Origin of the sequence: Actinacidiphila oryziradicis (assembly GCF_005047355.1) — a bacterium.
In the GTDB taxonomy this organism is placed as follows: domain Bacteria; phylum Actinomycetota; class Actinomycetes; order Streptomycetales; family Streptomycetaceae; genus Actinacidiphila; species Actinacidiphila oryziradicis.
Genome location: NZ_SUMC01000020.1, coordinates 1 through 114,003, shown reverse-complemented (window position 1 = coordinate 114,003; position 114,003 = coordinate 1). Strand labels below are relative to the sequence as shown.

At 69.7% G+C, this 114,003-nt stretch carries 100 protein-coding genes and 7 pseudogenes (1 of these 107 only partly in view); 59 read left to right on the top strand and 48 right to left on the bottom strand.

Annotated elements, in window-relative coordinates:
* The 14 genes from FCI23_RS21485 to FCI23_RS21420 all read left to right on the top strand — a co-directional run.
* Nucleotides 1-39, top strand: partial view of an L-threonylcarbamoyladenylate synthase gene (locus tag FCI23_RS21485; protein WP_136725560.1) — the end only. It extends 609 nt beyond the left edge of the window; only the last 39 of its 648 coding nucleotides appear in the window; the start codon falls outside the window, past its left edge; its stop codon occupies nt 37-39.
* Nucleotides 36-683 carry an arsenate reductase/protein-tyrosine-phosphatase family protein gene (locus FCI23_RS21480; protein ID WP_246143886.1) on the top strand — a complete coding sequence of 216 codons (648 nt, stop codon included), beginning with the start codon at nt 36-38 and terminating at the stop codon, nt 681-683. Before FCI23_RS21485 ends, FCI23_RS21480 begins: the two co-directional genes overlap by 4 nt.
* Nucleotides 684-959: 276 nt before the next feature.
* A complete protein-coding gene (locus FCI23_RS21475; protein ID WP_136725559.1) occupies nt 960-2,267 on the top strand; it encodes a serine hydroxymethyltransferase in 1,308 nt (435 codons plus the stop codon).
* Between the two features lie 192 nt (nt 2,268-2,459).
* Nucleotides 2,460-3,767 (top strand): MraY family glycosyltransferase, encoded by a 1,308-nt coding sequence (locus FCI23_RS21470; RefSeq protein WP_136725558.1) that lies wholly within the window; start codon nt 2,460-2,462, stop codon nt 3,765-3,767.
* A 252-nt stretch (nt 3,768-4,019) separates the two neighbouring features.
* The gene (locus FCI23_RS21465; RefSeq protein ID WP_136725557.1) at nt 4,020-4,433 is read left to right on the top strand and encodes a hypothetical protein; all 414 of its coding nucleotides are present in this window, start codon (nt 4,020-4,022) and stop codon (nt 4,431-4,433) included.
* 222 nt (nt 4,434-4,655) lie between these two features.
* The gene (gene atpB, locus FCI23_RS21460; protein ID WP_136725556.1) at nt 4,656-5,465 is read left to right on the top strand and encodes a F0F1 ATP synthase subunit A; all 810 of its coding nucleotides are present in this window, start codon (nt 4,656-4,658) and stop codon (nt 5,463-5,465) included.
* A gap of 76 nt (nt 5,466-5,541) precedes the next feature.
* A complete protein-coding gene (atpE, locus tag FCI23_RS21455) occupies nt 5,542-5,790 on the top strand; it encodes an ATP synthase F0 subunit C (protein ID WP_136725555.1) in 249 nt (82 codons plus the stop codon).
* A gap of 45 nt (nt 5,791-5,835) precedes the next feature.
* Complete coding sequence (locus tag FCI23_RS21450) at nt 5,836-6,390, top strand: F0F1 ATP synthase subunit B (protein ID WP_136725554.1); 555 nt, start codon at nt 5,836-5,838, stop codon at nt 6,388-6,390.
* Between the two features lie 2 nt (nt 6,391-6,392).
* Nucleotides 6,393-7,208, top strand: coding sequence for a F0F1 ATP synthase subunit delta (locus FCI23_RS21445; RefSeq protein WP_136725600.1), 816 nt, complete (start codon nt 6,393-6,395; stop codon nt 7,206-7,208).
* 124 nt (nt 7,209-7,332) lie between these two features.
* A complete protein-coding gene (atpA, locus tag FCI23_RS21440; protein ID WP_136725553.1) occupies nt 7,333-8,904 on the top strand; it encodes a F0F1 ATP synthase subunit alpha in 1,572 nt (523 codons plus the stop codon).
* 2 nt (nt 8,905-8,906) lie between these two features.
* Entirely contained in the window at nt 8,907-9,845 is a 939-nt protein-coding gene (locus FCI23_RS21435; protein ID WP_136725552.1) for a F0F1 ATP synthase subunit gamma, read from the top strand.
* A gap of 5 nt (nt 9,846-9,850) precedes the next feature.
* A complete protein-coding gene (atpD, locus tag FCI23_RS21430; protein ID WP_136725551.1) occupies nt 9,851-11,293 on the top strand; it encodes a F0F1 ATP synthase subunit beta in 1,443 nt (480 codons plus the stop codon).
* Nucleotides 11,294-11,393: 100 nt separating this feature from the next.
* A complete protein-coding gene (locus tag FCI23_RS21425; RefSeq protein ID WP_211265423.1) occupies nt 11,394-11,768 on the top strand; it encodes a F0F1 ATP synthase subunit epsilon in 375 nt (124 codons plus the stop codon).
* Nucleotides 11,769-11,880: 112 nt separating this feature from the next.
* Nucleotides 11,881-12,336 carry a DUF2550 domain-containing protein gene (locus tag FCI23_RS21420; RefSeq protein WP_136725549.1) on the top strand — a complete coding sequence of 152 codons (456 nt, stop codon included), beginning with the start codon at nt 11,881-11,883 and terminating at the stop codon, nt 12,334-12,336.
* Nucleotides 12,337-12,473: 137 nt separating this feature from the next.
* Here FCI23_RS21420 and FCI23_RS21415 read toward each other — a convergent pair.
* Nucleotides 12,474-12,632: pseudogene (locus FCI23_RS21415) on the bottom strand (response regulator transcription factor); the annotation flags it as partial.
* Between the two features lie 118 nt (nt 12,633-12,750).
* Here FCI23_RS21415 and FCI23_RS21410 point away from each other — a divergent pair.
* On the top strand, nt 12,751-13,407 hold the full coding sequence (locus tag FCI23_RS21410) for a Uma2 family endonuclease (RefSeq protein WP_136725548.1): 657 nt from the start codon (nt 12,751-12,753) through the stop codon (nt 13,405-13,407).
* Nucleotides 13,408-13,519: 112 nt separating this feature from the next.
* Here the strand turns inward: FCI23_RS21410 and FCI23_RS21405 are convergent, their stop codons facing one another.
* A complete protein-coding gene (locus tag FCI23_RS21405; protein ID WP_246143885.1) occupies nt 13,520-13,735 on the bottom strand; it encodes a DUF397 domain-containing protein in 216 nt (71 codons plus the stop codon).
* On the bottom strand, nt 13,719-14,561 hold the full coding sequence (locus FCI23_RS21400; RefSeq protein WP_136725547.1) for a helix-turn-helix domain-containing protein: 843 nt from the start codon (nt 14,559-14,561) through the stop codon (nt 13,719-13,721). Before FCI23_RS21400 ends, FCI23_RS21405 begins: the two co-directional genes overlap by 17 nt.
* A gap of 193 nt (nt 14,562-14,754) precedes the next feature.
* Here FCI23_RS21400 and FCI23_RS21395 point away from each other — a divergent pair, with 193 nt between their 5' ends.
* From FCI23_RS21395 to FCI23_RS21385, 3 genes are all read left to right on the top strand, one after another.
* Nucleotides 14,755-14,979: a hypothetical protein gene (locus FCI23_RS21395; RefSeq protein ID WP_136725546.1), complete on the top strand. Its 225-nt coding sequence runs from the start codon at nt 14,755-14,757 to the stop codon at nt 14,977-14,979.
* 53 nt (nt 14,980-15,032) lie between these two features.
* Nucleotides 15,033-15,614 carry a Uma2 family endonuclease gene (locus tag FCI23_RS21390; protein WP_136725545.1) on the top strand — a complete coding sequence of 194 codons (582 nt, stop codon included), beginning with the start codon at nt 15,033-15,035 and terminating at the stop codon, nt 15,612-15,614.
* A 178-nt stretch (nt 15,615-15,792) separates the two neighbouring features.
* Nucleotides 15,793-16,902, top strand: a complete 1,110-nt coding sequence (locus FCI23_RS21385) for an NAD(P)/FAD-dependent oxidoreductase (protein WP_136725544.1) — start codon at nt 15,793-15,795, stop codon at nt 16,900-16,902.
* Nucleotides 16,903-16,923: 21 nt separating this feature from the next.
* On the opposite strand, the gene FCI23_RS21380 is transcribed toward FCI23_RS21385, so the two are convergent.
* Nucleotides 16,924-17,496, bottom strand: coding sequence for a cob(I)yrinic acid a,c-diamide adenosyltransferase (locus FCI23_RS21380; RefSeq protein ID WP_136725543.1), 573 nt, complete (start codon nt 17,494-17,496; stop codon nt 16,924-16,926).
* A gap of 126 nt (nt 17,497-17,622) precedes the next feature.
* On the opposite strand from FCI23_RS21380, the gene FCI23_RS21375 reads away from it, so the two are divergent.
* From FCI23_RS21375 to FCI23_RS56520, 3 genes are all read left to right on the top strand, one after another.
* Entirely contained in the window at nt 17,623-18,471 is an 849-nt protein-coding gene (locus FCI23_RS21375; RefSeq protein ID WP_136725542.1) for a 3-hydroxyacyl-CoA dehydrogenase family protein, read from the top strand.
* A 151-nt stretch (nt 18,472-18,622) separates the two neighbouring features.
* Nucleotides 18,623-18,946: an STAS domain-containing protein gene (locus tag FCI23_RS21370; RefSeq protein WP_136725541.1), complete on the top strand. Its 324-nt coding sequence runs from the start codon at nt 18,623-18,625 to the stop codon at nt 18,944-18,946.
* Nucleotides 18,947-19,137: 191 nt separating this feature from the next.
* Nucleotides 19,138-21,618 carry an ATP-binding protein gene (locus FCI23_RS56520; RefSeq protein WP_169316872.1) on the top strand — a complete coding sequence of 827 codons (2,481 nt, stop codon included), beginning with the start codon at nt 19,138-19,140 and terminating at the stop codon, nt 21,616-21,618.
* A gap of 51 nt (nt 21,619-21,669) precedes the next feature.
* Here FCI23_RS56520 and nucS read toward each other — a convergent pair whose 3' ends face one another.
* A complete protein-coding gene (gene nucS, locus FCI23_RS21360; RefSeq protein WP_136725540.1) occupies nt 21,670-22,335 on the bottom strand; it encodes an endonuclease NucS in 666 nt (221 codons plus the stop codon).
* 323 nt (nt 22,336-22,658) lie between these two features.
* Here nucS and FCI23_RS21355 point away from each other — a divergent pair, with 323 nt between their 5' ends.
* On the top strand, nt 22,659-23,051 hold the full coding sequence (locus FCI23_RS21355) for an SCO5389 family protein (RefSeq protein WP_136725539.1): 393 nt from the start codon (nt 22,659-22,661) through the stop codon (nt 23,049-23,051).
* Between the two features lie 79 nt (nt 23,052-23,130).
* Here FCI23_RS21355 and FCI23_RS21350 read toward each other — a convergent pair whose 3' ends face one another.
* Nucleotides 23,131-24,156: an LLM class flavin-dependent oxidoreductase gene (locus FCI23_RS21350; protein ID WP_136725538.1), complete on the bottom strand. Its 1,026-nt coding sequence runs from the start codon at nt 24,154-24,156 to the stop codon at nt 23,131-23,133.
* 219 nt (nt 24,157-24,375) lie between these two features.
* Between FCI23_RS21350 and FCI23_RS21345 the strand changes: the two genes are divergently transcribed.
* Entirely contained in the window at nt 24,376-24,696 is a 321-nt protein-coding gene (locus FCI23_RS21345; RefSeq protein WP_136725537.1) for an ATP/GTP-binding protein, read from the top strand.
* A 41-nt stretch (nt 24,697-24,737) separates the two neighbouring features.
* Here the strand turns inward: FCI23_RS21345 and FCI23_RS21340 are convergent, their stop codons facing one another.
* From FCI23_RS21340 to mce, 7 genes are all read right to left on the bottom strand, one after another.
* Nucleotides 24,738-25,661 (bottom strand): ABC transporter permease subunit, encoded by a 924-nt coding sequence (locus FCI23_RS21340; protein ID WP_136725536.1) that lies wholly within the window; start codon nt 25,659-25,661, stop codon nt 24,738-24,740.
* A complete protein-coding gene (locus FCI23_RS21335; protein ID WP_136725535.1) occupies nt 25,658-26,812 on the bottom strand; it encodes an ABC transporter ATP-binding protein in 1,155 nt (384 codons plus the stop codon). Before FCI23_RS21335 ends, FCI23_RS21340 begins: the two co-directional genes overlap by 4 nt.
* Nucleotides 26,813-26,924: 112 nt before the next feature.
* A complete protein-coding gene (locus FCI23_RS21330) occupies nt 26,925-27,695 on the bottom strand; it encodes an ABC transporter permease (protein ID WP_136725534.1) in 771 nt (256 codons plus the stop codon).
* 1 nt (nt 27,696) lies between these two features.
* Entirely contained in the window at nt 27,697-28,686 is a 990-nt protein-coding gene (locus FCI23_RS21325) for an ABC transporter ATP-binding protein (RefSeq protein WP_136725533.1), read from the bottom strand.
* 93 nt (nt 28,687-28,779) lie between these two features.
* Nucleotides 28,780-29,709, bottom strand: a complete 930-nt coding sequence (locus FCI23_RS21320) for a coiled-coil domain-containing protein (RefSeq protein WP_136725532.1) — start codon at nt 29,707-29,709, stop codon at nt 28,780-28,782.
* Between the two features lie 105 nt (nt 29,710-29,814).
* Nucleotides 29,815-33,684 (bottom strand): polarized growth protein Scy, encoded by a 3,870-nt coding sequence (gene scy / locus FCI23_RS21315; protein WP_136725531.1) that lies wholly within the window; start codon nt 33,682-33,684, stop codon nt 29,815-29,817.
* A gap of 177 nt (nt 33,685-33,861) precedes the next feature.
* A complete protein-coding gene (gene mce / locus FCI23_RS21310; RefSeq protein WP_136725530.1) occupies nt 33,862-34,299 on the bottom strand; it encodes a methylmalonyl-CoA epimerase in 438 nt (145 codons plus the stop codon).
* A gap of 224 nt (nt 34,300-34,523) precedes the next feature.
* Here mce and FCI23_RS21305 point away from each other — a divergent pair, with 224 nt between their 5' ends.
* The 4 genes from FCI23_RS21305 to FCI23_RS21290 are packed head-to-tail and all read left to right on the top strand — an operon-like array spanning nt 34,524 to nt 37,414.
* A complete protein-coding gene (locus tag FCI23_RS21305) occupies nt 34,524-35,705 on the top strand; it encodes an acetyl-CoA C-acetyltransferase (RefSeq protein WP_136725598.1) in 1,182 nt (393 codons plus the stop codon).
* Entirely contained in the window at nt 35,706-36,665 is a 960-nt protein-coding gene (gene meaB / locus FCI23_RS21300) for a methylmalonyl Co-A mutase-associated GTPase MeaB (RefSeq protein ID WP_136725529.1), read from the top strand. It begins immediately after the preceding gene.
* Between the two features lie 30 nt (nt 36,666-36,695).
* Nucleotides 36,696-36,980, top strand: coding sequence for a type II toxin-antitoxin system Phd/YefM family antitoxin (locus FCI23_RS21295; protein ID WP_136725528.1), 285 nt, complete (start codon nt 36,696-36,698; stop codon nt 36,978-36,980).
* A complete protein-coding gene (locus FCI23_RS21290; protein ID WP_136725527.1) occupies nt 36,977-37,414 on the top strand; it encodes a PIN domain-containing protein in 438 nt (145 codons plus the stop codon). The genes FCI23_RS21295 and FCI23_RS21290 overlap by 4 nt, the downstream gene beginning before the upstream one ends.
* 26 nt (nt 37,415-37,440) lie before the next feature.
* On the opposite strand, the gene FCI23_RS21285 is transcribed toward FCI23_RS21290, so the two are convergent.
* Entirely contained in the window at nt 37,441-37,749 is a 309-nt protein-coding gene (locus FCI23_RS21285) for an MTH1187 family thiamine-binding protein (protein WP_136725526.1), read from the bottom strand.
* Nucleotides 37,746-38,093, bottom strand: coding sequence for a DUF3817 domain-containing protein (locus tag FCI23_RS21280; RefSeq protein WP_136725525.1), 348 nt, complete (start codon nt 38,091-38,093; stop codon nt 37,746-37,748). Before FCI23_RS21280 ends, FCI23_RS21285 begins: the two co-directional genes overlap by 4 nt.
* A gap of 205 nt (nt 38,094-38,298) precedes the next feature.
* On the opposite strand from FCI23_RS21280, the gene FCI23_RS21275 reads away from it, so the two are divergent.
* From FCI23_RS21275 to FCI23_RS21255, 5 genes are all read left to right on the top strand, one after another.
* Complete coding sequence (locus FCI23_RS21275) at nt 38,299-39,105, top strand: DUF2127 domain-containing protein (protein WP_136725597.1); 807 nt, start codon at nt 38,299-38,301, stop codon at nt 39,103-39,105.
* Nucleotides 39,106-39,108: 3 nt separating this feature from the next.
* On the top strand, nt 39,109-39,747 hold the full coding sequence (locus tag FCI23_RS21270) for an AIM24 family protein (protein WP_136725524.1): 639 nt from the start codon (nt 39,109-39,111) through the stop codon (nt 39,745-39,747).
* Between the two features lie 112 nt (nt 39,748-39,859).
* The gene (locus FCI23_RS21265) at nt 39,860-40,510 is read left to right on the top strand and encodes an AIM24 family protein (RefSeq protein WP_136725523.1); all 651 of its coding nucleotides are present in this window, start codon (nt 39,860-39,862) and stop codon (nt 40,508-40,510) included.
* On the top strand, nt 40,507-41,271 hold the full coding sequence (locus tag FCI23_RS21260) for an AIM24 family protein (protein WP_136725522.1): 765 nt from the start codon (nt 40,507-40,509) through the stop codon (nt 41,269-41,271). Before FCI23_RS21265 ends, FCI23_RS21260 begins: the two co-directional genes overlap by 4 nt.
* A 66-nt stretch (nt 41,272-41,337) precedes the next feature.
* Nucleotides 41,338-41,829, top strand: a complete 492-nt coding sequence (locus FCI23_RS21255) for a MarR family winged helix-turn-helix transcriptional regulator (RefSeq protein WP_136725521.1) — start codon at nt 41,338-41,340, stop codon at nt 41,827-41,829.
* 38 nt (nt 41,830-41,867) lie between these two features.
* On the opposite strand, the gene FCI23_RS21250 is transcribed toward FCI23_RS21255, so the two are convergent.
* On the bottom strand, nt 41,868-42,278 hold the full coding sequence (locus FCI23_RS21250) for an ArsR/SmtB family transcription factor (RefSeq protein WP_407646006.1): 411 nt from the start codon (nt 42,276-42,278) through the stop codon (nt 41,868-41,870).
* Nucleotides 42,279-42,352: 74 nt separating this feature from the next.
* On the opposite strand from FCI23_RS21250, the pseudogene FCI23_RS21245 reads away from it, so the two are divergent.
* Nucleotides 42,353-42,559 (top strand): annotated as a pseudogene (locus tag FCI23_RS21245) (MFS transporter); the annotation flags it as partial.
* Here FCI23_RS21245 and FCI23_RS21240 read toward each other — a convergent pair.
* Nucleotides 42,552-44,177, bottom strand: coding sequence for a M4 family metallopeptidase (locus tag FCI23_RS21240; RefSeq protein WP_136725520.1), 1,626 nt, complete (start codon nt 44,175-44,177; stop codon nt 42,552-42,554). The pseudogene FCI23_RS21245 and the gene FCI23_RS21240 overlap by 8 nt on opposite strands.
* A 379-nt stretch (nt 44,178-44,556) precedes the next feature.
* Here FCI23_RS21240 and FCI23_RS21235 point away from each other — a divergent pair, with 379 nt between their 5' ends.
* The 3 genes from FCI23_RS21235 to FCI23_RS21225 all read left to right on the top strand — a co-directional run bounded on the left by FCI23_RS21235 (nt 44,557) and on the right by FCI23_RS21225 (nt 47,215).
* Nucleotides 44,557-45,069: a MarR family winged helix-turn-helix transcriptional regulator gene (locus tag FCI23_RS21235; protein ID WP_136725519.1), complete on the top strand. Its 513-nt coding sequence runs from the start codon at nt 44,557-44,559 to the stop codon at nt 45,067-45,069.
* A 35-nt stretch (nt 45,070-45,104) separates the two neighbouring features.
* Complete coding sequence (locus FCI23_RS21230; RefSeq protein WP_136725518.1) at nt 45,105-45,440, top strand: DUF3817 domain-containing protein; 336 nt, start codon at nt 45,105-45,107, stop codon at nt 45,438-45,440.
* A gap of 74 nt (nt 45,441-45,514) precedes the next feature.
* Nucleotides 45,515-47,215 carry an acyl-CoA mutase large subunit family protein gene (locus FCI23_RS21225; protein ID WP_136725517.1) on the top strand — a complete coding sequence of 567 codons (1,701 nt, stop codon included), beginning with the start codon at nt 45,515-45,517 and terminating at the stop codon, nt 47,213-47,215.
* A gap of 663 nt (nt 47,216-47,878) precedes the next feature.
* On the opposite strand, the gene FCI23_RS21220 is transcribed toward FCI23_RS21225, so the two are convergent.
* Nucleotides 47,879-48,571, bottom strand: coding sequence for a TetR/AcrR family transcriptional regulator (locus FCI23_RS21220; protein ID WP_136725516.1), 693 nt, complete (start codon nt 48,569-48,571; stop codon nt 47,879-47,881).
* A 119-nt stretch (nt 48,572-48,690) separates the two neighbouring features.
* Here FCI23_RS21220 and FCI23_RS21215 point away from each other — a divergent pair, with 119 nt between their 5' ends.
* The 3 genes from FCI23_RS21215 (at nt 48,691) to FCI23_RS21200 (ending at nt 51,535) form a co-directional block, all read left to right on the top strand.
* A complete protein-coding gene (locus FCI23_RS21215; RefSeq protein WP_136725515.1) occupies nt 48,691-49,659 on the top strand; it encodes a co-chaperone YbbN in 969 nt (322 codons plus the stop codon).
* Between the two features lie 595 nt (nt 49,660-50,254).
* A complete protein-coding gene (locus tag FCI23_RS21205) occupies nt 50,255-50,887 on the top strand; it encodes a DUF6230 family protein (RefSeq protein WP_136725514.1) in 633 nt (210 codons plus the stop codon).
* A 108-nt stretch (nt 50,888-50,995) separates the two neighbouring features.
* A complete protein-coding gene (locus FCI23_RS21200) occupies nt 50,996-51,535 on the top strand; it encodes a DUF6114 domain-containing protein (RefSeq protein WP_246143884.1) in 540 nt (179 codons plus the stop codon).
* A 6-nt stretch (nt 51,536-51,541) separates the two neighbouring features.
* Here the strand turns inward: FCI23_RS21200 and FCI23_RS59895 are convergent, their stop codons facing one another.
* Nucleotides 51,542-52,168: a hypothetical protein gene (locus tag FCI23_RS59895; protein ID WP_246143883.1), complete on the bottom strand. Its 627-nt coding sequence runs from the start codon at nt 52,166-52,168 to the stop codon at nt 51,542-51,544.
* Between FCI23_RS59895 and FCI23_RS59890 the strand changes: the two genes are divergently transcribed.
* Entirely contained in the window at nt 52,158-52,796 is a 639-nt protein-coding gene (locus tag FCI23_RS59890; RefSeq protein WP_246143882.1) for a hypothetical protein, read from the top strand. The genes FCI23_RS59895 and FCI23_RS59890 overlap by 11 nt on opposite strands.
* A gap of 79 nt (nt 52,797-52,875) precedes the next feature.
* Here the strand turns inward: FCI23_RS59890 and pyk are convergent, their stop codons facing one another.
* The 3 genes from pyk to pta form a co-directional block, all read right to left on the bottom strand.
* A complete protein-coding gene (gene pyk / locus FCI23_RS21190) occupies nt 52,876-54,297 on the bottom strand; it encodes a pyruvate kinase (protein WP_136725512.1) in 1,422 nt (473 codons plus the stop codon).
* 109 nt (nt 54,298-54,406) lie between these two features.
* Nucleotides 54,407-55,555, bottom strand: a complete 1,149-nt coding sequence (locus FCI23_RS21185) for an acetate kinase (RefSeq protein ID WP_136725511.1) — start codon at nt 55,553-55,555, stop codon at nt 54,407-54,409.
* 256 nt (nt 55,556-55,811) lie between these two features.
* Entirely contained in the window at nt 55,812-57,899 is a 2,088-nt protein-coding gene (pta, locus tag FCI23_RS21180) for a phosphate acetyltransferase (protein WP_136725510.1), read from the bottom strand.
* Nucleotides 57,900-58,132: 233 nt separating this feature from the next.
* Here pta and FCI23_RS21175 point away from each other — a divergent pair, with 233 nt between their 5' ends.
* Entirely contained in the window at nt 58,133-59,113 is a 981-nt protein-coding gene (locus FCI23_RS21175) for an NAD(P)-dependent oxidoreductase (RefSeq protein WP_136725509.1), read from the top strand.
* Nucleotides 59,114-59,148: 35 nt separating this feature from the next.
* Nucleotides 59,149-60,174: a 6-phosphofructokinase gene (locus tag FCI23_RS21170; RefSeq protein WP_136725508.1), complete on the top strand. Its 1,026-nt coding sequence runs from the start codon at nt 59,149-59,151 to the stop codon at nt 60,172-60,174.
* A gap of 125 nt (nt 60,175-60,299) precedes the next feature.
* On the opposite strand, the gene FCI23_RS21165 is transcribed toward FCI23_RS21170, so the two are convergent.
* Nucleotides 60,300-61,034, bottom strand: a complete 735-nt coding sequence (locus FCI23_RS21165; RefSeq protein WP_136725507.1) for a response regulator — start codon at nt 61,032-61,034, stop codon at nt 60,300-60,302.
* Nucleotides 61,031-62,695 (bottom strand): sensor histidine kinase, encoded by a 1,665-nt coding sequence (locus FCI23_RS21160; RefSeq protein ID WP_246143881.1) that lies wholly within the window; start codon nt 62,693-62,695, stop codon nt 61,031-61,033. Before FCI23_RS21160 ends, FCI23_RS21165 begins: the two co-directional genes overlap by 4 nt.
* Nucleotides 62,696-62,834: 139 nt before the next feature.
* Between FCI23_RS21160 and FCI23_RS21155 the strand changes: the two genes are divergently transcribed.
* The 3 genes from FCI23_RS21155 to FCI23_RS21145 all read left to right on the top strand — a co-directional run bounded on the left by FCI23_RS21155 (nt 62,835) and on the right by FCI23_RS21145 (nt 65,375).
* Nucleotides 62,835-64,208, top strand: coding sequence for a cation:dicarboxylate symporter family transporter (locus tag FCI23_RS21155; protein WP_136725506.1), 1,374 nt, complete (start codon nt 62,835-62,837; stop codon nt 64,206-64,208).
* A gap of 121 nt (nt 64,209-64,329) precedes the next feature.
* A complete protein-coding gene (locus tag FCI23_RS21150) occupies nt 64,330-65,085 on the top strand; it encodes a metallophosphoesterase family protein (RefSeq protein ID WP_407646005.1) in 756 nt (251 codons plus the stop codon).
* Nucleotides 65,082-65,375: a hypothetical protein gene (locus FCI23_RS21145; protein ID WP_136725504.1), complete on the top strand. Its 294-nt coding sequence runs from the start codon at nt 65,082-65,084 to the stop codon at nt 65,373-65,375. Before FCI23_RS21150 ends, FCI23_RS21145 begins: the two co-directional genes overlap by 4 nt.
* A gap of 53 nt (nt 65,376-65,428) precedes the next feature.
* Here the strand turns inward: FCI23_RS21145 and FCI23_RS21140 are convergent, their stop codons facing one another.
* The 7 genes from FCI23_RS21140 to FCI23_RS21110 form a co-directional block, all read right to left on the bottom strand.
* Entirely contained in the window at nt 65,429-66,079 is a 651-nt protein-coding gene (locus FCI23_RS21140) for a DUF305 domain-containing protein (protein WP_136725503.1), read from the bottom strand.
* Nucleotides 66,080-66,178: 99 nt separating this feature from the next.
* Entirely contained in the window at nt 66,179-66,592 is a 414-nt protein-coding gene (locus FCI23_RS21135; RefSeq protein ID WP_136725502.1) for a DUF6153 family protein, read from the bottom strand.
* A 60-nt stretch (nt 66,593-66,652) separates the two neighbouring features.
* The gene (gene glgB / locus FCI23_RS21130) at nt 66,653-69,007 is read right to left on the bottom strand and encodes a 1,4-alpha-glucan branching enzyme (RefSeq protein ID WP_136725501.1); all 2,355 of its coding nucleotides are present in this window, start codon (nt 69,005-69,007) and stop codon (nt 66,653-66,655) included.
* Entirely contained in the window at nt 69,004-70,443 is a 1,440-nt protein-coding gene (locus FCI23_RS21125) for a maltokinase N-terminal cap-like domain-containing protein (RefSeq protein ID WP_136725500.1), read from the bottom strand. The genes glgB and FCI23_RS21125 overlap by 4 nt, the downstream gene beginning before the upstream one ends.
* Before the next feature lie 1,035 nt (nt 70,444-71,478).
* Entirely contained in the window at nt 71,479-73,173 is a 1,695-nt protein-coding gene (treS, locus tag FCI23_RS21120; RefSeq protein ID WP_136725499.1) for a maltose alpha-D-glucosyltransferase, read from the bottom strand.
* A complete protein-coding gene (locus FCI23_RS21115; protein ID WP_169316870.1) occupies nt 73,170-75,161 on the bottom strand; it encodes an alpha-1,4-glucan--maltose-1-phosphate maltosyltransferase in 1,992 nt (663 codons plus the stop codon). Before FCI23_RS21115 ends, treS begins: the two co-directional genes overlap by 4 nt.
* Before the next feature lie 389 nt (nt 75,162-75,550).
* The gene (locus FCI23_RS21110; protein ID WP_136725497.1) at nt 75,551-76,780 is read right to left on the bottom strand and encodes a S8 family peptidase; all 1,230 of its coding nucleotides are present in this window, start codon (nt 76,778-76,780) and stop codon (nt 75,551-75,553) included.
* A gap of 229 nt (nt 76,781-77,009) precedes the next feature.
* Between FCI23_RS21110 and glgP the strand changes: the two genes are divergently transcribed.
* Nucleotides 77,010-79,658, top strand: coding sequence for an alpha-glucan family phosphorylase (gene glgP / locus FCI23_RS21105; RefSeq protein WP_136725496.1), 2,649 nt, complete (start codon nt 77,010-77,012; stop codon nt 79,656-79,658).
* Nucleotides 79,659-79,695: 37 nt separating this feature from the next.
* Here glgP and FCI23_RS21100 read toward each other — a convergent pair whose 3' ends face one another.
* The 7 genes and pseudogenes from FCI23_RS21100 to FCI23_RS21070 form a co-directional block, all read right to left on the bottom strand.
* Nucleotides 79,696-81,072 (bottom strand): DEAD/DEAH box helicase, encoded by a 1,377-nt coding sequence (locus tag FCI23_RS21100; protein ID WP_246143880.1) that lies wholly within the window; start codon nt 81,070-81,072, stop codon nt 79,696-79,698.
* 69 nt (nt 81,073-81,141) lie between these two features.
* Entirely contained in the window at nt 81,142-81,345 is a 204-nt protein-coding gene (locus FCI23_RS21095) for a cold-shock protein (protein WP_136725495.1), read from the bottom strand.
* A gap of 223 nt (nt 81,346-81,568) precedes the next feature.
* A complete protein-coding gene (locus FCI23_RS21090; RefSeq protein ID WP_136725494.1) occupies nt 81,569-83,974 on the bottom strand; it encodes a M4 family metallopeptidase in 2,406 nt (801 codons plus the stop codon).
* A 404-nt stretch (nt 83,975-84,378) separates the two neighbouring features.
* Nucleotides 84,379-84,513, bottom strand: a pseudogene (locus FCI23_RS21085) (transposase); the annotation flags it as partial.
* 96 nt (nt 84,514-84,609) lie between these two features.
* Nucleotides 84,610-84,906 (bottom strand): annotated as a pseudogene (locus FCI23_RS59885) (TnsA-like heteromeric transposase endonuclease subunit); the annotation flags it as partial.
* Nucleotides 84,907-85,278: 372 nt separating this feature from the next.
* Nucleotides 85,279-87,195, bottom strand: coding sequence for an ABC transporter ATP-binding protein (locus FCI23_RS21075; RefSeq protein WP_136725493.1), 1,917 nt, complete (start codon nt 87,193-87,195; stop codon nt 85,279-85,281).
* Entirely contained in the window at nt 87,195-89,036 is a 1,842-nt protein-coding gene (locus FCI23_RS21070; RefSeq protein WP_136725492.1) for an ABC transporter ATP-binding protein, read from the bottom strand. The genes FCI23_RS21075 and FCI23_RS21070 overlap by 1 nt, the downstream gene beginning before the upstream one ends.
* A 107-nt stretch (nt 89,037-89,143) precedes the next feature.
* On the opposite strand from FCI23_RS21070, the pseudogene FCI23_RS63815 reads away from it, so the two are divergent.
* Nucleotides 89,144-89,260: pseudogene (locus tag FCI23_RS63815) on the top strand (hypothetical protein); the annotation flags it as partial.
* Between the two features lie 194 nt (nt 89,261-89,454).
* On the opposite strand, the gene glgX reads toward FCI23_RS63815, so the two are convergent.
* Nucleotides 89,455-91,602 (bottom strand): glycogen debranching protein GlgX, encoded by a 2,148-nt coding sequence (gene glgX, locus FCI23_RS21060; protein WP_246143889.1) that lies wholly within the window; start codon nt 91,600-91,602, stop codon nt 89,455-89,457.
* A gap of 398 nt (nt 91,603-92,000) precedes the next feature.
* Here glgX and FCI23_RS21055 point away from each other — a divergent pair, with 398 nt between their 5' ends.
* The 6 genes and pseudogenes from FCI23_RS21055 (at nt 92,001) to FCI23_RS59880 (ending at nt 97,938) form a co-directional block, all read left to right on the top strand.
* Nucleotides 92,001-93,191 (top strand): L,D-transpeptidase, encoded by a 1,191-nt coding sequence (locus FCI23_RS21055; RefSeq protein ID WP_407646004.1) that lies wholly within the window; start codon nt 92,001-92,003, stop codon nt 93,189-93,191.
* A 189-nt stretch (nt 93,192-93,380) separates the two neighbouring features.
* Nucleotides 93,381-94,559, top strand: coding sequence for a L,D-transpeptidase (locus tag FCI23_RS21050; RefSeq protein ID WP_136725592.1), 1,179 nt, complete (start codon nt 93,381-93,383; stop codon nt 94,557-94,559).
* 118 nt (nt 94,560-94,677) lie between these two features.
* Nucleotides 94,678-95,445: an enoyl-CoA hydratase/isomerase family protein gene (locus tag FCI23_RS21045; protein ID WP_136725491.1), complete on the top strand. Its 768-nt coding sequence runs from the start codon at nt 94,678-94,680 to the stop codon at nt 95,443-95,445.
* 290 nt (nt 95,446-95,735) lie between these two features.
* Nucleotides 95,736-96,194 (top strand): ATP-binding protein, encoded by a 459-nt coding sequence (locus FCI23_RS21040; protein WP_246143878.1) that lies wholly within the window; start codon nt 95,736-95,738, stop codon nt 96,192-96,194.
* 485 nt (nt 96,195-96,679) lie between these two features.
* Nucleotides 96,680-97,654 (top strand): TIGR03557 family F420-dependent LLM class oxidoreductase, encoded by a 975-nt coding sequence (locus FCI23_RS21035; protein WP_136725489.1) that lies wholly within the window; start codon nt 96,680-96,682, stop codon nt 97,652-97,654.
* Nucleotides 97,655-97,767: 113 nt separating this feature from the next.
* A pseudogene (locus tag FCI23_RS59880) lies at nt 97,768-97,938 on the top strand (hydrophobic protein).
* A gap of 67 nt (nt 97,939-98,005) precedes the next feature.
* Here FCI23_RS59880 and FCI23_RS21025 read toward each other — a convergent pair.
* Entirely contained in the window at nt 98,006-99,505 is a 1,500-nt protein-coding gene (locus tag FCI23_RS21025) for an MFS transporter (RefSeq protein ID WP_136725488.1), read from the bottom strand.
* Nucleotides 99,506-99,789: 284 nt separating this feature from the next.
* On the opposite strand from FCI23_RS21025, the gene FCI23_RS21020 reads away from it, so the two are divergent.
* Together FCI23_RS21020 and FCI23_RS21015 are read left to right on the top strand one after the other, a co-directional pair.
* Nucleotides 99,790-100,440 (top strand): endonuclease, encoded by a 651-nt coding sequence (locus tag FCI23_RS21020; protein ID WP_136725591.1) that lies wholly within the window; start codon nt 99,790-99,792, stop codon nt 100,438-100,440.
* Nucleotides 100,441-100,479: 39 nt separating this feature from the next.
* Nucleotides 100,480-100,713, top strand: coding sequence for an SDR family NAD(P)-dependent oxidoreductase (locus tag FCI23_RS21015; RefSeq protein ID WP_136725487.1), 234 nt, complete (start codon nt 100,480-100,482; stop codon nt 100,711-100,713).
* 27 nt (nt 100,714-100,740) lie between these two features.
* Here the strand turns inward: FCI23_RS21015 and ligD (FCI23_RS21010) are convergent, their stop codons facing one another.
* The 5 genes from ligD (FCI23_RS21010) to FCI23_RS59875 all read right to left on the bottom strand — a co-directional run bounded on the left by ligD (FCI23_RS21010) (nt 100,741) and on the right by FCI23_RS59875 (nt 104,089).
* Complete coding sequence (gene ligD, locus FCI23_RS21010; protein WP_136725486.1) at nt 100,741-101,679, bottom strand: non-homologous end-joining DNA ligase; 939 nt, start codon at nt 101,677-101,679, stop codon at nt 100,741-100,743.
* Nucleotides 101,676-102,614 (bottom strand): non-homologous end-joining DNA ligase, encoded by a 939-nt coding sequence (gene ligD, locus FCI23_RS21005; protein ID WP_246143877.1) that lies wholly within the window; start codon nt 102,612-102,614, stop codon nt 101,676-101,678. The genes ligD (FCI23_RS21010) and ligD (FCI23_RS21005) overlap by 4 nt, the downstream gene beginning before the upstream one ends.
* Nucleotides 102,615-102,738: 124 nt before the next feature.
* Nucleotides 102,739-103,119, bottom strand: a complete 381-nt coding sequence (locus FCI23_RS21000; RefSeq protein WP_136725484.1) for a DUF2795 domain-containing protein — start codon at nt 103,117-103,119, stop codon at nt 102,739-102,741.
* An 11-nt stretch (nt 103,120-103,130) separates the two neighbouring features.
* Nucleotides 103,131-103,685: a hemerythrin domain-containing protein gene (locus FCI23_RS20995; RefSeq protein ID WP_136725483.1), complete on the bottom strand. Its 555-nt coding sequence runs from the start codon at nt 103,683-103,685 to the stop codon at nt 103,131-103,133.
* A gap of 89 nt (nt 103,686-103,774) precedes the next feature.
* Nucleotides 103,775-104,089, bottom strand: coding sequence for a hypothetical protein (locus tag FCI23_RS59875; protein WP_246143876.1), 315 nt, complete (start codon nt 104,087-104,089; stop codon nt 103,775-103,777).
* A 139-nt stretch (nt 104,090-104,228) separates the two neighbouring features.
* Between FCI23_RS59875 and FCI23_RS20985 the strand changes: the two genes are divergently transcribed.
* Nucleotides 104,229-104,555, top strand: coding sequence for a plasmid stabilization protein (locus FCI23_RS20985; protein WP_136725482.1), 327 nt, complete (start codon nt 104,229-104,231; stop codon nt 104,553-104,555).
* Between the two features lie 60 nt (nt 104,556-104,615).
* On the opposite strand, the gene FCI23_RS20980 is transcribed toward FCI23_RS20985, so the two are convergent.
* Together FCI23_RS20980 and FCI23_RS20975 are read right to left on the bottom strand one after the other, a co-directional pair.
* Nucleotides 104,616-106,355: a pyruvate dehydrogenase gene (locus FCI23_RS20980; protein ID WP_136725481.1), complete on the bottom strand. Its 1,740-nt coding sequence runs from the start codon at nt 106,353-106,355 to the stop codon at nt 104,616-104,618.
* A gap of 245 nt (nt 106,356-106,600) precedes the next feature.
* Nucleotides 106,601-109,372 (bottom strand): AAA family ATPase, encoded by a 2,772-nt coding sequence (locus tag FCI23_RS20975; RefSeq protein WP_136725480.1) that lies wholly within the window; start codon nt 109,370-109,372, stop codon nt 106,601-106,603.
* Between the two features lie 237 nt (nt 109,373-109,609).
* On the opposite strand from FCI23_RS20975, the gene FCI23_RS20970 reads away from it, so the two are divergent.
* The 3 genes from FCI23_RS20970 (at nt 109,610) to FCI23_RS20960 (ending at nt 113,231) form a co-directional block, all read left to right on the top strand.
* Nucleotides 109,610-110,269 carry a helix-turn-helix transcriptional regulator gene (locus FCI23_RS20970; RefSeq protein ID WP_136725479.1) on the top strand — a complete coding sequence of 220 codons (660 nt, stop codon included), beginning with the start codon at nt 109,610-109,612 and terminating at the stop codon, nt 110,267-110,269.
* 194 nt (nt 110,270-110,463) lie between these two features.
* Entirely contained in the window at nt 110,464-111,165 is a 702-nt protein-coding gene (locus tag FCI23_RS20965) for a DUF4255 domain-containing protein (RefSeq protein WP_136725478.1), read from the top strand.
* Entirely contained in the window at nt 111,162-113,231 is a 2,070-nt protein-coding gene (locus FCI23_RS20960) for an ATP-binding protein (protein WP_136725477.1), read from the top strand. The genes FCI23_RS20965 and FCI23_RS20960 overlap by 4 nt, the downstream gene beginning before the upstream one ends.
* A 44-nt stretch (nt 113,232-113,275) precedes the next feature.
* Here FCI23_RS20960 and FCI23_RS20955 read toward each other — a convergent pair.
* Nucleotides 113,276-114,003, bottom strand: a pseudogene (locus FCI23_RS20955) (hydrolase); the annotation flags it as partial.

Genomic DNA, 114,003 nt, shown 5'->3' with positions numbered 1-114,003 from the left:
CTGCGGGAGGTCGTGCCCGACCTGGAGGTGAGCAGTTGACCACGCCTCAGGGGCGTGGCAGTGGCATACCCAGCCACCCGGGTCAGGGCGCCGACCGCTTCCGCATCCTCCACGTCTGCACCGGCAACGTCTGCCGCTCGCCGATCGCCGAGCGGCTGACTCGCTATGAGCTGACCCGGCGGCTCGGTGACGGCGCGACCGGCATTCTCGTGGAGTCCGCCGGCACCTGGGGCCACGAGGGCGCCGCCATGGAAGCACACGCCGCGACGGTCCTCGCGGAGTACTCCGCCGACCCCACCGGATTCCTCGGCCGCGAGCTGCTGGACGAGCACGTCATCGACGCCGACCTCGTCCTCACCGCGACCCGTGACCACCGCGCCCAGGTGATCTCCATGGGCCACTCGGCGGGCCTGCGTACCTTCACCCTCAAGGAATTCACCCGCCTGGTGCGCGCCATAGACCCCACGACGCTGCCCGAGGGCAGCGTCACCGACCGGGCCCACTCCCTCGTGCGCGCCGCTGCGGCGCTGCGTGGCTGGCTGCTCGCTCCCAGCGCCGAGGCCGATGAGGTCTACGACCCGTACGGTGCTCCCCTCACCTTTTTCCGCAGCATCGGCGAAGAGATCCACACCGCCCTCGACCCGGTGGTGACGGCCCTGACGGGCGTCCCGACCCCGGCGTAGCGCTCGGCGCCGGTGCCTGCGGCGCGTTCTCCCCTCCCCGCCCCTTCCCGGCTGCGGCCGATATGCGGCTGGCGCCGCGTGGAGGGGCTCGGCTCCCAGACCCGCCCCCTACCCCCTGCGGGCGTGGTGGGACCCCCAGGTCCTCAAAGGCCGGACGGGCTGGATTTACGGGGCGGGCCAGGGGAGAGAAACCATCCGGCCGCATACGGAGCGCGCCAACGGGCAACCGCTCCTACAGTGAAGGTGAGATCCACCACACGCGCCGGGAGCCCAGCCATGCCCGCCACACCAGCCCCCCCTGCAGCCGGAATAAGCGGCGCCGGCGCAACCGCGCCCGCCACCCACTGGGCACCCGACTTCGGCGCGCTGCGCCGCCAGGACCCGGAGCTGGCCGGAGTGCTCCTCGCCGAGCTCGACCGACAGACCACCACCCTCCAGCTCATCGCCGGCGAGAACTTCACCTCCCGGGCCGTGCTGGCCGCCCTGGGCTCCCCGCTCGCCAACAAGTACGCCGAGGGCTACCCCGGCCACCGCCATCACGCCGGCTGCGAGCTCGTCGACCTCGCCGAACGCCTGGCCATTGAGCGGGCCGCAGAGCTCTTCGGCGCCGCCCATGTGAATGTCCAGCCGTACTCGGGCTCCTCAGCCGTCCTGGCGGCGTATGCGGCCCTTCTCGTGCCCGGTGACACCATTCTGGCCATGGCTCTCCCGCACGGCGGGCACCTCACCCACGGTTCCGAGGCGAATTTCTCCGGCCGCTGGTTCGACATCGTCGGCTACGGGGTCGACCGGCACACCGGTCTCATCGACTACGACGCGGTCCGCGTCCTCGCCCGCGAGCACCGGCCCAAGGCCATCATCTGCGGCTCCATCGCCTACCCCCGGCACATCGACTACGCCGCCTTCCGCGAGATCGCGGACGACATCGACGCCTACCTGATCGCGGACGCCGCCCACACCCTCGGCCTCGTCGCGGGCGGCGCGGCCCCAAGCCCGGTCCCGTACGCGGACGTGGTGTGCGCCACCACCCACAAGACCCTGCGCGGTCCCCGCGGCGGCATCGTCCTCTGCGGCGCCGAGCTCGCCCAGCGCATCGACCGCGCGGTTTTCCCGTTCTCCCAGGGCGGCCCCCATATGCACTCCATCGCCGCCAAGGCCGCCGCCTTCGCCGAGGCCGCCACGCCCGAATTCGCCGCTTACACGCACCAGGTGACGGAAAACGCCCGCGCCCTTGCCGAGGCCCTCGCCGCCGAGGGGCTCCGCGTCTGCACCGGCGGAACCGACACCCACCTCATCACCGCGGACGTCTCGCCGTTCGGTGTCACCGGGCTCCAGGCGCGCGGCCGGTGCGCCGCCGCCGGGATTGTCGTCGACAAATACACACTTCCGTACGACGACGAGCCGTGCTCCACCGGCTCCGGCATCCGCATCGGCACCGCCGCCGTCACCAGCCAGGGCATGGGGACGGCGGAAATGCCGCAGGTCGCGGCCCTGATCGGGCGTGCGCTGCACGAGGAGCGCGGGCTGGCACCCCTGGTGGCCGAGCTGGTGGGCGGCTTCCCGCCATACCCCACTCCTACCTAGTGCTGCAAACAGCGGTGCAACCGGCGGGGTCTCCTGCGAGTCTTCAGATTGGTGGTGACTAACTGGCACCACAGGCCACTGGGATATCGTGCTCGGTCTCAGACCGGACACCACTAGGGTGTGACGCTGTGAGGATCTGCCCGACGTCTGTACGGCACCCGATCCTCTGGCGAGCCCTGCCGGAGGCAAAACGTGCGTGAGTACCTCCTGACCCTTTGCGTGGCCGCGGCCGTCACCTACCTGCTGACCGGGCCGGTACGGAAGTTCGCCATCGCGGCCGGGGCCATGCCAGAGATCCGCGAACGCGACGTCCACCGAGAACCCACCCCGCGGCTCGGCGGCATCGCCATGTTCGGCGGTCTGTGCGCGGGCCTGCTGGTCGCCTCGCACCTGCAGAACCTCAAGGACGTCTTCGAGCTCTCCAACGAGCCGCGCGCGCTGCTCTCCGGCGCCGGACTGATCTGGCTGCTCGGCGTCCTTGACGACAAGTGGGGCGTCGACGCCCTCGTCAAGCTCGGCGTCCAGATGGTCGCCGCGGGCGTCATGGTCCTGCAGGGCCTCACCATCCTCTGGCTGCCGGTCCCCGGCATCGGCGATGTCGCGCTCTCGCCGATGCAGTCGACGCTGCTCACCGTGGCGCTGGTGGTCATCACCATCAACGCGGTCAACTTCGTCGACGGCCTGGACGGGCTGGCCTCGGGCATGGTGTGCATCGCGGCCCTCGCGTTCTTCATGTACTCCTACCGCATGTGGTACGGCTACGGCGTCGACCAGGCCGCCCCCGCGACGCTCTTCAGCGCGGTCCTCATCGGTATGTGCCTCGGCTTCCTGCCGCACAACCTCCACCCGGCCCGGATCTTCATGGGTGACTCGGGCTCCATGCTCATCGGCCTGGTGCTGGCTTCCAGCGCCATCTCCATCACCGGCCAGGTCGACCCCGATGTCATCACCGACGCCACCGGTTCGTACCGCGACACCGTGCACATGATGGTGCCGGTCTACATGCCGCTCGTGCTGCCGCTGAGCATCATCGCTGTCCCGGTCGCCGACCTCGTCCTCGCCGTCGTGCGCCGCACCTGGAACGGCGAGTCGCCCTTCTCCGCCGACCGCGGCCACCTCCACCACCGGCTGCTGGACATCGGCCACTCCCACAGCCGTGCCGTCTGGATCATGTACTTCTGGTCGGCCCTCATCGCCTTCAGCGCCGTCGGCTTCTCCGTCAACTCCTCCAGCCTCTGGATCGTCCTCGCCATCATCGCCCTCAGCGCCGCCGGCCTCGGGATTCTGCTCCTTCCCCGCTTCCGCCCCCGTGCCCCCCGCTGGGCCGAGTCCTTCGTTCCGCCCCGCTACCGCCGCAGCCGTCTCGACGCGCAGGCCGCTGCCGCTGCCGCTGCCGCCGCGGCGATCGAGGCAGGCCAGGCACCCGGCGTCAACGGATCCACGGCGCTCGGCGACCGCGCCCTGCTCCCGGACCGGCGTCCGGTGGAGAGCCGGAGGTAGTTTTCCGGCTGACGGCCGGATAGCCGTCAGCCGAATGGGTTGTCGTGTACTCCTTCCGTGTGACAGGCTGCACACGAAGTGAGTAAAGACCTCATCAAATAGTTTGTGATATCGTTCACGAAACCGGGTAGCTAGCCGAAAGACCCAAGTCCGATGGTCTTCCGGCGTGAGGCACGCCCTCAGCCCCGGGCTACGCTCGTCTCCACCAGACGACAGAACGTCCCCCAACACCTCGCCGGAGGAGCTGCCCTCATGCAGTCCAACGACGTCCGGAACCTCGTGAGTTGCGCCGTCCCCACCGCCGCAGCCGGCGTAGCCGCCGCTGTGATCAGCGGCGTTCTCGCAGGCGGCAAGGGTGTGATCGGCGCGATCTTCGGTGCCGTGCTCGTGATCGCTTTCATGGGAATCGGCCTCGTCGTACTGCAACGGACCGCGAAGTCGCTGCCGCAGCTGTTCCAGGCCATGGGCCTGATGCTCTACACGACACAGATCCTGCTGCTCGCGATCTTCCTGGCGGTGTTCAAGCACACCACGCTCTTCAGCACCAAGGCCTTCGCCTTCACCCTTGTCGCGTCGACCCTCGTATGGATCGCGGCTCAGGCCCGAGCTCATATGAAGGCGAAGATCCTCTACGTGGAGCCCGGATCCTCCGGGTCAGCCTCGTGAAACACAGGGCCGGTGTGAGCGCACTTCCGCTCGTTTGCTATCGTCCGATCTCAACTGCGGCAGAGCTGGCGCGGGCGGCAGTCATGCCTGCACTGCGTCACGGCTCAGCGCCCAACCGCCGCCCCCACTTCTGCAAGACCAGTCCAGTGCCGTTCCGTGGCTGTACGCCGCGCCGACACATCGAGGTTGCCGTACCCATGTGCCACGCTGAAGGAGCTCGCGGTGAGTGATGTAACGACGCTCGCCTCCGAGACCAACTGCCACATCTTCGAAGGGTGCGCCTTCCCCTCACCGGGCCTGCACTCCTTCGTCTTCAAGCCGATCTTCAGCATTGGCAGCTTCCACTTCAACAAGCCCATGCTGCTGGCCCTGCTGAGTACGGTCGTCGTGATCGGGTTCTTCTGGGCGGCCTTCAACAAGCCCAAGCTCATCCCCGGCAAGATGCAAATGGTCGGCGAGGCGGGTTACGACTTCGTCCGACGCGGAATCGTCTACGAGACCCTCGGCAAGAAGCAGGGCGAGAAGTACGTCCCGTTCATGGTCTCGCTGTTCTTCTTCGTCTGGATCATGAACCTCTGGTCGGTCATCCCGCTCGCCCAGTTCCCGGTGACATCGATCATCGCCTTCCCCGCCGGGCTTGCCGGGGTCGTCTACGTCCTGTGGATGTCCCTGACGTTCAAGAAGCACGGCTTCGTCGGTGGCTGGAAGAACATCACCGGCTATGACAAGTCGCTGGGCGGGATCCTCCCGCTGGTCGTCTCGCTGGAGTTCCTCTCCAATGTCATCGTGCGGCCGTTCACGCACGCGGTCCGGCTCTTCGCCAACATGTTCGCCGGCCACGTCCTGCTCCTGCTGTTTACGCTCGCCAGCTGGTACCTGCTCAACGGGATCGGCATCATCTACGCCGGTGTCTCGTTCGTCATGGTCATCGTGCTGACTGCCTTCGAGCTCTTCATCCAGGCCATCCAGGCGTATGTCTTCGTCCTGCTGGCCACCTCCTACGTGCAGGGCGCTCTCGCCGAGCACCACTGAGCATCCCGCCTCCCAGTCCAACAGACGTCCGGTGGCCAACACCCACCGGTCCGTGAAAGAGAAGGAAGAACCCGGCATGTCTGCTGCTCTCGAGAACCTCGCTGCCGTCAGCATCGTGGGCAACCTCGGCTCGATCGGCTACGGTCTCGCCGCCATCGGCCCCGGCGTCGGTATCGGCATCATCTTCGGCAACGGCACCCAGGCGCTGGCACGTCAGCCCGAGGCGGCCGGCCTCATCCGCACCAACCAGATCCTCGGTTTCGCCTTCTGCGAGGCGCTGGCCCTGATCGGCCTCGTGATGCCGTTCGTCTACGCCACCAAGTGATCACGGGGCAGATTCTCACCCCACGTTTCGACGAAAGGCACTGATGTGAACGCCCAGGTTCTTCTGGCGGCCACTGAGGCGGAAAACCCCCTCATCCCGCCGATCCCCGAGCTCATCATCGGCCTGATCGCCTTCGCCATCGTTTTCGGTTTCCTCGCCAAGAAGCTCCTCCCGAACATCAACAAGGTTCTGGAACAGCGCCGCGAGGCCATCGAAGGCGGCATCGAGAAGGCTGAGGCCCTCCAGGCCGAGGCACAGCGCACCCTCGAGGAGTACAAGGCCCAGCGGGCCAACGCGCTCCACGAAGTCGCCCGGCTGCGCCAGGAGGCGCAGGAGCAGGGTGCCGCGCTCATCGCTGAGATGCGTGCGGAAGGCCAGCGGCAGCGCGAGGAGATCATCGCCGCCGGTCACGCCCAGATCGAAGCCGACCGCAAGGCCGCCGCGAGGGCGCTCCGCCAGGACGTCGGCAAGCTCGCCACCGAACTGGCCGGCAAAATCGTCGGTGAGTCCCTCGAGGACGTCGCCCGGCAGAGCCGCGTCGTCGACCGTTTCCTCGACGGACTCGATGACACCGCTGCGAAGGCCGAGGCGTCTCGATGACTGTGCACGGAGCCAGCCGCGAGGCACTGGCTGCCGCACGCGAGCAGCTCGACGCGCTGACGGACAACACCTCCGTCGACGCGGCGAAGCTCGCCGAGGAGCTGACTGCCGTCACGGGGCTGCTCGACCGCGAAGGCTCGCTGCGCCGGGTCCTGACCGACCCGGGGAAGTCCGGCGAGGCCAAGGCCGGGCTGGTACGGCAGGTGCTGGGCGGACGGGTCAGTTCGGAGACCCTTGACCTGGTCTCCGGCATGGTCCGGTCCCGCTGGTCCCGGTCGCGTGACCTGACCGACTCCCTGGAGGAGCTGGCCAACACCGCCGACCTGATCGCCGCCCAGCGCACGGGCGCGCTCGACGATGTCGAGGACGAGATCTTCCGGTTCGGCCGGATCGTCGCCGGCAGCACCGAGCTGCGTGCAGCGCTGTCCGACAAGGCCGCGCCCGCCGCCGCCAAGGCGGATCTGTTGCGGTCCCTCCTCGGCGGCCGGGTCAACCCGGTCACCGAACGTCTTGTGGTGCGTCTTGTGACTCACCCGCGGGGCCGTAGCCTGGAGGCAGGGATCGAATCCCTGTCCAAGCTCGCCGCCGCGCGCCGTAACCGTATGGTCGCCGTGGTGGTATCGGCGGTTCCGCTGAGCGAGCAGCAGAAGCGGCGTCTCGGCGCCGCGCTGGCCAAGGTCTACGGCCGACAGGTGCACCTGAATCTGGACGTGGACCCGGCGGTCATCGGCGGGGTCACGGTGCGGGTGGGCGACGAGGTCGTCAACGGGACCATCGCGGAGCGTCTCGAAGAGGCGGCCCGCCGCATGGCCAGCTGAACAGCGCAGCCACCACCAACTCAAAGAGCCCAGCTTTTTATCAATAAAGACGCAGTGACGGCCCGAGTTGGGCCGTAGCCGTAGTAGAAGACTTCGGGCCCAACAAGGAGAGCAGGGAACCCAGATGGCGGAGCTTACGATCCGGCCGGAGGAGATCCGGGACGCGCTGGAGAACTTTGTCCAGTCGTACAAGCCGGACGCCGCCTCGCGCGAGGAGGTCGGCACGGTCAGCGAGGCCGGAGACGGCATCGCGAAGGTCGAGGGCCTTCCCTCGGCCATGGCGAACGAGCTGCTGAAGTTCGAGGACGGCACTCTCGGTCTCGCCCTCAACCTCGAAGAGCGCGAGATCGGCGCCATCGTCCTCGGCGAGTTCAGCGGCATCGAGGAAGGCCAGCCGGTCACCCGTACCGGGGAGGTCCTGTCCGTCGCGGTCGGCGAGGGCTACCTCGGCCGCGTTGTCGACCCGCTCGGCACCCCGATCGACGGACTCGGCGAGATCGAGACCGAAGGCCGGCGCGCGCTGGAGCTGCAGGCCCCGGGCGTCATGGTCCGTAAGTCGGTGCACGAGCCGATGCAGACCGGCCTCAAGGCCGTCGACGCGATGACCCCGATCGGCCGCGGCCAGCGCCAGCTGATCATCGGTGACCGCCAGACCGGCAAGACCGCCCTGGCCATCGACACGATCATCAACCAGCGCGACAACTGGCGTTCCGGCGACCCGAAGAAGCAGGTCCGCTGCATCTACGTCGCCGTCGGCCAGAAGGGCTCCACCATCGCCGGCGTGCGCGGCGCGCTGGAGGAGGCCGGCGCCCTGGAGTACACGACGATCGTCGCGGCCCCGGCGTCCGACCCGGCCGGCTTCAAATACCTCGCCCCCTACACCGGCTCGGCCATCGGCCAGCACTGGATGTACCAGGGCAAGCATGTCCTGATCGTCTTCGACGACCTGAGCAAGCAGGCCGACGCCTACCGCGCCGTCTCCCTCCTGCTGCGCCGCCCGCCGGGCCGTGAGGCCTACCCGGGTGACGTCTTCTACCTGCACTCCCGCCTGCTGGAGCGCTGCGCCAAGCTCTCCGACGAGCTGGGCGCCGGCTCGATGACCGGCCTCCCGATCGTCGAGACCAAGGCCAACGACGTGTCGGCGTTCATCCCGACCAACGTCATCTCCATCACCGACGGCCAGTGCTTCCTGGAGTCCGACCTGTTCAACGCGGGCCAGCGCCCGGCGCTGAACGTCGGTATCTCGGTCTCCCGGGTCGGTGGTTCGGCGCAGATCAAGGCCATGAAGCAGGTCTCCGGCCGGCTCCGCGTGGACCTCGCCCAGTACCGCGAGCTGGAGGCGTTCGCCGCCTTCGGTTCCGACCTGGACGCGGCCTCCAAGGCGCAACTGGAGCGAGGCAAGCGGATGGTCGAGCTGCTCAAGCAGGGCCAGTACGCCCCGTACGCGATCGAGGACCAGGTCGTCTCCATCTGGGCCGGCACCACCGGCAAGCTGGACGATGTACCGGTCGAGGACATCCGCCGCTTCGAGCGGGAGTTCCTGGACTACCTGCACCGCGAGCACAAGGAGCTGCTCACCGTGATCGTCGAGACCGGCAAGCTGCCGGACGAGACGATCGAGGCGCTCACCGATGCCGTCAACTCTTTCAAGCAGCAGTTCGAGACCTCGGACGGCAAGCTGCTGGGTGAGGGCTGAGCATGGGCGCCCAGCTCCGGGTCTACAAGCGCCGCATCAAGGCGGTCAGCTCCACCAAGAAGATCACCAAGGCGATGGAGATGATCGCTGCCTCGCGCATCGTCAAGGCGCAGCGCCAGGTGCAGGCATCGACTCCGTACGCCCGTGAACTCACCCGCGCGGTGACCGCGGTGGCGACTGGCTCCAACACCAAGCACCCGCTCACCACCGAGGTCGACAACCCGGTCCGGGCTGCGGTCCTGCTCCTCACGAGCGACCGCGGCCTGGCCGGCGGCTACTCCTCCAACGCCATCAAGGCCGCAGACCGGCTCACCGAGCGGCTGCGGTCGGAGGGCAAGGAGGTCGACACGTACGTCATCGGCCGCAAGGGTGTCGCCTACTACGGCTTCCGGGAGCGCCCGGTCGTCGAATCGTGGACCGGGTTCACCGACAAGCCGTCCTACTCGGACGCGAAGACGGTTGCGGCCCCGCTGATCGAGGCCGTACAGAAGGACACGGCCGAGGGCGGGGTCGATGAGCTGCACATCGTCTTCACCGAGTTCGTGTCGATGATGACGCAGCAGCCGGTGGAGAACCGGCTGCTGCCGCTCAGCCTCGACGCTGTGACATCAGCGGCTGGCGCCGCGGGGGCCGAGAAGTCCGCGAAGGAAGGCGAGATCCTTCCGCTGTACGACTTCGAGCCGTCGGCGGAAGACGTCCTGGACGCTCTGCTGCCGCGATACGTCGAGAGCCGGATCTACAACGCACTGCTGCAGGCGGCGGCTTCCGAGCACGCTGCCCGCCGTCGCGCGATGAAGTCGGCGAGCGATAACGCCGGGGAGCTCATCAAGACGCTCTCCCGGCTTGCCAACGCGGCCCGCCAGGCCGAAATCACCCAGGAAATCAGCGAGATCGTCGGTGGCTCCAGCGCCCTGGCCGACGCGACCGCGGGGAGTGACTGACCACTATGACCACCACTGTTGAAACGGCCACGGCAACGGGTCGCGTCGCTCGGGTCATCGGCCCGGTCGTCGACGTGGAGTTCCCCGTCGACGCGATGCCGGAGATCTACAACGCGCTGCATGTCGACGTCGCCGACCCGGCCGAGGACGGCAAGATCAAGACGCTGACCCTGGAGGTCGCCCTGCACCTGGGTGACGGCATGGTCCGCGCGATCTCGATGCAGCCCACCGACGGCCTGGTCCGCCAGTCCCCGGTGACCGACACCGGCGAGGGCATCACCGTGCCGGTCGGTGACATCACCAAGGGCAAGGTGTTCAACACCCTCGGGAAGATCCTGAACGAGCCGGAGGCCGAGGACCAGGTCACCGAGCGCTGGCCGATCCACCGCAAGGCTCCGGCCTTCGACCAGCTCGAGTCCAAGACCGAGATGTTCGAGACCGGCCTGAAGGTCGTCGACCTGCTGACCCCCTATGTCAAGGGCGGCAAGATCGGCCTCTTCGGTGGTGCGGGCGTCGGCAAGACGGTCCTCATCCAGGAAATGATCATGCGTGTGGCCAAGCTGCACGAGGGCGTTTCGGTGTTCGCCGGTGTCGGCGAGCGCACCCGTGAGGGCAACGACCTGATCGCGGAGATGGAGGAGTCCGGCGTCCTCGACAAGACGGCGCTGGTATTCGGGCAGATGGACGAGCCCCCGGGCACCCGTCTGCGCGTGGCACTGGCCGGTCTGACCATGGCGGAGTACTTCCGCGATGTGAAGGGCCAGGATGTGCTGTTCTTCATCGACAACATCTTCCGCTTCACCCAGGCCGGTTCCGAGGTGTCCACCCTGCTCGGCCGTATGCCGTCCGCGGTGGGCTACCAGCCGAACCTCGCGGACGAGATGGGCCAGCTCCAGGAGCGCATCACCTCGACCCGCGGTCACTCGATCACCTCCATGCAGGCGATCTATGTGCCGGCCGACGACCTCACCGACCCGGCCCCGGCGACCACCTTCGCGCACCTCGACGCGACGACGGTGCTCTCCCGGCCGATCTCGGAGAAGGGCATCTACCCGGCGGTGGACCCGCTGGACTCGACGTCCCGGATCCTGGACCCGCGCTACATCGCGCAGGACCACTACGACTGCGCTATGCGGGTGCGGTCGATCCTGCAGAAGTACAAGGACCTGCAGGACATCATCGCGATCCTCGGCATCGACGAGCTGGGCGAGGAGGACAAGCTCACCGTCCACCGCGCCCGCCGTATCGAGCGCTTCCTGTCGCAGAACACCCACGCGGCGAAGCAGTTCACCGGTGTCGATGGTTCGGATGTGCCCCTGGAGGAGTCCATCACCGCGTTCAACGCCATCGCCGACGGGAAGTACGACCACTACCCTGAGCAGGCGTTCTTCATGTGCGGTGGTCTTGAGGACCTGGAGCGCAACGCGAAGGAACTCGGCGTCGGCTGAGGCCGCCGCCACCCGGGCCGGGGCGATTGCCGCCCCGGCCCACCCCTATCATTGACTCAACACCCGCCGAAGGCGGTGGGTGCCGACCGTAGGAGCCGTCTTGGCTGAGCTGCACGTCGAGCTGGTCGCCGCTGACCGCAGTGTCTGGTCCGGCGAGGCGACCCTGGTCGTCGCACGCACCGAATCGGGTGACATCGGCATCATGCCGGGCCACCAGCCGCTGCTCGGTGTGCTGCAGTCCGGTCCGGTGACCATCCGTACGAGTGAAGGTGGGACGGTCGTCGCTGCCGTACACGATGGCTTCATCTCCTTCGCCGACAACAAGCTGTCGATCCTGGCCGAGATCGCCGAGCTCGCCGACGAGATCGATGTCGCGCGTGCGGAGCGGGCACTGGAGCGGGCCCAGTCCGACACCGATGCGGCGGCCGAGCGGCGTGCCGAGGTACGCCTCGCCGCCACCACAGGCGTGCACTGATCGCGCCTACCAGCACGACGAAGCCGCGGGAAGCCGAACCGATCTCCGATCACGGCATCCCGCGGCTCCGGCACTTCCACCGTTGTGAGATGAAGCGAGGAGGTCGATAGTCGTGATCCTCGCTCTTCAGCTGTGCGGAGGGATCATCGCTGCGGCGCTGCTGGGGCTGTTTGTCTTCGGCCTGCGCCGTCGGCTGATCCAGCGCCCCGGCGGCACCTTCGACTGCAGTCTCCGGCTTGCCGCCGAGGCTGAGCCGGAAACTTCCGTGCCCTCGGGCAAGGGATGGGTCTACGGCGTCGCCCGCTACAGCGGTGACCGTGTCGAATGGTTCCGCGTCTTCTCCTACTCGCCCCGGCCCCGGCGGGTCCTCGAACGTTCTGCCATCGAGGTCCTCCACCGACGCGAGCCCCAGGGGGAGGAGGAGCTTGCCCTTCTCTCCGACGCCGTGGTCCTCGTTTGTGAGCACCGCGGCGTTCGTCTTGAGCTCGCGATGAGCGACGACGCCCAGACGGGCTTCCTGGCCTGGCTCGAGGCGGCCCCTCCGGGCCAGCGGGTCAACGTCGCGTAGCGTTTCCGTGCCGGTCGCCTCGCCCCTGGCCGGGTCGCCTACGGCGGGCCTTTCCCCTGACCCGCCCCCACGCGGCGCCAGCCGCATATCGAACGCAGCCGGGAAGGGGCGGGGAGGGGAAGGCGCCGCAGGCGGCCTCAGGGCAGGCGTAGGCCCAATTCTTGGGCCAGGACGGCGGCTTGGGTGCGGCTGCGGAGCGCGAGCTTGGTGAGGATCCGGCTGACATGGGTCTTGGCCGTGGCCTCGGCCATGCACAGCCGGGCGGCGATCTCCGCATTGGACAGCCCGGTCCCGATATCTTGAGTACCAGGCCGTAAGGGAGTCCTGCAGCTCTCTGCTCGGTTTTATCGCGTCGCTGCGAGGCGCTACGCTGAGTAGCGACCACAGCGTTCCGAGGAAGGGGTCGGTGAGCCGATGTCCGTGCCGGCGATCGCGCACTACACGCTTCCCGATTCTCCGTATGACATGTGGGTGCGGGACGAACTGAGGGACTACCTGAGGCTGCCGCACGACGGTACGCGGGTCGAGGTGGTCGGGGGAGAGATCATCGTGTCACCAGGACCCACTGTCGATCACAACGGGATTGTGGCCGACATCCTTGAAGGGCTGATCCTCGCCAAGGCGGGACACCCCGATTTCCCGTGGCGGGCCGTCCAGACGACGGACCTCAACCTGGTGGAGATCGGTGACGGGTACATTCCCGACCTCATCGTCCTGGAGGCTGACATACTGGCCCAGGCCCGGTCCACGAAGGCGAAGCACCTCTTCTCCCACCAGCTCGACATGGTCGTTGAGGTGACTTCGAAATCCAACGCGCCGGTCGACCGCGAACCGGCATTCGGCCGCCGAGCCGCCACGAAATGGACCGGCTATGCCCAGTGTGTGATCCCGTACTACCTTCTGGTGGACCGGGACCCCAAGGGCCCCGGCATCACGCTCTTCGCGGAACCCGACCGGCGCTCGGGTCGCTACCAGGTGCTGGACAGCTGGGAGTTCGGCGGCAGCGTGCGGTTGCCGGAGCCCTTCGGGTTTTCGTTCAGCACCGCCGAATGGGAGCCCTGGGGGGAGTAGGGGGATGCAGCGCCCATGACCGGCACGGTTCGCGGTCATGGACGGCACTACGCAACGGCCGAGCGCCAGCGCCTTCGCGTGACGGGTCGGTCCTGGCCACAGGGCGCGGCGTTCAGGCAGCAGGGAAGTCGCCTGCCTTTATGCCCGCTATGAACGCGGACCATGTTCCGGCGGGGAAGACCAGCGCGGGGCCGTGGGGGTTCTTGGAGTCGCGGACGGGCACGATGCGGGGGAGGCCGTCGGCGACCTCGACGCAGTCGCCGCCGTCGGGGTTGCTGTAATTGCTCTTGCGCCAGGTGGCGCTGCTCAGGTCAAGGATGGGTCGCACGGGTCCACTCCTTCATGACGGCTCGGATCATCGCCTCGGAGTCGCGAGGCGGGAGGGCCATCGCCCTGAGCAGATCGTAGTTCTCCCGTAGCTTCGTGACGGTATCCCGGTCTTCAATGATCGTCCCGGAGTGGCTGCCTTCCTCGTACGCCACCACCGGCTCGTCGGGGATCGTGAAGAGCCTCAGCGAACCGCCTGCCTCCGGATGGAGGCCGGAAGTGAACGGCAGCACTTGGAGGGTTACGTCCCCCTGTGTCCCCCGCTCGACGAGTGACGCCATCTGGCGTTGCATCACCTGAGGGCCGCCCGCCGGGCGGCGGAGAACCGCCTCGTCCAGGATGAACCAGCAGCGGGGCGGCTTGGGTCGGCTGAACAGCGTCTGCCGGTCGATTCGGGCCTTCACCAGCGCCTGGATCCCCGCGTCGGGAGCCTCCGGGTGCCCGACGCGCAGCCATGCCTCGGCCAGCTCCGGCGTCTGGAGGAGGCCGGGAATGATGGCGCAGTTGTACTGCTCGATGACGGCCGCCCGCCGCTCGATCTCGATCATGCGCCGGTACTTGCCCGGGAACGGCTCGTTCTTCGCCAGCGCGTGCAGCCGCGCGAAGCTCCCGTCCGTGCCGAAGCACGCGTCCAGCGTCGCCGGGAGGTCGTCGTACGGCAGCGTCTCCGCCGCCTCGATCCGGGCGAGATGGGACTTGCTGTAGTTCAACACTTCCGACAGCCGCCGCAGCGACATGCCCGCCTTCTCCCGCTGCCTGCGGATCTCCGCGCCGAACAGATCGCGTGCCGAACGGTCGGGAAAAAGCTCACGCGGCTGGAACGTCATTGGTCCATCCCTCCTCGTCCCGCCGATGCGGCTGGGACGGCTGGCCTCTGTCGAGATTACGTGCCGGAGCGCAACGCTGTGAGTACACACCGTAATTGGCCCTAAAAACGAAAAGCAGGTCGATCGACGTAATGCATCCCATCGAACGCCTCACCGTCTGCCGTCGGATCCACGGCGTGGAGGTGGCGCGGTGATGACCTACGGCGCCCCGTACGAGGGTGGGAGTAGAGAACCGGTCCGTCCCCGGATGACGATGCGCGTCTACCGCGTGTCCCGGGGCAGCGGCGCCGTCACGGAGGAGTTGGGCCGGGTCAGCGTCATGGCTGACGACCGGCTGGCGCCCATGATGTCGGGTCAGTTCCCGCCGTGCCGGTGCCCGCTGCACCGTCTCTCTGCCGACGCTGCGGGGCACGCCTAGGCGGCCGGTGCGGGATACGCTGGAAGCGCCGCACTCTCCAAGGAGGCCAGGTCATGACCGCTATCCACGATCGTCCGCAGATGCTGCCGGAGGAGTTCGAGGAGTTCGCGCGGCTCGCGGGCCGCGTGATGGAGGGGATGCGGTGGGAGTTCATCAACGGGAAGATCGGGGTTACGCCGGTGCCGGATGGCGACCACGGGCGGATCATTCAGTGGCTGGCGCGGATCTGTATCCAGACGAACCCGGACCTGTGGCTGCATGACCAGGGTCTGAAGGTGGAGACCTACCGCAACGGTCATGCGCGCCCGGACGGAACTCTGGCCCCCAGCGACGCTTTTGTCGGTCAGGGCGAGTGGGCCGAACCCACGGACGTCCTGATGGTTGCCGAGGTCACTTCCTACGACTCCGACACGGATCGCCGGGACCGTGTCGAGAAACCTCGCGCGTATGCCGAGGCGGGCATCCCGGTGTACCTGCTGATCGACCGGGAGGCGGGCGAGGTCACCGTCTTCAGCGAGCCGGACGGTGTCCGGTACGAGAGCACCAAGACGGTGCCGTTCGGCAAGCCGATCACGCTGCCCGCACCCGTGGGATTCACGCTGGACACCGAACCCCTCAAGGGATGGGTGCGCTGAGCTCGGCCGCCGCATCACCGCACGGCCCGCCTCCGAGCGGCACAGGATCCGCGTCAGAACGACACAACCGCACAGCGGGCTATCCCGAACACCGGTACGGGCCAGCCGGGCCAGCTCATAGATTAGGGCGGCGGCACATGAGTGCCCTCTCATTCCCCCACATTTTGAGAGGACCGGCATGGCGACAAGGAATGTCGTAGTGATCGGCGGCGGTTACGCCGGTATCCGGGTGGCCAAGGATCTTGACGACATCGCGCGGGTGACCCTGGTGGACCGCAAGGAGGTGTTCTTCCACCGGGTGGCCTCGCTGCGGGCCGGCGTCGACGAGCGGTGGACACGGGCCCCGCTCATTCCCTACAGCAGGCTGCTGGAGCACGGTCGGGTGGCGCTCGGGAAGGTGACCGGCATACAGACCCGGGAGCGGGAAGTCGTCCTCGCCTCCGGAGAGCGGCTGCCGTACGACGTGGTGGTGATCGCCACCGGCGCCGACTATCCGGAGCCGGCGCGGTTCGTCGGGACGACGGCGGAGGAGGCGGCCAACGTGTTCCGGGGGCATCAGCGGCGGATCGTGGAGGCGCGCAGGATCATGGTCGTCGGGGGCGGGCCTTCGGGGGTCGAGCTCAGCGCGGAGATACGGCTGGCGCGCCCGGACGCGGAGGTGACGCTGGCGCATTCCGGAGCGGCGCTGCTTGAGGGGAACGGCGCTGTGCGGGCCGGGCGGCGGGCGCTGGACTGGCTGGCGGCGCATGAGGTGCGAGTGCTGCTGAACACGTTTGTGTCGCCGGGGAGCGCTTTCGGCTCGTTCCGGGACGGGGCGGGCCGCCGGATCGAGGCCGACCTGGTGTTCTGGGCCACCGGCACCACCCCGAACACGGTGTGGCTGCGGCTGGCCGGTCACGGTGACTGGCTGAACGGCACGGGACACGTCAGGGTGGACGGGCATCTGCGGGTCGTCGGCTGGCGGGACGTCTTCGCGGTCGGCGATGTCACCGACATCAGCGACGCCAAGGTCGCCCCGGCCGCCTTCGCGCAGGGCCGGGCGGCCGCCCACAACATCCGTGCTCATCTGGACGGTTCGGGGCGGCACCGCAGTCAGTCGAAACCGTACAAGGCCGTGCCGTTGCGGCTCCTGGCAGTGCCCTTCGGGCCGGGCGACGGGGTGACGATGATGCCGCGCGGTGAGCGGGAGGCCATGCTGCTCGGCAGGCGGGCGACTGTCGTGCTCAAGAGCAAATCCCTCCTCGTCCCCCATCAGCGGGCCCTGCTCGGCCAGCCCGCCGCCGACTAGAACCGGGGCCCGGAGCCGGGCTCAGCGGTTCTCGCCCGGCACCCACAGGACGTCGCCGAGCTCCTTGTTGGCCGTGCGGGCCAGGATGAACAGGAGATCGGAAAGACGGTTGAGGTAGGTGGCGGTGAGGGCGTTCATGGTCTCGCGGTGCTCGGCGAGGGCGGCCCAGGTGGAGCGTTCGGCGCGGCGGACGACGGTGGTGGCCTGGTGGAGCAGGGCGGCGCCGGGAGTGCCGCCGGGGAGGATGAAGCTGCGGAGCTTGTCGAGGTCCTCCAGGAACCGGTCGCAGTCCGCTTCGAGCTTGTCGATGTAGGTCTGCTCGACGCGCAGCGGCGGGTATTTGGGATCGGGGACGACAGGGGTGGCGAGATCGGCGCCGACGTCGAAGAGGTCGTTCTGGACACGGGTGAGGACGGCGGCGACGTCCGGTGTGAGGCCGCCGAGGGCGATGGCCACACCGATGGTGGCGTTGGCCTCGTTGGTGTCGGCGTAGGCGGCGATACGGGGGTCGGTCTTGGCGGTGCGGCTCATGTCACCGAGTGCGGTGGTGCCGTCGTCACCGGTACGGGTGTAAATGCGGGTGAGATTGACCATGGACCGAGGGTAACCACACAGGGCGGTGCGACGAAGCACACACCGTGACGCGGCTCTCTTAGTGCTGCGTACCTATGTGAGCGGGCGTTAAGGTCCGCCCAGGACATCGAGAAGAGGGTGTGTGCCGTGGCGAAGAAGCTCGCCGTCATCGGAGCCGGTCTGATGGGCTCCGGCATCGCGCAGGTATCGGCTCAGGCGGGCTATGAGGTGGTGCTCCGGGACGTCACGGACGCGGCACTCGCGCGTGGCAGGGGCGGCATCCAGGCCTCGTACGAGAAGTTCGTGTCGAAGGGGAAGCTGACGGCGGCCGAGGCGGAGGCGGCGCTCGCGCGTATCGCCACCACCACGGATCTGGACGCGGTCGCCGACGCGGACATCGTGGTCGAGGCGGTGTTCGAGAAGATCGAGGTCAAGCAGGAGATCTTCCGGGCGCTGGACAAGATCGCCAAGGATGAGGCGGTGCTCGCGTCCAACACCTCGGCGATCCCGATCACGAAGATCGCGGCGGTGACGGAGCGTCCGGAGCGCGTCGTGGGCACGCATTTCTTCTCACCGGTGCCGATGATGCGGCTCTGCGAGCTGGTGCGTGGCTACAAGACCAGCGACGCGACGCTCGCCTCGGCGAAAGCTTTCGCCGAGGCGGTCGGGAAGACCACGATCGTCGTGAACCGCGATGTGGCGGGGTTTGTGACGACCCGGCTGATTTCGGCACTGGTTGTCGAGGCGGTCAAGCTCTACGAGTCCGGGGTGGCCTCTGCCGAGGACATCGACATCGCCTGCAAGCTGGGCTTCGGCCACGCCATGGGGCCGCTGGCCACCGCCGACCTGACCGGGGTGGACATCCTTTTGCACGCCGCGGGCAACATCTACACCGAATCGCAGGACGAAAAGTTCGCTCCGCCGGAGATCATGCGCCGGATGGTGGACGCGGGCGCCCTGGGCCGCAAGAGCGGCGAGGGGTTCTACCAGTACTGACCGGCACTGACCGATACGTCACTCGTAAGGGTGAACTCGGTATCGGTTTGCTCACTGACGGCAACTTCTCTGTACGACGGATAGTCAGTCACATAGATACAAGGCAAGACATAAGGCCAAAAAGAGGCCACTCACTCCACGGGGAGCGCTTATGCACATCAGGGGCGACCACACCGAGCTGGTCGTCGGGGGCCGCCTCGATGTCCACAGCGCGGCGGACGCCCGTACGGTGCTGCACTCCGCCGTCGACGACGGCCACGGTGACCTGGTGCTCGACCTGACCAGCCTCGACTCGTGGGACGCGACGGGGCTTGGTGTGATCATGGGGGCGCACCGGAGGGCCGGACGGGCCGACCGGAGGCTGGTGCTGCGCGGGGTGCCGCCGCAGCTTCAGCGGCTGTTGGTGGCCACGAGGCTGCACCGGATTCTGGTGATCGAGGGTGGAATTGAGGCGGAAGCCTTGCCGCGTGTCTGATATGGATGACCAAAAAGGGACGTATGGGCGGCGCGGCGGCCCTGACGTGTGGCCATACTGTGGGAACGATTAGGGTTCGGTTTCCGGCGTGCCACCCCGCACGCCGCGGAGGGGAGCCGGGTCCGGTCCGAAGGCGGACGGGCGGCGGTCCGGCGCGGCCCCGTTGCGACACATTTGGGGGGCGGAGACCAGTGGACCAACATACCGACGCATCTGACGAGTTCGGCGACGAGTCCGGCGCGCAGCCGTACTCCGCCGAGGACAGCCCCGTACCGCCGCCGCGCACACAGCGGCCGTCGCGTGACCCGAACGCGGCCGATATCGTCGTGGGCGCGGGTGCCGGGGAGGCCGTGCGCGTTGTCGAAGTCGTCGCTGGCGACTATCTGGTGACCGTCAATCCGGTGGACGGCAGTGAGGTCACCGCCCTCCCGCCGGACGGGCGGGAAGGCGTCGCACGCCGCACCCCCGAGTCGCGTGCCGCGCGGGAGGCGTCGGCCCGGCCTCCGGTGCCGCCGGGGCCGCGGGCGGTCGAGCTGCCGCTGCTGGAGCGCGAGGAGGAGCGGGAACGGCTGGCGAGGCTGCTGTCCAGAGGCCGCTCCGTACGCGTCACCGGGCCGTCCGGGTCCGGCCGCAGTGTGCTGCTCGACGCGGTCGCCGAGGGATGCTCCCAGCTGGCGCCGGACGGCGTCATCCGGCTGTCGGGGTACCACCGCACGTTGGCCGATCTGCTCCACGACCTCTTCACGGCGGTCTACGAGTCCCAGGCGTACCGCCCGGACCGGTCACGGCTGCTGGAGCTGCTGCGCGAGGTGGGCGCGGTTGTCGTCCTGGACGACCTGGAGTTCGGCGGCCCCGCGCTGGAGGAGCTGCTCGACGCGGTGCCCGAGTGCGCGTTCCTGATGTCGGCGACACCGGATGTGGCGGCCCCGGCCTCCGACTCGGCGGTCGAGGAGGTCTTCCTGCCCGGACTCACCCGGGTCGCCTGCCTGGAGCTGCTGGAAAAGGCTGTGCAGCGGCCGCTGGAGGACGAGGAGGCGGCCTGGGCGGCGGACCTGTGGTTCGAGTCCGAGGGGCTGCCACTGCGCTTCGTACAGGCCGGGGCGCTGCTGCGGCAGCGCGACGCGCGGGGCCTCCATGTTCTGGACGGCGACGAGCCGGTCTGGGACACCGTTGAGGACGACCTGCCGGTGGACGCGCCTCTCGACGCCCTGCCCGCCTCGCACATATCGCTACCGTCCCTCGGCGAGAGCGCCGCCCCCGCCGAGCTGCTCGCCTCCCGGCTCAGCGAAGCCGCGCAGGAGACGCTGCGGTTCGCCGTGGCGCTGGGCGGTGAGTGCCCGCACCAGGCGCATCTGCCCGCCCTCGTCGGTGACACGCACGGTGATGCCGCGCTCGGCGAGATCGTCGCGGCCGGGCTGGCCCTGCCCGTCGCCTCGCACTACCGGCTCGCCGCCGGCGTACGGGAGCAGCTGGTCGCGGCGGCGTACGTCGCGGCAGTGGACACCGTCGGTACCGCCGACACCGGGCCGGAGGTCAACACGGCGGCCCTCCACTACGCCTGGTGGGTCGGTCACCCGTCGGTCACCCCGGAGCGGGTCGCCGCCGAGGCCGAGGCCGTCCTCGCCGCGCTGGCCGCAGCCCGGGACGTCGGCCACCACAGCACCGCCGTGCTGCTGGCCCGCACGGCCGCGCCCGTCTTCGCCGCCGCGCTGGAGTGGAGCGTCTGGGAGCGGGCACTACGGATCGGCCAGGAGACTGCCCGGATCACCGGGGAGGTCGCCGAAGAGGCGTACTTCCTCCACGAACTGGGCGTCCTGTCGCTGCTCTCCGGAAACCTGGACCGGGCCCGTACCGAGTTGGAGGCATCCATCGGCCTGCGCGGTGCGCTGGCCGACCGTCAGGGCACCACCGTCGGGCGGCGCACCCTCGCGCTGGTCGTCGACCGCTCCGGCGGGCCGGTGCCCGCGACCACCCCCGCCGGGGTCGAGACAGCGGCGGTCGGGGCCGAGGCCTCCGTGTCGCCGGTGATCGTCTCGCTTCCGGCCGAGGCGGCCACCGCCGTCCACCCCCGCCTGGCCCCCGCCAGGACCGGCCTGCGCCGCATCCCCGGCACCGGCTCCCGCCGCAACGTGGCCGCCGCCGGTGCCGGGGCGCTGATCGCCGCCGTACTGGGCACCCTCGTCACCCTCGGCTCGACGGCGAACACCAGCGAGAACAAGAACGTCCCCTCGAACGTCAAGCCCCTCCAGTCCGCCCAGCAGGACAACAGCACCGGCGGCCTCCCCGCCCAGTCCTCCGCCCCCGGCGCCCTTCAGAGCATCGCCAACCCCTCCGGCTCCGCCGACGCCTCCGCCTCATCGGGCACCAGCGGCACGACCACGGCGCCGGGCACCGGCGCGGGTACGACCACGGCCACGACGCCGGGTACCTCCACGAGGCCGTCGACCACGCCGCCGACCACGCCCAAGCCGACGACGTCCAAGCCGACGTCCAAGCCGCCCACGAACACGCCGCCCACGAACACGCCGCCGACCGGTCCGTCGCCGACGACGTCGTCCCCGACCGCCACCGCGCCCACCACCCCCGCCAGCGCCAGCGACACGGTCTCCAGCGCCCCCGTCACCACCATCGCGGCCACGCCCAGCGAGAGCGTGTCTAGCACGGTGGCCTGACGACGCCGGAGGGCCCCGGCGCACAGTGCGCCGGGGCCCTCGACCGGTGTCTCAGAAAAGCTTGAGCTTGTCGTCCTCGATGCCCCGCATCGAGTCGTAGTCCAGGGTCACGCACCCGATGCCGCGGTCCGTCGCCAGTACCCGCGCCTGTGGCTTGATCTCCTGGGCGGCGAACAGGCCCTTCACCGGCGCGAGGTGCGGGTCGCGGTTCAGCAGTTCCAGGTACCGGGTGAGCTGCTCGACGCCGTCGATCTCACCGCGCCGTTTGATCTCGATGGCGACGGTGGCGCCTTGGGCGTCGCGGCACAGGATGTCGACCGGCCCGATCGCGGTCGGGTACTCGCGGCGGATCAGCTTCCAGCCCTCGCCCAGCACTTCCATGCGGTCGGCGAGGAGCTCCTGGAGGTGCGCCTCGACGCCGTCCTTGATCAGTCCGGGATCGACGCCCAGCTCGTGCTTCGACTCGTGCAGCACTTCGTCGATGGTGATGATCAGCTGCTCACCGGGCTTGTTGGTGACGGTCCAGACCGTGCCGTCATCGCTCTCCTTGAGGGTGCAGGGCGGCGACATCCAGTTCAGCGGCTTGTAGGCACGGTCGTCGGCGTGGACCGACACCGAGCCGTCGGCCTTCACCAGTAGCAGCCTGGTGGCCAGAGGGAGGTGGGCGGAGAGCCGGCCCGCGTAGTCGACGGAGCAGCGGGCAATGACGAGGCGCATGGTCGGCAACGCTACTCGAATGGCCCCCCGGCACGCGATTCGTCCTGGCGGACCCGGGCCCCGGCGGCTGTCGGAGGATGGCCGGTTGTGGGTCTGTCCGGGCCCGCCGCGTCCCGGGTACTTCGCGGCCGGAGGTTGGGGGTCGGGCTCTGATCCGCCGGGGGGCGAAAGAGCAGTTCGTGATCGGCCGGACACACCCTGGTGCGGCCGGACCTTCACACTCTACGGTTGGGAGTGGGAGCCGCTACGCGGGAGTTCTCTTCGCGGCTTCCTCCGTAGCCCGAATGACCCCAACACCCCAGGGGTCACGAGAGGAGCCACTCATGTCGCTCGACGTCTCACCGGCCCTCCTTGACAAGGCCGAGCGAGGCGAGGTCGATGAGAAGGAATTCGTCGACTGCGTCCGGATCTCCCTGCCTTACGCGTGGGAGATGATCAGCTCGTTGGTTGCGCAGCTCAAGGTGGACGGCGGATCCTTCGCCGACAACCAGGTGCCGCCGCCGGACGAGCAGGCGCGGGGGCAACTGCTCCGCGCTCTCGCGAGTGATGCGATACGGGGAGCCCTGCAGCGACATTTCGGGGTCCGGCTCGCATTCCAGAACTGCCATCGGGTGGCGGTCTTCCCGCTGGACCCGGCGGTGGACGGGAGCTTTACGAAGTTTACTTCTGTGCGATCCCAACTACTGAACCAGTCGCCGGAGTTCCGGGACTGCTGAGCCCGACCGATCACTGACTGCCCCAGCCGGCAGGTGCTCCCGCCGTTGGCTGAACGTGCTGAGCGCTCTGAGCGCTCTTTCAGGCCAATTGCGGGAGCACATCGCTGCCGAGTCGTGCCAAGTTCTCCTCGGTGAGGGCCAGATCGCCCGAGCCCTCGGCGAGCAGCGCGAAGCGGGTGATGCCGGTTCGCTCGGCGGTGGCGAGCAGCCGGTCGGCGCAGAGCCCGGGGGGCCCCACGGGGTGCAGGCCGCAGAGGAGTTCGGTGTAGTCCATCGGGTCGCGCATGGCGCGGGTCCGGCCGTCGACCGTTTCGTGGGCGGCGAGCCCTCGTTGAAGCCAGCCCGGCATCGCTTTGGACAGTGCCTCCACGGCGGCCTCCCGGCTGTCCGCGATTTGTACGACGCCGGCCGAGACGTGTCCTGCGCCCATCACCAGATCGGGTGAATGCCCGGCGGCCCGCGCCTCGGTCCGCCAGGCCGCGACCATCTGGGCCTTCTCGTCGTCCCCGGCGTGCATGCCGAGGAGCATGGGCAGCCCCCGTTCGGCGGCGAGCCGCACCGATCGCGGCGAGGTGCAGGCAAGCACGACGGGCGGTCCGGGCGGGCCGTCCAGCTCGTCCGGCCGGGGTACGACGGCGACCTCGCGAAAGGTGTAGCGCTCTCCGTCCGCCCCGACCCGGGCCGACCTCAGCCACCGCAGCAGCAGGTCGAGCGATTCCGGGAACCCCTCCTCGTACGCCGCGAGACCGGCCCCGAAGACCTCCAGGTCCACCCAGGGCCCGCCGCGCCCCACGCCCAGCGTGAAGCGGCCCCCGGAGGCGATGTGCAGCAGCGCGGCCTGCTCGCCGAGGGCCACCGGGTGTGCGGTCGGCAGCACGCTGACGGCCGTCCCGACGCCGATGCGGCGGGTGCGGCCGAGCAGGAGCGCGGCAAGGGTCACCGCGGACGGGCATACTCCATACGGTACGAAGTGGTGTTCCGCCAGCCAGACGGAGTCGAGCCCGGCGGTTTCGGCGGCCACCGCGCTTCGTACCGCCCGGTGCAGCGCCTCGCCCTGGCCCTGGCCGGGGAACTGGGCCGCCAGGACAAAAGCCCCAACTTGCATGGTTGTTCACACCCTTACTCGACGCCCACTCGGCGCCCCCTGGTGAAGTCAACGAATGGCATGTGCCAAAGGCACGGCCTACCGCGCTGATTTCATGATTTTTAAGAGGGTGTGGGCCAACCAGGGGGCGCGCCTACCCGGATCGGGGCCCTTTACCCTGGAACCACCCCGTCCAGCCGGTCCTGTCCAGCCCGGCCCGCCCCCCCCGTGAGGTGTCCCGTGTCCCCGCGCCACAACCGTCCGCGAGACGCCGGCAAGCCCGCCGATCGCCCGGAGGCCGGGTCCGGCCGCGGTCTCGAACGTACCGAGACCTGGCAGGGCGAGCAGTGGATCGTCCGGATCATCGCGGGAGGCCCGCCGGGCAAGTTCTACCGCTGCCCCGGCTGCGACCAGGAAATCCCGCCGGGCGTCGGCCACTTGGTCGCCTGGCCCGAGTACGGCGGTGTCGAGGACCGCCGGCACTGGCACAGCGCCTGCTGGAACGCGAAGGACCGCCGCACCACGAGGGTGCAGCGGTCCCGTAACGCGCCCCGTTACTGAGGGCTAAGAGGCCGCCCCACCTATTCGCGCGGCCAATTAGCTTAGACGTCGCGCCTCGCCAGCACGGCGTACGCGGCGGCCAGGGCGACGCCGGTCACCACGGCGAGCCCAGTGAGCTGGCTCATCCCGTTCGCGTGGTCGCCGCCGAGCATGGGGATGCGGTACAGCGATGCGAGCGCGTTCGGCGAGGAGTACTCGACCATCTTCTCCTGGACCGTCCTCAGCTGGTCCGACTGCATGAAGATCGCGATGAGCAGGGGCAGCAGCACCACGCCCATCATCGTGGTGATCGCCCCCGCGGAGTGCCGCAGCAGCGTGCCGACGGCCAGCCCCAGCAGGCCCAGCAGCGCGATGTACAGGCCGACACCGACGGTGGCCCCGAGCCACTGCGAGGCACTGGCGGTGGTGACCCCGTCGCGGACCACCACTCCCGAGCCCGTGTAGTCGTTGACGCTGACGCTCTGGCCGCCGATCACGGCCCGGTTGATGAGCGCGGTCACCGTGCAGGCGATGGTGGTGACGGTGAAGGTGAGCCCGAAGAAGACGATCGCCTTGGCGGTCAGCACACGGGCACGCTGTGGGCAGGCGGTGAAGGTCGTCCTGATCATGCCGGTGCTGTACTCGGACGTGATCACCAGCACGCCCAGGGTGATCACCGCGAGTTGGCCGAGGATCATCCCGAACAGGCCGGGGCTGAGCACCGGGTCGGACACGGTGGGGCCGTGCGCGGTGTACGCCCAGTCCACCAGGAGGTTGATGCCCAGAACCAGGAACAGCATCACACCGAGCGTCCAGATCGTGGACCGCACTGTGCGGATCTTCGTCCACTCGGACGCCAGCGCGTGCCCGAGGTTGGTGTCCTGCACGGGAATCGGCGACGCGTACGCGCCGTACCAAGGCCCCTCCGGAGGCTGCTGAAGCGATGGCTGCTGCGGCGCGTAGGGGCTGGGGACGGGGGCGGTCATACGGCGTCCTCGGGCTTGGTCGGGGTAGTGGCGGCCGCGGGCACGGGTGCCGGAGCGGCGGGCGGCAGGGCGGCGGGCACCTCGGCGGCGGGCGGCGGCGCGGCCGGCCGGGCGTACGGGTTCTGCATGCCCGGGACGGGCTGCGGGGAGCCGTACGGCGGCTGGTGCCGGCCCGGGCTCTGAGCCGGCGCCTCGGGGCCGTGCGGGGCGGCCTGCCCGAAGCCCTGGCCGGGGTCCTGGGCGGAGCGGTAGTCCACGGCGGAGTTGGTCATCTGCATATAGGCCTCCTCCAGGGAGGCCTGGTGCGGGGAGAGCTCCCAGAGGCGTACACCCGCGTCATGGGCCAGGTCGCTGATGCGCGGGAGCTCCAGCCCGGAGACGCGCAGGGCACCGTCCTGTTCCGGCTGGATCCCGGCGCCGGCCCCGGACAGCACCTTGCTGAGCTTTTCGCGCTGGGCCGGGTCGTCGGGCGTACGGACCAGGGCATGGCCCGCCGAGTTGTGGGCGATGAAGTCCTTGACGCTCATGTCGGCGAGGAGCTGGCCCCGGCCGATGACAATCAAGTGGTCGGCGGTGAGCGCCATTTCGCTCATCAGGTGCGAGGAGACAAAGACGGTGCGGCCCTCGGCGGCCAGCTTGCGCATGAGATTGCGCACCCAGTGGATGCCCTCGGGGTCCAGGCCGTTGACGGGCTCGTCGAAAAGCAGCACCTCGGGGTCGCCGAGCAGCGCGCCGGCTATGCCGAGGCGCTGGCCCATGCCGAGGGAGAAGCCCTTGGAACGGTGGCCCGCGACGTCCTGGAGCCCGACCATACCGAGGACTTCGTCCACCCGGCGGGCGGGAATGCCGGAGAGCTGGGCGATGCAGAGCAGGTGCTGGCGGGCACTGCGGCCACCGTGCACCGCCTTGGCGTCGAGCAGCGCACCGACCCGGCGAGGCGCGTTGGACAGCTGCCGGAAGGGCTGGCCGCCGATGGTGACGTGCCCCTCGGTGGGTTCGTCCAGGCCGAGGATCATCCGCATGGTGGTGGACTTGCCGGAGCCGTTGGGGCCCAGGAAGCCGGTCACCGCCCCCGGGCGGACCTGGAACGACAAGTTGTACACGGCCGTCTTAGCGCCATAGCGCTTGGTGAGGCCGACTGCCTCGATCATGCTCCGCCCCTCATAGCCCTGCAAGTAAGGGTTAGGAGGTTACCGGGCGCCTGTCCGGTTCCCATCAAACCAGGGAATCGAACAGGCGTCGGTTCCGATCGCCGGACAGCCGCTACGCGTCGCGCTTCTTGACCAGCACGTATCCACCGACAAGCGAGGCGATCACCCACAGCGCCATGATGCCCAGCCCCGTCCAGGGCCCGTACGGGCGGTCGTCGCTGACGGAGAGGACCTGCATGATCTTGGATCCGGCCCGGTCGGGGAAGTACCGTGCGACAACCTTCGCGCCCGGGACGTTCGCCAGGATCGGGGAGATCAGGAAGAAGAGCGGCATGAGGAGGCCGAGCGACAGCATGGGGCTGCGCAGCATTGTGGCGACACCCGCGGAGAAGAGCACCATCAGCGTCATATAGATGCCGCCGCCGACTACCGCCCGCAGAACGCCCGGGTCGCTGATCGAGGTGCTGTGGCTGCCCAGCAGAGCCTGGCCGATGAAGAAGGACAGAAAGCTGGTGGCCATGCCGACGATCAGCGCGAGCGCACCCGTGACCGCGACCTTGGAGGCGTAGAAGGTGCCGCGCTGCGGGACGGCGGCCAGCGAGGTGCGGATCATGCCGGTGCTGTACTCGCTGGAGACGACGAGCACGCCGAAGACTATGAGGGCGAGCTGGCCGAGGAAGATGCCGGAGAAGCTCGATGACGTGGGGTCGAAGGAGACTCGCTGCCTCTGCTCGACGTTGTCCCACTGCAGGTTGGTGACCAGGCAGATCAGGCCGCTGATGACGATGGTGACGGCCAGCGCGGCCACCAGCGTCCATATCGTGGAACGTACCGACTTGACCTTCGTCCACTCCGACTGGAGGACGGCTGTGGGCGCTGCCATCTCAGGCTTCCTTCCCCTGTCGCTTCTCCTGCTGCTTCTGCTGCCACTGCCCGCCCCAGTTGGGCTGCGGGGCCGCCGGCTCTCCATGGACGCCCGCGTGGTACTCCACGGACCCGGCGGTGAGTTGCATGAACGCCTCCTCCAGCGAGGCCCGCTGCGGGCTGAGTTCATGCAGGACGAGCTGGTGCTGGGCGGCGAGTTCACCGACCTTCGCCGGGTCGCCGTCATGGATCTCGAAGGAGCCGTCCCCGGTGAGGACCGGGTTGATGCCCGCCACGGAGAGCACATCCTTCAGCCGCTCGGGCTGCGGGGTCCGCACCCGTATATAGGAGCGGGAATTCTGCTCGATGAAGTCGGCCATGGAGGTGTCGGCGAGCAGCTTGCCACGGCCGATGACAACCAGGTGTTCGGCGGTCAGGGCCATCTCGCTCATCAGGTGGGAGGAGACGAAGACCGTACGGCCCTGGGCCGCGAGCCCCTTCATCAGATTACGGATCCAGTGGATGCCCTCGGGGTCGAGGCCGTTGACCGGTTCGTCGAACATCAGGATCCGGGGGTCGCCCAGCAGCGCGCCGGCTATGCCGAGGCGCTGGCCCATGCCGAGGGAGAAGCCCTTGCTGCGCTGCTTGGCGACCGAGGTGAGGCCGACGGTCTCCAGGACCTCATCCACCCGGGCGCGAGGGATGCGGTTGGCCTGCGCCAGACAGAGGAGGTGGTTGTAGGCGCTGCGACCGCCGTGCATCGCTTTGGCGTCCAGCAGCGCCCCCATATAGGTGAATGGATCGCTCAGCTGCGCATAGTGTTTGCCGTCGATGGTCACATCGCCGGACGTCGGATGGTCCAGGCCGAGGATCATCCGCATCGTTGTCGACTTCCCGGCACCATTCGGTCCGAGGAAGCCGGTCACCACGCCGGGGCGCACGGTGAAGGTGAGATCGTCGACGGCGGTTTTGTCCCCGTACCGCTTGGTCAGCCCCTGAAGCTCGATCATAGAGTCACGGTACGTGGACATGGCCCACGGTGCACAGCAAAAACGGCGGCTCCCCGGCCTGCGAAACGGAAGGGGAACCGCCGTATTGCGGTCTCAGCGCTGGGCCGGGACGCCGCGGGTGGCGGGCTCGTCGTCCGGGATCGTGGCGGCCGCGACCGCGGCACCCGTGAGGGTGGCCAGCATTTCGCGGACGTTGGTGAGCTGGGCGTTGATGCTGTCGCGGCGGTTGGTAAGGGCCGCGAGCTCGCGCTCGGACTCGCTGCGGATCCGGTCGGCCTTGGCATTCGCGTCGGCGACAATGTCCTCTGCCTGGCGCTGAGCGGTCTCGACCGTCTGACGGGCGCGGCGCTCGGCGTCCGTACGGAGCTTCTCGGCCTCCAGGCGGAGCTGCTCCGCGCGGTGCTCGATCTCGGCGAGGCGCTTCTCGGCCTTGGCCTGACGCGACGCCAGGTCGCGCTCGGACTGCTCGCGGCGCTTGGCGAGGTTGGTCTCGAAGTCGGCTGCAGCCTGGGCAGCCTTGGCACGGGTCTCCTCAAAGAGAGCGTCGGCCTCCTCGCGCTTGGTCTGCGCGTCCTTCTGCGCCTCGGCGCGGGCCTGAGCGGCGTCGCCCTTGGCCTTCTCGACGATCCGGGCGCCCTCGTCCTCCGCCTTGGACTTGCGGTCGGAGGCGAAAGCCTCGGCGTCGTTGCGGACCTGGTTGGCGGCGGACTCGGCGAGTTCGCGGTGCTGTTCGGCGGCGCGACGGGCCTCCTCGCGCAGGTCCTTCGCCTCCTCCTCGGCCAGGCGGAGGATCTTCTCTACACGAGCACCGAGGCCCGCGTACGACGGCTCGGCGTCGTTGATCTGCGCCGCGGCGTTCTGGGTCTCGAGGTGGAGTTCCTCGATGCGCTTCTCCAGCGCGTTGATCCGGGCGAGCGCGCTGTCACGGTCGGCGACCAGCTTAGTGATGCGGTCGTCCACCTGGCCGCGGTCATATCCGCGCCGTACGAGCTCGAACCCGAAAGGGGAGGAAGTGTCGCTCATGGGGTTCCTGTCAATTCAGACCGGTGGTGGGGTGGTAGGGGGAATCCTAGGGGGATAAGCGGCGTGTCATCGAGTCAATGTCCATTAGCTGTGCAGAATGTCCGCTCAATCGAGTGGCGCGTCGTCGGAGCTCTTGCCACCGGATCGGGTGGTTCCTGCCGTGGCGCCCGCAATGACCGCATTTTTGCCGCCCGCACCTCCGGTCGGTGCCTGGAATGTTTCCAGTGCCTCCAGGACGTCCTGGACGCGGGAGATTTCGGAATTGATGTCCTGCCGGCGCCGGGTCAGCAAGTCCAGCTCGCGTTTGCCCTCGGTGACGATCCGTTCGGCCTCGGCGCGCGCCTCGGCCTTGACCCGCTCCGCCTCGCGCTCGGTCGCGATCTTCTTCTGCTCGGCTTCCTTGAGCAGTCCTTCGGCCTTCCGGACCGCGGCGATACGGACCTTGCTCGCCTCGGCGCTGGCAGTGGACATGGTCTCCTCGGCCTGCTGCTCCGCCTCGGCGAGCTGCTCGCTCGCGCCGGCGATCAGCTTGTCGACCCGCTCGCCCGCGGACCGCATCGTCTCGGAGGACTCCTTGCGGGCCCGCTCGTGCAGCGCCTCGATCTCGGTCTCGACGCGCTGCCGGTGCTCCTCGGTACGTTCCCGGATGGCGGTGGAGTCGCTGCGGGCCTCGCTGAGCATGGTGTCCGCGTCGGTACGGGCCCGCTCCACCATGCCGTTGCCCTCGGCGTTGGCCTCGTTGATGATGCGGTCGGCCTCCTTGCGGGCCGCGCCGACCATGGTGTCGGCCTGCTCCTCCGCCGACGCTCCGATCCGCCGCGCCTCGGCCTGGGCATGGGAGATCAACTCGTCGGCCTGGGTTGCCGCTTCGGAACGACGCCGGTTGGCGGCCTCGCGCGCCTCGTCACGGATCCGGTCCGCCTCGGTACGGGCGGCCTCGGCGTCGCGCTCGGCGTTCTCCAGGGTGTCCTTGGCGAGGATGCCGAGGCGTTCGGCCTCCTCACGGGCCTTGGACACCAGCTGGTCGGCCTGTGCGGCGGCCGAGATCCGCAGCCGGTTGGACTCCTCGCGGGCCTGCGAACGGGCCTGGTCGGCGTCGCGGTTGGCGCCCTGCAGCGCCTCGCGTCCCTCGTGGGCGAGCCGTTCGGCTTCCTCGCGGGCCTTGCCGATGAGCTGATCGGCCTGGCCGGCCGCGTCGGACCGCAGCCGGTTGGCCTCGGCCCGCGCCTCGTCGCGCGCCTGGTCGGCGTCGCGCTCGGCGCTCTCCAGGTTGTCCTTGGCGATGATGCCCAGCCGCTCGGCCTCGCGCCGGGCCTTGGCGATGAGCTCGTCGGCCTGCTCGGCGGCGTCCATACGGCGCCGGTTGGCCTCCTCGCGGACGTCCGTGCGCAGCCGCTCGGCCTCGTCGATGGCCTCCATGACGGTGCGTTCGGCGAGCGCCTTCGCCGCTTCGGACTCGGCGGCCGCCTCACGGCGGATCCGGGCAGCGTCCTCGGAGGCGCGCTCCCGCTCGGAGTTGGCGTCCGCGTGCAGCCGGTCGGCCTCGGCCTCCGCCTCCACACGCATCCGGTGGGCGGCGTGCTCGGCGGCCGACCGCAGTCCGGTGATCTCCTCCTCGGCCTGGGCATGCAGCCCGGAGACCGCTTCCCGCACCTGCTGCCCGTGCTGTTCGGCCGCACCGACCAGGTCGTTGGCGCGCCGGTCGGCCTCGGCGACCAGCCGCTCGGCCTCGATCTGTGCGTCCTCGACCCGCTTGCGGGCCGAGGCCAGGAGCTCCTCCGCCTCCCGGCGCGCGGTGCTCCGCTCCTGGTCCGCCTCGCCCCGGGCGGACCCGAGGAGTTCCTCGGCCTCGCGACGGCGGCGTACGGCCTCGTCCTGGGCGGCGGCCAGCGCCTCGGCGGCCTCGGCGGCGGTACGCTCCGCCGCGGCGGCGGCCTCGCCGCGCAGCCGCTGGGCGGTCTCCTGGGACTCGGCGCGCAGCTGCTCCGCCTCGGCGGCGGCGTCGCTGCGCAGCCGTACGGCGATCTGCTCGGCCTCGGCACGGGTCTGCGCGGCGTCGGCGGCGGCCTCGTCGCGCAGCCGCAGCGTGGCCTGCTCGGCCTGCTCCTGGAGCGCACGGATCCGCTCGGTGGTCTCGGCGCGCAGCGCGGCGGCCTCCTCGGCGGCCTCGCGGCGCAGCCGGTCGGCCTCGTCCCGCGCCTCGCGCAGTGCCTCCTCGGCGGCGATGATCCGCTGGGCCGCCTCCTCGCGCTGCCGGGTGAGGTCGGCGGCGGCCTCGTCGCGCATCCGCTGGGCGGCCCGGTCGGCCTCGGTGCGCAGCCGTTCGCCCTCGGCCTCGGCGGCCTGCGCGACCTGGACGGCCTGCTGCTCGGCCTCGGTACGCAGTCCCTCGGCCTCGCCACGGGCGCGGTCCAGGAGTTCGTCGGCCTGCCGGCGCAGGGCCGCGGCCCGCTCGATGGCCTCGGTGCGGACCTTCTCGGAGTCCGCGGTGGCGGCCTGCCGCTTGTCGTCGGCATCCTCCTTGGCCCGGTTCAGCAGCTCCTCGGCGGTGCTGGCCGCCTCCTCGATCTGCTGGACGGCCTCACGGCGGGCCTCGCCGCGGATCCGCTCGCCCTCGGCGACCGCCTCGGAGCGCAGCTGCTCGGCCTCGCCGCGCAGCCGCCGGGCCTCCTCCTGGAGCTCTACGGTCTTGGCCCGGTACTCCTTGGTGTCGTCCTGGGCCGCTCCGCGCAGCTGCTCGGCGGACTCCTCGGCCTGGCCGGCCAGCCGTTCGGCCTCGGCCTCGGCCTCGCGGCGGATCCGCTCGGCCTCGTCGCGGGCCGCCCGGGTGGTGGACTGCGCGTCCTCGGTGGCCTTGTTGAGCACTTCCTCGGCGGTGCGGGCGGCCTTGGCGAGCTGGGCGGCGGCGTCCTCGGCGAAGGCCGCCTTGGCCGTCTCCTTGGCCTCGGAGAGCAGCCGCTCGGACTCCGCCTTGGCATCGGCCTTGGCCTGCTCCGCCTCGGCCTTGGCGGTCTCCGCCTCCTTGGTGGCCTCGGTCACCAGCCGGGCGATCTCGGCCCGGGCGGTGCGGGTGCGCTGCTCGTTGTCGGCGTCCACGGTGGCCAGCCGCTTGGCGACGGTGGCCGAGGCCTCCTCGCGAAGCCGTTCCGACTCGGCCCGGGCCTCACGCAGTGCCTCGTCGGCCTCGCGGATCCGCTCCTCGGCGAGCCGGGTCAGCTCGATGGCCTCCTGGCGGGCCGAGTCGGACTCGCTGCGGGTCGAGGTGCGCAGCTGCTCGGCCTGGCTGGTGGCCTCCTGGACCTGGATGCCGGCCGCGTTCAGCAGCCGCTCGGCGTCGGCGCGGGCCCGGCGCAGCAGCTGCTCGGCCTCTGCGCGGGCCTCGGCGAGCTCGGACTCCAGGCGTTCCCTGGCGCCTTCGGCGACCCGCTGCGCCTCGGCGCGGGCGGCGGCCAGCGCGGCCTCGGACTCGGCGCGGGTCTCGTCGACCAGCCGGCGGGCCTGGGCCTCGCTACGGGCCCGCAGCTGCTCGGCCCAGGCGACGTTCTCGTTGACGTGGGTCTCTACGTTGGCGCGGCGGTCGCCCAGCTCCTCGTCGAGCCGCCGGCGGCGGGCCACCGCCTCGGCGTGCCACTCCGCCTCCAGCTGCGAGGTCCGCTCCGCCTGCTCCTGGAGCAGGCGCTGGGTGGCGGCGCGGGCCTCGCGCAGCTGGCGCTCGGCGTCGGCGCGCATCTGGTCGGCCTGGATCTGGGCGTTGCGAAGCATCTGGTCGGCCTGATGGCCGACATTGTCGTAGGCAGGACGGACCGCGAGGTTGCGGCGCGCCTCGTGGAGCTTGGCGCGCAGCACCTCCACCTGATATCCGAGGTCGTCGGCGTGCTGCACGACCTTGTCCCGCTCGGTCCGCAGCCGTTCCATCTCGGCCTCGAACTGCGAGAGGTGGTCGTCCTCAACCTCGTAGCGGTCGTAGCCCCGCACTCCGCGGTCCCATCCGTCCGTCTGCTGGTGTACCCACCCGCCAACCGAGTGAGATTCTCCGGCCCGTTGTTTGAACGGGGCCTTCCGGAGAATGGTGTCAGATCCATGCCGAAGCGCGGGACGGGACTGGCCCGCCCCGGTCGCCGCAGCCACTCTACCGGGGCGGGTTGGGAAAGGTCAGTGCTCTTTGTCCGAGGAGGCAGAGGTGACCAGCTCGGTGAGGACCCCGTGGCAGTCTTTGGGGTGCAGAAACGTGATCCGGGAACCCATCGAGCCCTTGCGAGGTTCCTCGTAGAGGACTCGAACGCCCTTTTCCTTGATCGCGGAGGCGTCCGCATCGACATCGGCGGTGCCGAAAGCGATGTGATGCACCCCCTCACCATTCTTGGCCAGCCATTTGGCGACGGTGGAGTCCTCACGGACGGGTTCGAGGAGCTGGAGATAGGAGGCTCCGCCGTCGGAGGTCTCGTTGATCTTCAGCATGGCCTCCCGGACTCCCTGTTCCTCGTTGACCTCGGTGTGGAACACCTCGAAGCCGTACGTGGCACGGTAGAACTCGACTGTCTTGTCGAGGTCGAAGCACGCGATACCGATGTGGTCGATGCGGGTCAGCATGGAACCAGTGCACCCCCCGCACGCATGGTCACGCAACGTGCGCGCGATCACACGGTCCGCCCGGTGACCGGACGGCTACCGATAAGTACATTGATCGGAAACCCTCAAAATTGCTTTCCCCGAAGTGCCGCCGGGGGCCGGAAAACCGGCCCAGGGCCCGGCGTCAGCGACTGGGAAGGCCGCAGCCGCGAAGGGGCCGCAGCATGAGCCAGCCACCTACCTCAGTGATCGTCGCGGGCGCACGAACCCCCATGGGCCGCCTGCTGGGCAGTCTGCGCAGCTTCTCCGGTGCCGAGCTCGGCGGCGTCGCGATCAAGGCCGCGCTGGACCGGGCCGGTATCGGCGGCGACCAGGTGCAGTACGTGATCATGGGCCAGGTACTCCAGGCGGGTGCCGGCCAGATCCCGGCCCGCCAGGCCGCCGTCAAGGCCGGCATCCCGCTGAATGTCCCGGCGCTGACCATCAACAAGGTCTGCCTCTCCGGGCTCGACGCCATCGCCCTGGCCGACCAGCTGATCCGGGCGGGCGAGTTCGACATCGTCGTCGCCGGTGGCCAGGAGTCGATGACCAATGCCCCGCACCTGCTGCCCAAGTCCCGTGAAGGTTACAAATACGGCGCGATCGAGCTGCTCGACTCAATGGCCCACGACGGCCTCACCGACGCCTACGAGAACATCCCGATGGGCGAGTCGACCGAGAAGCACAACACCCGGCTCGGCATCGGACGCGCCGAGCAGGACGCCATCGGAGCGCTCTCCCACCAGCGGGCCGCCGCCGCCCAGAAGAACGGCCTGTTCGAGGCCGAGATCGCACCGGTCGAGATCCCCCAGCGCAAGGGCGAGCCGGTGGTCTTCAGCCAGGACGAGGGCATCCGGGCCGAGACGACCGCCGAGTCGCTCGGCAAGCTGCGCCCCGCGTTCGCCAAGGACGGCACGATCACCGCCGGCACGTCGTCGCAGATCTCCGACGGAGCGGCGGCGGTGGTGGTGATGAGCCGGGCCAAGGCCGAGGAACTCGGCCTGGAGTGGATCGCCGAGATCGGGGCGCACGGCAATGTGGCGGGCCCGGACAACTCGCTGCAGTCACAGCCGTCCAACGCGATCGCGCAGGCCCTGCGGAAGGACGGTCTGACCGTCGACGACCTCGATCTCATCGAGATCAACGAGGCCTTCGCGGCGGTCACCGTGCAGTCCATGAAAGATCTCGGGGTGACACCCGAAAGGGTGAATGTCAATGGCGGTGCCATCGCCCTCGGTCACCCGATCGGTATGTCCGGCGCCCGCATCGTGCTGCACCTCGCGCTGGAGCTCGGGCGGCGCGGCGGCGGCACGGGCGCCGCGGCGCTGTGCGGTGGCGGCGGCCAGGGCGACGCGCTGATCATCCGGGTGCCGGGCAAGGAGAAGTAAATGCTGGACGTCCCCACACTGGTCGAGCAGGCCCGGCAGGGCCGGCCCCGCGCTGTCGCCCGGCTCATCTCACTGGTCGAGGGGGCGTCCCCGCAACTCCGCGAGGTCATGGCCACGCTCGCGCCGTTCACCGGCGGCGCGTACGTGGTCGGCCTCACGGGTTCCCCCGGCGTCGGCAAGTCCACGTCCACGTCGGCGCTGGTCAGCGCGTACCGCCGGGCCGGCAAGCGGGTCGGCGTGCTCGCCGTCGACCCCTCCTCGCCGTTCTCCGGCGGCGCGCTCCTCGGTGACCGGGTCCGGATGTCCGAGCACGCCGCCGATCCGGGCGTCTACATCCGTTCGATGGCGACGCGGGGGCATCTGGGCGGCCTCGCCTGGGCCGCCCCGCAGGCGATCCGCGTTCTCGATGCCGCCGGCTGCGAGGTGATCCTCGTCGAGACGGTCGGCGTCGGGCAGTCCGAGGTCGAGATCGCCGCTCAGGCTGATACGTCGGTCGTCCTGCTCGCCCCGGGCATGGGTGACGGCATCCAGGCCGCCAAGGCCGGCATCCTGGAGATCGGCGATGTCTACGTCGTCAACAAGGCCGACCGCGACGGGGCCGACGCCACCGCCCGCGAGCTCAACCACATGCTCGGCCTCGGCGAGTCCCGTGCCCCCGGCGACTGGCGGCCCCCGATCGTCAAAACCGTGGCCGCGCGGGGCGAGGGTATCGACGAAGTCCTCGAAGCCCTGGAGAAGCACCACGCCTGGATGGCCGAACACGGTGTCCTGGCAGACCGCAGACGGCGGCGGGCCGCGCAGGAGGTCGAGCACATCGCCGTCACCGCTTTGCGCGAGCGCATCGGCGACCTCCACGGCGACCGCCGCCTCGACGCTCTCGCTGAGAGGATCGTGGGCGGCACGCTGGATCCGTACACGGCGGCTGATGAGCTGGTCGCGGGGTTGACCGACGGACGGTGACTCCTGTTCTGCATGTAGTACGGCCTTGGTATGGGCATCGGAGACAACTCGGAAGTCACCGCCCGCGAACTGAACCAGGCGTCCGGCCGCATCCTGGACCGCGTGGAGGCCGGTGAGGTCATCACCGTGACCAGAGACGGCAGAGCGGTGGCCATACTGCGCCCGTACGGCAATCAGGACCCTGCCGTCTATGCCTTCCGCACCGACCCGATGGGCGCGGATCCGTACTGGCAGGACCCTCCGGCGATCAACATGGGCGCCGACTTCGGCATCGACGAACAGGAAAGTCTGCTGCGGGAAGGTTTCGGGTCGTGACCGACCTGCGCGTCGTCATCGCCGACACCTCAGGCCTGCTGGCGCTCTTCAACCCCGGGGACAGGCATCACGAAGCGGCGTCCTCCTCCGTTCGTGCCATCGGGCATATGGTCGTGCCGCCGTTTGTGCTGGCCGAGCTGGACTGTCTCATCACCGCGAGGGCCGGAGCGGGAGCAGCGGTGCGGGCGCTGGAGTACCTCTCGGCGGGCGTCGTCCGGGGCCGGTTCGAGGTCCCCGAGGTGGGGGCGCACCTCGGGGCCGTTCAGGCGGTCATGAAGACGTACCCGGACATCGGGCTCACTGACGCGATGAATGTCGTCCTCGCGCGCGAGTTCCGCACCGGAGCCGTCCTCACTCTGGATGAACGCCACTTCCGCAAGGTGCGGCCGCTGACCGCGCACGACGCCTTCACGCTGTTGCCGGCCGACCTCTGAGCCGGCGTCCCGGCGAGCCGGGCTGGTCAATCGCCAGACGGCCCTGACGCGAGATGCCGCTCGATCGTGGCCACCTTCGCGGTGAGCCCGTCCGTGACCCCGGGACGGATGTCGGCCTTGAGGACAAGCGAAACCCGCGGGGCCCGCGCCTCGACGGCGGCGACGGCGCGCTTGACGACGTCCATGACCTCGTCCCAGTCGCCCTCGATGGTGGTGAACATCGCGTCGGTACGGTTGGGCAGCCCGGATTCACGGACGACGCGCACCGCGTCGGCGACATATTCGCCGACTTCCTCGCCGACGCCGAGGGGGGAGACGGAGAAGGCGATGATCATGCTTTGGCCGCACCTTCGTTGACGGCGGTGCGGGCGGCGATGACGGCGCCCTCGGTCTCATGGCGCAGCTTGCGCTCCGCGAAGAAGCCCCCGGTGGGCAGCACCGAGAGCACGAAGTAGAGGGCGGCGGTCTTGCGGGGCCACTTGGTGCGGTTCCAGGCGTCGGCCCAGAAGACGACGTACAGGATGAAGAGCACCCCGTGGACGTAGCCCATGACGAGAACAGCGTCGAAGGTGGTGGTGCGCTTGAGCACCGAGCAGATCAGCAGGAGCAGGAAGGACACCGCTTCGGGGGCGGAGACCAGGCGGAGCCGGCGCAGGGCGGTGGCGGTCTTGAGGTCCACGGATCACCTTCGGGGGAGGGGCGGGGGCGGTGCTGGATCGGTCACGGCTTGTGCGTACGTTCACAAGCGCGCACCCCATTATCGCCTCCGGTGCCTCCGGTGCTTTCGCGGGGTCGAAAACGCCGAGAACCGCCAGGCAGGCGGTAGCGTCCCCTTCCACGTAGAGGTACGCAGACGTGACGCTGACGTGGGGACTGACACAGCCATGAAGTTCGACTGGGACCGGCGCCACTGCGCCCGCCGTGGCCACATCACGTACGCCCCGGACGAAACGCAGCTGCGGGAGCGGTTGCGTGCCGACACCGCCGTCGGTGAGGCGTGGCGATGCCTGCGCTGCGGCGACTTCGCGCTGGGCGGCCCGCACGGCTCCGGGCCGGCCGACCGGGCGCCGGAGGTGCCGCGCGGGCGGGCGCTGCGGGATCTGTTCATCCTGCGCTTCCTCGCCCTGGAGCGGGGGGTGCGTGGGGCGTTCATCGTGCTGGTGGCGTGGGCGGTGTGGCGGTTCAGCAACTCGCAGAACGCGGTCCGCAAGCTCTTCGAGGACAACCTCTCGGCCTTCAAGCCGGTGGCCCAGCACTTCCACTATGACCTCGATCACTCACCGGTCGTCGACACCATCCGCAAGACCTTCGACTACAAGCACTCCACGCTGCTGGTCGCGGCCATCGCGCTGCTCGCGTACGCGCTGATCGAGATCGTCGAGGCGTTCGGCCTTTGGCGGGGCAAGCGCTGGGCGGAGTATCTGACCGTGGTGGCGACCGCCGCGTTCCTGCCGCTGGAGATCTACGAGCTGACCGACAAGGTCAGCTGGTTCAAGATCGCCACGCTCGCTCTGAACGTCCTGGCCGTGCTCTACATCCTGCTCGCCAAGCGGCTCTTCGGGCTGCGCGGCGGGGCGGCGGCCTTCGAGGCGGAGCGGCGCAGCGCCTCGCTGCTGGAGGTCGAGGAGGCGGCGGGCGAGAAGCCGGCCCCGGTTACGGCCGGCGCCGCGGCAGATTCGTCTAGGGTCTGACCCGTGGCTCAATTCCGACTTCAGGGCAGCAAAGTGCTCGCCGTGGACATGACCGGCGACGCTGTCAAGGCGAAGAACGGCGCAATGGTCGCGTACGACGGCCAGATGGCGTTCAAGAAGATGTCCGGCGGCGGTGAGGGGCTGCGCGGCATGGTGACCCGGCGGCTCACCGGTGAGTCGATGGAGGTCATGGAGGTGAAGGGGCACGGCACCTGCTATTTCGCCGACCGCGCCAGCGAGATCAACCTGGTCCGGCTCAGCGGCGAGAAGCTGTATGTCGAGGCCAGCAATCTCCTGGCCACCGAGGCGACGCTGCGCACCGGCACCACCTTCACCGGGCTGCGCGGCGCCAGCCAGGGCAACGGGCTGTTCACCACCACGGTCGAGGGCGTCGGCCAGGCGGCCATCACCTCAGACGGCCCGGCGGTCGTGCTGCGGGTGGCGCCGGGCATGCCGCTCCAGGTCGACCCCGGGGCGTATGTCGCGCACACCGGGCATCTGCAGCAGCACTTCCAGACCGGGGTGAGCTGGCGGACCTTCACCGGCGAGGCGTCGGGGGAGTCCTTCCAGATCCGCTTCGAGGGGGACGGGCTGGTCTACGTACAGCCCAGCGAGCGCAATACGATCGGCGGACAGTTGTGAGCGTCGCACACGCGGCCCCCGGGCCGCAGACGATGACGAAAGCCGCACCGCTGCGCCGCGTGGGCGGCCCTGACATCAGCCGCTGCCGCGGCGGGGCGAACGGGGGACACTGATGGCCTTCACCCGGATCAACTCCAAGATGGTCGAGGCGCAGCTGCTGCCCGGCCGGCGGCTCTTCAGTCAGCGTGGTGCGATGCTCGCGTACCGGGGGCAGGTCACCTTCACCCCCAACATCCAGGGCGGCCAGGGCGGCATCGGGTCCATGATCGGGCGGCGGGTCGCGAACGAGGCGACCCCGCTGATGACCGTCGAGGGCCAGGGCTCGGTGATGTTCGGGCACGGCGGCCATCACGTCCACACGATCGACCTCAGCGGCGACACCCTTTATGTCGAGGCGGACCGGCTGCTGGCCTTCGAGGGGTCGCTGCAGCAGGGCACCATGTTCATGGGGTCCCAGGGCGGCGTCATGGGCGTCATCAGGGGCCAGGTGACCGGCCAGGGGCTCTTCACGACCACCCTGAAGGGGCAGGGCGCGGTGGCGGTGATGGCCCACGGCGGGGTGATCGAGCTGCCGATCAGCCCGCAGCGCCCGGTCCATGTGGACCCGCAGGCGTACGTCGCCCACCGGGGCGAGGTCCGCAACAAGCTCTCCACCGCGCTGGGTTGGCGGGACATGGTGGGGCGCGGCTCCGGTGAGGCGTTCCAGCTGGAGCTGTCCGGGCAGGGCACGGTGTACGTACAGGCGTCGGAGGAAAAGCTTTGAACCAGTCCGGAGGGCCCGTCGTCCACGACCCGTACACGCTGCCGGTCGACGACAACGTCAATCCGTACACCTTCTGCGTGGACCTCAAGGGCCAGTGGTTCCTGCAGAAGGGGAAGATGATCGCCTACTACGGGCAGATCTCCTTCAACGGCATCGGCCACGGCGCCCTGGACCGGCTGGTCGCCGCCAACTTCCACTCGCCGCTGCACGCCGCCGACTGGGTCGTCGCCGAGGGCCAGGGCAAGCTGCTGCTCGCGGACCGGGCGTACGACGTGAATTCGTACGACCTGGAGGACGGCAACCTCACCATCCGCTCGGGCAATCTGCTCGCCTTCCAGCCGGGGCTCTCGCTCAAGCAGTCGATCATCCCGGGGTTTCTGACCCTCATCGGCACGGGTAAGTTCGTCGCCGCCTCGAACGGTGCCGTGCACTTCGTCGAACCGCCGATCCGGGTGGACCCGGAGGCGCTGGTGGGGTGGGCGGACTGCCCGTCGCCCTGCCACCACTACGACCACGCGTATATGCGCGGGGTGCTCGGTGGCGTTCGGGCGCTTACCGGGTTCGGCGGCACCTCAGGTGAGGAACACCAGTTCGAATTTGTGGGCGCTGGGCAGGTCCTTCTGCAGTCGACCGAAGTGCTGATGCCCGAGCAGCCGACGGGCGGTGCGCCGTCGCCCGGAGGTCAGCAGGGGATGCCGGGGCAGCAGATGCCGAGGATGCCCGGGCAGCTGGGTGACCTTCAACGCCGCTTCGGATTGTGACCGCGCGACCACGGAACGCCGACCCCGAATAATCCGTGTTTCAACTTTCTTGATATAATTCATCATATGGAGACGGAGAAGGACACCGATTACAACGACAACAGTTGGCTGACGGCCGATGAACAGCGCGTCTGGCGCACCCACCTCGACGTCGGCAAGCTGCTGACGTACCAGCTGGAAGCGGACCTCCAGCATTTCGGGCTGACCCACAACGACTACGAGATCCTCGTCAACCTCTCCGAGTCCGATGAACGCCGGATGCGGATGAGCGATCTGGCCCGTGCCACGCTCCAGTCCAAGAGCCGGCTCTCGCACCAGATCAGCCGCATGGAGAACGCGGGACTCGTACGGCGTGAGAACTGCGAGTCCGACCGGCGCGGGCTCTTCGCCGTCCTGACCGACCTCGGCTGGGAGACCATCCGCAAGGTCGCCCCGCATCATGTCGCCTCCGTGCGCCAGCACTTCATCGGGCTGATGCCTCCCGAGGACCAGGCGGCGCTGCAGAAGGCTCTGGCGCCGGTCGCGGAGCACCTGCGCGCGGTGCGCGGGCAGGGATAGCCGGCCATCAGCGGGCCTCGGCGCCGCCACTGGCACAGTCAGGCGCCGGTGAGCGCGGTGCCGAGAGGTGTGCGCTCGTAGAGCACCTGGTGGCCGTACCGCCGCGACACCAGCAGCCCGGCGTCGCGCAGCACCGACAGATGCGCGGAGACCGACGACAGGGCCAGCCCGTGCCGGTGGGCGAGCGCAGTGGTGGTTGCCGGGGCGTCGAGCCCGGCCAGGACGGCCGCGCGATTGGCGCCGAGCAGGCGCAGGAGGGCGTCGGAGGTGCCGGCGTGCGGGCCGGCCCAGAGGCCGCCGATGCCCCGGGCCGGGTAGACGAGGGTCGCCTGCCAGGGCGGGTCGAAACCGCTCACCACCTCCGGCCAGACGAAGACCCCGGGCATCAGCACCAGCCCGTCGCCGTCGAGCACCCGCACATGGGTGAACGATGAGTCGCGGCTGGCCACGGTGAGGATGCCGTCCGCCCAGCCGACCCTGGGGGTGCAGGTCGGTGAAGAGCCCCTCCAGGCCGTCGTCCGCCATCGCGGCCGTGCCCGAGGACCTGCGCGGCCGGGCGATGACGCTGCTGTCGGCCGGGCTTATGACGATTCAGGGCCTGGGGATGGCGGCGGCCGGGGCCGCCGCCGAGTTCGCCCCGCCGCACGCGGTGACCGCGTGGGCGGGGCTGCTCGGGACCGTATGCGTGGTGGCGGTGCTACGGCCCGTCATGCGGTACCGGGTCAGCTGACGTTGACGCCGGTCCAGGCGGCGGCGACGGCCGCGTACTGGGTGCTGGAGCTGCCGTAGAGGTCCGCGGCGGCCTTGAGAGTGGCGACGCGGGCGGCCTTGTAGTTCGTCGAGGACGTGAAGTACACGGTCAGCGCGCGGTACCAGATGGCGGCGGCCTTGTCGCGGCCGATGCCGGTGACGGTGGTGCCGCTGTAGGTGGGGCTGTTGTAGGAGACGCCGTTGATGGTCTTGGCGCCGCTGCCCTCGGAGAGCAGGTAGAAGAAGTGGTTGCCGACGCCCGACGAGTAGTGCACGTCGAGGTTCTTCACCGAGGACGACCAGTAGTCGGCCGAGCCGCCGTCCTTGGAGGGCTTGTCCATGTAGCGCAGCGGGCTGCCGTCGCCGTTGATGTTGATTTTCTCGCCGATGAGGTAGTCGGGGGTGTCGGCGGCGAGGTTCTCGTAGAACTCGACCATCGTGCCGAAGATGTCGGAGTTGGCCTCGTTGAGGCCGCCGGACTCACCGGAGTAGGTCAGGCCCGCGGTGGCGCTGGTGAGGCCGTGGGATATCTCGTGGCCCGAGACGTCCAGCGAGGTGAGCGGGGAGGCGTTGCCGCTGCCGTCGCCGTATGTCATGCAGAAGCAGGAGTCGTCCCAGAAGGCGTTCACGTAGCCGCTGCCGTAGTGGGTGCGCGAGAGCGAGCCGACACCGTTGCCCTTGATGCCGGAGCGGCCGAAGGTGTTCTTGTAGTAGTCCCAGGTGGCGGCGGCGCCGAACTGGGCGTCCACACCGGCCGACTGGCGGCTGCTGGTGGAGCCGTTGCCCCAGGCGTCGTCGGCGTCGGTGAAGGTGGTGCCACTTGACGAGGTGGACGAGTTGTTGAGGTCCGTGGTGTAGATCCCGCCGCGGCCGGCGTCCTTCAGCGAGTACGTGCTGGTGCCCTTGGTGGTGGTCAGGGCGACATTGCCGACCCGGACGCCGTTGCCGCTGCCGGTCTCGATGCCCTCGTACCGCTGGATGACCTTGCCGCTCCTGGCGTCGGTGACGACATTGAGCTTGCTCGGGGTGCCGTCGGCCTGGACCCCCTCGACGACGGTCAGGTACGCCAGGCGCGGGGTGCCGGTGGCGGCCCAGACGACCAGCTGCGGCTTGTCGGCCTTACCGACCGCAGCCAGGGCCTCGTCGGTGGCCACGCCCTTCTTCAGCAGCGCCTCGGCGGTGGTGTGGGCCTGCGCCTTGGCATCAGTCGCCGAGACCGCCGGCCGCACCGTCTTCAGGGCCAGCTTCGCGGTGGTGGCGCGGGTGACGGAGCTGGTGGCCCCGGTCTTCGTCTCGTGGACGACGAGGTCGCCGCCGAGCACCGGCAGGCCCGCGTACGTGCGGTCGTAGCGCAGGTGACGGGTGCCGTCCTTGTCGACGACAACGTCCTTGATCTTGAGCTGCTCCTGGGCGCCGAGGCCGAGCGAGCCGGCCAGACCGGCGGCCTGCGCGCGGCCGAAGGAGAGTGCCTGGGCGTGGGAGGACGCGAGGGCCTGCGCGGTGGGGGCGCTCTGGGCGGTCGCCGCGAAGGACTGGAGACCTGTCGCGAGCAGAGCCGTGGTGGCGGCGATCGTGCCGAGGGCGAGCTTCTTCCGCAAAGTGTGCTCCTTGATGCATCCACGGACGGGTCAGGTCAGTGGCGAGGCGTGGGGGGATACGCGGGAGACCCGCGCTGCGGAGGAGCTTCGCACCGAATGACAGCTGAATGACAGGTGCACTTCACATATTGGCCAGTACTTGATGACGCGCGTAGATTTACCGCGCGCTCACCCGGGGCAGACGGTCACAAATTATGATCATCTGCCGACGGAGGCCGCCCTGGGGTGGATGGACTTTCAGTCAGATGCCGGTGCCGGTATGGCTGAAACATCGCGGCAATATCGCTCGGCGCTCGATCGCCTTATGATTACGGGTTCGCCGTGGTCCGCTCAGCGAGACACAGCTGACCAATATGTGACCGGCGGGTAGGCTCGGGGCGTGCCGAAGCCGTTGAGCCTGCCCTTCGACCCCATCGCCCGCGCGGATGAGCACTGGAATCAGCGTTGGGGCGCCGTGCCGTCGATGGCGGCGATCACCTCGATCATGCGCGCCCAGCAGATTCTGCTCGGGCAGGTCGACGCGGTCGTCAAGCCGTACGCGCTGACCTTCGCCCGCTACGAGGCACTGGTGCTCCTCACCTTCAGCAAGGCCGGCGAGCTCCCGATGTCCAAGATCGGCGAGCGGCTGATGGTCCACCCCACCTCGGTCACCAACACCGTCGACCGGCTGGTCGGTTCCGGCCTCGTCGCCAAGCGGCCGAATCCGAACGACGGGCGCGGCACCCTCGCCTCCATCACCGACAAGGGCCGCGAGGTCTGCGAGGCGGCGACCCGGGACCTGGTGGCGATGGATTTCGGCCTCGGCGTGTACGACGCCGAGGAGTGCGGCGAGATCTTCGCACTGCTCAGACCGCTGCGGATAGCTGCGGGCGACTTTGACGAGGGTGCCTGAAGAAGCCGGAATCGCACCGGTTAGGCTCACTTCCCATGAAGCAGAGTGTGCTCACCCGCTACCGGGTGATGGCGTATGTGACAGGCGTAATGCTGGTCCTCCTGACCCTCGGTGTGATCGGCAAGTACCTACTCCACATCAGTGGCGCCGACGGGTTCACCCGCGTCGTCGCCATTGCCCACGGCTGGCTGTACGTGGTGTACCTGGTGCTCGCGTTCGATCTGGGCTCCAAGGCGAAGTGGCCGTTCGGCAAGCTCCTGTGGGTGCTGCTGGCCGGCACGATCCCGACGGCCGCGTTCTTCGTTGAGCGCAAGGTCACACGGGAGCTCGCGCCGCTGGTGGCGGGCGCCGCGGAGCCGGTCAACGCGTAGTAGGGTGCGCCGTCGGGATGACGCCCGGCGGTTTGCCGTCGACATTTACTAGGACGTCCTATTAAATTCGAGGTATGGACGCCGACGCGATCGAAGAAGGCCGCCGTCGCTGGCAGGCCCGGTACGACTCCGCGCGCAAGCGCGACGCGGACTTCACAACGCTCTCGGGCGACCCGGTGGACCCCGTCTACGGACCGCCGCCAGGCGTGGCAGTGCCCGGCTTCGAACGGATCGGGTGGCCCGGGGAGTATCCCTTCACCCGCGGGCTCTATCCGACCGGCTACCGCGGCCGGACCTGGACCATCCGCCAGTTCGCAGGCTTCGGCAACGCCGAGCAGACCAACGAGCGGTACAAGATGATCCTGGAGGCCGGCGGCGGCGGGCTGTCGGTCGCCTTCGACATGCCCACCCTCATGGGCCGCGACTCCGACGACCCGCGCTCGCTCGGCGAGGTCGGGCACTGCGGCGTCGCCATCGACTCGGCCGCCGACATGGAGGTCCTCTTCAAAGACATCCCGCTCGGCGATGTCACCACCTCCATGACCATCTCCGGCCCTGCCGTCCCCGTCTTCTGCATGTACCTCGTCGCCGCCGAGCGCCAGGGCATCGACCCCGGCATCCTCAACGGGACCCTGCAGACGGACATCTTCAAGGAGTACATCGCCCAGAAGGAATGGCTCTTCGCCCCCGAGCCCCACCTCCGCCTCATCGGCGACCTCATGGAGCACTGCGCCGCCGGTATCCCCGACTACAAGCCGCTCTCCGTCTCCGGGTACCACATCCGCGAGGCGGGCTCCACCGCCGCCCAGGAACTCGCCTACACCCTCGCCGACGGCTTCGGCTACGTCGAACTCGGCCTGTCGCGCGGCCTCGACATCGAGACCTTCGCCCCCGGCCTCTCCTTCTTCTTCGACGCCCACCTCGACTTCTTCGAGGAGATCGCCAAGTTCCGCGCCGCCCGCCGTATCTGGGCCCGCTGGCTCCGGGACGTCTACGGAGCCCGTACCGACAAGGCGCAGTGGCTCCGCTTCCACACCCAGACCGCCGGGGTCTCCCTCACCGCCCAACAGCCCTACAACAACGTCGTCCGCACCGCGGTCGAGGCCCTCTCCGCTGTGCTCGGCGGCACGAACTCCCTGCACACCAATGCCCTCGACGAGACCCTGGCGCTGCCCAGCGCCCAGGCGGCGGAGATCGCCCTGCGCACCCAGCAGGTCCTGATGGAGGAGACCGGCGTCGCCAATGTCGCCGACCCGCTCGGCGGTTCCTGGTACGTCGAGGCGCTCACCGACCGCATCGAGGCCGACGCCGAGAAGATCTTCGACCACATCCGCGAACTCGGCGCCCGCGCCGCTCCCGACGGCCGCCACTCCATCGGGCCCATCACCAGCGGCATCCTCCGCGGCATCGAGGACGGCTACTTCACCGGCGAGACCGCCGAAGCCGCCTTCCAGTACCAGAGCGCCCTCGAAAAGGGCGACAAGCGTGTCGTCGGCGTCAACTGCCACCACGGTTCCGTCACGGGCGACCTGGAGATCCTGCGGGTCAGCCACGAGGTCGAGCGCGAGCAGGTCCATGTCCTCGCCGACCGCCGGGCCGCCCGCGACGACGCGGCGGTGCGCTCCGCGCTGGATGCCATGGTCTCCGCTGCGCGGGGCGGTACGAACATGATCGCGCCGATGCTTGACGCCGCGCGTGCGGAGGCCACGCTGGGCGAGATCTGCGGGGTGCTCCGCGACGAGTGGGGCAGCTACACCGAACCGGCCCGGTTCTGACCGCGCCGCGCCCTCGCCGGGCCGGCCGGAGCGGTGCCGGGCGCCTCCGGCGCGGGCCCTTCCCGTCTGCCGGGGATGCCGCTTTGTCCTCAAACGCCGGACGGGCTGGGTTTGCCTTGCTGGGCCAGCTCGGTTTCGTCCCGTCTGCCGGGGGTGCCGGTTCCTCCCCCAGCCTTCGGCCGGGAGGTGCCCCCGCAAGCGCCGGACGGGCTGGGTTGTCGTGCTGGCCGGCACGCCGGGTTGTGGTCGGGGTCGGGGCCGCTGCGGGGTGATCTCCTCGGGGCTCGCGCGTGCGGGTCCGCAGCATGCTTGCCCGGGGTGCATGCGCTCGTCCCCTGCGGGGACACCCCGGCGCCGTCCCCTCCCGGCCGGATGGGCGCGTTACGGCCGCTCGTGGCGGAGACCGTAAACCCCAGGCACCCCGGGGTTAGGACCGCAAGGAACACGTACCCCAAGGCGCTGTGACGGGCGGAGGGGGCGGTGCAGGGGTGTCCCCGCAGACTGTGTCGCCCAAGTGCCGGTGGCGATGGCGCATAGAACGCCGGGTCCTGGCACACAGTCGTGGGGGCACCTCCCGGCCGAAGGTTGGGGGAGAGCCACCCCGGAGGCGCCACCGACCCAAGAACCGGCAGACGCCGTCAACCACGGCGCAGGGCGCCGAAATCAAGCCCGTCCGGCGTTTGAGGACGGATCGGCACCCCTGACAGACGGGGGCGAAGGCATACCGGGACCGGCGGTGCCGGGAAACGCCAGAAGCCCGTCCAGGAGGAGCTCCGTGAAGCGGTGGGCCCAGGCCGCGTCGATGGGCTCGCCGCTGACGAGGGTGCGGTGCACCACCGCGCCGGCGATGGTGTCGAAGATGAGGTCGACCTGGGGGCCGGGGTGGGCGCCGTTGTCCGGGGGGAGCTCGCCGCGGTGCTGGGCGCGGGTGCGGCCCTCGATTACCAGGCGCTTCTGGCGGTCGACGATGGCGTGGCGAATGCGGCTGCGCAAGGCGTCGTCGCGGGTGGCCTCGGCGATGATGGCCATCAGGCCGGTCTTGGCCTCGGGGTGGCCGAGGAGGGCCGCGAAGTGCTGCACGACGCCCTCGATGTCGGCGCGGAGGCTGCCGAGGTCGGGCAGCTCCAGTTGGTCGTCGAGGAGGGCGGTGACGGCGTCCACCACGAGGTCGCTTTTGTTGGCCCACCGCCGGTAGACCGTGGTCTTGGCCACCCCCGCGCGGGCGGCGACATCGCCCATGCTGAGCCCGGACCAGCCCAGTTCGACGAGGGCCGCGCGGGCCGCGTCGAGGATGGCTCGGTCGGCATCGGTGCTGCGGGGGCGGCCGGTGCGTTTTCCGGGGGTGGGCGGGCGCATGGCTGGGCACCCTATCCCTGTTGCGAGTCGCTCGGCCATGCAGTTACGCTACGTGGCGTAGCGAAAGGGATCTGGGCGTCGATTGCCCGGGAACGGCGTGGAGGGGGGAGGATTAAGGCATGCAGCCACGGAACATGTCTATGAGCGGTGTGGTTGACCTCGCCGCGCTGAAGGCGGCCAGTGAGGCCAAGGAGAAGGCCGAGCAGGCGCGCGCACAGGCCGCCCGCGACGGCGGGCCCGCCGCGCCCGCGTCCCCTCTCGCTTTTGACGTCACGGAGGAGACCTTCGAGCGCGACGTACTGCAGCGCTCGACCGAGGTCCCCGTCGTCGTCAACTTCTGGGCCGAGCAGTCCGATGCCAGTGTCCAGCTCGGTTCGGTGCTGGAGCGCCTGGCGGGGGAGTACGCCGGGCGGTTCGTCGTCGCCAGGGTGGATGTCTACGCCAACCAGATGCTTTTCCAGCAGTTCGGGGTGCAGGGCATCCCGGCCGTCTTCGCGGTGCTGGCCGGACAGGCGATGCCGCTGTTCCAGGGCGCGGCGCCGGAGGACCAGGTGCGCGAGGTGCTGGACCAGTTGATCGCGGTCGCGGAGCAGCGGTTCGGGATCGTGGGAGCCCCCGTGGAAGCCGGTGAGGCCACCGCGGCCCCGGCGCCCGCGCCCAGGCCGGCCACTCCGCAGGAGCTGGCGCTGTCCGCCGCGCACGACGCGTTGGACAACGGTGACCTGGGCGGTGCGATCCAGGCGTACAAGAACGTCCTGGCCGATGAACCGGCCAACGCCGAGGCGAAGCTGGGTCTGGCGCAGGCGGAGCTGCTTCACCGGGTGCAGGACGCGGACCAGCAGGCGGTCCGCAAGGCGGCTGCGGCCGACCCCGGCGATGTACAGGCGCAGATCGCGGCCGCCGACCTGGATCTGGTGGGCGGCCATGTGGAGGACGCTTTCGGGCGGTTGGTGGACGCCGTACGCAGAACAGCCGGTGACGAGCGGAATACGGCGCGGGTGCGACTGCTGGAGCTTTTCGAGGTGATCGGCGCCGATGACCCGCGGGTGACGGCGGCGCGGGCCGCGCTGGCGCGCGTCCTGTTCTGACCTGGTCGAAGAGCAATTCGAGCACCGTATGCCGTGGCGACCGTACTTTACCAAATCTTGATGAAGTGCGGTCGCTGTTACTGGCGGTAGGAGGGTGACGGGCGTTGGTCCGCCCTCGTCCCCTTTTGGGCGGCTTTCATGCCCCACCCTCAACTACCCAGCGTGTTCGGGCTAGTGTCATGGGGCGCACTCCGGTTATCGCGCCGTTACCCACTAGTAACCGCGCCCCTTGTGCAGCGGCGTCGAATGGACCACGATCGGCCAAGCTCGGTCCGTTACACCAACGTCGGCAGCCAGTCGGCAGGCGGTAGAACGGATCCCCGCCGGGCCGAGCGCGCGGCAACCGCCGCGTCTCGTGGACAGGGGGGTCTCCGCCTACCGGCAGAGCCTGTCCAGCAGGGTTGCGCGAGAGCGTGGCCATTGGTTGTCGCTCGGGGGTGATCGCCGATGCTTCGGACACTGTCGTCCGCTTCCAGTGGGACGGACCGTCCGATGACGGCGCTCTCCTTTCCGAGGACGTAGCACTTCTCCCATCCCAGGCCGGGGCCCCCTCATAATCCCGGCCGGAGATGTACGTCCGAGAAGGAGGAAATTTATGCAATCGCTCGTTCGGGGTGGCACCAGATGGAAGCGGTTCGCCGTTGTCATGGTGCCAAGCGTCGCCGCTACCGCGGCGATAGGTGTTGCCCTGTCGCAAGGTGCGCTGGCCGCGTCCTTCACTGTTTCCGGCCAGCAGTTCAAGGTTTCTGCCGACCATCTGATCGGTAAAGGCTTCGTTCAGTACGGAGCCCTCGACACGCAGGCCGGTGGCAAGCAGATCCCTGTCGCGGTTTCGGCCTTCAGTAGCGCCACGATCACCAACCTGTGCCAGTCGGTGGTCGTACCGGTTCTGGGCTTCGGCGATGTGACGCTGAAGCTCAAGGCCGGAGGCGGGGGTACGGATGTCCAGGCCACGAACCTGTACATCGACCTCGACCAGCTCGACGCCGATGCCACGTTCACGAACATCGACATCGGCGTTTCGGCGAGTGACACCAATCCCGGCTACGCCAAGCCCAAGGACATCGGTACCAAGACGCTGCCGGGTTCCTTCGCGCAGCAGGCGGAGTCCGCCGACCTGACCAAGGTGCACCAGACCGCCTGGGCCACCAGCGCGGGAACCTTCAATCTCAGCGGGTTGAGCTTGTCGGTCAAGCAGGGCTCCGGCAAAAACTACGAGTGCTACTAGGCACTACGTAGTCGGGCGGAGACAGGCGTAACAGGGGGTGAGGGGCGCGGGACGCCCCTCACCCCCTCCACCCCCTCATCGATAGCCAGTCCCAGGGAGCTGTTTTCCATGAGCGCCGAGACCTCCGGACCGCCGAGCCGATTCGGCTACTGGCGGTTCCGCTTCCGTGCGTGGCGGTGGCGCCGGCCGTTCTGGGCAGGCCTGCTGACGTTGCTGGCCGGGCTGCCCATCGCGTACTTCCCGTACGCCAACCTGACGCTCGGCCAGCTGAGCGTACGTATGGCGACGACGGCCGGTTCCGGCTCGCTGATCATTGGCGTACTGCTGCTCACGCTCGGTCTGACCATGTGGTTCCAGCCGGTGGTGCGGGTCTTCGCCGGTGTGGCGTCCATCCTGCTCGCGCTGGTGGCACTGGTGATCTCCAACTTCGGCGGCTTCCTGCTCGGCTTCCTGCTCGGCCTGGTCGGCGGCGCGCTGTCGGTTTCCTGGGCGCCCGGCGAGCCCGCGGCCGAGAGCGGGCCGGATCCGGCGGAACTGCCCGATCCCGAGACCGGCCCGGAGTCCGACAAGTACGACGCCGATGTCGCCGGGACCGACGAGGGCGCCCAAGAGACCGTAGAAGCGAACGGGAGGCACAGTGCCGGGTGAAGAGGCTCAGCTGGCCGACGCCGAGTGCGGCGGCCCGCCGGCCAGAACCGGGCCGAGGCATGCCGCGCCGAGGAAGTCGCTGCTGACCAAGTTGCAGATGCCGGCCGGCAAAGCGATAGCCATCGCGGCGATGCCGACGGCCGTACTGATGGGCATGGGCATAACGCCCCGGCTCGCGCAGGCGGACGAGCTGCCGAAGAACCCGTTCTCCGGCAGGTCGTGCGCGACGGCGTCCGACACGGCGTCGGCATCCGCCTCACCGTCGGCCGGCGGCAGTGATAAGTCGGGCAGCACGGCGACCGCCACACCGAGCCCGTCCGCGAGTTCCTCCGTGTCTGCCTCGAAGAAGACGGACAAGAAGGACACGAGCGGCAAGAGCGGCACGAGCACGCCGAGCCCCAGTGCTTCCTCGGCGACGCCCTCCCCCTCCGCGTCTGCGTCCGCCTCGGCGAGCAAGTCCGCCAACGCGCTGGACCCGCTGGGTGTCGGTGACGCGCTCAAGAGCCTGCTGGGTGTCGGCGACAACTCGACCGCGTCTGCGTCCGCCTCGGCCTCCCCGAGCGCTTCGGCCACCTCGGGGGCGACGACGTCCTCCTCGACGACCGACAAGGCCGCCAAGACGGTGAAGGACACCACCACCGCGGTCAAGAAGGCGGCCGCCGAGGCCACCAAGGCGGCCGCCGAGGCCGCGAAGGCCGCGAAGGACACCGCAACCTCGGTCACCGCCTCACCGTCCGCCTCGGCGTCATCCACGGCCTCGTCGGCCAAGACTCCCTACCCGTGCCCGACGTACGACGCCAAGGCACTGGCGGCAGCGACGACGGAAGGGGGCATCCCCCTGCTGCCCGACGACCCGTGGACGCTCAACACCAGCCTGCTCACCCTGACTGGCCTGAACTACGCGGGCATAGTCGAGGTGAAGACCTACAGCGGCACGATCAAGAAGGTCCTGAAGTTCACCGCCTCCACGGTGGACATCAAGGACCTCCAGCAGACGATCCTCGGCCCGGGCACCGCGAAAACGCATGTGGACGCGCGCAGCGGCTCCACCTCGACCATCCGCAACGGCACAGTGACGATGTACACGGAGTCGCTGAAGGGCAACCTCTTCGGCCTCATCCCGGTCACCTTCACCCCGGACAGCCCGCCGCCGGTCAATGTCCCGGTCGCCTTCTTCACGAACGCGACCGTCATCCAGGCAGGGCAGTTCGGCGGCACGCTCACCGTCCCGGGCATGCATCTCTACAACTCGGGAACGTAGACCTTTCCGGGAGCCGCGGAAAACGGTGAGGGCCGGCCCGATCGGGCCGGCCCTCACCGTTTTCCGCTGTCGGGCGGTCCTAGACCTGCTCGCCCAGGTGGTGCACCCGGACCAGGTTGGTGGTGCCGGCCACGCCGGGCGGGGAGCCCGCGGTGATGATCACGGTGTCGCCCTCTCCGTACTCGCTGAGCTTGAGCATCTCCGCGTCGACGATGCGCACCATCGCGTCGGTGTTCTCGACGTAGGGCACGACCGTGGTCTGCACGCCCCAGGTCAGCGCGAGCTGGTTGCGGGTGGCCTCTTCGGTGGTGAAGGCCAGCACCGGCACCGGGACGCGGTAGCGGGCCAGCCGGCGGGCGGTGTCACCGGACTTGGTGAAGGCGACCAGGGCCTTGCCGTCCAGGAAGTCGCTGAGCTCGGCGGCGGCACGGGCCACGGCGCCGCCCTGGGTGCGCGGCTTGCGGCCGTTGAGCGGCTGGAGGCCGCGCTTGAGCAGCTCCTCCTCCGCCGCCTCGACGATCCGGGACATCGTCTTGACCGTTTCGATCGGGTACTTGCCGACCGACGACTCGGCGGAGAGCATGACCGCGTCCGCGCCGTCCAGGATCGCGTTCGCCACGTCCGACGCCTCGGCGCGGGTCGGCCGGGAGTTGTTGATCATCGACTCCATCATCTGGGTCGCGACGATCACCGGCTTGGCGTTGCGGCGGCAGAGCTCGACCAGCCGCTTCTGCACGACCGGCACCTTCTCCAGCGGGTACTCCACCGCGAGGTCGCCACGGGCCACCATCACCGCGTCGAAGGCCGCGACGACGTCCTCCATGTTGTCGACCGCCTGCGGCTTTTCCACCTTGGCGATGACCGGGAGCCGGCGGCCCTCCTCGTCCATCACACGGTGGACGTCCCGCACGTCCTTGGCGTCGCGTACGAAGGAGAGCGCGACCATGTCGACGCCCAGGTGCAGTGCGAAGCGCAGATCGTCGATGTCCTTCTCGGACAGCGCCGGGACGTTCACGGCGGTGCCGGGCAGGTTGATGCCCTTGTGGTCGGAGATGACCCCGCCCTCGACGACCAGACACCGCACCCGCGGCCCGTCGACCTCGAGGACGCGCAGCGCCACATTTCCGTCGTTGATCAGGATCGGGTCGCCGACGCTGACATCGCCCGGCAGGCCCTTGTAGGTGGTGCTGCAGATGGTCTTGTCACCGGGGACGTCCTCGGTGGTGATGGTGAAGATGTCACCGGAGACCAGCTCCACCGGGCCGTCGGCGAACTTGCCCAGACGGATCTTGGGGCCCTGGAGGTCGGCGAGGACGCCGATCGCGCGCCCGGTCTCCTCCGCGACCTTGCGCACCCGGTGGTAGCGCTCCTCGTGCTCGGCATGGCTGCCGTGGCTGAAGTTGAAACGGGCCACGTTCATGCCGGCCTCGACCAATGCCTTCAGCTGGTCGTAGGAGTCAACGGCGGGACCCAGGGTGCAGACGATTTTCGCTCGGCGCATGAGAGGAATCCTATCGGGTTTGTTCCGCTCCGGAATATTCCCGTGCGGTTGGGGGTACTCAGGTGGCCCTGCGGGGGGCGAGGGCCTGGACTTGAGGCGCCGGGCGCCCTTACTGCTCGACCAGCGAGTACGTCTGCTGTGCGATCTCCAACTCCTCGTCGGTCGGCACCACGGCGACCGCGACCCGGCTGCCTGCCGCCGAGATCAGCCGTGCCGTCTTGGCGCGCAAGGCGTTGCGTACCGTATCCACCTCAATACCGAGGCTGCCCAGATCCCGCAGGGACGCCTCACGTACAGCAGCGGAATTCTCGCCGACACCGGCAGTGAAGACGATGGCGTCGACACGCCCGAGCACCGCGGTGTACGCGCCTATGTACTTACGTACCCGGTGCACGTACACATCGAAGGCCAGCCGGGCCGCCTCGTCGCCCTCTGCCATCCGGTGGCCGATGTTCCGCATGTCGTTGTCCCCGCACAGGCCGAGCAGACCGCTCTTCTTGTTCAGCAGAGTGTCGATGTCGTCCACCGACATCCCGCCCACCCGGGCCAGGTGAAAGACGACCGCCGGGTCCAGGTCTCCCGACCGGGTACCCATTACCAGCCCCTCCAACGGTGTGAGACCCATTGAAGTGTCCACGCACACCCCGCCCCGGACGGCCGAGGCGGAGGCACCGTTGCCCAGGTGCAGCACGATGACGTTCACCTCCGACGGGTCCTTGGCGAGGAGCCCGGCCACCGCCCGGGAGACATACGCGTGCGAGGTGCCGTGGAAGCCGTAGCGGCGCACGTGGTACGTGTCGGCGGTCTGCCGGTCGATCGCGTAACGGGCGGCGTACTCGGGCATCGTCGAGTGGAAGGCGGTGTCGAAGACCGCCACCTGGGGGAGGTCCGGGCGCAATTCGCGGGCGACCTTGATGCCGGTGATATTGGCCGGGTTGTGCAGCGGGGCCAGCGGTACGAGCTCCTGGATGGCGGCGAGGACGCCGTCGTCGATCACGGTGGGCTCGGTGAACCGGGTGCCGCCGTGCACGACCCGGTGGCCGACGGCGGCCAGCTCCGGGGAGTCGATGCCGACGCCGTCGTCGGTCAGCTCACCGGCGACGAGCTTGAACGCGGCGTCGTGGTCGGCCGGGCCGCCGTCTTCGCCGATGCGCTCCACCATGCCGGAGGCGAGGCGGTCGCCGTGTGGCATGTGCAGGAGCTGGTACTTGACGGAGGAGGAGCCCGAATTGAGGACGAGGACGCGGGTGGGGTTCACAGGGCGCCGGCTTTCTGGCTCGAGGCTCGCTGGGTGGCGGTGCGGTGGGGTCGCCTGCGGCGGGCTGTTTCCCTACCCGCCCCTTCCCGACTCCGTCCGATATGCGGCTGACGCCGCGTGGGGGGCTTCGCCCCTGGACCCGTGGTCAGGTGCGGGCCGGTGGCCTCGTTGTGCCCGCCCTCCCCCGGCCTTCGGCCGGGAGGTGCCCCCATCTCGCTCCGCTGGCGCTGCGGAACGCCTGCCCACAACTCGCCGGTCATCCGGGCTCGCCCTGGGCCTGGATGGCTGTGATGGCGACCGTGTTGACGATGTCGGAGACCAGGGCCCCGCGCGACAGGTCGTTCACCGGCTTGCGCAGCCCCTGGAGCACCGGGCCGACAGCGACCGCGTTCGCGGAGCGCTGCACGGCCTTGTAGGTGTTGTTGCCGGTGTTGAGGTCCGGGAAGATCAGCACGGTGGCCTTGCCTGCGACCTCCGAGCCCGGCAGCTTGGTCGCGGCGACATCCGCGTCCACCGCGGCGTCGTACTGGATCGGGCCTTCGACCAGCAGGTCGGGGCGGCGTTCGCGGACGAGCTCGGTAGCCTTGCGCACCTTGTCCACATCGGCGCCGGAGCCCGAGGTGCCCGTCGAGTACGAAAGCATCGCCACCCGTGGTTCGACCCCGAACCGGGCGGCGGTCGCGGCGGACTGGATGGCGATGTCGGCGAGCTGCTCGGCGTCCGGATCGGGGTTGATCGCGCAGTCGCCGTAGACGAGCACCTTGTCGGCCAGGCACATGAAGAAGACGGAGGACACGATCGCCGCGCCCGACTGCTTGTCCGTCTTGATGATCTCGAACGCCGGGCGGATGGTCGCCGCCGTGGAGTGCACGGCGCCGCTCACCATGCCGTCGGCGAGGCCCTCCTGCACCATCAGGGTGCCGAAGTACGAGACGTCGGCGACTACGTCGTAGGCCAGTTCGTAACTGACGCCCCTGTGCGCGCGGAGCTTCGCGTAGATCTTGGCGAAGAGCTCGCGCAGCGGTGAGGTCTGCGGATCGGTGATGGTGCAGGCCGGGACGTCCAGACTGATGCCGAGTTCGCCCGCACGCCTGCGGATGACGTCCTCGTCGCCGAGCAGGATCAGATCGCAGACATTACGGCGGAGCAGCACCTCGGCCGCGTGCAGGATCCGCTCCTCGGTGCCCTCGGGCAGCACCACGCGGCGGCGGCCGGACCGGGCCCGCTCGATCAGAGTGTGCTCGAACATCATCGGTGTGACGCGCTCACTGCGGCCGACCGAGATCCGCCGGGTGAGCTCCTCGGTGTCCACATGCTTCTCGAAGAGCCCGAGCGCGGTCTCCGCCTTGCGCGGGGACGCCGCGCCCAGCTTCCCCTCCAGGGCGAACAGGTCCGCCGCCGTAGGGAAACTGCCGGCGGGCACCGACAGCACCGGCGTCCCGGGCGCGAGCCGGGCCGCCAGAGCCATGATCTCCGGGCCCGGCCGCTCGTCGAGGGTGAGCACGATCCCGGCGATCGGCGGGGCCCCGGCGGAGTGCGCGGCCAGCGAGCCGATGAGCAGGTCCGCGCGGTCTCCGGGCATGATCACCATGCAGCCGGGGGTCAGCGCCTTGATGAACGTCGGCAGCATCGCTCCGCCGAAGACAAAGTTCATGACATCCCGGGCCATCCCCGCGTGGTCCCCGAGCAGCACCTCCGCACCGAGCGTCTCGGCGATCTGCGCCACGGTCGGTGCCGACAGCGCCGGCTCCTCGGGCAGTACGTAGGCGGGCACCGGCAGTCCCCGGTGCAGCCGCCCGGCGGCCTCCGTGGCCGCCTCGGCGGCGACCCGGTTGGCGATCACCGCGATCACGTCGCAGCCGAGGTTGGTGTAGGCGTGGTGCGCGTTGCGGACCTCGTTGGCCACCGATTCGGCGCTCTGGTCGATGCCGCCGACCACCGGCAGGACGGAGGCGCCGAACTCGTTCGCCAGGCGGGCGTTGACGCCCAGCTCGGACGGCAGATTGGTCTCGGCGAAGTCCGAACCCAGGACCAGCACGGCCTCGTACTCCCCGGCCACCCGGTGGAAGCGGTCGACCAGGCGCGATGTCAGCCCGTCCCGGCCCTCCTCGGCCTGCAGCGCCGCCGCCTCCTCGTAGCGCATGCCATAAGCCGTCGCCTGGTCCTGGGCCAGCCGGTACCGGCTGCGCAGCAGGTCGAACATCCGGTCAGGGCCCTCGTGCATCAGCGGACGGAACACTCCCACCCGGCCCACCTGGCGGGTCAGCAGCTCCATGACTCCCAGCTCAACGACCTGCCGGCCGTCGCCGCGACCGATGCCGGTTACGTACACGCTGCGCGTCACGCAGGGTCTCCGATCCATGTTCTCGCGCTGTCCGAAAGATCCACCGTAAGGGTGACTGATCCCACCTTGACATTACCGTCAGGGCTGCGTAGGGCCCGCAGCGGGTAGGGGGAGTCGCCGTCAAACACCGGTCGGGGTCCCTGTCCGGATGCGGGCACCACCGTGACGGCCCAGAGTGCCTGTATAGGGCCGGAGCGCCTGTCGTAGGAGTACGACCGGAAGGGAGCGGGCGCGTGGAGATCCTCGCCTTTGGAGTGCGGCGCGACGAGCGGCCGCTGCTGGAGGCCGCGTTCGCCGGGCGGCACGACATCCGCTCGCTGGACATCCCGCTGGTCGCCGGGACGGTGGCGCTGGCCACCGGGTACGAGGCGGTGAGCACCACCGCCGGCGCGGATCTCGGGGCAGCGGTCCTGGAGGCCCTGGCGAAGGGCGGGACGAGAATGATCGCCCAGCGCTCGGCCGAATTCGGCAACATCGACACCGGCCACGCGGAGCGCCTGGGTCTCACCGTCGCGAGGGTGCCGGCCGTCCCGCCGTACGCGGTCGCCGAGTTCGCGTGGACGCTCGCGACCGCCGTCAACCGCCGCGTCGTCCGCGCGGTCAACCGCACGCGCGAGGGCGACTTCCGGCTGGACGGCCTGCTGGGCCGGGACTTCCACGGCCGCACAGCCGGGGTGGTCGGCACCGGCCCGACCGGCGCGGCCTTCGCCCGAATCGCGTACGGCTTCGGCATGGGCCTGCTCGGCTGGGACTCCGAGGGGGAGGAGAATCCGGAGTGCCTGCGGCTCGGCATGGAATACGCGGACCTGGACAGGCTCTTCCGCGAGGCGGACCTCATCAGCCTCCATGTGCCGCTGCTGCCCGGCACGCACCACCTCGTCGACGCGGCGGCGCTGGCGGCGATGAAGGACGACGCGATCCTGGTCAACGCCGGCGGCGGCGGCCTCATCGACACCGCCGCGATGGCGGAGACGGTGCGGCAGCGGCGCCTGGACGGCGTCGGCCTTGACATCCAGCCGGTCCATGAGGGGGAGGCGGGTGCGGACGGCGCGCTCGAACGGCTCATGATGTACCCGGAGGTCCTGGTCACCCCGGGCCAGGCGTACTACACGTGCGACGCCCTCCAACAGATCATTAAAGCGACCGTGAAGAACATCGACGACTATGTGGCCGGACGCACCACCGAGGCCACGTTGGTCGCCAAGCCGAACTAGGCCCCCCACCGGGCCCCGCTAGGAGACGTACGACCATGCGCATCGGAGTCCTCACCGCGGGCGGCGACTGCCCCGGTCTCAACGCTGTGATCCGGTCCGTCGTGCACCGGGCCCTCGCCGGTCACGGCGACGAGGTCATCGGCTTCGAGGACGGCTTCAAGGGTCTCCTGGACGGCCGCTACCGCTCCCTGGACCTCAACGCGGTCAGCGGCATCCTCGCCCGCGGCGGCACCATCCTCGGCTCCACCCGCCTGGAGCGAACCCGCCTGCACGAGGCCGCCGACAACTGGCGGCAGCTCTGCGGCGCCTACGGCCTCGACGTACTCATCCCGATCGGCGGCGAGGGCACCCTCACCGCCGCCCGGATGCTCGCCGACGCCGGGATGCCCGTCGTGGGCGTCCCCAAGACGATCGACAACGACATCTCGGCCACCGACCGCACCTTCGGCTTCGACACCGCCGTCACGGTCGCCACCGAGGCCATCGACCGCCTCAAGACCACCGCCGAGTCGCACCAGCGCGTCATGGTCGTCGAGGTCATGGGCCGCCACGCCGGCTGGATCGCCCTCGAATCCGGCATGGCCGGCGGCGCCCACGGCATCTGCCTCCCCGAGCGGCCCTTCGACCCCGCCGACCTCGTCGCCATGGTCGAGGAGCGCTTCGCCCGCGGCAAGAAGTTCGCCGTCATCTGCGTCGCCGAAGGCGCCCACCCCGCCGCCGGCACCATGGACTACGGCAAGGGCATCGTGGACCAGTACGGTCATGAACGCTTCATAGGCATCGGCACTGCCCTCGCCGTCGAACTGGAGCAGCGCCTCGGCAAGGAGGCCAAGCCCGTCATCCTCGGCCACGTCCAGCGCGGCGGCGTCCCCACCGCCTACGACCGCATCCTCGCCACCCGCTTCGGCTGGCACGCCGTCGAGGCCGCCCACAAGGGTGCCTTCGGCCACATGACCGCCCTCCACGGCACCTCCGTCGACCTCGTCCCGCTGGCGGACGCGGTCACCACGCTCAAGCGCGTGCCGGAGAACCGCATGGACGAGGCCGAGTCGGTGTTCTGAGCCGGGGCCCCGGGGCGGAAAGCCGCCGGGGGCTCCTGGCGAGTGCTGTTACGCCCGCACGGGTCCCCGCCGGGGCCGTCCGGCGGCCGGCATCCGGGCCGGGGCGTAGGCCACCGGCCCGAGGGCTACGACTGCGTGCGTGCCGCCCAGCGGTAGCACAGCTCAGGGCGCCCCACCTGGCCGTACTGCGGGCTGCGCAGTGCCCGTCCGGTGTCGACCAGGTGCTCCAGGTACCGGCGGGCGGTTATGCGGGAGACGCCGATTTCCTGGGCCGCGGCGTTCGCTGAGAGGCCCTCGCTCCCCGCCGCACGCAGCGCCCGGGTCACCGCTTCCAGCGTCGGCCCGCTCAGCCCCTTCGGCAGTACGGACGCTTCGGGCGTCCGCAGCGCCGCCAGCGCCCGGTCGACCTCGTCCTGGCCGGACGCCTCGCCGCCGGCCAGTTCGGCGCGGTAGTGCGCCCAACGCTCCAGGCGGTCCCGGAGAGTGGGGAAGGTGAACGGCTTCAGCAGGTACTGCACGACGCCGGCCGACACCGCCTGGCGTACGACACCGAGGTCCCGCGCAGAGGTCACCGCGATCACATCGGCGGTGTTGCCCGCCGCGCGCAGCGAACGTACGACCTGGAGGCCGTGGCCGTCGGGAAGGTTCAGGTCCAGCAGGATCAGGTCCACCGGGTGCCGCCGGCAGTAGCGCAGCGCCGCCGCCCCGGAGTACACCTTGCCTGCCACGGTGAAGCCGGGGATGCGCGCGACGTACATGGCGTGCGCGTCCGCCGCGATGGGGTCGTCCTCGACGACGAGTACGGTGATGGCCTGCCGGGGCAGGGGGCCGCCGTCGGGTGCCGGGTCGGCGTGGGTCATGCGTGGGCCTCCTGTCGCATGGGCAGCCGCACGGAGAATACGGCGCCCACCTCGTGCCCGACCTCCACCGCCCCGCCATGGCGTCGCGCGGCCTGCTCGACGAGGGCGAGGCCGAGGCCGTGGCCCTCGCTCTTCGTCGTCCAGCCGCGCCGGAACACCTCGCGGACGGCCGCCGGGTCGACCCCGTGGCCGGAGTCGGCGACCCGGATCAGCAGTTCGCCGCCGTCGGCGCGGGCGGTGACGGTGACCGACGGGCGGGCGGAGCCGAGGGCGGCCCCCTCGATGGCCGCGTCGATGGCGTTGTCGATGAGATTGCCCAGGATGGTGACCAGGTCGCGTGCGGCGAGCGCGGCCGGCAGTACGCCGTCGTCTATCCGGCTGTCCTCGGTGACCAGCAGCTCCACGCCACGCTCGTTCGCCTCCGCGGCCTTGCCCAGCAGCAGTGCCGCCAGCACCGGCTCCCCGACCGCCGCGACCACCTGGTCGGTCAGTGCCTGGGCCAGTTCCAGCTCGGCGGTGGCGAACTCCACGGCGTCGTCCGGCCGTCCGAGCTCGATCAGCGAGACGACGGTGTGCAGCCGGTTCGACGCCTCGTGTGCCTGCGAGCGCAGCGCTTCCGCGAAGCCCCGCACCGAGTCCAGCTCCCCGGTGAGGGCCTGGAGGTCGGTGTGGTCGCGCAGTGTCACCACGGTGCCGAGGCGGCTGCGCGCTCGCGACGAGGAGCCGTCGTCGCCGCCGCGCACCGGCGAGGTGTTGACCACCACGACCCGCTCGGCGGTCAGATGCACCTCGTCCACCCTGGGCTCGGCGGCCAGCAGCGCGCCCGTCAGCGACGCCGGCAGGCCCAGCTCGGCGACGTACCGGCCCACGACCTGGCCCGCGACGTCCTCCGGCAGGCCGAGCAGCTCGCGCGCCGCGTCGTTGCAGAGGGCGACCCTGCGCCCCTCGTCGAGCAGAAGCAGACCCTCGCGGACCGCGTGCAGGGTGGCCTGGTGGTAGTCGTACATGCGGCTGAGTTCGGTCGCGGCCATGCCGTGCGTGTGGCGGCGCAGCCGAGCGTTGGCGATGTACGTGCCCAGGCCGCCGACCGCCAGGGCGGCCAGGGCGACGCCGATCAGGGCGGTGAGCTGGCTGCGCACCTGGTGGCTGATGGTGTTGACGGTGATGCCGACGCTGACCAGCGCGATGATCTTCTTGCTGCCGCCGGGGCCGTAGACCGGGGTGACGGCCCGCACGGAGGGGCCGAGGGTGCCGGTGTATGTCTCCGTGAAGGTGCGGCCCCGGAGCGCCGGGCCGATGTTGCCGAGGAACCGCTTGCCGATCTCGGTGCGGTCCGGATGGGTCCAGCGGATGCCGTCCGTATTCATGATGGTGACAAAAGCCACGCCGGTGTCCTTGGTGATCTGCTCGGCGTACGGCTCCAGGACGGCGGTCGGATGGGCGGTGCGCACCGCCCCGGCCACGGAGGGCGAGTCGGCCACGGCCCGGGCCGCCGCCATCACCTGCTGGCGCGCAGCGTCCTCGGCCCGGTTGTGGGCGTTGACGTACGCGAGCAGCGCGCACCCCGCGACCACTGCGGCCACGATCACCACCTGCATGGCGAAAAGCTGCCCGGCGAGGCTGCGCGGGCGAGCGCGGCGGGTGCGGCGGAACATCGGCATGCCAACAGTGTGCATGCCGGTGCAAATCCCGTCGCGAACTCAATGTACGCAACCGTGACCCAGGTCACGGGCGAGGCGCATAGTCGCCGAGACCTATCCATCGCGGGCGTTGGGACGACGCCGGACGATAAGGGAGACAATGGTGTCAGCCCAGGCCTTGCGCCCCACCGGCGGTCGTAGAGATCGCACCCACTACCTGTACATCGCTGTGATCGTGGCCGTACTCGCCGGTATCGCCGTAGGCCTGGCCGCGCCCGGCTTCGCCACGGAGCTCAAGCCGCTCGGCACCGGCTTCGTGTCCTTGATCAAGATGATGATCGCGCCGATCATCTTCTGCACGATCGTGACCGGCATCGGCTCGATTCGCAGTGCCGCGAAGGTCGGCAAGGTGGGCGGGCTCGCGCTCGGCTACTTCATCGCGATGTCGTTCGTGGCGCTCGCGATCGGCCTCGTGGTCGGCAACATCCTCCACCCCGGCAGCAGCATGCACCTCACAACGGCGGTGAAGGCGGTCGGTCACACCCAGGCGGCGACGGCCAGTGAAGGCCCCGTCGACTTCCTGCTCGGCATCATCCCGACCACGATGGTCTCCGCCTTCACCGATGGAGTGGTGCTGCAGACACTGCTCATCGCGCTGCTGGTCGGCTTCGCGATCCAGGGGATGGGGACATCCGGAGAGGCAGTGCTGCGTGGTGTCGGGCACATCCAGAAGCTGGTCTTCCGGGTGCTGTCGATGATCATGTGGGCGGCGCCGCTCGGCGCGTTCGGCGCGATGGCGGCGGTCGTCGGCGAGACCGGCGTCGACGCACTGAAGGCCCTCGGGTCCATCATGCTGGGCTTCTACATCACCTGTGCGCTCTTCATCGGCATCGTGCTCGGCACGATGCTGTGGGTCTTCGCCAAGGTCAACCTCCTCCACCTGCTGAAGTACCTCGGCCGCGAGTACCTGCTCATCCTGTCGACGTCGTCGTCCGACACGGCCCTGCCGCGCCTCATCGCCAAGATGGAACACCTGGGCGTCAGCCGCCCGGTCGTCGGCATCACCGTGCCGACCGGTTACTCCTTCAACCTCGACGGCACCATGATCTACCTGACCATGGCCTCCCTCTTCATCGCCGACGCGATGGGCACCCCGCTCTCCTTCGGCGAGCAGGTCGGGCTGCTCCTGTTCATGATGGTCGCCTCGAAGGGCGCCGCAGGCGTCAGCGGCGCCGGCATCGCCACTCTCGCGGGCGGTCTGCAGTCCCACCAGCCCGCCCTGGTGGACGGTGTCGGCCTCATCGTCGGCATCGACCGCTTCATGAGCGAGGCCCGCGCCCTGACGAACTTCACCGGCAATGCGGTGGCGACCATCCTGATCGGCAACTGGACCAACGAGTTCGACCAGGAGCGCGCCAAGCACGTCTTCGCCGGTGACCTCCCCTTCGACGAGGCCACTCTCCTCGACGATGACCAGGCCGGCGGCGCCGGCGGCGACGCTCCCGCCGCGACAAAGGAACCGGCCGGCGTCTGATCTGTGGCCCCCTTACCGGCCCCGCCGAGCCACCCCCCCGTGCTCGGCGGGGCCTTCCATGTGCTCGCTTGCGGCGAACACGCGGGCGTAGCGGGCGCGAACGGGGGAGCGTGAGCCCGTGATGAGCCGAGTAGCGGTCCTGTCCGACATCCATGGCGTCCCGCCTGCCCTGGAGGCCGTGCTGGCGGAGCCCGATGTACGTGATGCCGAACAAATCGTGCTCACCGGCGACTTGGCGGCCGGGCCGTTGCCCGTCCAGACGCTCGACCTGCTGAGCTCGCTCGGCGACCGCGCGATCTGGGTCAACGGCAACGCCGACCGCGAGCTGGTCGAGGCGCGGCGCGGCAAGCCGTCCGGCTACCCGGAATCCGACTGGGCCGCCGGGCAGCTCCGCGACGACCAGGTGGAGCTGCTGGCCGCGCTGCCCGCCACCGCCGAGCTGGAGATCGCGGGGCTGGGCCGGGTGGTCTTCTGCCACGCGACGCCCCGCGACGACGAGGAGGTCGTCCTCGTCGACTCGCGGGCGGCGCGCTGGGCCGAGGTTCTCGGCGGCCTCGACCCGGCCCTGGAGACCGTGGTCTGCGGACACGCCCATATGCCGTATGCCCGGCTCGTATATGGGCGGCTGATCGTCAATCCCGGGAGTGTCGGCATGCCCTACGGCCGCCCCGGCGCCCACTGGGCCCTCCTCGGCCCAGGCGTCGAGCTGCGCCGCACGCCGTACGACTACGACGCGGCCTGCGCCCGCATCGCCGCCGAATCCGGCTACCCGGACGCCGCCGACTGGGCCGACACCTATGTGCGGGCGCGCGCCAGTGCGGAGGACGCCATCGACGCCTTCGGCCCGCGCGACGGACGGGACGGGCAGGCCGTATGAGCGGCACGGACTGCTTCGCGTGCCGCCTGATCACGGGCGAGGAGCCGCTTCCCGGCGGGGCCGTCCTGCGCACCGGCCATTGGGTTGTCGAACACTGCGTGGGCCCGCTCGGCGTCGGCACGTTCGTCACTCTCAGCAACCGCGACGAGGTTTCCGTCATCGACTTCCGCACCCACACCGAAGTTGCCCGGGTGCCGGTCGGTCGGCCACTACCCGCAGCGCGAGCGCCCCGGCAATATCGACGAGTCGGTGCTCGGCGGGCTGAGCTGATCCGCTGCCCCGCCCGGTGAAAGTGCCGGTACCCCCCCGAGGGTTTTCGCCAAGGGGGGTACCGGCATGCCGGTCACTTGCTGCCGAGCAGCCCCTTCATCAGGCTGATCTCGGCGGTCTGCGACGAGATGATGTCCTGCGCCATCGTCCTGGCCGGGCCGTACGAACCCTTGGACAGCTCTGTCTTCGCCATCGCGACCGCGCCCTGGTGGTGCTGGACCATCATGGTCAGGAACGCGCTGTCGAAGGCCTTGCCCGACGCCTTCTTCAGCATCGCCATGTCCGCGGAGCTCATCATCCCGGTCCCGGTCGTGGTCCCGGAGGAGGCCATGCCGGGCATGGACCCCATGCTCGATCCCATGCTCGATGCCGTGTCCGTGGGCACGTCCTTGCCCCAGGCCTTCAGCCAGCCGGACATGGTGTTGATCTCGGGGTCCTGCGCCTTCTCGATCTTCTCCGCCAGTGTCTTGACCGAGGCGGAGGAAGCACGGCCCGCCGCCAGCGCCGCCATCTCCACCGCCTGGCGGTGGTGCGGGATCATGTCGGTCGCGAAGGTGACGTCGGCGGTGTTGTGGGCGGCGGCCGATGATGACGCGGACGCGGAGGCCGTGGACTTCGCGCTGTTGTCGCTGCTGCCGCAGGCTGTCAGTACGAGGGCGGCTGCGACCGCCGTCGCCACGGCTGCGGCGGCACGGCGGATCGCGGAACGGTGTTGTGCGGTCATGGGTGTGCAACTCCTGTGGTGTGCTTCTTGGAACGCTGTGCCGCTTGAAGCGGGTAGCGGTCAGCGGTAAGCGGGCATGCCGAGGCTGATCGGCGCCGCCTATATGCGCAGGAGTTGCAATTCGGCCAGATCCGGGGGCGCCCGGCCGCCTGTTGCCGGCTCTACCGCCCCCGCCGATACCGGCGGCTCCGCCGCCACGCCCAACGCGGGCGTCAGCGCCGGCAGCGCCGGGCCGCCGGCGGTGCCGGCGGCCGCGCAGGTCGTGTCCGCGTGCGAGGAGTGATGGCCGTCAGCCGGTCCGCCGCTGCGCACGGCATGCGTGCAGGAGGCCGACATGGCGGGTGTCGGGGCCGCCGGGCTCATCGTGGCCGCGCTCATTGCGTGCGCGGCCGGCATGACGTCAGGGGTCAGCCCATGCATCGCCACGATCCCGGCCAGCACCGCCAGCACCAGCAGGAAGGGCGCCCGCATGGTGCGGGGCCCGATCGCCTGGAGCTGGTTCGGGTGCGTCATCGCGTCCATCGTACGGGGGCGGGCCCAGCCCGGAGCTCATGGAGGCAGCCCGGCGGTCGCTCAGGCCGGGCGCAGCCAGACGGTCGCCAGGGGCGGGAGGGTGAGGAGGAGGCTGTGGGAGCGGCCGTGCCAGGGCACGGGCTCGGCCTTGACCAGGTCGGGGTTGGTGACACCACTGCCGCCGTAGCGGAGGGAGTCGGTGTTGAGGACCTCGGTCCAGACGCCTTCGCCGGGGGCGCCGATGCGGTAGGCGTGACGGACGACGGGGGAGAAGTTGCTGATGGCGATGAGGGGGTCGCCGTCGGCGTCGTAGCGGAGGAAGGAGAAGGTGTTGTCCTCGTAGGCGTTGCCGTCGATCCAGGAGAAGCCCTCGGGGGAAGTGTCGCGCTGCCAGAGGGAGGGGGTGGCGAGGTAGCCCAGGTTGAGGTCGCGGACGAGGTCGCGGACGCCGCGGTGGTCGCCGGCGGCGGCATACGTCTCGTCGAGGAGCCACCAGTCCGGGCCGTGGTCGTGGGACCACTCCGTACCCTGGGCGAATTCCTGGCCCATGAAGAGGAGCTGCTTGCCGGGGTGAGCCCACATGAACCCCAGATACGCACGGTGGCTCGCGCGTTGCTGCCACCAGTCGCCCGGCATTTTGGACACCAGGGCGCCCTTGCCGTGGACGACCTCGTCGTGCGAAATGGGGAGGATGTAGTTCTCGCTGTAGGCATACACCATCGAGAAGGTCATCTCGTTGTGGTGGTATTTACGGTGGATGGGTTCGTGGTGCATGTACTCCAGGGAGTCGTGCATCCAGCCCATGTTCCACTTGAAGCCGAAGCCGAGGCCACCGGTGTCCGTCGGCTTGGTGACGCCGTCCCAGGCAGTGGATTCCTCGGCGATGGTCACGACGCCGGGGCAGCGGCGGTAGACGGTGGCGTTCATCTCCTGGAGGAAGGCGACGGCGTCGAGGTCCTCCCGGCCCCCGTACACATTGGGCGTCCAATCGCCCGCCTCGCGTGAGTAGTCGAGGTAGAGCATGGAGGCGACGGCGTCGACGCGGAGCCCGTCGATGTGGAATTCCTCGCACCAGTAAACGGCGTTGGCGACGAGGAAGTTACGGACCTCCGTGCGGCCGAGGTCGAATTCGAGAGTGCCCCAGTCGGGGTGTTCGCTGCGGAAGGCGTGTTCGTAGACATGGGCGCCGTCGAAATTGGCGAGAGCCCATTCGTCCTTGGGGAAATGGGCGGGAACCCAGTCCATGATGACGCCGATGCCGGCGCGGTGGAGGGAGTCCACCAGGTGCTTGAAGTCGTCGGGGGTGCCGAGCCGGGCGGTGGGGGCGTAATAAGAAGTGACCTGGTAGCCCCACGAGCCGCCGAAGGGGTGCTCGGCGACGGGCATGAGCTCGACATGCGTGAAGCCGAGGTCCTTCACATAGGCGGGGAGCTGCTCGGCGAGTTCGCGGTAGGAGAGGCCGGGGCGCCAGGAGGTGAGGTGCACCTCGTAGATCGAGAGCGGGGCTTCATGGATGGCGGTGCGGGCGCGGTGGTCGAGCCAGTCCTGGTCACGCCAGATGTGGTGGGAGTCGGTGATGACGGAGGCGGTGGCGGGCGGGAGTTCGGTGCGGCGGGCCATGGGGTCGGCCTTGAGGACACGGGAGCCGTCGGGGCAGCTGATCTCGAATTTGTAGCGGGCGCCTTCCCCGAGCTCGGGGACGAAGAGCTCCCAGATGCCGGACGAGCCCAGGGAGCGCATGGGGAAGCCGGTGCCGTCCCAGTAGCAGAAGTCGCCGGTAACGCGGACGCCCCGGGCGTTGGGGGCCCAGACGGCGAAGCGGGTGCCGGTGGTGCCGCCGTGAGTCATGGGACGGGCGCCGAGGGCCTCCCAGAGCTGTTCGTGGCGCCCCTCGCGGATGAGATGCAGGTCGAGGTCGCCGAGGGTGGGCAGGAAGTGGTAGGGGTCGTTGACCTGGTGTTCGACATCGTCGTACGTGACGAGCAGCCGGTAGTCGTCCGGGACGGCGGGGAGCGGGAGGACCGCTGCGAAGAACCCGTCACCCTCGTCGGCGAGCTCGGCACGGGTGCCCTGTACGGAGACGGCGACGCCGGTGGCGTACGGGCGCAGGGTGCGGAAGAGCACGCCGCCGGGGGCCGGGCGGGCGCCGAGGAGGGCGTGGGGGTCATGGTGGGCCCCCTCCAGCAGGCGGTGCCGGTCGGCGGGATCGAGCGGGGCGGCGGCCCGGGTGCCGGCCGGTGTCGGCTTGCCGGGGCCGGCCGGGGCGGGGCGCGGCACGGCGGGGTACGGCTGGGCCGACGGCCGGGGAGCGGTGCCGGAGGCCGCGGGGCGAACGCCGGAGGGATCGTAACCGCGTGCCACTGCCTCCGGTTGCGCTCCGGGAACGGCATGGGGGAGGGGTTGACGTTCGGTCACGATGAGGACCTCCTCGGAGGGGCCAGGGGGTCGGGTCCAGCGGCGAGGCGCTGGACGGCGGACATGGGGATGGGAAGCCAGGCGGGGCGGTTCCGGGCCTCGTAGAGCACCTCGTAGACGGCCTTGTCGGTCTCGTAGGCCCGTATGAGGACCGGGTCCGATCGAGGGTCGGTGCCGGATGCGTCGGCGTATCCCACACAGAAGGCGGCGCGGTGGCGTTCGGCCCAGGCGGCGGCGCCGGGGGCGACCGGGTCACGGTGGCGGGCCGCGTAGTCGAAGGAGCGGAGCATACCGGCGACGTCCTGGACCGGCGGTGCCGGGCGGCGGCGCTCGGGCAGCGGGCGGGCGGGCTCGCCCTCGAAGTCGATCAGCACCCAGCCCTGGGCCGGCGTGCGCAGCGCCTGCCCCAGATGCAGGTCGCCATGGACCCGCTGGGCCGCCACGGACCGGCCCCGGCCGCCCAGGACGGCGAGATCGTGGAACGCGGTACGCAGCTGCGTACGGTACGGGCGCAGCGCCGGGACTGCGGTCGCGGCGGCGTCCAGTCGCTCCGCCATGCTCGCCGCCAGGTGCTCGATCTGCTGGCGGCGCAGCACGGCGGTCGGCAGGGCGCGGGCCAGCGCGGCGTGCACCTCGGCGGTGGCCTGGCCCAGCGCGCGCGCCTCCGGCGTGAAGTCATTGCCGTCGTCCACGGCCCGGAGGGCGAGCGCCCAGCCGTCGGCGGAAGCGGGCAGATAGTGCTGGAGCACGCCGAGGGTCGCGGGCTCGTGGTAGATGCCCACCGCCTCGAACCAGGCGGCGGGCGCCGCGATGCGCTGTGATCCGGCACGGGCGAGCGCGAGCGACAACTCCAGGTCAGGGTTGGGCCCCGGGGAGATCCGGCGGAAGAGCTTGAGGATGTACGTATCGCCGTAGATGACCGAGGTGTTGGACTGCTCGGCCGTCGACAGCCGTGGCGCCAGCCCGGACGGGATCCCCGCGCCGGACTCGGCGGTGAAGCGCAGCGACTCGGTCCGCCCGGGGCTCCGCAACCGGTCCAGGAGGTGCCCGGCCAGGCGCGGGTCATGGAGTGCCTGGTAGATGGTGAGGCCGTCCAGCGGGCCGCCGACCGCATGGCCGATCAGGGCCGGGGCCAGAGCGGGAGGCAGCATCGTCCGGGTGCCGAGCAGCAGCTGGTAGCAATCCGGCTCGGCATCGGCCTGGTGCACCTCGAGCAGCACGTGAAGCAGACCGGGCGTGCCGATGCGGGTGTCGCAGGGCAGCAGCTCGGTTGCGGACACCAGTCCGAATCCGCTGATGGGGCTGCCCTTGCCGGCGAACCACCGCTGCCGTGGCAGCCATTCCCGCAGCAGCGGGGCGAGCCCGTGCAACAGCCCGGGCGCGGGTGGGGCCGTACTTGTTGTGGTGGAGGAGCGAAGCCACGAGGTCTCCGACATGACGTCCTTTCCTCGGGTGCCGTGCCTGCCCGTTCACTGCGGTGGGCCCCAGTGAACTGGTGCGTGGTGGAGGACATCCGACGGACGGGGATCGTGTCGGACGAAGACCATCCGAGCAGGTGGTGCAACTGGCGTATAAGAGCCCTTCGTATCGGCTACGTCGCCGAGGAGGGCAGCACCCCAAGCCTGCCCCGGCGCTACGGGACGAAACTGTCGGTTCCGATTCTACGGGCGTTGCGCCGGGGTTGCCGCTCCTGGGTTTGCCCGGCCGGACCGGCATGGCAGGGTGCCCCCGGCGCCGCTTTGTCCTCAAACGCCGGACGGGCTGGGTTTGCCCTGCTGGGCCGGCACGCTTCCGCCCCCTCTGCGGTGGGTGCCGGTTCCTCCCCCAGCTACCTCCCCCAGCCTTCGGCCGGGAGGTGCCCCCAGCAGGTGCCCCCGCAAGCGCCGGACGGGCTGGGTTGTCGTGCGTGCCGCCACGCCATGTCCGTCGCGGGGTCGGGGCCGCTGTGGGGTGATCTCCTCGGGGCTCGCGCGTGCGGGTCCACAGCATGCTTGCCCGGGGTGCACGCGCTCGTCCCCTGCGGGGACACCCCGGCGCGTCCCCTCCCAGCCGGATGGGCGCGTGACGGCCTTGCTGTGGCGGAGACCGTAAAACCAACGCCCCGCTCGCCGGGCAACCCCCGGGGTGACCGCGGGACACAACCCACCGTGAGGCGCTGTGACGGCCGGAGGGGGCGGTGCAGGGGTGTCCCCGCAGACTGTGTCGCCCAAGTGCCGGTGGCGATGGCGCATAGATCGCCGGGTCCTGGCACACAGTCGTGGGGGCACCTCCCAGCGGTAGCTGGGGGAGAGTCACCCCGGAGGCGCCACCGACCCAAGAACCGGCAGACGCCGTCAACCCCGGCGCAGGGCACCAAAACCCAGCCCGTCCGGCGTTTGAGGACGGAGCGGCAACCACCGCAGTGGGAAAGGCAGCCACGCCGGGCGCGCCCAAACGCGGGCCCACCCGGCGACGCGCCTGCGAGCTAAAAGCTAGTCGCGGCGCAGACGGAACCAGTAGAAGCCGTGGCCGGCCATCGTCAAGAGGTATGGCCATTCGCCGATGGCCGGGAATCGGACGCCACCGATGAGTTCCACGGGATGGCGGCCGTTGAAGGTTGCCAGGTCCAGCTCGGTGGGCTGGGCGAAGCGGGAGAAATTGTTGACGCACAGCACGAGGTCGTCCTTGTATTCGCGGAGGAACGCGAGGACGGCCGGGTTGCTGGACGGCAGCTCCGTGTAGGAGCCGAGGCCGAAAGCCGGGTTCTGCTTGCGGATCTCGATCATGCGCCGGGTCCAGTGCAGCAGTGAGCTCGGGGAGCTCATCTGGGCCTCGACGTTGGTGACTTGGTAGCCGAACACCGGATCCATGATGGTCGGCAGGAAGAGCCGGCCGGGGTCGGAGGAGGAGAAGCCGGCATTGCGGTCCGGAGTCCACTGCATCGGGGTGCGGACGGCGTCGCGGTCACCGAGCCAGATGTTGTCGCCCATGCCGATCTCGTCGCCGTAATAGAGCACGGGAGAGCCCGGTAGGGAGAGCAGCAGCGCGGTGAAGAGCTCGACCTGGTTGCGGTCGTTGTCGAGTAGAGGGGCGAGCCGCCGCCGGATACCAATATTGGCGCGCATACGCGGATCCTTGGCGTACTCCGCGTACATGTAGTCGCGTTCTTCGTCCGTGACCATTTCCAGCGTGAGCTCGTCGTGGTTGCGGAGGAAGATGCCCCATTGGCAGCTGGTGGGGATCTCCGGGGTTTTGGCGAGGATTTCCGAGACCGGGTAGCGGGACTCTCTCCGTACGGCCATGAAGATGCGTGGCATGACGGGGAAATGGAACGCCATATGGCACTCGTCGCCGCCGGCGGTGTAGTCGCCGAAGTAGTCGACGACGTCCTCGGGCCACTGGTTGGCCTCGGCCAGCAGCACGGTGTCGGGGTAGTCGGCGTCGATCTCGGCGCGCACCCGCTTCAGGAACTCGTGGGTCCGGGGCAGGTTCTCGCAGTTGGTGCCCTCTTCCTGGAAGAGGTAGGGCACGGCGTCGAGGCGGAAGCCGTCGATGCCGAGGTCGAGCCAGAAGCGGAGGGCGGCAAGGATTTCCTCCACGACTTTGGGGTTCTCGTAGTTGAGATCGGGTTGGTGGGAGAAGAACCGGTGCCAGTAGTACTGCTTGCGCACTGGGTCGAAGGTCCAGTTGGACGTTTCCGTGTCGACGAAGATGATGCGCGCGTCCTGGTACTTCTTGTCGTCGTCGGCCCAGGTGTAGTAATCGCCGTAGGGCCCCTCGGGATCCGACCGGGAGGCCTGGAACCACGGGTGCTGGTCGCTGGTGTGGTTCATGACGAAGTCGATGATGACCCGCATTCCACGCTGGTGGGCGGCGTCCACGAATTCGACGAAGTCGGCGAGGTCGCCGAATTCCGGGAGCACGGCCGTGTAGTCGGCTACGTCGTAGCCCCCGTCGCGGAGCGGAGAGGCGAAGAACGGCGGCAGCCAGAGGCAGTCGACGCCCAGCCACTGCAGATAGTCGAGTTTGGCGGTGATGCCTTTAAGGTCACCGACGCCGTCGCCATTGCTGTCCTGGAAGGATCGTACGAGGACCTCGTAGAACACCGCGCGTTTGAACCAGTCGGGATCACGGTCCTTGGCGGGGGTGTCCTCGAAGGTGTCGGGGACGGGTTCGTTGACGATCAAGTGGGTGACCCTCCTGTCGCTGGAGACGGTCGCAGGGAGAAGGCGTGCGCGGGCGTTACACCCGGCTCTAGGCGCACATAGTTGTCCCTGCCCCATTGGTAGGTGTCGCCGGTGAGCTCGTCGCGCACCGGCACGGACTCATGCCAGGCGAGGCCGAGTTCCGGCATGTTCAACGACACGGTCGCCTCGTGGGTGTGGTGGGGATCAAGGTTGACGACCACCAGTACGACGTCATCAGCTGATCGTTTCGAGAAGACCAGGATGTTGTCGTTGTCGGCGGCGTGGAAGTGTAGGGTGCGCAGCTGTTGGAGGGCCGGATGGCGGCGGCGCAGCCGGTTGAGGGCTGTGATCAGGGGGGCCAGGGAGCGGCCTTCGGCCTCGGCGGCGGCCCAGTCACGGGGCCGCAGTTCGTACTTCTCGGAGTGGAGGTACTCCTCGCTGCCGGGGCGCACGGGGGTGTTCTCGCAGAGCTCGTACCCGGCGTACACGCCCCAGGAGGGCGCGAGGGTCGCGGCGAGGACGGCGCGCGCCTCGAAGGCGGGGCGGCCGCCCTCCTGGAGGTAGGCGTGGAGGATGTCGGGCGTGTTGACGAAGAAATTCGGCCGCATATATGAGGCGGTTTCGCTGGAGAGCTCGGTGAGGTATTCGGTCAGTTCCTGTTTCGTGTTGCGCCAAGTGAAATACGTGTAGGACTGCTGGAAGCCGATCTGGGCGAGGGCGCGCATCATGGCGGGCCGGGTGAACGCCTCGGCCAGGAAGATGACATCCGGGTCGCTTCGGTTGATGTCGGCGATGACCTTTTCCCAGAAGACCACCGGCTTGGTGTGCGGGTTGTCGACCCGGAAGATCCGCACACCGTGCTCCATCCAGTGGCGGAGGATGCGTAGGGTCTCGCGGACGATGCCCTTGAAGTCGGTGTCGAAGGCGACCGGGTAGATGTCCTGGTACTTCTTCGGCGGGTTCTCGGCGTATGCGATCGTGCCGTCGGCCCGGTGGTGGAACCATTCGGGGTGCTTGCTCACCCAGGGATGGTCCGGGGAGCACTGGAGGGCGAAGTCCAGGGCGACCTCCATCCGCAGCTCCCGGGCCCGCCCGACGAAGAAGTCGAAGTCCTCCAGGGTGCCGAGGTCCGGGTGGATCGCGTCGTGGCCGCCCTCCGGCGAGCCGATGGCCCAGGGCGAGCCGACGTCATGGCGGCCCGGGGTCAGGGAGTTGTTGGGGCCTTTGCGGTAGGCCGTGCCGACGGGGTGGATCGGTGGCAGGTAGACGACGTCGAAGCCCATGGCGGCCACCGCCGGGAGCCGCTGCGCGGCGGTGCGCAGGGTGCCGGAGCGGGGTGGCCTGCGGCCGGTGCCGTCGATGACCGCGCCCTCGGAGCGGGGGAAGAACTCGTACCAGGACCCGTAGAGCGCCCGTTGCCGCTCGACCCGCAGCTCCGCCGGGCGGGAGGTGGTGACCAGCTCGCGCAGCGGGTAGCGGTGCAGTACGGCGACGACCTCGGGGTCCAGTGCGGCGGCGTGCCGGGCGGATGCCGGCCGCGACTTGTCGCGCAGGGCGTCCACGGCGGCGAGCACCAGCGCCCGGCCGTCCTTCTTGGGGATACCGGCGGCGGCGCGCTCGTGCAGCTCGGCCCCTTCGGTGAGGACCAGCTCGGTGTCGATGACCTTGGGGATCTTGATGCCGGCGGTGTGCCGCCAGGTGGTGACGGGATCGCTCCACGCCTCGACCGTATATGTCCAGCGCCCTTCGGCTGTTGGAGTGACCTCGGCCCCCCAGCGGTCGGTCCCCGGGGCCAGTTCGCGCATCGGGGTGTACGGGCCGGAGCGGCCCGCCGGATCGCGCAGCACCACATTGGCGGCGACGGCGTCATGGCCCTCCCGGAAGACCGTGGCGGTCACCAGGAAGGTCTCGCCGACCACCGCTTTGGCCGGGCGGTGCCCGCAGTCCACGAGCGGTTGGACGTCCAGGACGGGGATGCGACCGATCATTGCCTCACCTGGTTGCGCTGAGCCGGAGTTCGAGCGCGCCTTCCGCGCTCTGGCGTCGGAGCGCCGGATGGCCTCCTTGCTTGCCCCCGCTCTTTTTATCTGCTCCTTCGGATGCGTACCTGCGGGCATGGCCGCTCCTGTCCGCGTTCACTCTGGTGGGCGGATATGAGTTGGCATGTGGGACGGGCCGAGGCTGGGATGGGAGTGTGCGCCGCGCTGCGCAACGGTAGACCTGCCCACATGGGGAGACTGCCCATTGGATTACGGCGGAACGCTCCCGAGCAACAGGTACCCATGCGTAGCTTGTGGATGCCCCGGAGCTGGCCGAAATTCTTGGCAAAGGCAGTCCGGCCCCGCCTCGGTGGCGGGGCCGGACGGGTCCAACGGGGTCAGTTGCCGATCTGGAGCAGGCGGTTCGGGGTGCCGGCGCCGGCACCGGTGATCCTGCCCTTGGCGGCGGCGCCGACCAGCGCCCGGGCGACTTCGGCCGGTCCGGCGGCCGGATGCGCGGCCAGGTAGAGCGCCGCCGCGCCCGCGACATGCGGGGTCGCCATCGACGTACCGGAGTATGTGGCTGTCGCGGTGTCGCTTGTATTGAAGTCGGATGTGATGCGCACGCCGGGGGCGTACAAATCAACTTGCGCGCCCCAGTTGGAGAAGCTCGCCTGGGCGTCCTTCCTGTCGCTGGCCGCGACGGTGATCGCCTCGCCCACCCGGGCGGGCGAGCCGAGTGAGGCGGGGAGGCTGTCGTTGCCGGCGGCGACCGCGAAGGTCACCCCCGAGGCGATGGCGCTCCGCACGGCGGCGTCGAGCGTCGGGTCCGGCGTGCCGCCCAACGACATGTTCGCCACGGCCGGCTTGACCGCGTGCGCGGCGACCCAGTCGATCCCGGCGACGACCTGTGCGGTGGTGCCGGAACCCTTGTCGTCCAGGACCCGGACGGCGATGATGCGCGCCTTCTTGGCGACGCCGTATGCCTCGCCCGCGGCTGTGCCCGCGACATGGGTGCCGTGGCCGTAGCCGTCGTCGGCGGTCGCGTCGTTGTCGATGAAGTCCCAGCCGTACGAGGCCCTTCCCCCGAAGTCCCGGTGGGTGATCCGCACCCCGGTGTCGATCACATAGATGTTGACCCCGGCGCCCCCCTTGGACGTCTCCGGCCAGGAGTAGGAATGGTCGAGCGGGAGCGCCGGCTGGTCGATCCGGTCCAGCCCCCAGGAGGGCGCGTTGAGCTGGGTGTGGTCGACGGAGACCTTGGAGTCCTGGGCCACCGACGCCACCGCCGGGTCGGCGGCGAGGCGTTTGGCCTGGTGCTCGCCGATCTTCAGTGCGTATCCGTTGAGGACCTTGCTGTACGTCTGTTCGACCTTGCCCCCGTACTTCTCGGCGATCCGCCGGCCGGCCGGTGACGGGGCCCTGACCCCGTCCTTGAGTGTGACTATGTAGCTGCTCCCCACCGAACCCTTTGCACCGAGGCCGGTAATGGTCCCCTCGGCGGGCGCCGCCTGGGCGGGAAGCGCGACGGCGGTCAGTACTGTCAGCATGGTGGCGGCCGTCGCGGTGGTGAGTGCGGCCGATAGCCGCTTTCGCCTTCTTGTGCGCGGAAGTACCAGAAGTCCCATGACGGATGTCCCCTCCTCAAACGTCATATAAGAGCCTGGTGTAAGGGGATGTTGGGCAACAAGGGGCTCGCAGGGGCTCACCGGGGGCTTATCCGTCCCCCAACGCACCCGCAGGCCGGCGGCACAGTGCGAAAGCTCCACGGTGACCCCCGGTCAGGGAAAGGTAAAGGGCGTGTTCGGTGTCCGGTTGCCACCATGGAGCCGGAGGTTGCCGCTACCGTCGAGGATTGTGAAGGCTATTCGGCGATTTACCGTGCGAACCGTTCTGCCCGAACCCCTACGCCCGCTTGGCCGGCTGGCGCAGAATCTGCGCTGGTCATGGCACCCAGAGACCCGAGAGCTGTTCCAGAGCGTCGACCCGGACGGCTGGCGCAGAGCCGCCGGAGACCCGGTACGGCTGCTGGGCGCCGTCTCGAAGGAACGGCTGGCGGCCCTTGCCCAGGACCGCAGGTTCCTGCGTCGGCTGACCACCGCGACCGAGGACCTCAACGACTACCTCACCAATCCCAGGTGGTACCAGGAGGACAGTGAGAACCGCGAGCTCCCCGCCGCCATCGCCTATTTCTCGCCTGAATTCGGGATCACCGCCGCCCTCCCGCAGTACTCCGGCGGCCTCGGGATCCTCGCCGGGGACCATCTGAAGGCCGCGAGCGATCTGGGCGTGCCCCTCATCGGAGTCGGCCTGCTTTACCGGCACGGATACTTCCGGCAGTCGCTGTCCCGGGAGGGCTGGCAGCAGGAGCAGTATCCGGTACTCGACCCGAACGAACTGCCCCTCACCCTTTTGAGGGACGCCGATGACACCCCGGCCGTTGTCCTGCTGGCGCTGCCCGGCGGGCGGTCGCTGCGGGCCCACATCTGGAAGGCCCAGGTCGGCCGCGTACCACTGCTCCTCCTCGACTCCGACGTCGAGGAGAACGGCGCCGCCGAGCGCGATGTCACCGACCGGCTCTACGGCGGCGGCAGCGAGCACCGGCTGCTCCAGGAGATGCTCCTCGGCATCGGCGGCGTCCGCGCGGTGCGGATCTACTGCCGGCTGACGGGACATGCCGCGCCCGAGGTGTTCCACACCAACGAAGGGCACGCGGGGTTTCAGGGGCTGGAGCGGATCCGCGAACTGAGCGCCGGTCCCGGGGACGCCGACGCCGGTGCCGGGCTGGACTTCGCCGCCGCGCTGGAAGCCGTACGCGCCGGAACCGTGTTCACCACCCACACCCCAGTGCCGGCCGGCATCGACCGCTTCGACCGCGCCATGGTCGACCGGCACCTCGGGGACGACGGCGAGCTGGCCGGAGTCGACATCGCCCCGGTGCTGGAACTCGGCCAAGAGACCTACCCCGGCGGCGACCCCAATGTCTTCAACATGGCCGTGATGGGACTGCGGCTCGCCCAGCGGGCCAACGGGGTCTCCACCCTCCACGGCGCCGTCAGCCGTGAGATGTTCGCCGGGCTCTGGCCCGGCTTCGACCCCGAGGAAGTGCCGATCACCTCGATCACGAACGGTGTCCACGCGCCGACCTGGGTCGCCCCCGAGGTGTTCCGGCTCGGCGCCCGGCAGATCGGCACCCAGCGCGCCGAGGACGCCCTCATGACCGGATCGGTCGAGCGCTGGGACGCCATCTCCGAGATCCCCGACCCCACCATCTGGGAACTCCGGCGCGAACTGCGCGAACAGCTCGTCGAGGACGTAAGGCGCCGAGTGCGCGCCTCCTGGCGCCAGCGCGGCGCCGGCCAGGCCGAACTGGGCTGGGCCGACAGCATCCTGGACCCCGACGTCCTCACCATCGGCTTCGCCCGCCGGGTCCCCTCGTACAAACGGCTCACCCTCATGCTCCGGGACCCGGACCGGCTGAGGGCCCTGCTGCTCCACCCCGAGCGCCCGATCCAGATCGTCGTCGCCGGCAAGGCCCACCCCGCCGACGACGGCGGCAAGCGGCTCGTCCAGGAACTCGTACGCTTCGCCGACGATCCGCGCGTGCGGCACCGCATCGTCTTCCTGCCCGACTACGACATGGCCATGGCCCAGCACCTCTACCCCGGCTGCGATGTGTGGCTCAACAACCCGCTCCGCCCGCTCGAGGCCTGCGGCACCTCGGGAATGAAGGCCGCCCTCAACGGTTGCCTGAATCTGTCCGTGCTGGACGGCTGGTGGGACGAATGGTTCGACGGGAACAACGGCTGGGCCATCCCGACCGCCGACGGCCTGTCCGGACCGTCCGAGGAGGACCGGCGGGACGATCTGGAGGCCGCCGCCCTCTACGACCTCATCGAGCGGCAGGTCGCGCCCCGCTTCTACGACCACGACGGCCGCGGCCTGCCCCAGCGCTGGATCGAAATGGTCCGGCACACCCTGCTGACCCTCGGGCCCAAGGTGCTCGCCGGCCGCATGGTCCGTGACTACGTCGGCCTGCTCTACGCCCCCGCCGCCCGCGCCCATCGCACCGTAGACGCCCCCGCCGCGCGCGAACTGGCGCTGTGGAAGCGCCGGGTGCGGGACCAATGGCCCCGGGTCGGCGTCGACCACGTCGAAACCGCTGCCGGCTCGCCCGAGCTGGGGGCGACCTTCACCCTCCGCGTCCAGGTCGCCCTCGGCGAGCTGGAACCCGGTGACGTCGACGTCCAAGTCGTCTCCGGCCGGGTCGACGAGTCCGACCGCATCGCCGATCCCACCGTCGTCTCCCTCAAACCCACCTCCCCCGTCCCCGACATCGACGCCCGCTGGACCTACGAAGGGCCTCTCACCCTCGACCGCACCGGCCCCTTCGGCTACACCGTCCGCATCCTCCCGGCGCACCGGTTGCTGGCTTCCGGTGCCGAACTCGGCCTCATCGCCGTCCCGGCGGAATCCGCCGGCATGACCGCAGGCCTGCTCCGGTAGGCCTCGGGCGGGCGGGGAAGCCCGCGGCCGGACCGGACTAGCGGGCTTCGCCGCGGGCCCGCCGGCCGACGGCGCCGCCGCGGCCGGCGGGGGAGGCCGACTTGCCCCGGGTGCGGCCGACACCGGCCCCGAAGCCGGTGACGGCGCCCGTACCGGCTTCGGCGGGGGTACGACGGGGGCGCCGACGGCGGCCGGCGGCGGCGGTGGGCGCGGTGCCGGCGGCGGGCTCGGTTCCGGCGACGGCCACGGCGGAGCCGGAAGGCTTACGGGCACCGGTGACCCGGATGAGCTCGGGGTCGCCGGGCCGGACCCGGGCGGTGTGGGGCCGGATGCCGGCGGCGGCCATGAGGCGGGCGTTCTCACGCCGCTGGTTGGGCAGCACCAGAGTCACGACAGTGCCGGACTCACCGGCACGGGCGGTGCGCCCACCGCGGTGGAGGTAATCCTTGGCCTCGGTCGGCGGGTCGACGTTGACGACAAGGTCGAGGCCGTCGATATGGATGCCACGGGCGGCGACATTCGTGGCGATCAGCACATTGGCGCGGCCCTCGCGGAAATGGTCCAGGGCCCGGTTGCGCTGCGGCTGGGACTTGCCGCCGTGCAGGGTGACGGCCCGCACGCCCTGCCCGAGCAGATGCTTGGTCAGCCGGTCAGCGCCGCGCTTGGTGTCGACGAACATGAGCACGCGGCCTTCGCGGGCGCCGATCTCCGCCGTCGTGGCGCGCTTGGTGTCGTCGTCCACATGCAGGATGTGGTGCTCCATGGTGGTCACGGTCGCTGCGGACGGGTCCACGGAATGCGTTACGGGGTTCGCGAGAAAACGTCTTACGAGCTTGTCGACCTGCCGGTCCAGGGTCGCCGAGAAAAGCATCCGCTGGCCGCCCGGGGCAACCTGGTCCAGAAGCCGTGTGACCTGCGGAAGGAAGCCCATGTCGGCCATCTGGTCGGCCTCGTCGAGGACGGTGATGGTGACCTTGTCCAGCCGTACCGCATGCCGGTCGATGAGGTCGGCGAGCCGGCCCGGCGTGGCGACCAGCAACTCCACGCCCTTGCGCAGGGCATCGGTCTGCCGCCCGATGGAGGTGCCGCCGACGACAGTCGTGGACCGCAGGCCGAGGGCCGCGGTATAGGGCGCGAGCGCCTCGGTGACCTGCGTCGCAAGCTCTCGGGTCGGTACGAGGACGAGCGCCAGCGGCGCCTTGGAGTCGGCCCGTCGCCCGGCCGTACGGTTGAGCAGGGGCAGCCCGAAGGCCAGGGTCTTGCCGGAGCCGGTGCGACCGCGGCCCAGCACATCCCGGCCCGCCAGGGAGTCCGGCAGGGTGGCGGCCTGGATCGGGAACGGCTCGGTGACCCCGTTCGCGGTCAGGGCGGACACCAGCGCCTGGTCGAGTGGCAGGTCGGAAAAGCGCAGCAAGGTAAACCTTCCTCGGGACGGCTGAGAGGCCCGCACCTGGTGGTGCGGGCCTCTCAGTGCTCAATCGGCTCAGAGGCCGACGATGTTCTCCGCCTGCGGGCCCTTCTGGCCCTGCGTGACGTCGAACTGGACCTTCTGGCCCTCGAAGAGCTCGCGGAAGCCCTGCGAGGCAATGTTCGAGTAGTGGGCGAAGACGTCGGCGCCGCCGCCGTCCTGCTCAATGAAGCCGAAGCCCTTTTCCGCGTTGAACCACTTCACGGTTCCGGTAGCCATGAATTTCTCCTCTATCGGGGATTATCAGTAGCCGCACTGTCTCCCCACACCGGGCAATGCCCGGACAAAACAAATATGCGCCAGATCGCAACCGATCAGGCGCACACCACGTTCATTCATGGGTACCACAACTGCAACGCGGCCCACTCTACCAGAGCGGACCGCGTTGCGGGTGATCACCAGATCGATAACTCGAACTGGGGCTTGCTTTGGGCCGGTGCTATCAGCTGGTGGTCAGGGCGGTGTCGTCGATGACGAAGCTGGTCTGGAGGGAGGAGTCCTCGACGCCGCTGAACTTGATGGTGGCGGTGGTGCCGGCGAGGGAGGACAGGTCGAAGGTCTTCAGGACGTAGCCGGTGGCGGCGTTGAGGTTGGAGTAGCTGGCCAGGGTGGTGGAGCCGGCCGTGACGGTGAGCTTGTCGTAGGCCGTGCTGGTGGTGGTCTCGGCCGTGTCGATGTGCACGTAGAAGGTGAGACTCGCCTTGCAGCCGCTGGGGATCGCGACCGACTGCGAGAGAGTGTCGGTGTGGGTGGAGCCGTAGCCGTCCAGCCAGGCCTTGTAGGAGCCGGTGCGGGCGGCCTGGCTGCTGGAGTTGGTGATCACACCAGTGCTCGTGGTCCAGGTGGTGCTGCCCGACTCGAATCCGTTGTTGCCCAGCAGTTGTGCGGAGGTGCAGGTGCCGCCGCCGCCGGAGGCACTGACGGTCCAGGTGAAGGCGGCCGTGCCGGTGGCTGCGGCGCTGTCGGTGACAGTGACGGTGGTGCTGTAGGTGCCGGCGGTGCTGGCGGTGCCGCTGATCAGGCCGGTGGAGCTGCTGATCGACAGCCCGGTGGGCAGGCCGGTGGCGGCGTAGGTCAGCGAGCCGGTGTTGCTGCTGCTGGCCGCGATCTGCAGGCTGACCGCGCTGCCCGTGGTGGTGCTCTGGCTGCCCGGGTTGGTGACCGTGACGCCGCCGGTGGGCACGGTGACGTGGGCGCCGACGTTGATGCCGGCGAAGGCGTTCGCGACCCCGGCGTACTGGACCGAGCTGGCCCCGTAGAGGGAGGTGGCAGCCGACAGTGCGGCGGTACGGGCCCCCGCGTAGTTGGTGCTGGAGGTCATGTACGTGGTGAGCGCCTTGTACCAGATCTGCAGGGCGGCAGCCCGGCCGATACCGGCGACGGCGACGCCGTCGGAGGTCGGGCTGTTGTAGGTGACCCCGTTGATCGTCTTGCTGCCGCTGCCCTCGGACATCAGGTAGAAGAGGTGGTTCGCCGGGCCCGAGGAGTAGTGGACGTCCAGGTTCCCGACGCCGGAGTACCAGCTGTCGGCCGAGGAGCCGTCCTTGGAGGGCTGGTCCATGTAGCGCAGCGGGGTGCCGTTGCCGTTGATGTCGATCTTCTCGCCGATGAGGTAGTCGCCGACATCGGTGCTGTTGTTGGCGTAGAACTCGACGCCGGTGCCGAAGATGTCGGAGGTCGCCTCGTTGAGGCCTCCGGACTCACCGGTGTAGTTGAGGCCCGCGGTGTTGGAGGTGACGCCGTGGCTCATCTCGTGGCCGGCCACGTCGAGCGAGGTGAGGGCGTGGGTGCTGCTGGTGCCGTCACCATAGGTCATGCAGAAGCAGGTGTCGTCCCAGAAGGCGTTGACGTACGCCGTGCTGTAGTGGACCCGCGAGTAGGCGGCGGCACCGTTGTTCTTGATGCCGCTGCGGTTGAAGGTGTTCTTGTAGAAGTCCCAGGTCATCTGGGCGCCGTAGGCGGCGTCGACCCCGGCGGTCTGGGTGTTGGAGCCGGAGCCGGTGCCCCAGACGTCGTCGGTGTCGGTCATCAGGGTGCCGGTGCCGGACGTGCCGTTGCTGAGGCTGTACGTCTTGTGACCGCCGCGCGTGGTGTCGTACAGCTGGTACGTCGAGCCGGACAGCGTGGTGGAGAGGTTGACGGTGCCGCTGTACTGGCTGTTGCCGGTGCTGGTCTCGATGCCCTGGTACTGGGAGAGCTTCTTGCCGGTGGCGGCGTCGGTTATGACGTGCAGCTGGCTCGGGGTGCCGTCGTCCTGGAGGCCGCTGACCACGGTCTCCCAGGCGAGCGTCGGGGCGCCCTGGGCGGCCCAGACGACCTTGCGGGCGCTCTTCGCGGCGGGTTTGACGGCCTTGAGGGTCTTCGCGACCTGGACTGCCTTGCCCTCCGCGGTGGCGGCGGTGACCTTCGGGGTGGTGGAGGCGACCTTGACGGTGGCCTTGGTGTTGAAGGTGGCGGTGCCGCTCTTGCCAGAGGGCGGGGTGTGCACAACGAGGTCGCCGCCGAGCACCGGGAGCCCGGCGTAGGTGCGCTCGTAACGGGTGTGCACGGTGCCGTCGGCGTCCTTGAGGACGTCCTTGACGACCAGTTTCTCCTTGCTGCCGAGGCTTAGCGACTTCGCGGTGGCGGCGCTGTTGTCGTTGGCGGTTTTCAGCAGTGCGGCGCGCTGACCGGGGGTCAGCTTGACCTCCAGGGCTCCGGCTCGAGGCTTGGCGTTCTTGCTGACGCTGCTCTTGGCGGCGCCGGCCGGGGACGCGGTGGCCGCGGTGGACGGTACGCCTACGGCGAGCAACGCGGCCGTGGCGACCAGTGCTCCGGCTGCGACTGCCTTGCGGGGGGATCGTCTCACTCGTACTCCTACTGCGGCGGCCGCGGGTTGGCGGCCGGTGACAGAAACCGGGCAGCCGGGGTCTGGCTGGCCGGGCAGAGCGGTGCCGTGCGGGTGGGACGTGCGACGCCCGTCGTACAGCGGGAGTTGTGGGGCTCCCTGTGGCGGTGCTGTGCGGCGGACGATGGAAGGAGACTCCCATGATTTACCTGTGCATGTCATTATCATGACTTGGAGTTAAGGGTTTTCCCTCTGTCGCCGCCAAGATGCCGACGGCAGGCCCGGCGCTGGTGCTGAAACGATTCCGCGGCGCCCCGGACCCGCGAAGGAGGCGTGGCCTCCTGTCTGTGGGGGGTAGTTGCAGATAGGACTGCCCGCGCGCTGACCGGTGTGTCACGTTGGTTACGTGTCCACGGAAACTGCTCCGCTGCGTCGGGGATTTCCTCAGCTGCGGCGGTCTTGAAGCCCGTGAAGCCGTCCATGGCCACGATCTTGATCCCGTCACGGAACCCTGGAGTCTGGGCCTCGAGCCAGGTTTTGAACACCTGCTTGGATCGGCCGCCAGCCGGGCGGGACGTGCGCCAGTCGGCGCAGCACGCTGACAGATCAGTGGTCAGCCGCCCCGACCACAGCAGAGCCAGGAATGGGGGCCTTGCTTCATGGTCAGGCCGTCCAGCGGCCAGCCGGCGCTCAGCCTCCGCCAGCCGGTCCCCGTCCTGGACGCTCTGCCAAGCCCGCTCGATTTCGGCGTCAGGAACCACACCAGGACGGCGATAGGCCGCAAGGAAACGGACGTTCTCCAAGAGCACGCGATCCGTTCCTGACCAGATCTCGTACTCCCGGCCATGCCGCTCGATCAATTCCCCCGGCCAGGCCAGGGCCTCCACGATCTCCGGATCGGAGAGCCGCTCTGCCGGCTTGACGTTGACTACCCGCACGGTCCCCGAAGCCATGACCAGCAGGAAGTCCGGCACATGCCGACGCACCCGTTCGCCGACGCGGGCGGTCAGACGGCCGATGCATAACATCCCGAGTGATGCGTCTGACCGTGGGCGGAGCGAAAACTCCGCCACGGCACCGACCACGTGAAGTCCGCCAACCTCACATCACGGAAGGGGACTTCACGCACCGAGGCAGCGTCGTACCGGATCGTTGTCATGGCCAACGCGTGCTTCCTGCTGGAAGCGGCTGGACTCTTGATCGCCATGTGGAGGACGGCAGTTACTGAGAGCAGTCAGTGACCACGGAACCGTGAAATTGCTCATCCATTGCCCATTTCGCGTGTCCGTTGTCCATCGAAGCGCGGAACCTACAACTGCCGAGCCCTACACCAGGCTCTCCCGCCACGCCTGGTGCAGCCCGGCGAACCGGCCGTCGCCCGCGATGAGTTCGTCCGGCGTGCCGTCCTCCACGATCCGGCCGCCCTCCATCACCAGCACGCGGTCGGCGATCCCGACTGTCGACAGGCGGTGCGCGATGATCACTGCCGTCCGCCCGCTCAGCACGGTATGCATGGCCCGCTGCACGGCCCGCTCGCCGGGCACATCGAGTGAGGAGGTCGCCTCGTCGAGGATCAGCACCGCCGGATCGGCGAGGAGTGCCCGGGCGAAGGCGACCAACTGGCGCTGCCCGGCAGAGATCCGGCCGCCGCGCTTGCGCACATCCGTGTCGTAGCCCTCAGGCAGAGAGGCGATGAAGTCGTGCGCTCCGATCGCCTTGGCGGCCAGCTCGATCTCCTCGCGGGAGGCGTCCGGTTTGCCGATCGCGATGTTCTCCGCGACGGTCCCGGAGAAGAGGAACGCCTCCTGGGTGACCATCACACTGCCGCGCCGCAGCTCCGCCGTGGCCAGTTCCCGTAGGTCCACCCCGTCGAGTGTGATCCGGCCGCCGGACGGATCGTAGAAGCGAGCCAGCAGCTTGGCGAGGGTGGACTTGCCGGCGCCGGTCGCCCCGACGACCGCGACCGTCTGCCCGGCGGGCAGTGTCAGATCGAAGCGCGGCAGCACTTCGCCACCCGTGCGGTACGCGAAGCGCACCCCGTCGAAGACGACCTCCCGGCCGGGGCGGCCGCTCGCCCGGTCCGGCAGCGGCCGCGGCTGGGCGGGCTCGGGAACAGACGGCCGCTGGGCCAGCAGCCCGGCGATCTTCGCCAGCGAGGCCGCCGCCGACTGGTACGAGTTGAGGAACATCCCCAGCGGATCGATCGGCGCGTACAGCCGCCGCAGATACAGCACAAAGGCTGCCAGCACCCCCAGCGCCAGTGATCCGGACGCGACCCGGTAGGAGCCCCACAGCACGACCAGCGCGACGGAAGTATTCGCGATCAGCCAGGAAGTGACGGTGAACCGGCCCATCTCCAGGATCGCGTCGCCGTTCGCGCGCTCGTGTGTGCGGTTGAGCTCGTCGAACGCCTCGTCGTTCGAGGCCTCCCGGCGGAAAGCCTGCACGGGGCGGATGCCGTTCATCGTCTCGGTGAAGCGCACGATGACGGAGGCGGTCGCCGCCGAACGGCGCTGGTACACGCGCCCGGAGCGGCGGCGGAAGGAACGGATGGTGAACACCAGCGGGACCGAGGTGGCCAGGGCGAACAGGCCCAGGCCCCAGTCGAGACAGAGCAGCACCACGCAGATGTAGAGCACCGAGAGCCCCACATTCAGCAGCTCCTGAAGCCCCTCTGTGAGCAGCTCGCGGATCGACTCCACATCCGAGGTCGCGCGGGCGATGATCCGCCCCGAGGTGTACCGCTCGTGGAAGTCCAGGCCCAGCGCCTGCGCGTGCCGGAAGATCCGCCCCCGCAGATCCAGCAGCGCGGCCTGGCTGACCCGCCCGGAGAGCCGGATGAACGCGCGCTGCAACAGACCGCCCGCGAGCGCACAGCCGATGTACCCGACCGCCACCGCGATCAGCGGACCGTGGTCATGGCGGCGCAGCGCCGGGATCGCCCGGTCGATCGCGTACGCCACTATCAGCGGCCCCGCCTGCACGGCCGCCTGCTGGAGCAGGATCATGACAGCTCCCAGCCAGACGCGCGCCTTGTGCGGGCCCATGAGGGCGCGCACCAGTGCCCGTGACGCGCCGTCGGGCGCCGGCAGCTCGTCCCTGTCGTCCCTGCCGTCCGTGGCGCCGGGCGCCTGTGCCGCTCCCGGATCCGGCCGTTGGGGCTGGGGCTGCCCGGGGGCGGCCGGGCCCTGGGGCCGGTCGGGGTCGGACTTGCCTGCGGCTTGCTCGGTCACGGAGCTCATCAGGCCGGGATCCCCTCGATCCGTTCATCCGCCTGTTCGCCGCCGCCGGACATCAGCCACCGGTACGCGGTGTTGTCCCGCAGCAGCTCGTGGTGGGTGCCGACAGCGGTGATGCGACCCTCGTCGAGGAGCGCCACCCGGTCGGCGAGCATCACCGTGGACGGCCGGTGCGCGACGACCAGGGCCGTCGTGCTCGCCAGAACTTGGCGCAGCGCGGCCTCGACCAGCGCCTCGGTGTGCACGTCCAGCGCCGACAGCGGGTCGTCCAGTACGAGGAAGCGCGGCCGTCCCACCACCGCCCGGGCCAGTGCCAGCCGCTGCCGCTGTCCGCCCGAGAGGCTGAGCCCCTGCTCACCGACCTGGGTGTCAACGCCCCGGGGCAGCGCGTGCACAAAGCCGCACTGAGCGGTCTCCAGCGCGCGCATCAGATCCCCCTCGGTCGCCCCCGGCGCCCCCATCAGTACATTGTCCCGGACGCTGGCCGAGAACAGCGTGGGCTCCTCGAACGCCGTCGAAACCATCGCGCGCAGCACCGGCCGGGCCAGCCACGCCGAATCCATCCCGTCCAGGGTGATCCGGCCGCCCGTCGCCTCGTACAACCGGGGTAGCAGGGTGGTCAGCGTGGTCTTGCCCGAGCCGGTCGCCCCGACCAGCGCCAGCGTCTCGCCGGTGCGGATGTGCAGATCGACGCCGGTCAGCAGATCGGGCGTGCCCTCCGGCGCATCCGGATACCGGAACCGCACGCCGCTGAAGCGGATCCCATCAGGACCCTCGCCGTCGGCCGGGCCGGCGGGGGGATCATCCCGCCCCGGCCTCTTCTCCGCCTCCGGCTCGTCCGGTTCCTCCGGCACAGGGGCATCCATGACCTCGAAGACCCGGTCGGCCGAGGCCGCCGCCTCGTTGCTGATCGACAGCAGCCACCCCAGCGACTCCACCGGCCACCGCAGCGCCAGCGCCGTCGACAGGAAAGCCACCAGGGTGCCCGCCGACAAGGCGCCGTCCGCCACCTGCACCGACCCGAACACCAGCGCCGCCCCCAGCGCCACATCCGGCAGCCCGGTGATCAGCGCCCACAGGTCCGCCAGCAGCCGCGCCTTGCGCAGCTCCGTCGTCCGCAACCGGTGCGACTGCTCCCGGAACGCCACCGCCTGGCTGCGGTGCCGCCCGAACGCCTTGATGATCCGGATGCCGAGCACCGACTCCTCGACCAGCGTGGTCAGATCCCCGATCTGGTCCTGTGCCCGGCGTGCCGCCAGTGCGTAGCGCGACTCGAAGTACGCACACAGCACCACCAGCGGCACCACCGGCAGCAGCAGCACCAGCCCCAACGACCACTGCTGGCTGAGCAGGATCCCGAACCCCACCAGGATCGTGACCCCGTTCACGATCAGGAACACCAGCGGAAACGTCAGAAACATCCGCAATATCTGCAGATCATTCGTCCCTCGCGACAGCAGCTGCCCTGACCCCCACCGGTCGTGGAACGCCACCGGCAGCCTCTGCAACTGTCTGTACAGATCCCCCCGCATCTGTGCCTCCAGCCGCGCCATCGGCCGTGCCACCAGCCACCGCCGGACCCCGAACAGACCCGCCTCCAGCAGCCCCAGCCCCAGCACCAGCCCGCCCCCCAGCCACACGCCCGCCGGATCCCGGTCCGCCACCGGCCCGTCCACCATCCACTTCAGGACCAGTGGGATCAGCAGCGCCAGACACGACGCCGTCACCGCCACGGCCACCGAGCCGAACAGCCGGACCCGGACGGGGCGTAGGTAGGGCCACAGCCGCAGCAGCGAGCGGACGGCGGATCTTGGTTCACTGGGTTCAATGGTCGATTCAGGCATCATTCCGAGACTACGGGTGACCACTGACAACGCCCACGGGGTTTTTCCGCCGTCCGCTGTCCGGACTTCGCCGCGTCAGGTCGGCCGGGCACGGTGGGACGGACGCGGTGGGACGGACGCGGGATACGGTTGATTCGCAACACGGCGTGGAGAGGACCACCTTGGCGCGGGTTGCGGTATTTGGCGGTGGAATCAGCGGTTTGGCTGCCGCCTTGTTCCTGGGACGCCGGGGCCACCCGGTGACGGTTTTCGAGCGGGACGCCCGCCGCCCGGGCGAGGATCTCGACCGCGCCACGCCTCGGGCGATCCCACGCTCGACGGCCCCAGCCGAGACGAATGGGAGTCGCTCACCGGTCAGGCACCCGTTCCGGTCCGGCCTCGCAATCCTTGAATCGGCACCGGCCGACGCGCGAACCGGTCATGCCCGCAGTGCCCGCAGCAGCAGCACCGACCGCCCCGCGACGGTGATTGCCGAGCCCGCGCTGTGCCGCGTGCCCGGCGGAGCGGACTGGTCGTCGAGGGAGGTGTCGAGGAGGAGTTCGTAAGTGTCGGCCCAGGGCGGCCCCGGGAGGGTGAAGGGGATCGGGCCGGGGGCGGCGTGGAGGACGGCGAGGAAGGAGTCATCGGTGACAGGGGCGCCGAGGGGGTCGCGTTGGGGGATGTCGGTGCCGGAGAGGTAGAGAGCCATGGTGGGGGTGGGGGAGTACCAGTCGGCGTCGGTCATGCGGTGGCCGGTGGGGGTGAACCAGGCGAGGTCGTGGGGGCCGGAGAAGAAGGCCCGGCGGCGCAGGACGGGGTGGGTGCGGCGGAGGGTCATCAGGCGTGAGGTGAGGTCGGTGAGGGAGTTCCAGGCGGGGTCGTCCAGCAGGGACCAGTCCAGCCAGCTGGTTTCGTTGTCCTGGCAGTAGGCGTTGTTGTTGCCGTGCTGGGTGCGGCCCATTTCGTCGCCGGCGACGAGCATGGGGACGCCGGTGGAGAGGAGCAGGGTGGAGAGGAGATTACGGAGCTGGCGGCGGCGCAGCTGGTTGACCCGCGGGTCATCCGTCTCGCCCTCCGTGCCGCAGTTCCAGGACCGGTTGTCATTCGTGCCGTCGCGGTTTTCCTCGCCGTTGGCCTCGTTGTGCTTCTGCTCGTAGGAGACGAGGTCGCGGAGGGTGAAGCCGTCATGCGCGGTGATGAAGTTGACGGAGGCGTAGGGGCGGCGGCCGCCCCAGGCGTAGAGGTCGGAGGAGCCGGAGAGGCGGTAGCCGAGGTCGCGGATGTCGCGGGGACTGCCGGGGGTGTCGCGCCAGAAGTCGCGGATGGTGTCGCGGTAGCGGTCGTTCCATTCGGTCCACAGCGGTGGGAAGGCGCCGACCTGGTAGCCGCCGGAGCCGACGTCCCAGGGCTCGGCGATGAGCTTGACGCGGCGCAGGACGGGATCCTGGGCGATGACGGCGAGGAAGGGGGAGAGCATGTCGACGTCGTGCATGCTCCGCGCCAGCGCCGCCGCCAGGTCGAAGCGGAAGCCGTCCACGCCCATTTCCGTGACCCAGTAGCGCAGGGAGTCGGTGATCAGGCGCAGGACGTTGGGCTGGACGACGTGGAGGGTGTTGCCGCAGCCCGTGTAGTCGGCGTAGCGGCGCGCGTCGGGCTGGAGGCGGTAGTAGCCGCGGTTGTCGATGCCGCGCAGGGAGAGGGTGGGGCCGCCCTCGTTGCCTTCGGCGGTGTGGTTGTAGACGACGTCGAGGATGACCTCGATGCCGGCGGCGTGCAGGGCGCGCACCATGCGCTTGAATTCGCCGACCTGCTGCCCGCGTGTCCCGTAGGCGCTGTATGCGGCGTGCGGCGCGAAGTAGCCGATGGAGTTGTAGCCCCAGTAGTTGTGCAGGCCCCGCCGGAGCAAATGGTCCTCGTGGGCGAACTGGTGCACCGGCAGCAGCTCGACGGCGGTCACGCCGAGCCGCACCAGGTGCTCGATGGCGGCGGGGTGCGCGAGCCCCGCATATGTGCCGCGCAACTCGCCCGGGATGCCGGGGTGGCGCATGGTGAAACCGCGCACATGGAGTTCGTAGATGACGGAGTCGGCCCAGGGGGTCTTGGGGCGGCGGTCGTCCTGCCAGTCGTCGTCATCGTCCACGACGACGCCTTTGGCGACGTACGGGGCGGAGTCGCGGTTGTCGCGCACGGTGTCGGCGACATGGCGCTCGGGCCAGTCGCGGACATGGCCGTAGACCTCGGGAGGCAGTACGAAGTCCCCGTCGACCGCGCGGGCGTAGGGGTCGAGGAGGAGCTTGGCGGGGTTCCAGCGGGCGCCGGTCCAGGGATCCCAGCGGCCGCCGACGCGGTAGCCGTAGCGGTGGCCGGGGAGGACACCGGGGACGAAGCCGTGCCAGATCTCGTGGGTGAGCTCGGTGAGGGGGAGCCGGGTCTCGGTGCCGTCGTCCTCGAAGAGGCACAGGTCGACGGATTCGGCGCCGCCCGCCCAGAGGGCGAAGTTGGTGCCGGGCCGGCCGTCGGGGCCGGTGTGGAAGCGGGCGCCGAGCGGCTGTGGACTGCCGGGCCAGACGGGGCGGACTGCGGCCAGCGGCTCCGGGCGTGGCTCCGGGCGTGGCTGCGCCGGTGGCCCCGGCTGCGCCGGGAAGGTCGCGGGGGCCGGCGCCGGCAGTGCCTCCGTTTCCGGTACGGCTTCGGTTACGGACGCCGGTACGGCTTCCGGTACGACGATGGCGGCCGTGACCCCGTGGCCGTTCGCCGACGGAACGGACTCGGCGGCCCTGTGCTCGCGCGTCCCTGACACGTGCTTGCCTCCCGCGGCTCACGGCGTTGTGGCAGGACGTTGCCCGCCCCGTGTCCCGGCGGGGCGGGCGGCCCTGTCTCCCATGTTCATTCCCTTCTGAAAGGGTCTAGTCACACGTTCGAGCGGAAGCGGCGCGGTTGGTCTTCTCCGCGTTTCCCCGGCAGGGTCAGTGTCGTTGACCCAGCGTGACGAAAGTGGTGAGGCGCGCGCTGTGCGCCGGGGCGGGACTGGTCGGTGTGGCGCTGCTCGCGGCGGGGTGCGGCTTCGGCGGAGCCGGGGATACGCACGGGAAGGACGACGCCGCTCCCAAGGTGTCCCAGGCGCAGATCCGCATCACCCCGGAGGACGGTGCGCACGACGTGCGCCTGGCGGACCCGTTCATGGTGGAGGTGACGGACGGCAGGCTGACCTCGGTGAAGGTCGAGAACGCCGACGGCACGGTGGTCGGCGGCAAGACCGACGCGGGCGGCCGTTCCTGGCGTCCCACCGCCGCGCTGACGCTGTCCACGAGGTACACGGTCGACGCCTACGCCGTCGATGGCGACGGCCGGGCCGCCGCCAAGCACGCCGTATTCACCACCCTGGTGCCGAAGAACACCTTCATCGGCTTCTTCACACCCGAGGACGGCTCCACCGTCGGCACCGGCATGATCGTCTCGCTGGTGTTCAGCCACCCGGTCGCCAACCGCGGCGCCGTCCGGCGCGCGATCGTGGTGCGCTCCGAGCCCGCGGTCGAGGTGGCCTCGCACTGGTTCGGCGCCCAGCGGCTCGACTTCCGCCCCGAGTCGTACTGGACACCCGGCACCAAGGTGACGCTGGACCTGCGGCTGCGCGATGTCGAGGGCGCGCCCGGGGTGTACGGAACGCAGGCCAAGGAGGTGCGGTTCACGATCGGCCGCGACCAGCGCTCCACCGTCGAAACGGACACGCACACCATGACGGTGCGCCGCGACGGCCAGGTGTTCAAGGTGCTGCCGGTCACCGCGGGCAGCCCGTCCAACCCCACGTACAACGGCCGAATGGTGATCACCGAGAAGCTGCCGCTGACCAGGATGAACGGCCAGACGGTCGGCTTCGGCGGCGAGTACGACATCCCTGACGTGCCGCACGCGATGCGCCTCACCCGCTCCGGGACCTTCATCCACGGCAGTTACTGGGCGCCACCCGGGACCTTCGGAGCCGTCAACACCAGCCATGGCTGTGTCGGTCTGTACGACGTGAAGGGCGGCGGGTCGAACACTCCGGCGGGCTGGATGTTCGACCACTCGCTCGTCGGTGATGTGGTCAATGTGGTGAACCCCCATGACCGTACGGTGGCTCCCGACAACGGCCTGGGCGGCTGGAATCTCACCTGGCGGCAATGGCTTGCGGGCTGACTGAGACGAAACAGTAACAAGCCCAAACCCAAAGACCCTGCTTAACAGGATCGTGTGGTTATCTGTCCCTGCTCTATTCGGGGGACCACACACACGTCGGTTCAGCGGGGTATGGGGAGAAGCGAGTTGAAGCCGATTCAGGCGACGTCCGGTGTCAGGCAGAGCGTTCTGGCGCTGGCGTTGGGGGCCATGCTGCTGTTCATCACCGCTTGCGGCGGTGGCGGCGGCAGCGGAAACGATTCGGGCAAGGCAGGAGCGACCACCGGCAAGGCGGGCTCGACGAAGACGGCGGCATCGAAGGCCGTCGTCACCATCGCGCCGAAGAACGGCGCGGCCGCCGTCGACACCAGCGGTGCCCTGAAGGTCACCGCGGCCGAGGGCAAGCTGACCTCGGTCGTCGTGAAGGATAGCAAGGGCAACGCGGTCAAGGGCGCGATAGCCACCGGCGGCGGCAGCTGGGCGCCGAGCGAGACGCTGGGTACCTCCACCAAGTACACGGTGGACGCCGTCGCCAAGGACACCGACGGCCGGGAGTCGGCCAAACACGCGACCTTCACCACGGTCGTCCCGAAGGGCGAGTTCGTCGGCACCTTCACCCCGGAGGACGGCTCGACCGTCGGCACCGGCATGGAGGTGTCCCTCAACTTCACGCACGCGATAGCCGAGGCCGACAAGAAGGCGGTCGAGCAGGCCATCCAGGTCACGGCCAGCCCGTCCGTCCCCGTCGCCGGCCGCTGGTACGGCAACCAGCGCATCGACTTCCGCCCCGAGAAGTACTGGGCCGCCGGTACCAAGGTCACGCTGAGCCTGCACCTCAAGGGCGTCAAGGGCGCGCCCGGGATCTACGGAACCCAGCACAAGGATGTGCACTTCACCATCGGACGCAGCCAGGTCAGCATTGTGGACGCGGCCAAGCACACCATGAAGGTCTACCGCAGCGGCAAGCTGATCAAGACACTCCCGATAACCGCCGGCGCACCGGGCAAAACCACCTGGAACGGCAAGATGGTCATCTCTGAGAAGCACTTGGTCACCCGTATGGACGGCGCCACCGTGGGCTATGGCGGTGAGTACGACATCCCGGACGTGCCGCACGCGATGCGCCTCACGACTTCCGGCACCTTCCTGCACGGCAACTACTGGGCCAGTGCCTCCACGTTCGGCAGCGCCAACGTCAGCCACGGCTGCGTCGGTCTGCGGGATGTGAAGGGCGGCGGCTCCACGTCCACTCCGGCGGCCTGGGTGTACAACAACTCGATCATCGGCGATGTGGTCCAGGTGAAGAATTCCAAGGACCACACCGTCCAGTGGTACAACGGCCTCAACGGCTGGAACCTGTCCTGGAGCCAGTGGACCAAGGCCTCCTGACCCCCGATTCCTGACCCTTTGCTTCGTACGACGTCCCCGCAACAGGCCGGCCCTGTGACCAAGGGCACCGGGCCGGCTTGTTGCGGGGGAGGCGCGCGGTCGGACTACGCTCCGTCACATGACTGTGAAACTTGAGGTCGACGAGGGCGTCGGCACCATCCGCCTGGACCGCCCGCCGATGAACGCACTGGACACCGCCACCCAGGACGCCCTGCGCGCGATCGCGGAGGAGGCGGCCCGCCGGGAGGATGTACGCGCCGTCATTGTTTGGGGCGGCGAGAAGGTCTTCGCGGCCGGCGCGGACATCAAGGAAATGCAGCTCATGGACTACGAGGCCATGGCGGTACGGTCCCGGGCCCTCCAGGAGTCCTTCACCGCCGTGGCCCGGATCCCCAAGCCCGTCGTCGCCGCCGTCACTGGTTACGCGCTCGGCGGCGGCTGCGAGCTCGCCCTCTGCGCCGACATCCGGATCGCCGCCGAGAACGCGAAGCTGGGCCAGCCGGAGATCCTGCTCGGGTTGATCCCGGGTGCGGGCGGCACCCAGCGACTCGCCCGGCTTGTCGGCCCGTCGAAAGCCAAGGAGCTGATTTTCACCGGCCGCCAGGTGCGCGCGGACGAGGCGCTCGCCCTCGGCCTGGTCGACAAGGTCGTCCCTGCCGACCAGGTGTACGCCGAGGCGCGGGCCTGGGCCGAGCGGCTCGCCCGTGGGCCGGCGCTCGCACTGCGCGCGGCCAAGGAGGCAGTGGACAGCGGTCTGGAGACGGACCTGGAAACCGGCCTCACCATTGAACGCACCCTGTTCGCCGGACTGTTTGCCACCCACGATCGCGAGACGGGTATGCGGAGCTTCGTCGAGGACGGCCCGGGGAAGGCCAAATTCCGGTAGCCGTGGTGCGTTTGGTTGACCCGGATACACCCGTAGGGCCGCCTTAAACAAAACTTAAGTGAGCATTAAGGCGGCCTCTTCCGGGTGGCGTGTGCATGACCTGTTTGTGGGCAATCACCCCAGGTCATCCAAGGTGTCGCCGATGCTCGCTTGTTGGTGGCATATGCTGTCCGGGCGGACCGGAATGATTGATTCCGTTAGGGGAATTCCGTCGATCCGCCCCGAAGTACCTTCTGCGCGGCCATCATGTTGGCATGGCGGGCCGGGGAGCATCTGAGCAGCCGCAGCGGATGGACACCACTGCGGGGGGGCGGCCGCCGGGCTCGATCGAACACCAGACCGCCACTGCCCTCGACCTGGTCGGTGACCCTTCCGCCGGTGAGGTCCGTCTCAGCTCCCGCCCCGAGTCCGCCGCCACCGCCCGTCGGCTCGTGATCGAGGTGCTGCGCGGCTGGGCCCTCTCCCAGTTCGAGGACAAGGCCGAGCTTCTCGTCTCCGAACTCGTCGGCAACGCCGTACGCCACACCGGCGCCCGCACCTTCGGCCTCTGCGTGCTCCGCCGCCGTGGCTGGATCCGTGTCGAGGTCCGTGATCCCTCCCGCGCCCTGCCCTGTCTCCTCCCGGTCTGCAGCCTCGACATCAGCGGCCGCGGACTCTACCTCGTCGACAGGCTCGCGGACCGCTGGGGCGTGGACCTGCTGCCGCGAGGCAAAAGCACCTGGTTCGAGCTGCGCGTGCCCGATCGCTGACGCGAGTGACCCCGGACACGAAGTGGCCCCCTGCGTCGTTGTACGACTGCGCGGGGGCCTCTTCGTTTCACCGCGGGAATGGGGGTGTCCGCTGCGGCGTCTTGGAAACGACAGCCCGGGGTGATGGGGGCCGTCACTCATGACTCTACGGCATCAGTGGTGCCACGCCTGTCGTTACGGGCGTGAAGTGTGCCACTTCCCTTGCAAACGACGGCCCAGTACGGAGGAGGGGAGCGTGGACCAGTCGGCAAGCTGGTCGGACGGCTTGTCATGCGCCGCCCAGCTCAGGCCCTCGACGTCGCAGCCGGACGCGTAATCGCTATTTTACCGGCGCAGGGGTTTCTGTCCCGGCCTCAGCGGTGACGCGCCGATCCGGGACGTCTCCGCCCCTGACGGCGCGGCGACCCGGACCTGCCAGACGACGAGCAGCGTGGCCGGTCGCGCCATTCGACGCTCCGCGCGGCGCTCAGGATGCGAGGCACGGCATGACCTCCTACGGATACTTCCTGTCCAGCGAGGAATTTCCCCCCGGCGAGCTGATCAAGCAGGCGCAGATGGCCGAAGAGGCCGGCTTCGACGCGCTGGCGATCTCCGACCACTACCACCCATGGAACGACGAGCAGGGCCAGAGCGCCTTCGTATGGTCCACGATCGGGGCGATCTCGCAGGTCACGTCCCTGCCCATCACCTCGTTCGTCACCTGCCCCACCGTGCGCACCCACCCGGCCGTCGTCGCCCAGGCCGCCGCCACCTCGGGTGTCATCACCGGTGGCAAGTTCCGGTTCGGAGTCGGCACGGGGGAGGCGCTCAATGAGCACATCCTCGGCGACCGTTGGCCACCGGCCCCCGTACGGATGGAGATGCTGGAAGAGGCCATCGACATCATCCGGCGCCTGTTCACCGGCAAGCAGATCTCCCACCACGGCAAGTACTACACCGTGGAGAACGCCCGCCTCTACACCGTTCCGCAGGAGCCGGTGCCCATCCACATCTCCGGCTTGGGTCGCAAGGCCGCGTCCCTGGCCGGGCGGATCGGCGACGGCTTCATCACGATCGGCCCGAACCGGACACTCATCGAGGAGTTCCGCAAGTCCGGCGGCGCTGACAAACCCGTCATCGGCGGTATCAAGGTCTGCTGGGCGCACGACCGCGAAGAGGCGGTCGGCACCGTCCACCGCCTGTGGCCCACCGAGCAGCTGCCCGGCGAACTCCTCCAGGTGCTGCCCACCCCCAAACACTTCGAGCAGGCATCACAGCTTGTCACGCCCCAGATGATCGACCATAACGTGACCTGCGGCAATGACGTCGACGAGCACCTGAACACCGTCCGGGCCTTCACCGAGGCGGACTTCGACGAGGTCTACATCTCCCAGATAGGCCCCGAGCAGCGGGAATTCTTCGACGCCTACGGCGAGCGGATCCTCCCGCAGCTGCGGAGCGGAGAGCACGACGCCCGGTGACAGCGGCCCGGACGTCCGCCGGCCGGGTACGCCCGGCTCCGGCAATCGGCTCCTGAATAGGCGCATGGGATGCCGGTTTCCGGGCATGCGCCTCCCCGGGAAGGATACCGGAAATGGGGATAGTGATTCTGGTACTTCTGCTTGCCCTGATCCTGGGCGGTGCGGGATTCGCCGTGCACGTACTCTGATGGATTGCCTTGGCCGTTCTGGTCATATGGCTTCTGGGGTTCGCCCTCCGGAGTACGGGAGCAGGCGGAGGCAGAGGCCGATGGTACCGATGGTGATCGGAGCCTGAGAACCTGAGAATGAGCCCGGATGAATGTCCGGGCTCATTCTCAGGTTCTCAGGCTTCTACCCGGCAGACGTGTCGGCGACGGGGGCCGGGGTGGCCGACAGCGGAGTCGCGATGTCCTCCAGCGAGCGCCGCTCGGCCGGTACGGCCAGGAAGGCGGCGACCACACCGGCCACGGTCATCAGCGCCGCGCCGATGGAGAAGGCGAGCACCGTGTCGCCGTTGTCGCCGGACTGGGTGAGCTTGGCGAAGACCAGCGGGCCGGTGATTCCGCCCGCCGCCGTACCCAGCGCGTAGAAGAAGGCGATCGCCATGGCCCGGGTCTCCATCGGGAAGATCTCCGAGACGGTGAGATAGGCGCTGCTCGCCCCCGTCGAGGCGAAGAGCAGCACCACACACCAGCAGGCCGTGAGGGTGTTGGCGGTCAGTTGGCCGCTGTGGAACAGCCAGGCGGTACCGAACAGCAGCAGCCCGCTGCCGATGTAGGTGCCGGCGATCATCGGACGGCGGCCGACCGTGTCGAACAGCGGCCCGAGCAGGACGGGCCCGAGAAGGTTTCCGACTGCTATTACGGCGAAGTAATAGCCGGTGCGGTCACTGGGGACGTGGTAGAACGTCGTCAGGATCGAGGCGAAACCGAAGGTGATGGCATTGTAGAGAAATGCCTGGCCGATGAAGAGCGACAATCCAAGCCAGGCCCTTCGCGGATACTCGCGGAACACGGTGCGCGCGATGAGACCGAAGCCGATGGTGGCCCGCTGGCGGATGGTTATTTCACCTTTGGGCGGCGGCAGCTCGCGCCCGGTCTCCTTGCGGATCTTCGCCTCCACCGCCTCCACCAGATCCTCGGCTTCCTTGGGGTGACCGTGGATGAGCATCCAGCGCGGTGACTCCGGCACATTGCGCCGGACGAGAAGAATGACGAGGCCCAGGACGACACCGAGCGCGAAGGTCAGCCGCCATCCCACATTCGCCGGGAAGTACGAGGTGTTGAGCATCACCACCGACAGCAGTGCCCCGCCGATGGCGCCCAGCCAGAAAGTGCCGTTGATGGCCAGGTCCACCCGTCCCCGGTAACGCGACGGGATCAACTCGTCGATGGCCGAGTTGATCGCCGCATACTCGCCGCCGATACCGAAGCCGGTAAGGAAGCGGAAGGTGAAGAACCACCAGGACTGGAACGACAGAGCGGTGAGCCCCGTCGCGGTGAGATAGAACGCCAAAGTGATGATAAAGAGCTTCTTGCGGCCGTACCGGTCGGTGAGCCAGCCGAAGAACAATGCCCCCGCGCACGCCCCCGCCACATACACGGCGGCGGCGATACCGGTGACCTCGGCGGAGGTGATCGACAGCCCGCTGCCGGGCTCCGCCAGCCGACCCGCGATATTGCCGACCACCGTTACTTCCAGGCCGTCGAGAATCCATACGGTGCCCAGACCGATCACGATTGTCCAGTGCCAGCGTGACCACGGCAGACGGTCCAGACGGGCTGGGACGGAGGTGGTCACCGTGCCGGGTTCATGGCCAGCGGAGCCGCTTGACCTTGTGGTACTTGCCATCGGGGCCTCCTCCTCTTCGGCACGCCGGGCGCCTGCCCCGTCGCGCGCTGAGGCTGTGTCTGCCCGGGGGCGGGCTGCGCATTCCTGCCATGATCGCGCAGAAGCCGGGAATAATCGCGCGGAACCGGGCGGGCGCGGGCCATGGCGAATCCCAGGAATCCCCGAATCCCATTGGATTGAGTCGAGCGGCCGCCCCGCACTACCCCTACCGGGACGGCAAGCGGCTGCTCATCGTCACGCCCGCCGTTCGTCTTAAACGGGAGGGAAGCGGGCAGGCGCTCGGCATGGACACGGACGCCAAGCACAGGCAGCTGGCGGCCCGGCTGCTGAACCGGTACGGGAAGACGTACGCCGAGGAGGCCGGCATCCGGCTGCGGAACGCTCCGGCCCCGCTGTACCAGCTGCTCGTGATGTGCGTACTGCTCTCGATCCGTATTAGGGCCGACATCGCGACGGCCGCCGCGAGGGAACTCTTCGCGGCCGGAATGCGCACCCCCCGGGCCATGGCCGGTGCCGGCTGGCAGAGCAGGGTGGACGCGCTGGGCCGGGCCCACTACCGGCGCTACGACGAGAGCACCGCGACGGCGCTCGGCGAAGGGGCCGAGCTCGTGCTGAGCAGGTACCACGGAGACCTGCGCAATCTGCGGAAGGAAGCGGACGGCGACCCCGACGAGGTGCGCCGCCTGCTGCGGGAATTCCCCAGGATCGGGCCGGTGGGCGCGGAGATCTTCTGCCGTGAGGCCCAGGGCATATGGGAGGAGCTGCGGCCCGCCTTCGACGAACGCGCCCGGCGCGCGGCGCAGGAACTCGGCCTCCCGCACACCCCCGAAAGCCTGGCGGCGCTCGTGGCCCCGGACGACCTGCCTCGCCTCGCCGCCGCCCTCGTCCGGGTGAGCCTGGCCCGTGGGGCGACCGAAGAGCTGAAAGCCGCCTGAAACACCGCGGGGTACCTTGCCTTGAGGGGGATGAGAAGCATGGACCACGCACAGTCCGCGGAGCACGCCCGCACCGTCGTCATCACGGGTGCGTCCGCCGGCATCGGCCGGGCGGTGGTACGCGGATTCACCGCCCGGGGCGACCGGCTGGCGCTCATCCGCGCGCACTCACGCAGCGTCCGGCTGTGGGCCTCCCAGCACCACGACACGCTGGGCGCCGCCGCGCAGCGCACCGCCGCCGCCGTGGCCCTGAGAGCCTCCCGCTGCTCATAACCGCGAATGGCTGCGCCGTTCGTGGTTTTAGCGGGCGGCCTCTAAGCAAACACGGGAGCCTGCGGAGGCCCTGCGGAGGCGGGTGCGGGCCTGGGGCAGGGCTCGGCCGCGGCGGGGGATGCCGTTCCAGGGGGCGGTGCCGGCGTGGGCGGCGGCGGTGGCCAGGGTCCAGCTGCGGGCGGTGAGCCCGGGGTCGTCCAGCTCTGCCCAGGCGATGGGGGTCGCGACGGGTGCGCCGGGCAGGGCCCTTACGGAGTAGGGGGCGACGGCGGTCTGGGCGTAGCCATTGCGCTGGATGTCGAGGTACAGGCGGTCGCCGCGGGCCTGCTTGCGGGCGGCCGTGGTGAGCCGGCCGGGGTGCCGGGCGACGAGGGCGTCGGCCACCTCCCGGGCGAAGTCGCGGACCTCGTCGAAGCCGCTTTTGCCGTCCAGGGGGACGATGACGTGCAGGCCCTTGGAGCCGGTGGTCATCAGGGCCGCGGGGAGCCGGAGTTCGTCCAGCAGCTCACCGAGCGCGGCAGCGGCGGCCCGGACCGGCGTGAAGTCCTGCCCGGGCGGATCCAGGTCGAACACGAGCCGGTCGGGGCAGTCGGGGCGGTCGGCCCTGGACAGCCAGCGGTGCAGGGTTACGCAGGCCTGGCCCGCCAGGTAGCACAGGGTCGCGGCGTCGTCACAGACCACATGGGTGACGGTGCCGCCCTCCTTGCCGACCGTGGCGCGGTGGATCCAGTCGGGGAAGTAGTCGGGCGCCTCCTTCTGCATGAAGCGCGGGCCGCCGATGCCGTCGGGGTGCCGCTCCAGCATCAGCGGACGCCCGCGCAGTTCCGGCAGCATGTGCGGGGCGATGTCGCGGTAGTACTCCACCAGGTCGGCCTTGGTGTATCCCGCGTCGGGGAAGAGCATCTTGTCGGGCCGGTCGAGCCGCAGGGTGCGCCGCCCGGCCCGGACGGTCGTGGTGGTGGTCACGGAGACTCCTTCGCGGGGGCGGGGCGTTCTCGTACGACCTCGGTGGGCCGTTTGTCGTCGCGCAGGCCGAGAAAGCGCGGATGGCGCAGCTTGCCGTCGCGGGTCCACTCGCTGAAGCCGACCTGGGCGACGAGTTCCGGGCGGACCCAGTGCGCGGCGCGCTCGCGGACCGGCTCGTCGAAGGGCGGGTCCGGCTGCTCCAGGGCGTCCAGCCGTTGCCGTAGCCGGCGCAGGGTGGCGGTGTCGAAGCCGGTGCCGACCTTGCCCGCGTACCGCAGCCGCCCGTGGTCATAAGTGCCGACCAGCAGGGCGCCGAAGCCGACCCGGCTGCCGGAGGGTTCGGTGAAGCCGCCGATGACCATTTCCTGGGTGGCCTCGCACTTGAGCTTGACCCACTGGGTGGAGCGGCGCTGGACGTAGCGGCTGTCCGCGCGTTTGGCGATCAGGCCTTCCCAGCCGTGCCGGCAGGCCTCGTCGAGCAGCTCCTGGCCGTCCTGGTTGCGGTGCGGGGTGTAGCGCAGCGGTCCGGTGAACTCCAGGGCGCGGCGCAGCAGCTGCTTGCGGTCGCGCAGCGGGAGGACGGTGGTGTCATGGCCGTCGAGGTGCAGCAGGTCGAACAGGTAGTAGGTGACCTTGATCCGGGTGGCACGGACGTCGGTCTCCCTGGTGAGCCCCATGCGGCGCTGGAGGAGGGCGAAGCTGGTGCGGCCGCGGTCCATGGCGACGATCTCGCCGTCGACCACGAAGCGGTCCATCGGCTGGGCGCGGAGGGCCGCGACGATCTCGGGGTAGGTGCGTTCCAGCCGCTGGCCGGTGCGGGACGTCAGCCGCACTTCGTCGCCGTCGCGGAAGGCCACTGCTCGGATCCCGTCGAGTTTACGTTCGAAAATCCAGCCGTCGTCGAAGGAACGCCGGTCGCTCAGCGTGGCGAGCATGGGGCGGACGGAGTCCGGCACGGGCGTCGTCGGCGGGGCGCCCCCGCTTTCCGGCGCCGCGCCGCCCTCCGCCGGCCCCGAAGGAGGGCGGCGGAGGGCGGCGGATCGCTGTCGCATCGTGGGCCTACCGCTGGGGCTCCAGGCCCAGCGCCTGCAGGATCTGCTGCACACTGGCATACCGGGTGCCGTCCTTCGGCAGCTCCTGTACGAGATCGATCACCGGCTCCGGCGCGTGCTGCGCCGTCAGGGCCCGCACCAGCGAGTGCCGGTTCAGGGGGAAGTCCGAACGGTTCAGCCGGCGGGCGAGCTCAAGGCGCAGCGCAGGGCCGTCGAGCGGGCCGGAGGAGACCCGTCCCGCGGCGGCCGTCGGCTCGTCGTCGGCGGCCGGCTCCGGGTCGCGCCATTCCTCGGTGCGGGTCGGGTGGCCGGACCGCAGCAGGCCCTCCAGCTCGTGCTTCATCTCGTCGTCCCGGTGGGGGCTGAGACGGTCGCTGCCTCGTTGCATTGGTGCCTCTTTCAGTTCTTTCCCAGCACTGTCCGGACGGCGTCCCGCGTCCGGTCGACGATGGCCGCGGCCGGTCCGGCAACGGCGTTCTCCCTCGCCGATTCGATGCCCGGGTGCGGACGGGTGGGGGCGAAGGTCTCCGCGGCCCGTACCGCCTCGGCCAGCGTCCGCAGCTTGTCCGGATCGGAGTTCTCCCGGAAGCGCGCGAACTCGTACTTCTCCTCGGCCTCGGCGTGGGCGAGTACGTCCGCGCGCAGGGCCGCGAATTCGCGCAGGAAATCCCGGCTTTCGGTGCCGGCCTTCTCCAGCCGTTTCAGCGCTTCCTTGCCTGCCTTTTCCTCCTCCAGCCGGTCGGCGACCACCTGCTCGCCGCCCTCGACCGCCTGTCGGGCATACGGGTGGATGACCTCTTCCTCGGCGGCCTCGTGCACCGACAGCAGCCGGACGACTTGTTCGAAGACTTTCCGGCGGTCGTCCCCGCCGGTGACCAGTACCTCGTCCAGAAGCTCGCGGATCTGCTGGTGCTGCCGCTGGAGCAGAAAGACGACATCATCGTGCTCACTCATAAAGCCCTCCGATTCGTGTCGTGTGGGTGCGGAAGCCAATCGCGTACCCAGCGCTGCCGGGCCGACACGGGGTTTTTGGACGAGTGCTGTCAGTGCCCGAGGATGTGCCGCGTGCGGCGCCGGTGTCCGGTGTCCGCCGCCGGCTCGTCGACCGGTGTGTCGTTCACCCGGAGCGCACGGCGGCGACGGTGCCAGGCGGCGCTCCCCGCCATCATCGCCAGGCCCAGGCAGAAGAGCAGGGCGAGCGCCAGTCCGGCGCAGAAAATGGCGAGGCTGTTCATCGTGGTGACGGTGTTGCCGAGCACTGTCGGCGTGTAGTCCGGTCCGCCGGACAGGTTGTCCGAGATCAGCAACCCCACGAAGGAGCCTGTCGCGGCGAGCAGCAGCAATCCCAGGATCAGCATCCGAGTCATCTCCTTCGATTCTGTGCGTTCGATTTCACTCAGCGGCTACCCGGGTCTCGCACCGGGTAACGCGCTTGTGTGGCGACGGCACTCTGCGGGTACCCGCAAACCGGACATCCCACCATCTGAAGGAGACGGCATGCCGCGAGGATCGAGCCCCAAGCGTGAACGTCAGTACGAGCACATCAAGGAGAGCGCCGAAAAGCGCGGGACCGGCGAGGAGCGTGCCAAGGAGATCGCGGCCCGGACGGTGAACAAAGAGCGGGCCCGCTCAGGGGAGTCGCGCACCGCCAGTAAGACGTCCACGCAGGACATGTCCTCCTCCCGCCGCGGCGGGCTGCGCTCGCACTCCGGCTCGCAGGGACCCACCAAGGAACAGCTCTACGAGGAGGCCAAGCGCCGCAATATCCAGGGCCGGTCGAACATGAGCAAGGAAGAGCTCAACAAGGCGCTGGGCGGCAAGTGACGCCCGCAGCCGTCGGCGCCGACGGCTGCGGGGGGAGCGGGAACCGGCGCGGGGCCGGCGTTACGGGCGCGGGATGTTGCGCAGATTGGCCCGCGCCAGGTCGAGCATCTTTCCGACGCCGCCGTCCAGTACGGTCCTGCCTGCCGAGAACGCGAAGCCCTTGACCTGTTCCGGGGAAATGTGCGGTGGGATCGACAGCGCGTTGGAGTCGGTCACCAGGTCCACCAGGCACGGCCCGTTGTACGCCAGCGCCTCCTCGAGGCCGCTGCGTACGTCGCCGGGCTTCTCGATCCGGATCGCGTGGATCCCGGCCGCCCGGGCGATCGCCGCGAAGTCCACCGGCGGGTGGTCGGTCTGGTAGTCCGGGAAGCCGTCGACCATCATCTCCAGCTTCACCATGCCGAGCGAGGAGTTGTTGAACACGATCGTCTTCACCGGCAGGTCGTGCAGCTTCACCGTCAGCAACTCACCCATGAGCATGGCGAGTCCACCGTCGCCCGACATCGAGATCACTTGGCGGCCGGGGTAGGCGAACTGGGCGCCGATCGCGTGCGGCAGGGCGTTCGCCATGGTGCCGTGCCGGAACGAACCGATCACCCGGCGGCGCCCGTTGGGCGTCAGATAGCGGGCCGCCCACACATTGCACATCCCGGTGTCGACGGTGAACACGGCGTCGTCGTCGGCCAGGTCGTCCAGGAGCGAGGCGGGGTACTCGGGGTGGATCGGCACCTGCCGTTCCACGTTCCGGGTGTACGCGGACACCACGGTCTCCAGCGACTTGGCGTGCTTGCGCAGATTCCGGTCCAGGTAGGAGCGCTGCTGCTTGGCCTTCACCAGCGGCAGCACCGCGCGCAGCGTCTCGCGGACGTCCCCGTGCACCCCGAGTTCCACTACCGTGCGGGCGCCGATCCGCCCGGCGTCGTGATCGACCTGCACGGTGCGGGCCTGCGGCAGGAAGTCGTCGTACGGGAAGTCCGTACCCAGCAGCAACACCAGGTCGGCCTCGTGCATCGCGTCATAGCACGCGCCGTAGCCCAGCAACCCGCTCATCCCCACGTCGTACGGGTTGTCGAACTGGATCCACTCCTTGCCGCACAGTGAGTGCCCGACCGGGGAATGCACCTTGCCGGCCAGCTCCATCACCTCCGCGTGCGCGTCCCGGACGCCCGCGCCGCAGAAAAGCATCACTTTCTCCGCCGTGTTCAGCCTCTTGGCCAGCGCCTCCACCTGCTCTGCCGGTGGTACGACCCGTCCGAGGGCGGTCACCAGATCGCCCGACTCGGTCGGATTGGGCGCCTGCGCGTCCGCCAGGTCTCCCGGTATGACAAGCACGGAGACCCCGCCGTGACCGAGTGCCCTCTGCATGGCGATCCGCAGCACCCGTGGCATCTGCGCCGGATTGCCGACCATCTCGCAGTAGTCGCTGCAATCGGTGAAGACACGCTCCGGGTGGGTCTCCTGGAAGAATCCGGTGCCTATCTGCTTCGAGGTGATGTGCGAGGCCAGCGCCAGCACCGGGGCGCCCGAGCGGTGAGCGTCGTACAGACCCTGGATCAGATGGGTGTTCCCCGGCCCGCAGCTGCCCGCGCACACCGCGAGCCGCCCGGTCAGTTGCGCCTCGGCCGCCGCGGCGAAGGCCGCGGCCTCCTCGTTGCGCACATGTACCCATTCGATACCGTCGGTGCGCCGCACCGCGTCCACGACCGGGTTCAGGCTGTCACCCACCAGCCCGTAGATCCGCTTCACCCCGGCGCGTCGCAGGATGTCGATCAGTTGGTCTGCCACGGTCGGGTTTCGCATCGCGAGCCTCCTGGGATCGTCAGGTACCCCCGTACCTTCTACGATCCTGCGTGGAGATCGCACCGCAAGTCCAATGTCCTTGCAGGAGTCAAATCTTTCTCCGGGAATTCAAAAAATGGCGGGGTTCGCATATTTTTTCGCGCGCGAATGAATTTCCCCGAATAAAAGAACCGGCAGCGGGTATACCGCGCGCCGCCGATGGACGGGTAACCCGGCGAAGGTTCCCGGCCACGGCACTCGTCCGGCTATCCCTCGCTGTTCAGCGCCGCCGGGAGGTCTGTTCTGCGGTGGATACCGAGCTTGCGGTAGGCGCTGGTGAGGTGGGTTTCGACGGTGCGGCGGGCGAGGTGCAGCAGATCGGCGATCTCGGCGTTGGTACGGCCGTCGGCGGCGAGCCCGGCCACGCGGCATTCGCTGCCGGTGAGGGCGCCGGAGCCGGTCAGCCGGGCGTTCCGGTGGCGGGCACCGCTGTCCCGGAGGGCCTGTTCGGCGGTCGCGCGCAGGCGCACCGCGCCCAGCCGCTCGGCGGTGGCAGCGGCCTCACGGAGCAGGGGGCGGGCCTGTCCGGGCTGCCCGGCGGCGGTCAGCTGCCGCCCGTGGGAGAGCAGTGCCGGGACGAGTTCGGCATCCAGCGCGGCCTCCCGAAGGGTCTGGACGGCCCGGCCGGTCAGTTCCAGCCCGCGCCGGCCTCCTGTCGCGGCTCCCAGCGTCCGAAGGGCCCGCCCCATCACGCGGGGGGTGTTCCATACGGCGGCGAGCCGGTACTCCTCCTGGGCGAGGGGGAGAGCGGCAGCCGGCCGGCCGAGCGTCAGGTGGCACTCCGCGGCGGCGGACCGCCAGGGGGTGACGACGGGACTCACGACATCGCGGGCCGTCTGCCGTCGTCCGCATTCCAGGAAGTCGTCGAGGGCGCCCACCGGGTCGTCCGAGGCGGCGCGCAGCAGCCCCCGGGCGTACAGGAAGCGGTTCAACTCCCAGCTGTCGTGCGCGTCCCGGAGGGAGACGCCCCCGGCGAGCCGGTGGGCGTCGGCCAGGCGGCCGGACTCGACGAGGGCGAGTACGGCATGGGCCTGGAGGTTGCTCGGGCCTGTGCCGGCGGCCCGGTCCGCAGGGAGGCCGCAGTCACCGAGGTCCGCCAGCACCTGTGCGTGCCGGCCGCGCGCGGCGGTGGTGTCCGTCCGCGTGTTGACCAGGGCCTGGTACATCAGGTATTGCCGCGAGAGGCGGTGCCCGGCCAGGCCACGCTGGACGAGCCGGTCGGCGTCGTCCAGCTCATCGGCCCATTGGGCGACGGCGGCGGCGGTGATCAGCAGATACGGGAGCAGCGGCGGCTCCTCCGGAGCCGCCAGCAGTGCACGGATCCGCCGCATCGCCTGCTCGGCGGACAGCAGACCGGCGGTCGCTTCGTATCTCACCAACAGGGCCTGCTCGGCCGGGCCTACGACGGAGGGGGACTGTTCGGCGGCCCGGCGCAGCCGGGTGTAGACCTCCTGCCGGAGCTCCGGGTCGTGGTCGGCGAGCAGCACGGACGCGGCCTGCACACTGCGGGCCAGGGCAGGATCGTCCGGCAGGCGCCCGTCGAGGTCGTGGAGCACGGCGAACGCGGCGTGCGCCTGGCCCCGCAGGGCCAGGGCGGTGCCCAGTGCCACCGCGGCCTTGACCTGGTCGCGGGGCAGCTCCTGGAGGCGCAGGGCCTCGGCCAGCCGGGGGATCCCGGCGGACCGTACGGTGCCGAACTCCAGGGAGCCGAGCTCGGTGAGGACGTTGGCCCGGCGGTCGCGTGCCATCGGCTCGTCGAGCGCGCGGCGCAGGTAGTCCACCGCGTCGCCGGTCCGGTCGGCCCGGGAGGCGCCGCCGGCCGCGTCCACCAGGACGTCCGCGGCCCATTCCGCGCCCACGGCGGGGGCCTGGAGCAGATGGCCGGCCACCGCCTCGGCACGGTTGCCGCGCCGGTGCCGTAGTTCGGCGGCCGCACGGTGCACCGCCTGCCGTTGGGCGCTGGGCCAGCTGTCGAGCACGGCTTCCCGCAGCAGGGCGTGCGCGAAGCGGGGCTGCCCGTGCGCGGGGTCGCGGCGCAGCAGCCCGAGGCGGATCATCGCGGTGACCCAGCCCGGCACCCGGGCGGGGTCGGCGCCGGTCACCCCGGCGAGCAGGCCGCCGATGTCGTCGCCGTCGTCGCCGTCATCCAGGGCTTTGTCCTCCAGCTCGGCGAGGGTACGGGCCACGACGGCGGTGCCGGGGCCGGCGCTGTCCAGCCACCAGGAGACGGCGGCGGCGAAGGCGCCCGGATACAGGTCGGCGCAGCTGTCCGGCAGGGCCGCCCTGGCGGCGCCGTCCGGGAACACCGCCCGCAGGTCGTCCAGCAGGGCCCGCAGCAGCAGCGGATTGCCCGCGGCGGCCCGTACGCAGCCGTCCACCCAGTCCTGCGTGGCGCCGGCGCCGGAGCAGTCCCGGACCATGTCCGCGGCGGCGGCGTGGCTCAGCGGCGCCAGGGCGTGCACCCGGACCAGGCTGGGTGAGAGGGCGTGGGCGAGCCCCGGCGCGGGCGGGGTGATGTCGTACTGGCCCCGCTCGGTCACGACCAGCAGGACCGCTAAGCGGTCCAGGCGGCGGGCGGCCTCGGCGAGCCAGCGCCGCGAGGACGGGTCGGCGAGGTGGACGTCGTCCACGGCCACCAGCAGGGGGGAGTCGGCGGCGTACGAGCGCAGCAGCGACCACAGCCGGGCGGGGTAGTCCGGGTGGTGCGGGGTCTCATCGCCGGGACCGAAACCGGGTTGCTGGTCCAGCAGCTGCTGTACGGCGCCCAAAGCGGTGCCGGATCCCGCGGCGGAGCAACGGGCCCGCAGCACTCGCATCCCCTGCTCCGCGCCCTGGGCGGTGGCGGCCTCCAGCAGTGCGCTGCGACCGGTCCCGGTGGCCCCTCTGAGCAGCACCAGCCGTCCGGACCCGGTGCGGGCCAGCCCGGCTTCCGAGGACAGCAGGTCCAGCGCGTCCTGGCGTTCGCGGAGTGCCGTCATCGGTTCCTCCGGGGACGTGGCCGGGCGGGGACCGGCGTCGGGGTCGTTGTCGTGATCACGGTCGGTCCTGTCGGGGGGTTCGCTCTCGGGTTCGCTCTCGGTTCGGCTCTCGGTCTCGTGGTCGTCTCGTGCTCGATCTCGTGGTGGACCACGATTGCGCACGCCACAGCATTCACAGGAGTGTTGGGTCCACTTGTTCGACAGGTGCGTGTTCTATGGACGCGAGAACGTAGGGGAATGGTTTTGCGCACGTCATTCGATACGACGGGGCCCAACGCCAGGATCCCGGTCACGGTGCACGCGACGGACCCGCTCTCCCTGGCCGGAGCCATCAGCCAGCTGCGCCAGCAGCCCGCGATCGAGCTCGTCGACGAGGGGAGCGGGCGGCCGGGAAGTGTGGCGATCCTGCTCGCCGAGGTGCTGGACGACGACACACTGTCGCGGCTGCGGCGGCTCGTACGGATCGACGGCACCCGGGCCGTGCTCGTGGCGAGCCTGATCCGCGAGGCGGAACTGCTCCAGGTGATCGAGAGCGGCGTCGGAGCTATCGTCTGGCGGCACGAGGCCACCGGGCAGCGGCTCCTCCAGGCCGTTGTCGCGGCCTCCCGGGGCGATGGCGATCTGCCCTCCGACCTGTTGGGACGACTGATCACCCAGGTCGGCACCTTGCAGCGCAACGCGGCCAACCTGCCGGGCGCACCCGCTTCCGGGCTGACCCCGCGCGAGATCGATGTGCTGCGACTGGTGGCCGAGGGGATGGATACCGGTGAGATTGCCAGCAAACTCTCGTACTCCGAACGCACCGTCAAAAACGTGATGCACGGCCTCACGACCCGCTTGCAGCTTCGCAACCGGACGCACGCCGTGGCATATGCCCTCCGGGAAGGTTACATCTGATCAATCGGACCATCGTGGTGGCCCCCGGGGGCAACCGGGATTGCCCCTGAATCGTCCCCTCCGTGCCTGCGAGGCCGGTGCCCGGCCGAGGCAGGATGACGGCAGGGTGTGCCGTGCCGACGCCGTCGGCGCAGGCGCCCCCGCGACATGGACCAGCAACGCCGGTAACACCAGGAACAGCGAAGGGCGCGACAGTGATCCACGAGGTGGACGAGGTCCTCAAAGGACTGCTGTCCGGCGGCGCCCTGGCCGGGACCGGGGTCGAAATCGCCTTCGACGCCCCGACCCGTGAATGGGCGGCCCGCCGCAACGCGCCGACGATCGACGCCTATCTGTACGACATCCGCGAGGACGTCAGGCGCCGGGAGCGTGGGGCGATCTCGGTCAAGGACGAACGCGGAGTGGTGCTGCGCCGGCGTCAGCCGCCGCGCTGGTTCCGGCTGTCCTACCTCATCACCGCCTGGACCAAACGGCCGCAGGACGAACACCGGATGCTCTCCGCCGTACTGGCCACGCTGCTGCCCCGCGAGGTCCTGCCGCCCGAGGAACTGACCGGGGCGCTGGCCGCGCTCGGCCTCACCGTGCCCCTCACGGTCGCCGGGCTGCACACCGAGGCCCGGTCGCTCGCCGATATCTGGTCCGCGCTCGGCGGCGAACTCAAGCCGTCCCTCGATGTCATCATCACCGTGCCCTTCCCCTCCTTCCCCGAGTACGACGCCGGGCCCCCTGTCACCGAGGGCGCCGGAGTGCGGGTACGCGGTACGGACGGCACCCTCGAAGGGTCGCAGGAACGACACCACCGCCCCCGGCATCTCGCCCGCGCCGCGGGCGAGGCGCCGGCCACCCCGGCGGCGATTCCGTCCCGCCGCCGGGGCCCCGGAGCGGCGCCGCAGTGACCGCCGACCCCTACACCGATGCCCTCGCGGACGGACCTGCCGTCGCCCCGGCCAGTGCGCTGATCACCCGGCTCGCCGGGCTGCGCGACCGGGTCGCGCTTCTGGTCGAGCGGCGCAGCGCCACCGATCCGACCGCCGCCGACCCGCTGCGCGGCCTGTACCTGTCCGACGAGGCCGTACAGCACCTGCTGTGGCCCGCGGACGGCCCTGACACCTATGCCGACGGCGACGCCACCGGGCTGGGATCCGCTGACGGGGAACCGCACCACGGCACACCGGACGGCGACCGGCTCCACCGGCTCATGGTCCGGCTCGGCATCACCCCGCTGGACGCCGCGATCCTGCTGCTCGCGCTCGCCCCTGACCTCGACCGCACCTTCGAGCCGCTGTACGGCTACCTCAACGACGACGTCAGCCGCCGCCGGGCGACCATCGGACTCGCCCTCGAACTGTGCGACCTGCCCGTGCACTCCGCCCGGGCCCGCGCCCGCTTCCACCCCTCCGCGCCGCTGCTCGCGCTGGGCCTGGCCCGCGTCGAGGAGCCGGAACGCCCCTTCTTGAGTCGATCGTTGCGGATCCCCGACCGGCTCACCGCCCATCTGCTCGGCGACGACACCCCCGACGCCGCTCTCGCCGGACACGCCCGGCCCCTTCCGGCCGTCCCGGTCCTGCCGCAGGCCGACCCCCTGGTGGAGAGGCTGGCCAAGCGGCTGGCGGGCGGCCCGCTCACGGTGTACCTGCGTGAACACCGGGACGGGGACGGCCTCGCCTGCGCCATGGCAGCCCTGAGCGCCGGCGGCCTGGAGGCCCTGCACTTCACCCCACCGGCCGGGGACGACGAACCGCACCTGCTCCCCGAACTGCTCCGCGAGGCGCGGCTGCGCGGCTGTGCGATCGTCGTAGCCCCGATGCCCGAGAAGCCGGGGCCGCTGGTCCAGGCGCTGGCGGTGGAAGACGTACCGGTACTGCTGGCCGGATCACGTCCGTACGATCCGCAATGGTGCGACCGCGACCCGCTCGTGCTGGACGCTCCCCGGCAGCGCTCGGGCGACCTCGATGCCTGGTCGGCCGCTCTGGGAGCGACGACGGAATCGACGGAACACGGGTTCGATCTGGCGCCGGTCGTGGCGCCCTACCGGCTGGGCGGCGACCGGATCCGCCGCGTTGCCGACGTCGCGCTGGACCTGGCCGCGTTCGACGGCAACCCGCTGTCCGCCGCGCATCTGCGGCTCGCCGCCCGGCAGCAGTCGGCGTCCGGCCTGGAGCAGCACGCCCGGCGGATCCGGCCCGCCGTGAGCTGGGACGACCTCGTCCTGCCCGAATCCCCGCTGGCCCAGCTGCAGGAGCTGGCCCTGCGGGCCCGGCACCGCGACCAGGTGCTGGGCGACTGGCGGCTGAGCGCCGGCGGCGGCCGGGGCCGGGGCGTGATCGCGCTGTTCGCGGGCGAGTCCGGCACCGGCAAGACGCTGTCCGCCGAGGTGGTGGCCGCCGAACTCGGCCTTGACCTGTACGTCGTTCAGCTCTCCTCCATCGTCGACAAATACGTCGGCGAGACCGAGAAGAACCTGGAGCGGATCTTCACCGAGGCCGACCGCACCGACGCGGTGCTGCTCTTCGACGAGGCCGACTCCGTGTTCGGCAAGCGCTCGGAGGTGAAGGACGCCCACGACCGCTACGCCAACCTGGAGAGCGCCTACCTGCTGCAGCGGCTGGAGTCCTTCGACGGCATCGCCCTGCTCACGACGAATCTGCGGGCCAACATCGACGACGCGTTCACCCGGCGCCTGGACCTGGTGGTGGACTTCCCGTTCCCCGACGCCGCCCAGCGCCTGGCGCTGTGGCGGCACAGCCTGGCTTCGGTGCCGTGCGCGGACGACATCGACCCGCATTCGTGCGCCCGGGACTTCGAGCTGGCCGGCGGCTCGATCCGCAGCGCCGTGGTCACCGCCGCCTACGCGGCGGCCGGCCGCGGCTCCCCCGTTACCACCGCCGACCTGCTGGCGGGCGCCCAGCGCGAGTACCGCAAGGCGGGGCGCCTGGTGCTGGACGAGGACGGCGGCTGGTGAGTACGGGGGCCGGGGCCGGCCCCGGCCGTGTCAGACAGTGCACGTCACACGGTGAACCTGACGGCTTCCAGCCAGAGCGCGTTGTCCAGGGTCCCGCCAAAGATGTAATTGCCGGGGGTGTCGCAGGACAGGCCATGCCATCCCTCGCCATGGACGTTCGCGTTCTGGCAGACACTGCCGTCGCCGACATTGATGACAAAGCCCCGCATGCGCTGGGCATCCTTGGTGGACCCGATGTTGAGGTCGATGCCGTCGACCGCGGACGTCCAGGCCGTTTTCCAGCCGTCGTCCTGGACGAACGCGTTGCCGGCGGTTCCCTTGACGCCGGACACGGCGATGTTGATGGACTCGATGGCTCGGCCCTCGCCCGGCTTGCCCGCTGTCCGGCCGTCGCACACCGGGTGCTGCCAGCCGATGTCGGTCATGAAGACCCGGTAGCAGATGTGCCGCCCCGGGGTGCTCGCGGCCAGTAGCCCGACAGCGGTTGCCGCGGTGTCCGGGGGTGCGGACGTCTTCTTGGCCTTGGGCGTGGCCGATGCCCCGCCTCCGCTGATTGCGGCCTGTGTCTGGACCGCGGGCGCCGCGGTCGTGGGCGCCGCCGCCGTGGTGGGTGCGGGCGGCTGGGGCGGCACCGCGGTCGGCGTCGGGGTGGGGATGGTGGTGGCGGCGGTCTGCTGGAGTTTTTCCTGGGCGAGGCTGGTCACGTTCGGTTGGTAGGCGAACCAGAGGGCGACGCAGGCGATGGTGAGTCCGACGGCGAGGCTGAGGAAGG

Excerpts from the sequence above, each read along its gene's own strand:
- FCI23_RS21320 (WP_136725532.1), bottom strand. The coding sequence starts at position 29,709 with ATGAGCGACACTTCCTCCCCTTTCGGGTTCGAGCTCGTACGGCGCGGA.
- FCI23_RS21340 (WP_136725536.1), bottom strand. The coding sequence starts at position 25,661 with ATGACCGCCCCCGTCCCCAGCCCCTACGCGCCGCAGCAGCCATCGCTT.
- FCI23_RS21045 (WP_136725491.1), top strand. The coding sequence starts at position 94,678 with ATGACTGTGAAACTTGAGGTCGACGAGGGCGTCGGCACCATCCGCCTG.
- FCI23_RS21140 (WP_136725503.1), bottom strand. The coding sequence starts at position 66,079 with ATGACCGCACAACACCGTTCCGCGATCCGCCGTGCCGCCGCAGCCGTG.
- FCI23_RS21355 (WP_136725539.1), top strand. The coding sequence starts at position 22,659 with ATGTCGCTCGACGTCTCACCGGCCCTCCTTGACAAGGCCGAGCGAGGC.
- FCI23_RS59875 (WP_246143876.1), bottom strand. The coding sequence starts at position 104,089 with ATGCTGATCCTGGGATTGCTGCTGCTCGCCGCGACAGGCTCCTTCGTG.
- nucS (WP_136725540.1), bottom strand. The coding sequence starts at position 22,335 with ATGCGCCTCGTCATTGCCCGCTGCTCCGTCGACTACGCGGGCCGGCTC.
- FCI23_RS21035 (WP_136725489.1), top strand. The coding sequence starts at position 96,680 with ATGACCTCCTACGGATACTTCCTGTCCAGCGAGGAATTTCCCCCCGGC.
- FCI23_RS20995 (WP_136725483.1), bottom strand. The coding sequence starts at position 103,685 with ATGAGTGAGCACGATGATGTCGTCTTTCTGCTCCAGCGGCAGCACCAG.
- FCI23_RS21215 (WP_136725515.1), top strand. The coding sequence starts at position 48,691 with ATGCAGCCACGGAACATGTCTATGAGCGGTGTGGTTGACCTCGCCGCG.
- atpA (WP_136725553.1), top strand. The coding sequence starts at position 7,333 with ATGGCGGAGCTTACGATCCGGCCGGAGGAGATCCGGGACGCGCTGGAG.
- FCI23_RS21295 (WP_136725528.1), top strand. The coding sequence starts at position 36,696 with ATGGGCATCGGAGACAACTCGGAAGTCACCGCCCGCGAACTGAACCAG.
- FCI23_RS21135 (WP_136725502.1), bottom strand. The coding sequence starts at position 66,592 with ATGACGCACCCGAACCAGCTCCAGGCGATCGGGCCCCGCACCATGCGG.
- FCI23_RS21465 (WP_136725557.1), top strand. The coding sequence starts at position 4,020 with ATGCAGTCCAACGACGTCCGGAACCTCGTGAGTTGCGCCGTCCCCACC.
- FCI23_RS20970 (WP_136725479.1), top strand. The coding sequence starts at position 109,610 with ATGGTTTTGCGCACGTCATTCGATACGACGGGGCCCAACGCCAGGATC.
- FCI23_RS21255 (WP_136725521.1), top strand. The coding sequence starts at position 41,338 with ATGGAGACGGAGAAGGACACCGATTACAACGACAACAGTTGGCTGACG.
- FCI23_RS21070 (WP_136725492.1), bottom strand. The coding sequence starts at position 89,036 with ATGCCTGAATCGACCATTGAACCCAGTGAACCAAGATCCGCCGTCCGC.
- FCI23_RS21075 (WP_136725493.1), bottom strand. The coding sequence starts at position 87,195 with ATGAGCTCCGTGACCGAGCAAGCCGCAGGCAAGTCCGACCCCGACCGG.
- FCI23_RS21205 (WP_136725514.1), top strand. The coding sequence starts at position 50,255 with ATGCAATCGCTCGTTCGGGGTGGCACCAGATGGAAGCGGTTCGCCGTT.
- FCI23_RS21475 (WP_136725559.1), top strand. The coding sequence starts at position 960 with ATGCCCGCCACACCAGCCCCCCCTGCAGCCGGAATAAGCGGCGCCGGC.
- pyk (WP_136725512.1), bottom strand. The coding sequence starts at position 54,297 with ATGCGCCGAGCGAAAATCGTCTGCACCCTGGGTCCCGCCGTTGACTCC.
- FCI23_RS21040 (WP_246143878.1), top strand. The coding sequence starts at position 95,736 with ATGGACACCACTGCGGGGGGGCGGCCGCCGGGCTCGATCGAACACCAG.
- FCI23_RS21390 (WP_136725545.1), top strand. The coding sequence starts at position 15,033 with ATGACCGCTATCCACGATCGTCCGCAGATGCTGCCGGAGGAGTTCGAG.
- atpD (WP_136725551.1), top strand. The coding sequence starts at position 9,851 with ATGACCACCACTGTTGAAACGGCCACGGCAACGGGTCGCGTCGCTCGG.
- FCI23_RS21000 (WP_136725484.1), bottom strand. The coding sequence starts at position 103,119 with ATGCAACGAGGCAGCGACCGTCTCAGCCCCCACCGGGACGACGAGATG.
- FCI23_RS21220 (WP_136725516.1), bottom strand. The coding sequence starts at position 48,571 with ATGCGCCCGCCCACCCCCGGAAAACGCACCGGCCGCCCCCGCAGCACC.
- FCI23_RS20980 (WP_136725481.1), bottom strand. The coding sequence starts at position 106,355 with ATGCGAAACCCGACCGTGGCAGACCAACTGATCGACATCCTGCGACGC.
- FCI23_RS21380 (WP_136725543.1), bottom strand. The coding sequence starts at position 17,496 with ATGGTCAATCTCACCCGCATTTACACCCGTACCGGTGACGACGGCACC.
- FCI23_RS21350 (WP_136725538.1), bottom strand. The coding sequence starts at position 24,156 with ATGCAAGTTGGGGCTTTTGTCCTGGCGGCCCAGTTCCCCGGCCAGGGC.
- ligD (WP_246143877.1), bottom strand. The coding sequence starts at position 102,614 with ATGCTCGCCACGCTGAGCGACCGGCGTTCCTTCGACGACGGCTGGATT.
- FCI23_RS21385 (WP_136725544.1), top strand. The coding sequence starts at position 15,793 with ATGGCGACAAGGAATGTCGTAGTGATCGGCGGCGGTTACGCCGGTATC.
- FCI23_RS21230 (WP_136725518.1), top strand. The coding sequence starts at position 45,105 with ATGAAGCAGAGTGTGCTCACCCGCTACCGGGTGATGGCGTATGTGACA.
- FCI23_RS21335 (WP_136725535.1), bottom strand. The coding sequence starts at position 26,812 with ATGATCGAGGCAGTCGGCCTCACCAAGCGCTATGGCGCTAAGACGGCC.
- FCI23_RS21155 (WP_136725506.1), top strand. The coding sequence starts at position 62,835 with ATGGTGTCAGCCCAGGCCTTGCGCCCCACCGGCGGTCGTAGAGATCGC.
- FCI23_RS21160 (WP_246143881.1), bottom strand. The coding sequence starts at position 62,695 with ATGCCGATGTTCCGCCGCACCCGCCGCGCTCGCCCGCGCAGCCTCGCC.
- FCI23_RS21225 (WP_136725517.1), top strand. The coding sequence starts at position 45,515 with ATGGACGCCGACGCGATCGAAGAAGGCCGCCGTCGCTGGCAGGCCCGG.
- FCI23_RS21050 (WP_136725592.1), top strand. The coding sequence starts at position 93,381 with ATGCTGCTGTTCATCACCGCTTGCGGCGGTGGCGGCGGCAGCGGAAAC.
- FCI23_RS21265 (WP_136725523.1), top strand. The coding sequence starts at position 39,860 with ATGGCCTTCACCCGGATCAACTCCAAGATGGTCGAGGCGCAGCTGCTG.
- FCI23_RS21200 (WP_246143884.1), top strand. The coding sequence starts at position 50,996 with ATGAGCGCCGAGACCTCCGGACCGCCGAGCCGATTCGGCTACTGGCGG.
- FCI23_RS21025 (WP_136725488.1), bottom strand. The coding sequence starts at position 99,505 with ATGGCAAGTACCACAAGGTCAAGCGGCTCCGCTGGCCATGAACCCGGC.
- atpE (WP_136725555.1), top strand. The coding sequence starts at position 5,542 with ATGTCTGCTGCTCTCGAGAACCTCGCTGCCGTCAGCATCGTGGGCAAC.
- FCI23_RS21325 (WP_136725533.1), bottom strand. The coding sequence starts at position 28,686 with ATGATCGAGCTTCAGGGGCTGACCAAGCGGTACGGGGACAAAACCGCC.
- FCI23_RS21020 (WP_136725591.1), top strand. The coding sequence starts at position 99,790 with ATGGACACGGACGCCAAGCACAGGCAGCTGGCGGCCCGGCTGCTGAAC.
- FCI23_RS21145 (WP_136725504.1), top strand. The coding sequence starts at position 65,082 with ATGAGCGGCACGGACTGCTTCGCGTGCCGCCTGATCACGGGCGAGGAG.
- FCI23_RS21125 (WP_136725500.1), bottom strand. The coding sequence starts at position 70,443 with ATGTCGGAGACCTCGTGGCTTCGCTCCTCCACCACAACAAGTACGGCC.
- FCI23_RS20985 (WP_136725482.1), top strand. The coding sequence starts at position 104,229 with ATGCCGCGAGGATCGAGCCCCAAGCGTGAACGTCAGTACGAGCACATC.
- FCI23_RS21115 (WP_169316870.1), bottom strand. The coding sequence starts at position 75,161 with ATGATCGGTCGCATCCCCGTCCTGGACGTCCAACCGCTCGTGGACTGC.
- FCI23_RS21015 (WP_136725487.1), top strand. The coding sequence starts at position 100,480 with ATGGACCACGCACAGTCCGCGGAGCACGCCCGCACCGTCGTCATCACG.
- FCI23_RS21410 (WP_136725548.1), top strand. The coding sequence starts at position 12,751 with ATGTCCGTGCCGGCGATCGCGCACTACACGCTTCCCGATTCTCCGTAT.
- FCI23_RS21275 (WP_136725597.1), top strand. The coding sequence starts at position 38,299 with ATGAAGTTCGACTGGGACCGGCGCCACTGCGCCCGCCGTGGCCACATC.
- FCI23_RS21170 (WP_136725508.1), top strand. The coding sequence starts at position 59,149 with ATGCGCATCGGAGTCCTCACCGCGGGCGGCGACTGCCCCGGTCTCAAC.
- FCI23_RS21150 (WP_407646005.1), top strand. The coding sequence starts at position 64,330 with ATGAGCCGAGTAGCGGTCCTGTCCGACATCCATGGCGTCCCGCCTGCC.
- FCI23_RS21165 (WP_136725507.1), bottom strand. The coding sequence starts at position 61,034 with ATGACCCACGCCGACCCGGCACCCGACGGCGGCCCCCTGCCCCGGCAG.
- meaB (WP_136725529.1), top strand. The coding sequence starts at position 35,706 with ATGCTGGACGTCCCCACACTGGTCGAGCAGGCCCGGCAGGGCCGGCCC.
- FCI23_RS21110 (WP_136725497.1), bottom strand. The coding sequence starts at position 76,780 with ATGGGACTTCTGGTACTTCCGCGCACAAGAAGGCGAAAGCGGCTATCG.
- FCI23_RS21400 (WP_136725547.1), bottom strand. The coding sequence starts at position 14,561 with ATGACGTTCCAGCCGCGTGAGCTTTTTCCCGACCGTTCGGCACGCGAT.
- FCI23_RS21370 (WP_136725541.1), top strand. The coding sequence starts at position 18,623 with ATGCACATCAGGGGCGACCACACCGAGCTGGTCGTCGGGGGCCGCCTC.
- FCI23_RS21095 (WP_136725495.1), bottom strand. The coding sequence starts at position 81,345 with ATGGCTACCGGAACCGTGAAGTGGTTCAACGCGGAAAAGGGCTTCGGC.
- FCI23_RS21395 (WP_136725546.1), top strand. The coding sequence starts at position 14,755 with ATGACCTACGGCGCCCCGTACGAGGGTGGGAGTAGAGAACCGGTCCGT.
- FCI23_RS21435 (WP_136725552.1), top strand. The coding sequence starts at position 8,907 with ATGGGCGCCCAGCTCCGGGTCTACAAGCGCCGCATCAAGGCGGTCAGC.
- FCI23_RS20975 (WP_136725480.1), bottom strand. The coding sequence starts at position 109,372 with ATGACGGCACTCCGCGAACGCCAGGACGCGCTGGACCTGCTGTCCTCG.
- FCI23_RS21330 (WP_136725534.1), bottom strand. The coding sequence starts at position 27,695 with ATGGCAGCGCCCACAGCCGTCCTCCAGTCGGAGTGGACGAAGGTCAAG.
- FCI23_RS21285 (WP_136725526.1), bottom strand. The coding sequence starts at position 37,749 with ATGATCATCGCCTTCTCCGTCTCCCCCCTCGGCGTCGGCGAGGAAGTC.
- mce (WP_136725530.1), bottom strand. The coding sequence starts at position 34,299 with ATGCTGACCCGCATCGACCACATCGGTATCGCGTGCTTCGACCTCGAC.